The organism is Deefgea chitinilytica, assembly GCF_016881405.1.
GTDB lineage: Bacteria > Pseudomonadota > Gammaproteobacteria > Burkholderiales > Chitinibacteraceae > Deefgea > Deefgea chitinilytica.
In genome coordinates this window covers 461,374-576,716 of the sequence record NZ_WOFE01000001.1, presented here as the reverse complement: position 1 = coordinate 576,716, position 115,343 = coordinate 461,374, and the positions used below count along the sequence as shown (strand labels likewise).

Sequence of the window (115,343 nt, the reverse complement as noted above, 5' to 3'; positions counted from 1 at the left end):
AATGGTTCGCGATGGTGAAAGTGTTGCAGTGGATGGAAAGATTCTGAGTGGCAGAGCATCAATGGACGAAGCCATGCTAACTGGCGAATCCATTCCGGTCAGCAAATCAGTTAACGATGCCGTCTTTGCGGGCACCCGCAGTACACAGGGCAGCATCACGATTGCCGCCACCAGTATCGGCAGCCAAACCCAACTCGCCGCCATCATTCGCATGGTGCGCCAAGCGCAAGGCAGTAAAGCGCCAATTCAACAATTGGCTGATCGTGTGGCAGCCATTTTTGTGCCATGCGTGCTGGCGATTTCAGTACTCACTTTTATTATTACGTGGTTTTGGCTCGCCAATCCTAGCACAGCACTCATTCATGCCATCGCCGTACTCGTCATCGCGTGCCCTTGCGCGCTGGGTCTTGCGACGCCAACCGCTATCATGGTCGGCGTCGGCTTAGGCGCACAGCACGGTTTATTATTCCGTAACGCCAGCGCGCTCGAACTGGCAAGCCAGATTGATACCTTAATCGTCGACAAAACCGGCACGCTCACCCACGGTAAACCCGAGGTCAGCGAAATGATCGCGATGCTTGGCAGTGAAACCGAGTTAATTCAAATCGCCGCCAGCATCGAAGCGCACTCGCAACACCCCCTCGCGCATGCTTTGCTCGCCGCCGCCGAGCAGCGCAAAATCAAACTCAGTCCAGTCGATGATATTCAAAGTGACGCCGGGCTAGGGATACGCGGCAGAATTTCAAATATGGTCTACCAAATTGGTCGCCCCGATTGGGTTTGCCGATTGCAGGAGTCAGAACAAGTTCAAGTTGAGCGCATGTCGCAAGCGGGGCAAACCGTCATTGCGGTTTCAAGTCATCAGCAATTAATCGGGCTGATTGGCCTCAAAGACACACCACGCGCGGCGGCCAAAGCTGCGGTGCAATCACTGCAAGCGGCCGGCATCAACGTGATTATGCTGACGGGTGACAATCTCAACACCGCCAAAGCGATGGCCGACTCGCTCGGCATTAGCCAATTTTTTGCCCAAACCAGTCCCAAAGATAAAGCAGAAAAAATCACACAGTTACAAGCCGCGGGCCATAAAGTCGCAATGGCCGGCGATGGCATTAATGACGCCCCAGCGCTTGCTGCTGCCGACGTTAGTTTTGCCATGCAAAGTGGCGCTAGCGTCGCGATTGAAACCGCCGACATCACCTTGATGCACAACGACATAACCCACGTCGCCGCCGCGATTCGCTTATCTAAAGCCGCCTTACGTAAAATCCGCCAAAACCTGTTTTTCGCTTTCATCTACAACATTATCGGCATCCCATTTGCAGCCTTGGGTCTACTTAACCCGATGATTGCCGGTGCCGCGATGGCAATGTCGTCAATTTCAGTCGTTAGCAATGCGCTCTTGTTAAAGCGCTGGAGACTTCAATGAGTGAGAACAAAATGGAAACCGTAGAAATTCAAATTGAAGGCATGACTTGTGGTGGCTGTACAGCCAGCGTAATGCGTGTCCTGCAAGCCGTGACAGGGGTGCAGTCGGCCAATGTCACTTTAAACCCAGGCGCGGCACTCGTCGTGTTCGACGCCAATCAAACCAGCCGTGTCGCGCTGGAAACTACCATAGAGGAAGCTGGATATGCCATCAAGCACTAAAACCCAAGATAAAACTCAATTGCCACGTCCCAACAAGGATTTGCTGGTGAAGCGCCTGAACCGCATCGTCGGTCAAGTTTCAGGTATCACCCGCATGGTTGAAGAAGAAAAATACAGCGGCGACATTCTGAACCAAGTGGCTGCGGCACGCTCAGCGCTCGATGCTTTGGGCTTGATTTTGCTAGAACAACAAACTCAAGACTGCATTTCTCAGGCCTTGAAAACCGGCAATGGTCAAGAAGCCGCCGAGCAATTGATGCAAGTGGTAAAGAAAGTTCGCGGTTAATTCAAACTGACCGCCATCAAAAAAGCCCGCAATCGCGGGCTTTTTAATTTTTAACAGGTATTCACCTGTGACCATTACATATCAATCACTAGCAAGCAATACCCACTCAAAGTGGCAATAAATTCAATTTACGGAACAGCGCTTTATCGCCCTCGACTTCAGGATTACCGGTCGTCAATAATTTATCACCGTAAAAAATTGAATTCGCGCCCGCCAAGAAACACAAGGCTTGCATCGCTTCTGGCATTTGCTGGCGACCCGCAGAAAGTCGTACAAACGACTTTGGCATCGTGATCCGTGCAACCGCAATCGTCCGTACAAACTCAGTCCAATCAACCACTTCCGAACCATCTAACGGCGTACCGTCAATTTGCACCAAATTATTAATCGGTACTGAATCGGGCTGCGGATCCAAATTAGCGAGCTGCGCCACCAAACCCACGCGATCTAAACGCGTTTCCCCCAAACCCACAATACCGCCCGAGCACACGTTCAAACCGGCCTTGCGCGCCTTGCCCAGGGTATCGAGTCGATCAGCGTAGCTGTGCGTGGTGACGATTTCGCCGTATTTGGCCTCTGAGGTATCAAGATTGTGATTGTAATAATCCAGCCCCGCGTCTTTGAGTTGCTCGGCTTGGCCGTCTTTGAGCATGCCAAAGGTCGCACAGGTCTCTAAACCCAGCGCCTTAACGCCTGCGATCATTTTTTTAACTTCTTCCAAATCTTTATTTTTTGGTCCGCGCCATGCAGCGCCCATGCAAAAGCGAGACGAGCCATTTTCTTTAGCAATCGCCGCGGCCGCGATCACTTCATCAGCATCCATCAGCTTTTGCGTTTCCAAGCCAGTATCGTGGCGCGCGGATTGTGAACAATAGCCGCAATCTTCCGAGCATCCCCCGGTTTTTACCGACAATAGTGTCGAAAGCTGTACCCGATTGGCATCGAAATTGGCACGATGCACTGTTTGCGCTTGGAATAACAAATCATTAAATGGCAGTGCAAATAGCTCAGCAACGGCGGCCTCAGACCATAAAGTTTGCTCAGGATGCGGCGTAGCGCGTTTAAATTCGATGGTTTGAGTTGATGCTGAGGTTGAACAATTCATTCGCAATTTTCTCACAATGATTAAATACTAAAACTCGTACTAAGCGCATTTCGCGCTATCGCTCGCTACAGAATGCTTGCATTGTCCGAACGAGGCACTCAGTTGTCAAATTTTATCGACACTTTTTTAAACTACATTGCACCACATCAATGCATATTGTGTGCAGCACCAAGCTCGGCCGCGCTGTGCACAGCGTGTTACCCATCGCTACCACGCTGGGAGGCCAGCAATAGCTGCCCGCGTTGTGGGCATATCAATACCCAAGGGCACCTATGCGGCGCATGTCAAACAGCACCACCGGCATTTGATCGAACTTACGCCGCGTTTTTATACACCGAGCCTATTTCCTCACTAATTCAGGCTGCAAAATTTGCCAATCGTTGGTCGCTACTCCCCCCACTGGGTGCGTATTTGGCGCAAATCACTCCAGAAGAACAGCGCCCCAATCGGTTAATCGCCCTCCCTTTACACCCGGCTCGACTTCGAGAGCGCGGATTCAATCAAGCAGTTGAAATCGCCCGCCCGATTGCTAAGCTGCACCAGCTACCGTTGGAAATAGACACGCTACAAAGAATCAAAAACACCGAACACCAAGCCAGGCTCAACGCCAACGCCCGCTGGCAAAATATGCGTGGTGCATTTGTGTATTCTGGAAATTTAACAGGGCAACGAGTCGCCATCATCGATGATGTAATGACCAGCGGTGCGAGTTTAAATGCTGCAGCGAAAGCACTTAAACTCGCAGGTGCGATCGAAGTTCAAGCTTGGGTCGTCGCCCGAACCCCGTAATAACGAATATTTAGTCAAACTGACGAGTCCAATTCACATTGACCGAACTTGAATCGACCCCGATCCGCGATACAATTGACCAATTTCTCGACAATTGCAAAGAAAAGCTCACTGCATCACGCAAGCCATTAAAACTCTTTTCAAGCGACACACTCAGATTTTTAGCCAATTGCTTGGTCACCGAAACCACCTGAGTAGTGGTTCCATCAGACTCTTTAATCGAACTATAACCCGCATCATCCAAGCCAACCGTATTCAAAATATTGCCTGTTACACCGTTGCCTGTGACATCGCCCGTTGCCATTGAATTCAATAATTGCAAGACCAGCGCTCCGTCTGCCCCGCCGACATTAGCGACGCCATGACCAAACAGCAACCAAGACAGTTTTTCCGAATCCGGCACATTCGGCTCGGAAAAGAGCGTAACCCGAGGCGACTGGGCATTACCCTGCACACGAACACCCGCCTCAACCGCCTGATTACGACGCATCGCCAGCACATCCAAGCCCGGATTATCGATGGGTCCGACAAACGACAACACCCCTCGCTCAATATCCAATGTTCGCCCATAGGCGCGGAAAGTGCCTTTATCCACACTCACAGTGCCATTCGCACGAAGCGGTTGATTTGCTTGCGCGCGTAATCGTAATTGACCAATCAAATCCGCATCCAAGCCGTAACCGCGGAAGCGGAAGTTATTCCCAAGATCGACCGAGACTTCAATATTCATCGGAATGGTACGACTGGCGTCTTTTTGTTCACGCCCCAAAACAACAACATCAGCTGACAAACGTGGTACTTCATTTGAAACGAATTGGATATCACCTTCATCTGCGACAAATTGACCATTCACCTGCAAAGCACCATCTCTAAACTCAAGCGCACCTTGCCCACTCATGACCAACAACATATCCGGCTTACTAATCAAAGTAAATTGTTGAGCTTTCAATTTAGCTGAGCCGAGCAAACCGGTACCACCCAGCTCAATCACGCCAGAGCCCGTTAATTCGCCCTTGCCGCCTTTAAACCGCAGTGTTCGTAACTGGATCTGTTGATTCGACAACACAACGTCCAACTGACCGTCTGTCATCCGCAATCCAGTACTAGCATCACGCAAAGCCAAGCCTGAACCTTGAATCCCGCCAGTCATTTTCACTACCCCAGACTGAGCAAGCCGTTGCACATTGATTTTTGCGCTACCCGCCAATTGAATCGAAGGTCCCATAAAAGGCGACAACAAACTCAAATCAGGCAAATCACTGCGCAGCCCCATATTCAGAGCACTGCCCTCCGCCACCTGGAATGTACGCGGATCCAATAACGCCGATAGCGTAAAATCGGCATAGCCCAAACGCGGTGCTTTGATATTGCTCTGCAAATTGAGCTGATTATTGATGATTTTCGCGCTGAGCTGTAACTCGCTCATCTGAACCGCTTGGTTGACCGTACCATTATTTTGCAAGCCAATCTCACCGCTCACACGCTTTAAATTCAATTGCCCATTAATCGCATGGTCTTGTTTCAACGACCATGCGCCAGCCAAGATCAAATCGGTTTTAATGTCTTTATTGCCACTGAACGGCAACCAATCTGCGACGACGATGCTTTTTAACTCACCACTGGTATTCAGAACACCTTGATGCCAATCTAGATTATTCAGCTTGATACGACTTTGACCAATAAGTAACTCCGCCGCCCCCAACTGAAACTGCTCCGCAGAAGCCAACAAAGACGTTGGTGCCGATAAATGAAAGGGAAGTAATGCTTTGCCGTCGAATGATTTAATTTTGCCCTGCCAAACCAAAGCATCATTCAACGAGCCTTGCAAAGCAGTATTGAGCACCAGCGCTTGTTTTTGCTGCTGACCACTCGCGGATAATGTCAATTCGTGCGAGTTTCGGCTACCCGCGGCGAGCAAATTCGCTTTCTCAAGATGAATTTCATCGAACCGTAATTCAGCTAAATTCACCTGCAACTTCAGCGGACGCTGCAAATCAGCAGGCACATCGGCATGAATATCGGCCTGCTTAATACTTAAATCCCAAGGCGTTTTCAGCTGCTGAACTTTAAGATCACCCTGAATCTGCAAGGCATTAAACGCACCCGATAAAGCACCTTGCCCATCCAACAAGCCTGAAAAGCCAGCCCCTATCACGGCCAAATTCGGCATATGCAGCTGATAATTTAAACGATCGCCAGCTTGACCCAAACCTCCACTGACATCGATACGATTAGCGCCCAAGGCCAGCCATAATTGACTTTGCTGCAAACGATTCGGATTAAGTTTTAATTGCCCCTGCCCGGTGAGGGGCTCGCCATTAAACTGACTCTCTCGCAAACTGTAATTTAAATCAATCTGCAAACTCGGCTCAACTTGCCCATTAGCAACAAAATGGCCACCAATCCGCCCAGCAGGCACCGCAAAATAATCAGCTGGATTAAATCGTTGCAATTGCGCATTCAACTTAAAATCAAATGGCGACACTAAATTCACTTCACCACTGGCTAAGACCTGACTACCCGCTCGACTTAATTCCAGGCGGCGAACTGCAATCCGTCGCTGTTGTTGTGGCTTAATCCAGCCCATATCAATCGACGCCAGCGCTTTCAATCGAGCGTCTGATAACTGCCCTTTGATATCAGGTGCTAACCATGGCCCTTTGATCTGCAAGGTTCCGGCCATTTGGCTTGGGGGTTGCGGCGACCACAACACCGCCGGGTCTATCCCTTGTAAGCCAACTCTTAAATCTAACTGCTCATTAAAAATTCGACCGCTTGCGGTGATTTTGCCATTGCCACTTAACTGCAACAGCATGTTCTGAATTTCTAAGGTTTCACCTTTTAAGCGCAACGCGGCATTCAGATTACGTAAGGGCAAGCCTTGACGATCAAAGCTAGCGAGCTGCTGATTTTGCAAATTCAAGGTGATCTTTGCGCCGTCAGCGTTGGGTTTCACTTCTAAATCAGCGTTGATTTTCGCTTTTGGCGCAGCCGCATGAAACGCAGCGGGATTGATTTGGTTTAAACGTGCACGCCCATATTGCACCATCTGATAAGCATGCTCGGCAAACACATCCAGCTGTAGATCTACATTTGCGCTCACTTGATCAGCGTTCAAATCGGCCTTCACCTTCAGAGCGCGCAAATCACCCACAACATGGCCAACCGCTGTGAGTTTTCTGTTTTCCAGCTCGCCAGCCAACACAAATGAACCTGCAGTGGCAAAAGGCGCGATGCCATTTAAATTCAGTGCTGCGCTGAGCGTACCTTGCGGCGCACGAATTTGCTGCACACTTAAGCGATGGGATTGGCCATCACTATCTAGGCTAGCCTGAATATCTTTGAGTAAAGGTGCGCCAGAAATAGCTAGCTGAGCGATCTTGAACTGAATCAATCGCACACTGAATGGCAAGGTTAATCGAGTCGGCGGCGGCGTCGACTCTTTCATTGGCGGCTGCGGTTTTAAATTAACTTGCAGGACATCCAAATTCAATTCATTGATGTATAGCTTTCTAAGCAATATTGAATAAGGAGTCCAATCAAATACTCCGTAATTTAGCTTAATCTCCACATCATCGGTATCGACACGCAACTCTTTGACTTCAAGCCGAGACCAAAATGATCCTTGCAGCGATTTGAGAGTGACCACGCCACTGCGATTAATCACTTCAACTAAACGCGCTCGCCCATAGTCGGAATCGAGCCAAGTCAAAATACCCGCCAGCAGCAGTACGGTAAGAGCAATACTACAAATGGTTCCCCAAATCACGCCGCGTAGCACGCGCCGAATCAAACCGTATTTATGTGGCGTTTTTTTCTCTGGCAGCGCATCTAAAGCAGGGTCAACCACTTCAGCGGGCAGTTCGGATGGTTTACTCGGTTCTATCGACATTAAAATGCTAAGCCCATTGCAAATTCAAATCGCACCCTTTTTGACTCCAATCCGTAGGCTAAATCAGCACCAATTTGCCCCACCGGACTTTGCCATCGCGCACCGACACCCACACCGCCCACAGCATCAAAACTCTGCCAGTCTAATGCCGCATCGCCATAATCAAAGAACACGGCACCACGCCAATCTGGCGCAATCGGGTGCTGATATTCAATGGTCGATGTTGCCAATACTTGACCCGGTGCAGTCGATCCACCAGCGGGAACCCCCAAGGACTGATAGGCATAGCCTCGAACAGAACCGACCCCGCCAGCACGAAACAACGCATCAGACGGCACACCAAAAACATCTTGGCTAAATGTCTCGCCAAGCTCTAAACGCAATAGTAAGACGCCATCTTTGCCGATTTGATTGTATAAAATACCGTTGCCGTACAAACGCACAAAACTCACATCACTTAATAGATACTCACTCGCGCCACCGATTTCCCCTAAAGCTAAATAACCATTTTTCGGGTCTTTTTTGCTATCCAACTTACGCTGAATCCAGCGAAAATTTCCTGTTAATGATTTAGGGTTACTGGTTGTTCCATCATTCAGTTCGCGGCTTTCAGTGACATACTGCACCGACATAAAACGCTCAATATCGCCATCAGTTTTATTGCGCGACACACCAGTTCGATAGGTTTCTGATAGAAAACCTTGAATATCTGACCTTAAATAATCAAGATTGACATTATGCTCCCAGCCATCGGTTCCTCTCGGCAGCGTCACTCCAGTTGTCGCAGACTGTTCTTTCTGCGTTAATTGCAAGCTGGAGTTAAATACCCAAGCGCGATCCAAAAAGTTTAAATAGCGATATGCCACGCCAATTTGCGCGCCCACATTGGTGTTGTAACCAATATTGCTCGTGATTCGATGCAGCGGTGCTTCTTGTACATTGATGTGAATCGGTGCAATAAATGGCTCAGACTCCGATAAATCAACATCCACTAACACCGATGAAAAATGCGGCATATTCTGTAATTCAGTTTGCAGATTAACTAGATCATTACGTCGATAACCTTGGCCTGGATTAATTTGTACGCGATCCAGCACCAAGTGTTCCGGAAAATGATTTAAACCACGCACTTCCGTCGCCCCAAACACAAATAAAGGGCCACTATCGATATCGATCCGAAAATGAGCCGTATTCTGCAAAGGATCGATTTCGGCGCGGCTCTCACTCATTTTGCTAGCGGGGTAATCGCGCGCCAAAAAAGATGCCAAACTGCGACGCTTAAGATCATCCCAAGTGCGCTGAGTAAAAGGCTCACCGATCAATTCATCTCGGCGCTGATTAAATCGCTGCTCCAACACCTCTAAACGATCTGGGTTGTCTTCAATCGCTCCAGAAATATTGAGTTGCGCATCTTGGATACGTGCCACAGGGCCGGGCTCGACTTCAATCACCACCAGATTACGCTCACCGGTTTGCTCTAAACGGGCCTGAGTTTTGGAATTGAAGTAGCCCTCAGTTTCTAGCAAATTCGCAACAGAGACTGGCAAGTTATCAATCGCATGATTAAGCTGCTCTGGGGAGTTTCGCGGACTATTGCGCAGCGCAAAAATTTCCAAATGCCGCTCTAATAAAGCAGATACAGCCGATGGCGCACGCAAATCGATGCGAAAACTAAATGGCGCTTCAGTCTCAGTTGCAGCTTGAGCTGAATAATGAAATGCAACTGCCGCCAAACAAAATGCATTAAATAGTGGTTGGATTTGCAAGCAAAAAAACCAAGGCAAGAAGTAAAACGCGACTTTACCAAAATTGCAGCATGACCGCATGAGTGAATCAAAATTTGGCAAAAAAAAATCCCGACTTAGCTTGCATCAAAGATGCAAATTAGAGTCGGGCACAGGAGGATGGAGTCGATAACGCAACTTTCGTCGCGGTTACTACAGGGCACTACTAAAAACGTTGACGCTTAGCGATTTAAAGTCAGCTGAAAACCGTGTGATTTAACCAGCAACTTTTGTTGGAATTCGAAATTTTTGATCATTTTGATTAATGTACGCATGGTGTTTCTCCTTAAGTTAACCAGCTATCTCACTGGCCTTGCATTTACTGCTTCGATGAACGTACTTTATCAAAACTACTCAAACCACGCAAGTCATTTGGTAATTTTACTACCTAAAATATCATCATAACATGTAACTTAAAGTACAAAATTTTTAATAAATTCTTTATAAAACAACAAGAAAACAGTAACAACATTAAAAACAGCAAAAATAGCAGCACAACAACAATGTAGCAATACTACATAACACCCAGCACATCAACATCAGCCCTTGCCAAGTAAAGCCTTTTTTAAATCTTCATTCACGGGTGCCTTACCCAGCCAGATTGACAATAAAGCATCCGCAAACACATCACCCTCAATCACTCCTGCGGTTCGCCCCCGCACCAAGACTTTACTGCCTTGCCCTGCAATAAAATCCAGCGTAATGACATCGCCTTTAGCGACACTTTTCACTTCGTTAAAAATCTTCTCGAGCTCTGCTATCTTTGGCTGCAGCTCTTTCAATTGATTCACCGATAAATTGGCTTGCAAACCATCAAGCAATGCTTGGTACAAGCTAGCCGCATCAACCTGACGCAACATGGTCAATTGCATTCGTCGTGGCGTATTGGCTGCCAACACGACTGCAGCATCCGACGACTTAGCACTCAGATATAAAGCAGCCACATACACTTCAAACATCATTTTTTTACGCACACCAGCACCATTGAGTAGCAAAGCACCATCAGCACTTACAACCTTTTCCGGCACAACCACGCCCGACAACTCAACCGCATAAACTGGCGCAACAGCAGACAATCCAGCAGCAAACATCAAAGCAAGCAGTGATTTTTTCATTTTCAGCTCCAAAAAAAGCCCGTAATCCAATGAGATACGGGCTTGATGAGTTAATTTAACGCCTGTCGTTTATAAAACTTGCAAAATCCCTGCTGCACCCATACCGGTGCCGATACACATCGTCACCATGGCGTAGCCTGACTTCCCTTCTCCGCGCAGGCCATGAATCGCCGTTGCCGCACGAATCGCACCAGTAGCGCCCAGTGGATGGCCCAACGCAATTGCGCCACCATGTGGGTTAACAATCGACATATCTAAATTCAGATCACGGCTCACCGCCAAAGCTTGCGCAGCAAACGCTTCATTAAGCTCAATCCACGCCAAATCCGCCAAATTCAGACCCGCTTGTTTCAGCGCAGCAGGAATCGCTTCTTTCGGGCCAATCCCCATAATTTCCGGTGGCACGCCCTTAACCGCAAACGTCACGTATTTCGCCAACGGCGTCAGATTAAATTCTTTAAGGATTTTTTCAGACACTAAAATCAGGGCGGCAGCGCCATCAGACATTTGCGAGCTATTACCTGCCGTCACACTTCCCTTCGCCGCAAACACGGTTTTCAACTTCGCCAAACCTTCTGCACTGGTGTCCGCACGCGGGCCTTCATCTTGCAATAGCGTTTTATTGACAAGTTCAACTTCACCCGTTGCCAAATTCGGAATACGGTAGGTCACATCCAGCGGCGCAATTTCTGCCGTAAACTTGCCTGCTGCGGTGGCGGCCAAAGCGCGGCGATGCGACTCAACCGCAAACGCATCCTGATCTTCGCGGCTCACTTGCCACTGCTGTGCGACTTTTTCCGCGGTCAAACCCATACCATACGCAATCGCGACATTTTCATCGGTTTCGTAAATACTCGCACCAAGCGACAATTTATTGCCGCCCATTGGCACCATCGACATCGACTCAGTACCCGCTGCGATCATCACATCAGCTTCACCAAGACGGATTTTGTCCGCAGCCAACGACACCGCATTAATCCCTGACGAGCAAAAACGATTGATCGTAATACCGCCAACGGTATTTGGCAGTCCAGCCAGCAGCGCGCCAATCCGCGCCACATTCATGCCTTGCTCGCCTTCCGGCATCGCACAACCGGCGACCACATCTGCCACCAAAGCGGGATCAAGATTCGGTACTTGCGCCATCGCCGCTTTAAGCACATGCGCCAATAAATCATCCGGCCGCACACCCTTCATCATGCCACGCGGCGCTTTACCGACAGGCGTTCGCACCGCGGCGACGATATAAGCTTCTTGAATCTGTTTGCTCATTTTGAGCTCCTGAAATTATTCGGCCAAGGCCAAACTTAATTCTCACCAGAGCGTGAATTAAAAGTTGCGAGCCCCCGAAAGAGTGCGACGACCGGAGCGCAGGAACCGGAATGTACATCGAGTACATAAGGATTCCGAGCACCGCACGACGCGCTATAGCGGGATGCGCAGCTCTTTTAAGCGCGCTCTTAGTTGCGTAGGGGTTTATTGAATTCAATCATGTGCATAATGCGCTCTTGGGTTTTGCCTTTTTTCAGCAAGCCCATAAACCGCTCACGCTCCAACTTCAGAATCCAATCTTCGTTCACCAAAGTCCCCGCATCCACATCGCCACCGCACACAATCTCGGCAATCTGCACACCAATATGGAAGTCGTATTTGGAAATAAAGCCGCCTTCCAGCATATTGACTAACTGCGCCCGAATCGTGGCTGCGCCTGAACGCCCCGCTACGGCAAACGCCTTCGGACGCACCGGAGCGCGGTATCCGCTGGCAGCCATTGCACGCACTTGGGCTTGCGCCACATACAGTAACTCATTGGCATTCATCACGATGACGTCGGATTCTTTTAGATAACCGATTTGCTGACCTTCTTCCGCGCTCGTGCCGACTTTAGCGGTTGCCATTGCGAGGTAATAATCTTTTAGCACTTCCAAGATATTGCCATTTCTCGCCAAGCGCGACGCGCGCAGTGCGAATTCCTTGCAGCCACCGCCCGCGGGCAACAGGCCAACACCCACTTCAACCAAACCGATATACGTTTCCACGTGCGCCACCACACGGGCGCAGTGCATTAGAAATTCGCAACCGCCACCAAAGGCATAACCTTGCGCCGCGCCAACTACCGGTACTTTGGCGTATTTAATCGCTTGCGAGGTGTTTTGAAATTCTGCAACCATGTTTTCAATCGCGGCAAAATCGCCAGTCATAAATGCGGGTCCCATACTCATCAAATCAGCGCCGACCGAGAACGGCGCAGTCGAGTGCCAAATCACCAACCCAGGGTGGTATTGCTCTGCAATCTTGATAGCCTCTTGAACACCGGCCAATACATTGGCACCAATGCAATGCGCCTTGGTTTTAAAACTCAGGACAGGAACATCATTGGCCGCGGTGCCGACACTCGCTGGCGGCAACCACATCCGCACGCTATCGTTTTCAAACAACGTTTCGCCAAAATCCGGCTCAGCTTCGCCCAATACCGTCGGCGGATAAAATTGTCGTTCGTACACCGGCAAGTTCGAGCGACCAACCAACTGTGCAGTCGCGGCGCTGAATGAACCTTGTGGCGTATGCACGCCATCTCTTGCCATCACCCAAGCTGGCAGCGGTGTATTCGACAGCGTTTTACCTGCAGCAATATCTTCATTAATCGCCGTTGTAATCGCTTGCCAGCCAGCCGCTTGCCACATCTCAAACGGGCCTTGTTCCCAACCGAAACCCCAGCGAATCGCAAAATCGACATCGCGCGCATTATCGGCAATGTGCGCTAGCTGCACCGCGATGTAATGCCACACATCGCGCAGGCAAGCCCAGATAAATTGCGCTTCTGGATTTTCGGACGCTCGTAAAGCGGCAATTTTGGCGGCGGCATTCGGATTTTTGAGCAGCGCTTTGACTTCATCCGACGCTTTTTGTCCGCCAGCAATATATTCACCGCTCACTGGATCAAGCATCAGCACGTCTTTACCGACTTTCTTAAAAATCCCTTGCCGTGTTTTTTGCCCCAAAGCACCGGCGGCAATCAAGCGATTGAGCCATTCTGGCATCTGGAACAAGCTATGCCACGGATCATCGTACAAGGTATCAGTCATCGTTTTGACGACATGTGCAAAAGTATCCAGCCCTACCACATCGGCAGTGCGAAACGTCGCGGATTTAGGGCGACCTAATTTTGGCCCAGTTAAATCATCAACGACATCAAAACGAATACCGAACGTTTCCGCATGGCGAATCGTCGCCAGCATTGAAAATACACCAATACGATTGGCAATAAAATTCGGCGTATCTTTGGCACGAACCACGCCTTTGCCTAAGCGCAAAGTCAGAAAAGTTTCCAGCACATCAAGGGTATCGCCCTGGCAAGCCTTAGTTGCAATGAGTTCAACCAGATACATATAGCGTGGAGGATTAAAAAAATGAATCCCGCAGAAACGAGATTGCATTTGCGCTGGTACGCTGGCGGCGAGTTTTTCAATCGACAAACCCGAGGTATTACTTGCCAGAATCGCGTGCGGCGCAAGATGCGGTGCGATTTTGGAGTACAAATCAGCCTTCCAATCGAGTCGCTCGGCAATCGCTTCAATCACTAAATCGCAATCGGCCAATAGCCCCAAATCGCTACCATAATTCGCCGGCGTAATGCCATCCACTCGACCTGCCGACATCAATGGTGCGGGTTTAAGTTTTTTTAAATTGTCCAAGGCTTTCAGGGTAATCGCATTGGGATCACCCTCTGCCGCTGGCAAATCAAACAAAATGGTATCAATACCTGCATTGGATAGATGCGCGGCAATTTGCGCGCCCATCACCCCTGCGCCCAGCACCGCGACGCGGCGAATTGGGCTCGTTGCTGAAAAAGTCATACTTAGTTCCTCAATTCGGCACAATGCGAGCAGCGAGTTGGGCGCCGCTCAGCACTGTTTGCAATCAAAAGCGATGGTTGTATTGCATACCCAAGGTAATTGAATCCACACTGTAGTTACCATTGATGGTGCCCGCGGCTTTTTCGCTGGCATCCAATGGTTTACGATTGATGGTTGAATCTTTGAGCTGCACATAAATGGCGGCTAAATCGATGGAGTTGTTTTTATTGATGTTGTAACGCGCACCCAAGGCATACCAAATCCGATCACTATCGGGAATACTGGCGATACGCTCAGCTTCATTGCTTTCTGGTGATTGGTCGTAAGCAAGACCAGCACGGAACACCCAAGACGCATTTGGCGTATAAATCGCCCCGACCGAATAGCGATTGGTGTCGCGCCAATTGGTCACAGTCACGGTATCGGTACGACCCGTCGCTTGAATGCGGATTTCATCAAAGCGTGAATGACCAGTCCAGGTGTAATCGGCCGTCATCGCCCACTCAGGTGTGAATTGATGAAAACCATTGATCGAGAACGATTCAGGCGTTTCTACATTTAACTTCGCGGAAGTATTTTTCAAGCTGCGACCAATCGCGGTTGGCTGCAAAGCGGCTGGCACAGTGAATTTCAAATCACCTTCCAAGGTATGCCGAATTTTTGAGCGATACGCCAAACCCACGCGCGTCGCGTCGCTGATGGTAAACAATGCACCAAAATTGTAACCGTAGCCAATATCGTCACCCTTGACCTCGGATTTGCCGTCGTAGGCTTTATTACCAGACAGTGCAGAATTTGCCGCCGCCCCTAAATCCAAGGCTTTCGAGAGCGTACCTTCAATATATTGCGCACTCAGACCCGCCCCCAAGGCAACCGTGTCATTCACTTTGTAGGAAATCGAAGGATTCAAATTGATCGTTTTGATTTCACTTTCTAGCGTTTGATAACGGCCAACCCAATCATTTTCGTAATCAGTATGCGAGCCAAATGGCACAAACAAGCCCACACCGACAGTCATTTTGTCGTTGATTTGGTACGAGCCATACATATGTGGTACGGCTGTCGTTACACCAAAATTACCACCGTTACCACCGGTAATCGTTTTGCCTGTTGCGGTCGTCGACTTAATATTCGTGTACTCACCATCGGGCATAATGACGTTCAAGACACCACTCACTTGCGCACCTTCCAAGCGACTGAGACCGGCTGGATTGTAGAAAATAGTTGACGCATCCATCACCTCGGCTGCGCCCGAATTGGCGACCCCTTGGTTACTGGCACTTTGTGTACCAAAGTGATAGCCCGATGCCATGACCGAAGCCGAACCTAGCATTAAACTGCCAGCACCAATCACTTTTAAGGAACGTACAAGCTGTTTCATATTTGAATCTCCAAGGGGTACCGCGTTGAGTCGAGTTAGCTCCGAATTAACTCAGTCGCCAACATTTATTCTGCTTCACACAATCGACCGATGAATTGCATCTACATCGGCAGTTTCTAAATTTGCATCAAAATCATCGACCATAATCACTTCGCGTTTTAAGCGGCGCGCCCGCACGATTTCGCTATGCTCTTCTGCGGTGATCAAGCCCAAAGACAAAGCTTCCTGTAAACGCGCTTTGGCAGTAATCGATTTGAGTTGGCCGTCACGCTGTGCCCGGCGTAATTTGCTTTCGATGCCTTCGGTCGCGATCACCGCTTTCAAAGCATGCTCCAGCACGCCAACCGAGTCGGCTTCATCCTTACTCCGGTACATAAACTGCACCAAACGATCCCGTGATGCGGATGGCTCCATCAAATTGCGCGCGATCCGAGTGCCGACGCGATCAGCGGGCTGCGCCAACGTCATGCCACAAGGAAACACCACGCGACGCGCAAACCAAGCAACGAAACGATTTGGATGGTTGGCTAAAAAGCCATGCATTGCTTCTTGGCAATCGTAGAGTGCCGTTTCTACCGCCCAACGCACCAAAGGACGATCTTCTTTGGGTTGACCATCGTCGTGGAATTTTTTCAATGCGGCGGTCGCAATATATAAATTCGACAACATATCGCCCAAACGCGCAGACAGCTTCTCTTTGAACTTCAAGCTACCGCCCAGTGTCGCCATGCCGGTATCGGCCAAGAAGGCAAACGCCGATGAAAAACGCACGATGTCACGGTAATTTTGTGCAGTTGGCCCCTCCACCGGAGCAGTAACAAATCGAGCCCCTGTCAAACCCAACCAAAAGCTGCGCACCATATTGGAAATCGCAAAGCCAATATGCCCGATTACCGCATCATCAAACGCCACCAAATCTTTGTTCATCGCCGCTTTGAGTTCACGTAGCACAAATGGATGGCTACGAATCGCACCTTGACCAAAGATAATCATGCTGCGCGTGAGAATATTAGCGCCTTCGACAGTAATCGCTACGGGTATTGCGTGGTAGCCTAGAGCTAGATAGTTACGCGGACCAATACATACCGCTTTACCCCCATGCACATCCATTGCATCGTTCAATGATTTGCGCATTTTTTCGGTATTGTGGTATTTCAAAATACCTGAAATTACCGACGGTTTTTCGCCCGAATCCAGTGCCGTCAGCGCCAAGCGTTGTGCCGCATCCATTTGATAGGTGTAGCCACCGATGCGACCCAAGGCTTCATCAACCCCTTCAAAGCGACCAATCGACAAACCAAACTGGCTACGAATCCGCGCATAAGCACCCGTGGTGTACGACGATAGCATCCCTGTTGCCACCGACATCGCCGGTAGAGAAATGCAACGGCCGACCGACAAGCACTCGACCAACATTTTCCAGCCTTTGCCAACGAAATCTTGTCCACCAATCACCCAATCCATCGGAATAAATACGTCCTTGCCCCAGTTCGGGCCGTTCTGGAACGCGCTCGTACCTGGATAATGACGACGACCAATTTCAACACCTTCGTGCGTCGTTGGAATCAAGGCGCAGGTAATGCCGATGTCTTCTTGTTCACCGAGTAAATGTTCTGGATCATAAAGTTTGAAAGCCAAGCCCAAAATGGTCGCTACGGGGCCTAGCGTGATATAGCGTTTTTCCCAAGTCAGGCGAATACCAAGTACGTTATCGTGAAACACACCAGTGCGTGGATCGGTGTAGCTACCACGCGCCACCACACCAAAGTCAGGAATGCCACCGGCATCAGAGCCCGCCTCTGGGCTGGTCAAGGCAAAACAAGGGATTTCTTCACCCACCGCCAAACGTGGCAAATAGTAGTTTTTTTGCTCAGGCGTACCGTAATGCTGCAACAATTCACCAGGGCCGAGTGAATTAGGCACCATTACTGTCACCGCAGCGGAACCCGAACGGGTAGCAATTTTGGTTACCACGCGAGCATGGGCGTAATTACTAAATTCTTTACCGCCGAATTCTTTCTTGATAATCAAGCCCAAAAAGCCATTTTTCTTGATGAAATCCCACGCTTCAGGCGAAAGATCTTTGCGCTTTTGGGTGATCTCCCAATCATTGAGCATTTCGCACAATTGCTCAGTCGGGCCATTTAAAAATGCTTCCTCTTCCGCACTGAGTTTCGGTGCTGCGTATTGATGCAATTTGGCAAAATCAGGTTTACCTGAAAACAAGTCGCGATCCCACCATACGGTGCCGGCATCAACTGCTTCTTGCTCCGTTTGCGACATCGGTGGTGTGATTTTGCGGAACACGGCGAACAAAGGTCCAGTTAAAATGGCACGACGTATTGGCTTGAGATTAAGTACCAACAAAGCCACCAATAAGATACCCGCCATTGCTGGATGCGCACCCTGCTGCAAAACGGCATAGCCAGCACCGATCAATAGTAGCAATGAACTCCACCACAACGGCGCGCGCAAATACGCCAATACCCCCAACAAAACCACAACAGCGATAATGCAAATTAAGATGGACATGTGATTCTCCGAGTGGTTTTTAGTTTGCTGCTGGGCTATTGAGGCCAGCAGCAATAAAAGGCAATAACATTTGAGCAACCAGCTGTGGATCACGAGCATTAACCAGTGGTTGCGGCATAAACAAGCGCATAACGTTATTGCCAGCAAATGCGTTAAACATTGCGCTAGTCATAAAGTGAAAACGCCAGTTAATTTCTGAATTAGACAGATGTGGCAAGGCATGGCTGAGCGCTGCCAAGTATTTGCGGGTCAACTCACCATAGCGTTGTGGAAGTTTTTCTTTTAAGACTGGATTCGGTTCGACGTAGCTGCGAGCAAGCAATTTCACAAACACCAGACCGCCGTATTCTGGATTGCTCCCCATTTCCATCGCCGCGGCCATAAACGCTTGCGCGACTTCAACTGCGGAATAGTCAGCCTTGGTAGTCGTGAGCTCATCAATTTTGCGAATGGATAATTGCGCAAATGGCTCAGCACGGCGCTCAAAAACCGCTTGAAACAAGCCGTCTTTTGAGCCAAAGTAATAGTTCACAGCCGCAATATTCACGCCTGCCGAGCTAGTAATTTGCCGCATCGAAGTACCGGCAAAACCATGCTCGACAAACAACAACTCTGCGGCATCTAAAATGCGCTGCGATGTTTCAAGCGCTTTTCCGGTTTCCATTTCCTGCTCCAGCGATAACTTGATTTAAGTCAAATTCAAACGACTGTTTGAAAGTTAAATCTTGTCACTACGGAAGTCAAGTAGGGAACGCTAATCTAGGGAATTTACTTAGGTTTTTCTACAACAAGGCATCCAAAGTAGCCAACACTGCAGCAAACTGCGGACGTTGCGCCACATTAGCCTGAACGCACTGCGCTTGCAGTTGGCGCAATCGCGCAACACGCAGATCTATATCGGATGAACAGCGCTCGAGTAGTTCTGCCAATAAACAACCAAAGGCTCTCACCTCAACTTTTTCAAGCCAGTTCGCCCAAGCGCATTGCGTTTGATAAAAAGCCGCCGCACCAAAATCGCCCAAGAAAACGTGCCCCGCAGCATCATGCAAAATATTGTGCGCATATAAATCACCATGCACGATGCCACGCTGATGCAAATGCAGCGCCGCAGCAGCCACACCCCGCGCGATCTTCAGCATCACTGGCCATGTAAAACTTACATCTGCCCGATACACATCGCGCGTACAACTGGCCAAACTGGGCGGCTGCGCTAACACGGTAAAGCTTGACGCGATCAAAGGCACTAGCAATCCTTGCGACTGCTCGGGATGCTCAATTAATTGCGCCAAAACGCCAATCAAATGAGGGTGCGAGCCTGCCGCACAGCAGGCGGCCATTTCTGAGGCGGGCAAGCCATCACTGGTTACTTGCCCTTTAAATAACTTCATCGCTGCATCACACACACGATCCGCAGCACGATATTGCACCTGATAAATCGCCCCCGAAGCACCCTCACCCAGCAACTGCCCCACCACCAAATCATCCCATGCCACCTGCGGTAAATCTTGCTGCATAAGGTGTTGATGCTCAATTGCAGCGCCAAGTGGATTACCACCGATGGCCAACCACGCTAAACGCGGCAATTCAAACAACACTTCAGGCAACGCGGCGAAACGATTGGCAGCCAAGCGAATCAACTCTAACTGCTGACAGTTACCCAAATTTGCCGGTAAAGCCGTTAATTGATTACCCGCCAACATTAGTTTTTGCAATTGCGCGCAATCGCCAATGCTGGGCGGCAATTGAGCTATTTGGTTATCAGTCAGCACCAACCAACGCAGCGCTTTAGGCAAAGACGCATTTGGCACAAGACGAATTTGATTCGCTTTAAACCCAATCATCGTCAACGACGAACATCGCCCTAATACGGCAGGTAACTCTGTAAACAAATTATCCGAGCAAAAAATAATTTGCATCTTATGCAAACGCCACAAGTCATCGGGCAAACTCGACAATTGATTGCCTGAAAGATTCAGGATTTCCAAACTATCGGCCAGCTCAAAAATCTCCAGCGGAAACTCAGTCAAGCCGCACGACAAATCCAGTCGCTTGATGCCGTTTAATTTTCCGGCCCGAAGCTGCTGCAGAGTATCAAGGCTCACTCCGCCACCTCACCATCCAGATAAAACCAGCGACCTTCCTCAAGAACAAAACGGCTTTTTTCCATCAGGCGATGTGCTTTGCCGCCGATTTTATAGCGAGCAACAAAATGCACTTCACCTTGATCGCCCTGCTCATTCGCAAAATCGACCTTTAAACCCAGCCACTTCACTGCCGCATCATCAGTCAAATCCAAATCAGTAGGTCGCGTCGACACATGCCACGTTGCCATCAGGTAATCTGACAAACCCAATACATACGCGCTATAACGCGAACGCATTAAGGCTTCTGGCGTTGGTGCCGCCAGATTCACGTGATAAGTGCCACAGCACTTTTCATAACTAGCAGCGCGCCCACAAGGACAGCTTATGAATTGAGATTGGGTATTTTTGGCGGTCATTTGAACTTCAAGGCGAGTAAACTAGGGTCTATTGACGTTTGGTTTCCCGCCGCGTTGGAGCGATTTTATTTGTATAACAACTCGGTTTGGCGGATTTTGGTCTGATGCTGCGTTACAAAGCACTGGCGTAGAATGACTACGCTGCGCGCTTCGTGCCTTACCTCAGGCCAAAATCCACACAAACGCGGCTGGCAAACCAAACGTCAATAGACCCTTATTGTTGAGATAAATCGTGAATATGGCAATAAAAATCACCGAAACACGCACAAAAATCGCCGCCGCTATTTTTGATATGGATGGATTATTGATTGATAGCGAACGAATGTCGCTCGCCTGCTGGCACGACGCCGCGCTTGAGCTGGGCCATACGATTAGCGAGCATATTCCACTGGGCATGATCGGCATGCATTCATCCAAAACTGAAAGTTATCTACGTAGTGAACTAGGTAAAGACTTTCCAGTGATGACGCTGCGCGCTCGTACGCACGAGATTTACCTCGAGCGCAGCCAGTCCGCAATTGACTTGCGCCCCGGCGTACTTGAACTATTGGATTATCTGCGCGAACGCGCCATCCCTTGCGCCGTGGCGACTTCAACTCGACGCAGTATCGCGATCCATCACCTAGAAACAACCCGATTGCTGCCTTACTTCCAATTTGCTGTTTGTGGCGACGAAATTACTCACCCGAAACCAGCACCCGAAATTTACCTCAAAGCCATCGCCAAATTAAACGCGCAAGCGGCTGATTGCATTGTCTTTGAGGACTCCAACTTTGGCGCGCAAGCAGGCCATGCCGCAGGTTGCCGTGTCTTTATGGTGCCTGATTTGCGCCCAGCTCTGCCAGAAACCAAAGCGCTAGGATTAACCATCGTCGATTCACTACATCAAGCCAAAACAATCCTCGCTGGAGAACTTCCTCGGTAATCGGTTGAAAGTGACGATTGATTTTTTCTAACAATTAGATAAAAACATACAATTTTATCTATCAATCCATCTTCTTTATCATTCACTTGTCGCTTTCAAATTTACCCTAAAGGAAATACAACATGGCTATCATCAATACCGTTATCAAACCATTCAAAGCAACGGCTTACCACAATGGTCAATTCATCCCAGTGAGTGACGAGTCACTCAAAGGTAAATGGTCTGTGGTGTTTTTCTACCCAGCCGACTTCACTTTTGTTTGCCCAACTGAACTCGGTGACTTAGCCGACGTGTACGGTGAATTCCAAAAGCTGGGCGTAGAAGTGTACTCAGTTTCGACTGATACTCACTTCACACACAAAGCTTGGCACGATGCATCTGACACCATCGCCAAAATTCAATACCCAATGATTGGCGACCCAACAGGCACGATCACCCGCAATTTTGATGTAATGATCGAAGAAGAAGGTTTAGCGCTACGCGGCACTTTCGTCATCAATCCAGAAGGCGAAATCAAAGTCGCAGAAATCCATGACCTCGGCATTGGCCGTGACGCGAAAGAGTTGTTGCGCAAAGTGCAAGCCGCGCAATACGTAGCGAGCCATCCAGGTGAAGTGTGCCCAGCTAAATGGACACCAGGTGAGTCAACCCTGAAACCATCGCTCGACTTGGTTGGCAAGATCTAATCGCTTCAACGCAGCTTAATCCGTGCCGCTGCGGCGGCATGGATTTTAATGATCAGCCCATTCAACGACTCAACAGCCATGTATCGACACCTAGCCATTCATTAACAAAGGCTTTATCGATATACCCACGATTTGGCTTATCAATAAAATTCACCGGAGTAACAAATATGCTTGATGCCAACATCACAGCCCAGCTATCGGCTTACCTTGAAAAACTGCAACACCCGATTGAACTAATCGCTTCGCTCGACGACAGCGCTGCGGCGGGTGAAATTCGCCAGCTCATTAACGAAATCGCCGTACTAAACAGTAAAATCAGCGTCCGTTTTGACGGCAACAATGCGCGCAAACCGTCATTTGCCATTGCCAGAGTGGGTGAAGCACCGCGCGTGAGTTTTGCGGGCATTCCACTAGGTCACGAATTTACGTCTTTAGTGTTGGCCTTATTGCAAACAGGCGGTCATCCACCACGCATTGATGACGCAACGATTACCACGATCAAATCGATCAAAGGCCGCTTTGAATTTACGACTTTTGTTTCCTTGTCGTGCCACAACTGCCCCGATGTCGTGCAAGCGCTCAATTTGCTTTCAGTACTGAACCCGAATATTCGCCACGAAATGGTCGACGGTGCACTGTATCAAGCCGAAGTGACAGAGCGCCAAATCATGGCCGTACCGACGATTTTGCTCAACGGCCAGCCGTTTGGCCAAGGCCGCATGAGCTTAGAAGAAATCATCGCCAAACTCGACACCGGTAGCAGCGAACGCCAAGCCGAAGAAATCAGCGCCAAAGCCCCGTTCGATGTCTTGATTGTCGGCGGCGGCCCTGCTGGCTCAGCCGCTGCGGTGTACGCTGCTCGTAAAGGCATTCGCACTGGCGTCGTGGCTGAGCGCTTTGGCGGCCAAGTGCTCGACACGATGGGTATTGAGAACTTCATTTCAGTCAAAGAAACCGAAGGCCCTAAGCTTGCCGCAGCACTTGAAAGCCATGTGCGTGAATACGAAGTCGACATCATGAATCTGCAACGCGCAGAAAAATTGATCGCCGCCGAACACTCCGCCGATAAATTAATTGAAATTCAATTAGCAAGCGGCGCGACGCTCAAAAGCCGCAGCGTCATCATTTCCACTGGCGCACGTTGGCGCGAAATGAATGTGCCGGGCGAACAAGAATACCGCGGCCGCGGCGTCGCTTACTGCCCGCACTGCGACGGCCCGCTATTCAAAGGCAAACGCGTTGCGGTAATTGGCGGCGGCAATTCGGGCGTTGAAGCCGCGATTGATTTGGCGGGCATCGTTGCGCACGTCACTTTGCTGGAGTTTGGCGACACGCTGCGCGCAGATGCGGTATTGCAAAACAAACTGCGCAGCCTCGCTAATGTCACCATCATCACCAACGCACAAACCACTGAAGTTTTGGGTAACGGCCAAAAGGTCAGCGGCTTGGCCTACACTGATCGGGTCAGTGGCAATGCGCAGCAAATCGAATTAGAAGGGATTTTTGTGCAGATTGGTTTGCTACCGAATACCGACTGGCTCAAAGGCACGCTCAACTTAAGCCCGCGCGGTGAAATTGAAGTCGACAGCCATGGCCGCACCTCGCTCCCCGGTGTCTTTGCCGCCGGCGACGCGACCACCACGCCATTCAAGCAAATCATCATTGCGATGGGCGAAGGCGCAAAAGCATCGCTCAGCGCATTTGAATATTTGATTCGGGATGGGAAGTAATTAGTAAAAAAACCGCCAGTCACTGGCGGTTTTTTATTCAGACAAGAGCGCAGCCTTAATCTAGGTATTTTCATACGAACTAAATTTATCAATGCATAGCAAGCAATACACCCTGCAATATACAAACATTACATTAAATAGCTTAATGCTTGCCCGTACTTCCAAAACCACCCTCGCCGCGGGCACTCTCAGCAAATTCGTCAACGATATTAAAGCCCACTTGCACCACGGGCACGATGACCAACTGAGCGATGCGTTCGAGCGGCTGAATCGTAAAGCTGGTACTGCCACGATTCCAAACTGAAACAAAAATCTGCCCTTGGTAGTCTGAATCAATCAGGCCGACCAAATTTCCAAGCACAATGCCGTGTTTATGCCCCAAGCCAGAACGTGGCAAAATCATCGCAGCCAAGCCTGCGTCGTTCAAATGCAGCGCCATCCCTGTCGGTACCAAAGTCGTTGCGCCCGGTGCGAGTTCAACTGAGGAATCTAAGCAAGCGCGCAAATCAAGACCTGCCGAACCGCTGGTAGCGTAAGCGGGCAGGTTTTCTTTTAAGCGGTCATCTAAAATTTTAACGTCGATGATGGTCATGGTTACTTCCTAGTAAATTAAAAATGATGAACCCTACTCTGCACCATAGCGTGCAAAGTACAGCGAAATAGTTATTCAGTTTTGGCGGTTTGTTCTGCGTCGTACAAGCGAGCAATATGCGCAATTAGCTTGCGCGCGATATCAATTTTTGGCGCGCGGGCAAGGCGGGTTTCGCCACTGTCGTCGAGCAAAATCAGCTCATTATCTTCACTGCCCATCGCTTGTTGCACCAAATTGGCAGCGAGCAAAGGCAGTTTTTTCCGCTTGCGCTTCGCTTCGGCGTATTCAAGTAGGTTTTCCGACTCGGCAGCAAAGCCCACACAAAACGGTGGATTTGGTTTAGCAGTGATATTGGCCAAAATATCGGGATTAGGCCCCAACTCCAAAGTCAAAATATGCGCGTCTTTTTTGATTTTTTGCTCAGATGGATTGAGCACGTAGTAATCCGACACCGCCGCCACACTGATAAAAATATCAGCCGCAGCGATTTCGTTTTCAACCGCATTGAGCATTTGCTGTGCGCTTTGCACATTAATCCGGCGCGCCCCCACCGGCGTTGGCAAGGCGGTTTCACCCGACACCAAAATCACCTCAGCGCCCGCCTCATACGCCGCGCGCGCAATCGCGTAGCCCATCTTACCCGAGCTAGTATTGGTAATACCGCGCACCGCATCAATCCGCTCAAACGTTGGGCCAGCGGTAATCAACACCGTGCGACCCAGCATCAGCTTGGGCTGCAAGCCCGCTTCAAAAAACTCAAAGATGTGTTCAGCTTCGAGCATGCGACCATCGCCCACTTCGCCACATGCTTGCTCGCCAGAGCCCGGTCCCAAAATCACCACGCCATCTTCAATCAATTGCGCTACATTGCGCTGATTAGCTGGGTTTTCCCACATTTGTTTATTCATTGCTGGTGCGACGATCAGCGGACAAGTTCGCGCCGCCACCAATGTAGTAAGCAAATCATCGCAATGTCCGTGCGCGACTTTAGCCAAAAAATCGGCCGACGCCGGTGCAACCAGCACCGCGACAGCACCACGGGTTAAATCAATGTGCGCCATATTATTAGGCATCCGCGCATCCCATTGATCGACAAACACCGGATGACCCGATAGCGCCTGAAAGGTCACCGCGCCAACAAAATGTGTCGCCGCCTCAGTCATCACCACATGCACTTGATAGCCGGCCTTGACCAATAGCCGCGTTAATTCAGCGGATTTATATGCGGCTATGCCGCCAGTAACACCCAAAACGATTTTTTTATGACTCACAGCGTAAGCCTCTGCTATAGCGAATAGTCGAAGTTTAACAAGAAAAGCCTATGTCCATCACCGATTGGCCAGCAGATTCTCGCCCACGGGAAAAATTACTCCAGCATGGCGCGGCAACGCTCAGCGATGCTGAATTGCTAGCGATCTTTTTACGCGTCGGTATTCCCGGTAAAAGCGCGGTGGATTTAGCCCGCGATTTGCTGTTGCACTTCGGCTCTTTACAAGCTTTGTTTCAAGCCAAACTCAGCGACTTTGATGCCATCAATGGCGTCGGCAGCGCCAAATACGCCCAGTTGCAATCCGTGCTCGAGATGAGTCGCCGCGCACTGATTGAGCAGCTCAAAGCACGAGATTCATTTACCAATCCCGCTGCGGTGCGAGATTTTCTGCAATTGCGTTTACGCGGTTTGCATCATGAGGAATTTCATGGTTTGTTCTTAGATAACAGCTACAAACTCATCGCAGCAGAGAAACTTTTCTCGGGTACTTTGTCTGAAACGCGGGTTTATCCGCGGGAACTCGCTCGCCGCGCGCTGGAGCACAATGCCGCCGCGCTGATCGTGGCACACAATCATCCTTCGGGCTGCGCCGAGGCCTCACCTGCCGACCTATTACTAACTCGCCAATTGCAGCACGCACTAGAGTTACTCGATATCAAGCTACTGGATCACTTTATTGTTGCGGAACACGCCGTCGTATCACTCGCTGAGCTGGGTCACCTCTAGGCTGATGCAAGCCCGTCGCAAGCATCGCCACACCAATCAGTCGCAATTTTGCAACAATTCAAACATGAACATCACACTGAAGGGGTCTGATTTTTTGCGTCAAAAACACATTAAAACCGTCATAAAGCATCTGTTACGCTCAATTTAATACATGACTGTTGCTACACAGATACAGGAAAACACTCATTTAAGCGCCCAATTTGCCCAAGCAAGATTGATTGCCTTCTAATGGCAAAGTACTTTGAACCTTGACTGGTACTTACAGAATAATTATTTGACCCATCTGGAGAAACTCGATGACCATCGCTCGTCTCAGCCTTATCGCAGCAGCTGTTTTATCCATTACAGCCTGCGGCAAACAAGAACCTAAAGCCCCAGAAGCAGCCAGCGCACCAGCCGCTTCGGTTGTTGAAGCCGCACCAGCACCAGCGACTGAAATCACTGTCATTAAAATCGGTCAAGCAGGTCCTTTGACTGGCAATATCGCGCACCTGGGTAAAGACAATGAAAATGGCGTGAAAATGGCCATCGACGAAATCAATGATGCAGGCGGTGTAGACATTGGCGGTAAAAAACTGAAAATCGAAATGATTTCAGAAGACGACCAAGCCGACCCGAAAACCGCAACTACTGTAGCGCAGCGCTTTGTTGACCAAAAAGTGCACGGCATCATCGGCCACTTGAACTCTGGCACTACCATCCCGGCTTCAAAAATCTATAACGACGCGGGCATCCCACAAATTTCTCCATCAGCCACTGCAGTTGCCTACACGGCACAAGGCTTTAAAACCGCTTTCCGCGTAATGGCCAACGATGCACAGCAAGGTAAAGTATTGGGTCAATTCGCTGTTAAAAATGGCGCGAAGAAAATCGCCATCATCGACGACCGTACCGCCTACGGCCAAGGTCTAGCAGATGAATTCGAAAAAGCCGCTGTTGCTGCAGGCGCAACGATCGTGAAGCGTGAATTCACCACTAACCAAGAAACTGACTTCAATGCGATCTTAACCGGCATTAAAGCCACTAAGCCTGATTTGATTTTCTTCGGCGGCATGGATGCACAAGGCGCACCACTGAAAAAACAAGCGAAAAAATTGGGCATCAATGCAATCGTGATGGGTGGCGACGGTGTACAAACACCTGAATTCATCAAATTGGCGGGTGCTGATGCAGAAGGCATGCTGGCTTCTATCCCTGGCGTACCAACTGAATCAATGCCAGGCGGCAAAGAATTCTTGGCAGCCTACAAAGCGAAATTCGGCACCGACGTCCAACTTTATGCGCCATTTACTTATGACGCAGTGAAAGTGATGGTCGGTGCAATGCAAAAAGCTGGCTCAGCAGAACCAGCAAAATACTTGCCAGAACTTGCAAAAATGGAACACAAAGGTATTACTGGCCCTATCGTATTTGACGAAAAAGGCGACTTGAAAGACGGCTCTGTAACCATTTACGCAGTCAAAGGCGGTAAATGGGTAATGAAAGAAATCGTCGGCCCAGCTCCAGCAGCTCAGTAATTTTTAACTAAGTACGACAAAGGGAAGCCTCAGGCTTCCCTTTTTTTCATCACCGCAATCACCACGCCCCTCATGATTGACGATCACGTTTACCGCATTCATTTAGCCATCAGCTATATCCACGCTCATTTTGATCAAGACATTCAATTGGCCGATTTAGCCAAAGCCGCGCATTTTTCACCCTACCATTTTCACCGCGTGTTCACTGCTATGCAGCAGGAAACGCCGAATGATTACCTGCGCCGCATTCGCATCGAGCGCGCGGCCAATTTACTATTGATTTACCCGCCCTTTCCGATGCAACAAATTGCACTCGATTGTGGGTTTAAATCACAAGCTTTGTTTTCGCGCGCTTTTCGCACTCACTTTGGCATGACCGCCCGCGACTGGCGAAAAGGCGAGCAATGGACTCTGGACGGGCTTAGCTACAACTGGCGTCAGCAAAATAATAAAAATATTGAAAACACCACGCAAGATAGCAAGAATTGCAAAGTATCCCATCCAGATACAACCCTAGAATCAATACCCAATACACAACGACAAGCCGCACTGGAAGCAGCAAGCAATGGCGAATTACCAAGGCAAATTTCGGCGCTTAAATTTGAAAAAATGCCAAGCTATCGCTGGGTGTATTTTTGGCAACATGGCGTCGCACTCGAACAAATGTTTACTTTATGGCAACGCGTAGCGCGCTGGGGGCAAGCACATGGCTTGACGAATGCGAACAGCCGCTTGGTTTCACGCATGCTCGACAACCCAAACGTAACCGATCATCAGCGTTGCGAATACGCCGTTGGCTTGCTAGTCGATACCGACTTTCAAGCCGAACGCAATATGCTCGTTGCCGATATTGCAGCGGGACAGTATTTGGTCGTTGATTTTTGCGGCACCGTCGCCGATTCGATGCTGCTGGCTGCCTATGTATTTAGCTATTACTTGCCGCACAGCCAATGGGAATTTGACGAAACACGCGACGGCCATACGCTAGGGCCAATCAAAGACCCACAAGAAACACTAACCGCCAACACTGAATTTACTTATCAGTTTTGTACACCAGTAAAGAAACGAAAGTAGAAAAAGCAAAGTATTCGGCTACAAGCAATGATAAAAAAGTCTTTTAGACAGATACCCAAGGATAATAATGCACCACCGCCTCATTGCAATCGCAATCGTTACAGCACTCAGTCTAAGTCAATCTTTGGCCAGAGAACTCCCCACCAGCTCGCCCGAGGCGCAAGGGATCGATTCGGCACAGCTTAATGCGGCGCTAAAAGAGATTCACAAATCAGGCAAGCCAATTGATAGTATTTTAATCATGCGCAATGGGTATATCGTGTTAGACAGCTACTTTTACCCTTATCAGCCCAATACTCTGCATGATTTGCGCTCAGTCACCAAAAGTGTAACTTCTACGATGCTAGGTATTTCAATTCAGCAAGGAAGACTCAAAAGTCTCGATCAAGCGATGCGACCTTTTTTCGCCGAACAACTACAAAGCGATATTGATCCACGCAAAGCGGCCATTACACTGGGTAATTTGGTGGATATGCATTCAGGGATTGCATGGTCTGAATGGCCGTATAACGAGCAATCCAGCGTCTATCAGATGATTAAAAGCCGCGACTGGAATCAATTCGTGCTCACGCAAAAAATGGACGATAAACCGGGGCGGACTTTTAATTACAACGGTGGCAATATGAATTTGCTATCCGAAGTGATACAGCAGGCTTGGGGCAAGCCGATGCAAGACGTTGCTAAGCAGCAACTTTTTAAGCCCTTAGGGATTGCACAATTCACTTGGGAAAAAAGCCCACAAGGCCAAACTATTGGCGAATCCGCTTTAATGCTCACACCGCACGATTTAGCGCGACTGGGCCAATTGTGGCTGCAAGATGGCGTTTGGCAAGGCGAGCGTTTACTGCCCGTTGGCTGGACCGCCAATTTGATCGCAGAGGCCAAAGCAGCTGAAACCTATCCCTATCGCCGTGGATTTTGGTTAAATTTAGATCAACACTATTTTCAAGCAGCGGGTCGACACGGGCAATTTATTCGTGTCGATCCTGCTCAGCAGTTGGTGATCGTAACAACCGGCAGGATTCCTGATCAAAATGTTGATGAATCGACCCTCAATCAATTACATCAGTTAGTCAAAAACAACAGTCCCTTACCCACGAATGCGATTGCAGAAGCACAATTAATAGAGACAATTCGTGCGCTAAGCTCGCCACCAGACGCCAATAATACGCGTGACTTAGGCAAAGATTGGTATAACAAAACGTGGCGCTTTGCGGCAAAGCCATGGGGCATCGAAGCGATCAATATCAAACCTGACCCCAAGGATGATGGCGCTTTAATTTGGGAAGTCGACTGGAAAGGAGATCGGCTTGCTAAAGGTAAAAATATTTGGCCCGTCGGGATCGATGGCGCTTATCGCAGTAAGCCCGATATCAATGCAGGCAATCTAAAACTATACGCACGAGCGCGCTGGCTAGATGAACATACACTGGAATTACAAACACGCTACAACGAAGGTTCTACCTATTGGAAATACACCTTTAACTTCAACAAAAACAAGGTTGAACTCAAATATACTGATGACGAATATAGTATCGGCCAAGCGACAGGCCTACTGATCACACCATAAAGGATTAATACAATGCGCGAACTCTTTCTTAATTACGGCATGCCTTTTTTGGTGCTCGGCACGCTGGGCGGTGGCTTGATTTATATGCTGTGCAGCCATGCGCTCTACACTTATCTGCGAGAAAACTACAGTGATGTGTTACCGCCCAAGCTCGAGCTGTATATGCATGACCCCGATGCGATGGGTGGCTTTATGCATGGTGTTAGGTATGCAGCCAAAGATGGCAGATGGAAACGCATAGAGAGCAATACATGGCGTAGGCTATTTCTCTTTAATCATGCACTGGGTTATTTTGTCGGGCTGTGCTGCCTTGCCTTATGCGCGGCGTTTATCTTTTGGCCGACCAAATGACTTTATTCTAGCAGTTCACTCTTCACAAAAAGGCGCGGGATGATCTACCGCGCCTTTTTCGCCACTTGCTTGACCTTCAAATTGCCTTTACCACCACTGATGAAAATGATGCACTGGGCCAATGCCATGGCCGACTTCGAGGCGCTCAGCTTCGGCAATCGCGAGCAGCAGCCACGCTTTAGCTTTCGCGACTGTTTCTGACCAATCTGCGCACTGTGGGCGCAAGGCAGTCAATGCAGCAGATAGCGTGCATCCTGTGCCGTGCGTGTGGCGTGTAGCGATACGGGCGGCGGGAAAGCAGACTTCTTCACTCGGAGTAATCAGCCAATCAGGGCACGACTCGCCGCCTAAATGCCCACCTTTCATCAACACGGCTTGCGCACCAGCAGCGAGTAATTGCCGCCCTTGCTGCAACATGTCCTCTTCCGATTGCGCCTCGGCGCAGCCGAGCAATGCAGCGGCTTCCGGCAAATTGGGGGTGATAATACTCGCCAGTGGCAATAATTGCTCACGCAACGCATTAACTGCCGCCGGGTCAAGCAGCGCATGGCCGCCCTTCGCGATCATTACGGTATCGAGCACAATAATTGCAGGTTGGTAATGCACCAAGCGCTCTGCGACCACAGCAATGGTTGCCGCATTGCCGAGCATCCCCATTTTGACCGCATCGACGCGAATATCGCTAAACACCGCATCGCACTGCGCGGCGATAAACTCCGGCGACACCACCTGCACGCCGTGTACGCCTTGCGTGTTTTGCGCCGTTAGCGCCGTAATCACGCTCATGCCGTAGGTGCCGAGCGCCGAGAATGTCTTTAAATCAGCCTGAATCCCTGCACCACCACCTGAATCCGAGCCCGCAATCGTTAATGCATGAATCGTCATTGTGTATTTCCTCGTGCAGCATGAATTTCTGCCAATAGGCCATGCGTCGCTACGGTAACATCCGCTTTGCCACAAATTGCGGACACCACGGCAACGCCGTTTAAGCCTTGCGCGATTAAGCTAGCCACTTTACCAGCTTGAATCCCACCAATGGCTACCGCAGGCAAGCAGCGATTTTGCATCATGCCATTCACCTCATCCGAGGCCAGTACAGGCGAGGCATCTTTTTTGGTGCCTGTAGGGTATACCGGCCCTACACCAACATAATCAATGATGCCAGCCTGATACATCAACTCAGCCTCATTAAATTGCACCAAGCTATTAGTCGACAAGCCCACGATTTTATTCGGCCCTAACAGTCGCCGCACTTCATCAGCGGGCATATCTTGCTGCCCCACATGCACGCCATCGGCATCGATGGCCAATGCAATATCAACGTGATCATTAATAATCAGCGGTACATTCAATAGTGCCAGTGCGGCTTTCAACGCGGTCGCCGTTTCCAACCATTGGCGTTTTTTCCAGTTTGGCGCGCGCAATTGCACAACAGTGACGCCGCTTGCTGCGGCCTGTTGGGCGGTGGCGACCATACCTGCGCTGCCGCCGCACAAATCAGGGTCAAGCACCAGATAGAGACTTAAATCAATCGGGAGTGCTTGGCGGCTCATACGCTGTAACTCCGCAGTTGAGTTGGATGAATCACATGCAGCGCATCTAAAAATGGTGCAACAAACGTGCCGGGGCCATCCGAGCATTCCATCGCACGCTCGCCCGCAATTGCCATCACCGCACATGCAGCCGCAACGGCATTCAGACGATTTGGTGCGTCAGCCAAAAACGCCGCGACCACAGCCGACAGCGCGCAGCCCGTGCCGACCACGCGCGTCATTATCGCGTGCCCCCATGGCACCGCCCACGTTTGCGCGCCATCGGTGATGTAATCGGTCGCGCCCGTCACCGCGACAATCGCACCAGTCGCTGCCGCGAGTTGCTGCGCCGCAGTCAACGCCGATGTTGAACTCATCGTGCTATCGACGCCTTTGCCTGCACCAGTGACGTCGCATAAATTCAAGGCATTGGCCAAAGCCAAAATCTCCGAGCCATTGCCACGAATCGCAGCAGGACGTTGCGCCAACATGGCACGAGCCGCCTCGGTGCGATAACTCAATACGCCCACCGCAACAGGGTCAAGCACCCACGGCGTGCCAGCAGCATTGGCGGCATCAATCGCAATCTGCATTGCCACAAGTCGTTCTGCGTACACAGTGCCGACATTGATCAGCAGCGCATCCGCAATCGTAGCGAATTCAGCCACTTCTTCACGCGCAACGACCATCGCAGGTGAAGCGCCAATCGCCAACAGGGTATTAGCTGTAAAGCATTGCACCACCTCATTGGTCATTACATGCACCAGTGGGGTATTAACACGCAGCCGTTCTAATTCATCGGCAATAATTGAAAAAGGGAGTTCAGGAATAGTGTGGGTCGTTTGTGTCATCGCAACTCCGGTCATGGCCTAGGAGTTTGCCTAACAAGTGGGCAGACTTCCCTACGCCAGCATAATCTGGATCAGGTACTGCGGGTTTATCTCAGTCGCTCCGCAACAGATGGCAAAGAGGCGACACCCCGAGTCTGCTGGCATTTTACCTTGCGTCTTGGTGTTTTACTTGCGATCAGATCAAACTTTTTGCTGCACTGAAACCAGCTGCGCCAACTTGGCGATACCACACTCGATCAATTCGGGTTTCGCATGACTAAAATTCAGGCGAACATAACCATCATCTCGCCCACCAGCCATAAAGGCCACGCCCGGCATAATCGCCAAGTCATTACTCAAGCATTGGTGCATCAAGGCTAACGTGTCATTCACAGCGGCCAACTTCACCCAAAAGAACAAACCGCCCGCCGGAACTTGCCAGCTGGCATACGGTGCCAAATGCCGCTGCAGCGCAGCCGCCATGGCGTCACGGCGTTCGCGATAAATGGGTAACGATTTGGCCAAATGCGGCGCAAGCTGACCACTGGCCAAAATTTGGCCCACAATCAATTGGCTCAAACGATTGGAATGCAAATCGGCGGCTTGCTTGAGCCGAATCAAATGCGGCATTAAATCCGGGTGCGCAATCAGAAAGCCCAAACGCAAACCGGGAGCGAGCGTTTTACTAAATGAGCCCTGATAAATCCACAGCGCAGATTGGATGAAACTGACCATTGGGGCTGGAGCAGGTGTATCATAAGCTAGCTCTCGATAAGGATCGTCTTCAAACAGACACACCCCGTGGGTATCAACCAAGGCGGCGACAGATTTACGTTCAGCTTCGCTATAGCAATAGCCCGATGGATTTTGAAAAGTCGGGGTTAAGTAGGCCAAATTCACGCTAGGCATAAGCGCGGCCAATGCATCAATGTTAACGCCTTGTTGCAGCGGCACGGTGCGCAAATCGGCGCCAAATAGCTTAAACGATTGCAAAGCAGCCAAATAAGCGGGCTCTTCAACCAACACTGGCGTACCCTCTTCAAGCATCAATTTGCTGACCAAATCGATGCCTTGCTGCGAGCCATTTAAAATCAGCACTTGATCAGCACGGCACTTCAAACCAATCTCTGCCATTCGTGCGGCAACGTGCTCACGCAGGCCACGCTCACCTTCCGTTGGGCCATATTGCATTGCGCTCGACAGCAATTCGGGTGATAACGCGGATAAATCAACATTCAATAGTGCTTCATCAGCGGGCAAACCGCCGGCAAATGAAATCACACCCGGCCGCTGCGCGACAGCCAAGATATCGCGCACCAACGATGAAGTTAAACGTTCTATTCTTTTTGCCAGCATGAGATACTCCGGATGGATTACAAATAGGTCAACACAATAGACCTAATCATGCAGAAACAAGGAATATAAGTCAATATGATTGACCAAAAAATCGAAGCCGATATCGAGTTATTGTTTTACGGTTACCGCGCCTTTACCGCCCAAGCCGACGCGTTACTGGCCGAACGGCAGTGGAATCGTGTCCATCACCGCGTGTTGTACTTTATTGCGCGCAATCCAGGCATTGCAGTCAATCAACTACTTAGTAAACTCGGCGTGAGCAAACAAGCGCTACACGGCCCGATGAAAGCATTGCAAACGGCAGGTTTAATTGAGACGCGCAGCGATCAACACGATAAACGCGTCAAATGCCTTTATCTCACCCCACTCGGTAGCACGCTGGAAAATGAGCTGACCAGCCCGCAGCGGGAATTGCTGCAAGCACTGGAAGCTGAGCTAGGCTCGGAGGTTACCGCTGCGTGGCGACAAATGATGTTGGCATTAAGCAACAAAATCATCATGAAAGCTTAAAACAAGCTTTTGTTGATTAGGCTCACAATCGAGCAAAGTGCTTGCCGCTAAGATGCCTTTAATCGTCTTTAGGGAGCCTTTGCTATGCCCAACATTACCCCTAGTCTAGCGACTACTTTTTTAGATTTGCCACTGACCAATCCGCTAATGAATGCGTCGGGCGTGTGGTGCAGTGTAGCCTCGCAACTGGAAGCCTTACTAGAGTCCGAGTCGGGTGCGATGGTTACCAAAAGCTGCACACTGGAGCCGCGCGACGGCAACCCCGAGCCGCGCTACCGTGTACTCGATGGCAATAAACCGTGGGGCAGTATCAATTCGATGGGTTTACCCAACGAAGGCTTCCCCTACTATCTGCGCTATACCGAACGGCATGATTACGAAACCAAACCATTGTTTATTTCGATATCGGGTCTGACGCTTGATGACAATCTCGCAATGGTGGACAGCCTGAAAGATGCAGTTACCCCTGCGATTCTCGAAGTGAATTTATCTTGCCCGAATGTGCCGGGTAAAGCGCAGCTCGGCTACGACTTTGACGCGATGGATACACTGTTGGCCGAAGTCACCTCGGGTTATGGTCAACGGCAACTAGGGGTTAAACTTCCCCCCTATTTTGATATCGCCCACTTTGACGAAGCCGCAGCCATTCTAAATCGTTATCCAAGCGTGGCTTTTGTTACATGCATCAACTCCATCGGCAATGCCTTAGCGATCGACATCAATTCTGAATCGGTAATCATCAAACCTAAAGATGGTTTTGGTGGTTTGGGTGGTGATTATGTATTGCCAACAGCGCTAGCCAATGTCAATGCATTTTTCCGCCGTTGCCCTGAAAAAGCAGTTATCGGTTGTGGTGGGGTGAAATCGGGCCAAGAAGCATTTTTACATCTACTCGCTGGTGCGACCTTAGTGCAAATGGGCACTGCGCTGTACGAAGAAGGCCCAGGGATTTTTGCTCGTGTTAAAGCAGAATTACTCAGCATCATGGCGCAAAAAGGTTATGAAAATCTGAGTGACTTTCAAGGCAAGCTCAAAACGCTATAAATTAGCAAATTGCCTGAACAAATACGATAAAAAAGCGGCTTCAGCCGCTTTTTTATTCAGTCCCCTCTTTCTTGAGTCGTTCGGCATTTTCACTGGTACGTTTATGCACCGGATGCAGTACCGCATGGGCCATCTCGGCGGTGGCCTGCGCCAATTGATCAGGGCTAAGCACACTGAACTGCCACGCCTGCTGTGCCGCTACTTGTTCTTGCGGCGTTCCAACTGCAGCAGCCATCAAGCCAACCGTGGCTTTCGTTTGCTGCAAAGCAGCATCCCATACCAGATGCTGCAGCAGCCCCCAGTGCTGAAAGGCCGCTAAGCTCGACTCGCCAACTGCTTCAAGTTTTTCCAAACCCATTTGGCTCATTTCTGCTTGATCCGCTTCGGTCGGATTCACGCCAGCTTCAGCCATCCGCTGAGTGCGCTGCGAAAACACAAATGCAGAATCCAACCACATTTCTTGAGTTTTTTGCGCTAATTCACTCCAAGCTAAAAAAGGATCGGGCGTCGATTTAGTCATTTTTTTTATAACAGCGGATTAATACTCAACCGGAACAGGATCTAAGCTGCGCCACAAATACCAAGTAGCCACACTACGCCACGGTTGCCAACAATTGGCCAACGCGACTAATTCAGCGCGCGGCAAGCGTTCTCCACCGTGATAATGCAGCGCAATCCCTTTGATCAAACCAATATCATCCAAGGGCAGTACATTGGGGCGCAATAAATAAAACAATAAAAACATTTCGGCAGTCCAACGACCAATGCCGCGAATTGTGATCAGTTCACGAATAATCGCTTCATCATCCCAATCAAGCCAATCACTCGGTTCCAAACGTCCTGATTGGTGGTGCCGTGCTAGGTCACTGAGATACTCCACTTTTCGCGCCGACAGACCACAAGCGCGCAATGCGTCCGTTGACATCACCAACACCGTATCACTCGTCACATCACCCAGCGCAGCAATCAAGCGCGCCCACACCGAATCTGCGGCTTTGACCGAAATTTGCTGCCCCACAATCGACCTAGCTAGGGTATGAAACGCATCACCACGCCCACTGAGGCTTACCGAAGGATACATCGCAATTAATTTATCCATGACAGGATCAGCTGCCGCTAACTCTAGGCAAGCTTGATCCCAATACTCGGGGCGGCCTAGCTTCATTCGCCAGCCACCGTCATCCGCTCAATCAAAATAGAGCCGACTTTCCGGCTGCTCGAAGACAATCCATCGTCACCAATCGCGACAATTTGGCGATACATATCTCGCAAATTGCCTGCAATGGTGATTTCTTCGACTGGATATTGGATGACGCCGTTTTCAACCCAAAAACCAGCAGCACCGCGCGAATAATCGCCAGTGACCATATTGGTACCGTGGCCCAACAACTCTGTCACCAATAAACCGGTGCCGAGCATCGCCAACATATTCGCGGCTTCGGTCGTTGACGCAACCAAAATATTATGTGGCCCTCCGGCGTTACCGGTGGTATCCATCCCTAGCTTTCTTGCAGAATAGCTGCCAAGGAAATACCCCTGCTGCACACCGGCATCGACAACGGTTCTCGCCACAGTGGCGACCCCTTCCGCATCAAAGGCGCTGCTGGCAAATCCACGCTTTAAAAATGGGTTTTCATGAATCGTGACGCAAGGAGCAAATACAGTCTGACCCAAGCTATCCAACAAGAAACTCGATTTACGGTACAAACTACTGCCGCTAACCGCTGAAATCCAATGGCCGATCAATGAGCTAGCCACCGGTGCTTCAAACAGCACCGGATATTCACCGGTTTTTAAACGTCGTGCGCCCAATCGGCGCAGCGCACGCTCTCCCGCCCGTTGACCAATCGCTTTGGCATGATCTAAATCGGTATGCGCTCGCGCCGAGCTATACCAATAATCACGCTGCATCCCGCTATCGTCCTCAGCAATTACTGCTGCTGAAATACTATAGCGAGTACTCGTTCCAGTCCCGATAAAACCTAAAGAATTGGCATACACCCAGCGCGACCCGGAGGTGGCAACGGTAGCGCCATCCGAATTATTGATCCGAGCATCAACCGCGAGCGCCGCCGCCTCACATTCACGTGCCAGTTCAATCGCGCCTTCGACCGCTAACGGCCACGGGTGATACAACTCTAAATCTGGAAACTGCGTACATAAGCGCTCAGGATTGGCCTGCCCAGCAAATTCATCGGCAGCAGTATATTTGGCAATGCTCAGCGCTTTACTCACCGTTTCTGTCATCGCGGCGGCAGAAAAGTCACTGCTGCTGGCGTGCGCTTTTTGCTTTCCCAGATAAACGGTAACATTCACACCTTTGTCACGGTTGAATTCGATTGTCTCGATTTCATCCAAACGCACGGAAACATTTTGCCCTGCGCCCTCAGAAACCTCGACATCACACGCAGTAGCGCCCTGTTTTTTTGCCTCTTGCAGCACATGGGTCGCTAAATCTCGAAGATTTTGTTCACTAAAACTAAATTCAGACACAGAAGTTTCTCAGAAGAAAAGTGGGGAATAGGGTTTCGTTTGGTATCATACTGCTTTTGCACCCGTTCTAGACATCATGGCAAACCCAAATCAGTCGAATCCATACGATAGCGATGAGCCCGTTGGCATCATCAGCAAATCTCAAGCCAAGCGTGAAGCGACGGAATTACAAAAACTAGGCGCTACGTTGCTTGAGTTTTCGCCCAAGCAATTATTACCGCTCAACTTACCAGAAAACCTACTGCAAGCACTGGAAGAAGGTCGAAAAATCACCGCCAACGTGGCTACTGCACGTAATAAGCAGTATATCGGCAAACTGATGCGCAATATCGATCCTGCTCCAATTTATGCCTTTTTAGATGCACAAAAAGGGATCACCAATGAGCACAACATCTGGTTGCATCAAATCGAACGCTTACGAGAGCGCATGCTAAACGATGCCAAAGCGGTTGAGAAATTTATCGCCGACTATCCAAGTGTCGATATTCAGCACTTACGCCAACTGATTCGTAATGCGCAAAAAGAGCGTCAGCAGCAAGAAGCAGGCAAACATGTTCCGCCAAAGGCATTCCGTGAATTGTTCCAACTGATGAAAACCTTCATCAAAGAGCCAGCAACAGGCTACCAAAATGAAGCGGCTAGCGACGAAGAAAACACCGAGGAATAAAATGCCATCGCAATCAGTACCAACATTGACCGCCAAAGGATTTTTATTCGATATGGATGGCACCTTGATTGATTCAAGGCCTTGCATTGAGCTCATTTGGCGGCGTTGGGCTGAGCGCCATCAGATTGATTTTGAACATATTATGGCGGTTATGCACGGCAGACGTGGGCAAGAGACCATTGCAATCGTTGCACCACATCTGAACGCTGACCTTGAAACTGAACTACTCATCGCGGAAGAACTGATTAGCCTAGAAGGAACCACTGCGATACCCGGGGCACAACATTTTTTAGAACAACTGTCATCCAATGAATGGGCGCTTGTGACATCAGCGCCGAGAGATTTAGCGCTGGCGAAATTGGCTTTCGTTGGACTACCGCTCCCTCAATACTTAGTTGGCGCCGAAGATGTCACACAAGGCAAACCTAACCCTGCCCCCTATCTGCAAGGTGCTGCCCTGCTAGGGCTAAACGCCAACCAATGCATCGCGTTTGAAGACGCCCCCAACGGCATCCGCTCTGCACATGCAGCACAGTGCCAAGTCATTGCTATTACCAGCACCGCTGGGCACGACACAACAGGTCTAGCCGACTATCAAATCGATGATTTCAATCATGCGATTTTACTCAAACAACCATCAGCACTTGGATTAAGTTTTTCAAAATGAATACTGTTTTAAAAATTGGCCTCGTTTCCGTGTCTGATCGAGCCAGCCAAGGTATTTACGAAGACAAAGGCATTCCGGCACTCAACGACTGGCTACACCGTGCCCTAAGCACACCATTTTCACTCGAAACCCGCTTAATTGCGGACGAACAAGACCTGATTGAGACAACATTAATTGACTTAGTCGATCATTGTGGCTGTCATCTAGTTCTTACCACTGGCGGCACAGGACCTGCAAAACGTGACGTAACCCCAGACGCAACAATGGCCGTCATGGATAGAGAAATGCCCGGCTTTGGTGAGCAAATGCGCCAAATCAGCCTTAAATTTGTGCCAACGGCGATTCTATCAAGGCAAACCGCCGTAATTCGTGGAGCCAGCTTAATTTTAAACCTCCCTGGGCAACCCAAATCTATCCAAGAAACACTGGAAGGATTAAAAGATGCCGAAGGCAATACGGTTTGTGCAGGTATATTTTCAGCCATTCCTTACTGTATACAATTACTAGAAGGGCCTTATATTGAAACGCACCCCCAGATTGTTACTGCATTTAGACCCAAATCAGCCATCAAAAATCCGAATTAATAAAAAAAGGCGCACCATTGAGATGCGCCTTTTTTATTCGGTATTTAGTAATCAATCTTGCCGTAAAACATTCACAGTAACCCAAGTCCAATCAACCCCTTTTTCAAGCACCGAACCTAAGCTAACCGAAAACTTTTTATCTCGCGCATTCACTTGATAAATTTTATCTAAGCCATAATCGGCTGAATGCATAATCAAGGTATTCACGCTCGAGCCATTGATTTGGTGCGGCACATACAGCGCAGTTCGCACATTCGGCAACTCTAGTCCACCGGTAAAGCCGAGTTCAGCAACTGTAATATTTTCAATTCTATCGTTTTGTTCGGATTTCATCCCAACCATAACAGGCGTTCCGCTGACAATTTGCACGCCAACAGAAACTTCGTCTTCACTGAGCCTTGCGATACGGCGCAAAATACCGACGCTCCAATTATCCGCGCTCGATGTGCGAGAACCAATCAGCAAACTAGGCCGTATCCACTCGTTCTCAGAGAAGCGGATCACCGCACCAAAACCATCAGCGCTTTCGTTATCGACGGCCCATGCTTGCCAATCATTCTCTTTCTTGTTGACAGTAAAACTATACGGATTGGCTGCTAATTTTTCCTTCGTCCTTGATGAAACAAATCCGTACAGGCGCATGTCCATAATTTCATCATAATCGACCTGCTCTTTACCCTCGACGCCTTGACGACTAAATTTATCGTTGTCTTGCTTCACATAACGGCAAACTCGATCAAGACCATAAATGATATCTGCCGCTTTCGTTACTTTTTGCCGCTCGCTACGCTTAACTTGACTATTGCGCATGCACATAGTCCAAAACACATCCAAGTGCTTTAATAATTCACCAACCGCTGGACCACGTACATCGACACCAAGTTCTAATGATGCGTAACTAGCTCCAGTCATAAGTTTGCCCAAAATCTCTTGGATCTGGCCAATCAGATCATTCAAACCCCAATATCGATAAGGTTCGCCGATCAAGTCATTATTGATTTTTTGTGGCCCTTGTGATTCTTGTAGATTGACACAAAAATGATGACGATCTTCTTGGAATTTTCGACCAAGCTGAATCAATTTAGACCACTGCTCTAGCCAAGTATCCACCATATCAATTTGTCGTACTGACAGATTGTTATTGGCCAAGGTACTGAGCATCAACATTTGGATATACTCATCAGCACAAGATGAAATATCTTTTTTATAGCTCGGATATAAAGAAAACGGATTGCAATCAAAAGCGCCAACCTCAGACAGACGATACATCTGGTGCGCTTGTATCCAAAGCTTAGAAGGTACCCGTTCAAAGCGGAAATAGTGCCATTTCGCCTCGACAGCGACATACCGCAAACTGCGCGCCAACACCAAAGGCATCAGCAAATCAAATTGTTGCTGCTGCACTTCAGTATGCTCTGCCTGCACAAATCGCTGATAAGCCTGCACCATATCAGAAGCAAAACTAACAACAAACTTCCATAGTTTTTGCTCCATATCCTTAGACATACGTGGGTTAGAAACATATTGATAACACACAGCATCAAACGCTTCTTGAATTTGCTCATCCAGCAACATCAAGGCCTGTAAACGATCGATACTAACTTTGTCTGCCGCCGCGACAAAATCACTGATTAAGCCATGCACCTTATCGCACTGCGATGCTGGATCAAGTGATTCAATTTGCTTGCACCACTGCGTAGCCAATTTAGCATTTGCTAAAGGCGACTTTTCCCGCGAAAACAGCGAAGTAATACGATCAAGCATAGTTTTATCCAGCCAATCCAGTTAAATACACAAAATACTCTCTAAACTTACCCAGCGGCACCATCACGACCCAACCAAAGCTGAGCACTCTGAATATCTGGAAAAATTTTAATCTCTGATTCGGCAATAAGTTGATTGATCCACACCGACCAGACAACCCACTGATCGTCACTCACTACCGCCACTTTCTCAAAATTTTGACGATTTTCTTTTGAAAAACGAATTTCTTCTAACGCCATATCAATGGTGTAACCATCCATTTGGCTTAAATCTAATAGTAAACGTGCTTTGCCATGAAAGCGTATATCGTACAGGACATTCGACTCAAACTCTTTGTAGTCCTGCAATGTAAACTGCTCGAATACCACCGCGTGAATGTAATGGGGTTCATGCGAAATGCTAATCATATCTTCGCCCTCAATTCGATCATCGAACTTACTTACGTTATAGCATAGAGAAGAATGCTGCAATCGGTATAAAAATCTATTGAATTGAAGTCAAACCCACCAAAATAATAAATTTTACCATTTGACTCACCGTCAACCTCAGCAATCAACCATATCAACTGTACCGGTCAGGCTCATTCAATTACAACAAGCAACGCAAAAGCCTAATTTAGTCAACAATCTCGATGGCAGCAGGTCCATCATCACATAAAAATTTAGCGTATAACTAGCCAGCCTTTAATTTTTAATAGCTAGCAACACATACCTACAATTTTTGTAAATCAAGCAAGAGCTGCCGAGTATGTAGACTGGCATCACCCAATAACTCAGAGATGGCTTGGCGCATCCATAATTTTGCCCACGGCAAAACTTGTTCATTAGAAAAATCAGCGGCATCAAAGGCCAATATTAACGGTGCAGGACAAGCATCCGAACTCACACTACGAACTAAACCATGTCCATATTTAAATTCATATTTCAACGTTAAATCGAGCGGCCGATTTGAATGTGCTTCCAGATTCCAATGGCAACCATAACCCAGACAATCAAGCATTTGCCGCTCGAATTGGCGCAAAATCGGTTCAACCGTCGAAGAGCCAATCAAGGACAAGGCTTTAATTGCCTCAAAATATGCCGTGAATAAAGCAGAGTTTGGCTCTTCTTTCGGACAAAAGCGCTGCAGCAACTCGTTAATATAAAATCCGCATAACAAAGGAAGACCCGATAACTGCGACAAGCCTGGTTGCCACACCGCTGAGTGCAAGGTTTTTAACTCACCAGCACCAAACCAAGAGAGCAATAGCGGTTGAAATCCCAATAAAACACTACGAATTTGAGAACCTGGGCGCTGCACACCGCGAGCATAAATGGTGAGTCGCCCATGATCACGCGAAAAAACATCGAGCAGACGACTAGTTTCACGATAGGGATGCTGATGAAGCACAAATGCAGGCTGCGCATTAATACGCTGCTTACCTGAACCTCGGCTCATTGATTATTCGTAACCAAACTGACGTACTAAACGCGTATCGTCAGCCCAACCACTTTTTACTTTAACCCACACTTCTAAATGGACTTTGGCATCGAATAACTTTTCCATGTCAAGGCGAGCATCGGTCGCAATTTTCTTTAGTTTTGTGCCATTTTTACCAATCAAAATAGGTTTTTGATTTTCTCTATCCACCAAAATTGCAGCATAAATCCGTCGAAGCTCTCGCCCGTCGGCAAGCGTTTCTTCTTCAAATTTTTCAATTTCGACCGCCATTACATAGGGCAGCTCTTCACCCATCATGCGGAAAATCTTTTCGCGAATAATTTCTGAAGCCAAAAAGCGTTCATTTCGATCTGTAATCTGATCCTCTGCGAACATCGGCACAGATTCTGGCAATAGCGGCTCAATCGCAGCCACTAAGACATCTAATTTCAAACCTTTTTGCGCCGACACTGGCACAATCGCAGCAAAATTAAAATGCTTGGCGACATCTTCAATAAAGCCAAAAAGGCTATTTTTATCGGCCAGCGTGTCCACCTTATTGATCACCAAAAGTACTGGGCGATCTTTAGGGAGCAATTCGAGCACCGCTTGATCTGCAGGGCCAAAACGCCCTGCTTCCACGACGAATAAAATAGCATCCACATCACCCAAAGTACTTGTGACGCTTTTATTCATCGCTTGATTCAAGGCATTTCTAAATCGCTTTTGAAAACCCGGCGTATCAACAAAGACAAACTGTGCCATTTCCGAAGTTAATATCCCAGTAATACGGTGCCGTGTAGTTTGTGCTTTTCTTGAGGTAATACTGAGCTTTTGACCAATCAAATGATTCATTAACGTTGACTTGCCCACATTCGGTTGGCCTACAATCGCAACAAAACCGCAGCGATAGCCAGCATGTTCGTCACCCGTTAATAACTCACCATTCAAAATTTCATTCATTTTCGTACTACCTTTTTACCGGGAAATTGCTCACGCAATAGATGAAGAACGGCTCCGGCAGCAAGTTGCTCTGCAGCGCGTCGACTTGAGCCTTCGGCTTTTGCCGTCACTTTAAGCTCGTTGATCGTACAGCTCACTTCAAAAATTTGATCGGGCGAGTCGCCTTGTTGACGCTCAATCACATAGTGAGGCAAATCGACTTTGCGCGCTTGTAACCACTCTTGCAAAGAAGTTTTTGGGTCTTTCATCGCTTCAAGTGGATTAACAGCAGCAATTCGTGTTGCAAACAATTTCTGCAGTACGGCCTCTGCCGCAGCAAAACCTCCGTCTAGCCAAATCGCCCCTAATACCGCCTCTAAAGCATCGGCCAAGATACTTGGCCGACGATGACCGCCACTTTTCAACTCGCCTTCACCAAGAGATAAGTAGTCACCCAGCTGCAATTCTGTGGCAATAATCGCCAAAGACTCTTGCCGAACAAAATGAGCGCGCAAACGGGACAGATCACCTTCGCTCAATTGCGGAAAGGCAGTATACAAAGTGCGCGCAACAACAGCGTTTAAAATGCCATCGCCAACAAACTCCAGACGCTCATTATGAATCGAAGAGGCGCTACGATGCGTTAAGGCCTGCTTAAGTAACTTAGGCTCAGAAAAAACATAACCGAGCGTTTTTTGCAAACGCTCGGCAGGTAAGACAACTGACAAATTAAATATTCCTTAAATTATTCAATACTTGCACCGGAAGATTTTTCGATTTGGAAATCAAATAGCAAACTCACATTAGCCACCAATGGAACCACTTTTTCATAATTAGCCGTAATATTGGTTTTACCGCCAACTTGAGTAATCACCAAATCTTTTCCGGAAATATCGGTAATATATCCAATCTGCGCTTCTTTATCGAACGCCTGACGAATCGCTTCTGGAGTTTGACCCGCACTGTTTTTCGCTAGCTTTTCAACCGTATTTTTAATTGAAAAAAACTGGGTGTAAGTAGGCACCACACTAAACGCAACAATAAGCGCCATCGCCACGGCCATCGCGACGATAATAAAACCGAAGAAAGACAAGCCCAACTGCTTTTTCATTACCTTAGCTCCTATTGAATGGTGGTGCCAATACGATCGAAATGTTTGAAATTCATCCAAATTAAAAAGGCTTTGCCAACAATGTTCTCGTTCGGTACAAAGCCCCAATAGCGGCTATCGGCACTGTGGTCACGATTGTCGCCCATCATAAAGTAATGACCTGCAGGCACGGTACATTTAAAACCTGATTCATCATAGCTACAGTTCTCGCGAGATGGAAAGTCACCCACTTCACGCAAATTCAACGCAGGCACATCCGCCATTGTGAGCGTTTTATACTGTGCTGCATCAACACGCTCGACAAATTGCTGATTATTCACCAATAAAACACCATTCTCAACATACTGATGATCTTCAATCTGCTTAGTTGGCACCAGTTGATTATTCACCGTCAACTTTTTACCACGATATTCAATCACATCTCCAGGTAAGCCTATCACCCGCTTAATATACTGAATTTTTGGATTCACTGGATAATCAAACACCATCACATCACCACGTTGCGGCTGGCCAACTGGCACTACCACCGTATTAGTTATCGGCAAGCGGACACCATAGGCAAACTTATTAACCAAAATAAAGTCACCCACGATTAAACCAGGCCGCATTGACGATGACGGAATTTGAAATGGTTCGACAATAAACGAGCGCAACACAAAAACAGCAAGAATAACCGGAAAAAAACCGCGACCATATTCAACCCAGTCCGCAATCTGCTTTTCACCCCGAGTTTTACTCCAGACAAACTTATCCATTGCCCAGACAAAACCCGTTAATACGACAAAAATCAACATCGCAGCACTAATGCTGAAAAACTGCACCAACAACACAAACAAACCAACAACGGCGAGCAAATAGCCATATTGCACTAATTGTGGTGGCTCATTGTTTTTCCGCTCATGCTTTGCACCCGCGATAATTAATATCGGCCCCAATACCAATGACAAAATTCCAATTACAAGCCAATTCATCGACCAATCCTTAAAACCTTAAATTCAAAAGAATTACTTATCGCTCACTTGCAAAATTGCCAAAAACGCCTCTTGTGGAATTTCAACATTCCCCACTTGCTTCATGCGCTTCTTACCGGCTTTTTGTTTATCCAACAATTTACGTTTACGAGAAACATCACCACCGTAACATTTTGCCAAAACATCTTTACGAACTGCTTTCACCGTTTCACGTGCAATAATATGACTACCAATTGCGGCCTGAATTGCAATATCAAACATCTGGCGTGGGATCAGCTCGCGCATTTTCGCCACTAATTCACGACCCCGATATTGGCTAGAACTCCGATGGACGATCAAACTTAATGCGTCAACACGCTCACTATTGACTAGCACATCGAGCTTGACCAAATCACCAGTGCGGAATTCTTTAAAATCATAATCCAATGAAGCATAACCACGGCTCACTGATTTTAATTTATCAAAGAAATCCATCACTACTTCGGCCATTGGCAATTCATAGGTCAGCATGACTTGGCGACCCATATATTGCATATTCACCTGGATACCACGCTTTTGATTACACAGCGTCATAACTGGGCCGACATAATCTTGCGGCACCAAAATCGTCGCCGTAATAATTGGCTCACGCACTTCGTCGTACTTGGATGGATCCGGCAATTTGGATGGATTTTCAATTTGTACGACTTCGCCGCCTTTAAGTACCAATTCAAACACCACACTTGGTGCCGTGGTAATCAAATCCATGTCAAATTCACGTTCCAAACGCTCTTGGACGATTTCTAAATGCAATAACCCCAAGAAACCACAGCGAAAGCCAAAACCCAAGGCTTGCGAGACTTCAGGCTCAAAATGCAAGGAGGCATCGTTTAGTTGGAGTTTTTCTAGACTATCGCGTAATTTCTCGTAATCATGGCTTTCTACTGGATACAAACCAGCAAACACCTGAGATTTCACATCTTTAAAACCAGGCAAAGCCTCTGCTGCAGGGTTTTTCACCGTAGTGATCGTATCGCCGACTTTCGCACTCGCAATTTCTTTGATACCAGCAATCACAAAGCCCACTTCACCAGCGCGTAAAGACTCACGTTGTACAGATTTTGGTGTAAACACGCCAACTTGCTCGCATAAATGCTGCGCTTTAGTCGACATGAATAGAACTTTATCTTTAGGACGAATTTCACCATCAACGACACGCACCAGCATAATAACGCCAACGTAATTATCAAACCAAGAGTCGATAATTAGCGCTTTTAACGGGCCATCTGGATTACCTTCAGGAGGGGGTATCTTATTAACAACCTCTTCCAATATGTCTTCAATACCAATACCTGACTTAGCCGAGGCATGAACTGCATTGCTGGCCTCGATGCCAATAATATCTTCAACTTCTTGCGCAACCCGATCTGGATCGGCTGCGGGCAAATCAATTTTGTTTAAAACTGTGCGGACTTCAACACCTAATTCAAGCGCGGTGTAGCAATTGGCAACTGTTTGCGCCTCAACACCTTGCGAAGCATCGACAACCAGCAGCGCACCTTCACACGCAGCCAAAGAACGACTCACTTCATAGCTAAAGTCAACATGGCCGGGGGTGTCAATCAAATTGAGATTATAAATTTTGCCATCACGGGCTTTGTATTTTAAAGCTGCAGTTTGCGCCTTAATCGTAATGCCACGCTCTTTTTCAATATCCATTGAATCAAGCACTTGCGCGCTCATTTCGCGCATTTCCAAGCCGCCACAGAATTGAATAAAACGATCGGCCAGAGTACTTTTACCGTGGTCGATATGCGCGATAATTGAGAAGTTACGAATGTGATCCATGAGTCCCGCAGCCAGAAGGCTGTACACAATTTGCAAATATGAAAAGGGCACGCCACGCGTGCCCATACTAGCGATAACTGCTTATTTTAACTGATTTTTGCCAAGCTGACATCCAAAGCTTGTTGATCCAAATGATAGTGGCAAATTTCATCCCCATTCTCATCAGTCAAAACAGGCACCAATTCGCCATACAACGCCTCCAAATCATCGATATCTTCGATATCAATCCACTCCAACTCAAAACGACCCGCAGCTTGTGCCAATAACTGCTCACGCATTACCGAGCACAAGCCGCAGTAGGCTCTACCATACAGTTTCAATTTCACTTGGCGGGTGCCTTCAATACAACAAAACCTGGAGCTCCATTCCGAATAATGCGCAGTGGAATAGTGTCATTTGGCTTTAATGCCTGCAGTGTTTTTTTCAATTGTGCAAAACTAGTTAACTCCTGCCCTGCAATGCCCACGATCACGTCGCCAGACTGAATACCTGCAGCAGCCGAAGCCCCTGTTGAATTACGCACCAGCAATCCAAAAGACAGCGAAAGTCGTTTTAACTGCGCAGGATTGAGTTCTTGCACCTCCAAGCCAAAATTAAGTGATTCATCCACTTTGTCTTTCCCGCGGTATTCACGCTGCGCACTGACTTTATCTGCTTGATCTAATTCACCAACAACGACAGAAACCTCGCGTGCCGCTTTGTCACGCCAAATTTGCACCACCACTTTTGTGCCCGGCTTAATCGCGCTAACTAGCCGTGGTAACTCACTGGCTGACTCCACTACCTGACCATTAAACTTTGTCAGAATATCGCCGGCTTTCAGACCCGCTTTATCCGCTGGACCATCCTTCTCAATCAGCGTAAACAAGACGCCGTCTGGTTTTTGCAGACCAAAGCCTTTCGCAAGCTCCTCGTTCAAATCTTGAATTGATACCCCCAAGCGTCCACGAGTGACTTTGCCTGTTTTCTTTAAGTCGTCTACCACTTTCATCGCCACATCGATGGGTATTGAAAACGACAGGCCCATATAGCCACCAGATCGGCTATAAATTTGCGAGTTAATCCCAACGACTTCACCTGCCATATTAAACAGCGGGCCACCTGAACTACCGGGATTAATCGCTACATCCGTCTGAATAAATGGGACAAAATTCTCGTCAGGTAAATTACGCCCCTTGGCTGAGACGATACCCGCAGTCACCGTATTATCCAAACCAAACGGCTGACCAATCGCCACCACCCATTCACCTTGCCTTAATTTATTAGAGTCCCCTAAAGTCACCTTAGGCAAACCTGCTGATTCAATTTTGAGCAAAGCCACATCGGTACGGGCATCCGATCCAACAACTTTTGCCTTGAAGCTGCGCTTATCCATCAACTTCACGGTAATTTCATCCGCTTTGGCAACCACATGCGCATTGGTCAAAATATAACCAGAGCCATCAATAATAAAACCCGAACCGAGCGAGCGCTCTTGATGTTGACGAGCTGGGCCTCGGCCTTGTTGCGGCGGGGTAGGAAAACCAAAGCGTCTAAAAATCTCCAAGGCATCTTCATTCATGCCAGTATTTTCTTCACTAACCATTGAAGTGGTCGAAATATTAACGACCGCACGCCCCTCTTTTTCGACAATTTGTGTGAAATCAGGTAGTTGGCTTGCACTGGCGATACTGTTTAAACCTGCCAAAAAGCCTAAAGTCATCAACAACTTCTTCAACATTCGTACCTCCAATTCAATAGATTACAAACACATCACTTCGATTCATGCGTAGCGCATTTTTTTAGCGGTATGATATTGGGCAATATTTCCACAATACTGGGCTGGGAGTGCTTGGCTTGCTCATTGCGAAATCGCAGCACAATGAAACTAATTGAAAACCCAAGCACCGCCCCTAGCAAAGCATACAATTCTTGATGCGGCGGTTGAGCAATCGCAGAGCCTAATACCGCACCGAGCATCAACAAAATCAGCGGCAATCCATAAGCCCAAACGGCAGTCCCAAGCAGATCGGTTTCGTTAACCGCGACTTTGACATAATCATTAGGTTTAGCTTGTAATGGATTTTTGACTTGGTAACTTTGCTGAGCTTGTCCAAATAGTCGGGTAATCGAGACTGATTTACAGCCTGTTTTCGGATCGCAATGACCACAAGGACTATGTGGGCGAATCTTAACCCACGCGAACTCACCTTCACAGCGCTCGACTTGAGCTTCACTCAGTATCATTGTTACTCTTCTATTCCAAATTCAATTAACTCAACGCAAGGAATATGCGTTAGCAAAACTTTCAACAGTTGCAGCAGGTACCTCACCCAAACTACTCACCAAATGATTACCCATTTGGCGCGCATAAAGATGCACCGGGCCTTGATGCGCCAAGCCTAAAGGCATTTTCGGATTTTTTGGCTCGATAAACACCGATAAGGTAACTACACCATCACTGTACAAATGATGTGTTACTTCTCTTTGCTTGTGGGGTAAATTGCGCGTGGTTTGCTTGACCAATTTAAAGCCAGGCACAGTTGGCTTAATCACAAACTGTGGATGTTTAGCCAAATCAATCAATTCTGCATCAACGACCACGACCTCACGAACCGGATTAGCAGGCTTGAGCAGTTCGCGATCTATTTTGCCACCCACTTGGACTTGCGCAAAACTAAATTGCTGAACCACCTCCTGACGCAAACCCATCATTAATGATTTTAAAATCAAACCACTCTCAGCATCGACCCATAAACGCTGCGGATAACGATAAGCGTCAACAGGCTCGAGCTGATAAATAATGGCATCACGCCCCGCCACCCGATCACGACCAATTTTACTTAAATGATAAGAATGAAGTAGTGCCTCTAAATCATTCGGTAGTTGATTTGGAAATAATTTCGACGTATATCGACGATCAAGAACAAAACCATGCTCTTGCGGAGGATACATACTGATTTTATCGCCACTTCTTAAGTATTCTTTTGGCTTTCCATCCAATAAGACGCGGCGCTCGACGCTAAGCCCATCTTCAACTAAGTGAGTAATCTGATAGTTTGCGACGCTATCGCCATATTGATAGACGTAATTACCGGTGTAGCTCACCATTTCTGCCGCAGAAGCAGCTCGCGACAAAACACGTACTGCTTCGGCCCGCTCCAACGGAGCGGCATGCGCAGCAGTGGACAACAAAACTCCCAAAACTAACAACATCAGCCAGCGCTGAATTAAATAAAGCTGCATATTAACGCTGCTCTCCTGCTTCAAAATGCGCCATGGCAAACTGCTCGGCCGCCATCGAATTGGCTAAGTCATCACGATGGGCAAGCAAGTAAGGGCTAATTTCACTCGACGAAATAGCTGGGCTCTCGACTTTGGCCATTGTACCAACGCTCATTTCAGAAGCAGGCATTGAGAATTGCCAAACAGCCAGCCCCACAAACATCACCGAGGCAACCGCCGTCGCCGGAATTAAAAACGGCTTCATCCACGACGATTTTCTAATTCGATTCGGCGCAATAATCACCGGTTCTTGCGCTAAACGCGCAGAGAACTTGGTCATAAAATCGGCAGAAATCGGATACTGCTGCATGGCATCCCGCGCAGCATGAAGTGTGTACCAATCATTCTGTTGCTCTGCTGACGCCAGCAGCTCATCCACCATTGCAGCCAACTGTTTTGGCTCAACTTCACCATCAATCAGTGCAGAGATATTTTCATTCATTTTGGGCAACCTTTTGTTTCATTGCTGCGACCGATAGATTAACGCTAGATTACCAGCGCTTATCTTTACCTACTTCCTTAAGCAGAGGACGCAGACGATTCGCAATGGCTTCGCGGGCACGAAAAATACGTGAACGTACGGTACCAATTGGACAATCCATCGCGGCAGCGATTTCGTCGTAGCTCATGCCGTCCATTTCTCGTAGCGTAATCGCTTCGCGCAACTCTTCAGGCAATGCATCTACAGCCTCATTCACAGTAGAGACAATCTGTTTATTTGATAGTTCAGTTTCTGGCGTATGAAAATCAGGTACTAAAGAGGCCGCATCGACACTATCGCCATCTTCATCCTCATATTCAGTCGATAAGACAGGGCGACGACCCAGCGTAGACAAGTGATTTTTAGCGGTATTAATCGCAATTCGATACAGCCATGTATAAAACGCACTTTCACCACGAAAACTAGGCAGCGCACGATAGGCTTTAATAAATGCCTCTTGTGACACATCCTCAATCTCTGATTGATCACGAATCATCCGCGATAATAGTCGCGCAATTCGTCGCTCATACTTAACGACCAACAACTCAAAAGCACGCTGATCGCCGTTCTGCGCCCGCAAGACCAATTCTTGATCTAAATCGCGCTCACTTATTTTAAGCAAGAGTATCAACCCCTCAATCTATTTTTCAACCTAATCGTGCATATTGGGTGAATATTGATAAATACAAGATCAAGCGCTTCTCGACAAGCAAGCCGCGCCCGGCTCTGTTAAGATTTGTCGATTCATTTTTTTGAAAAACACAACCATGCGTAAATTTGACGTACTGATTCTTGGCAGTGGGCTCGGCGGGATGACGATTGCCCTACAGTTGGCAGAAAAACTCAAAGTAGGTCTTATCACCAAGCGAGCATTACGCGACGGCGGTAGCGGCTGGGCACAAGGCGGCATTGCGGCCGTGCTTGATGACTCCGACAGCATTGAATTGCACATTAAAGATACGCAAGTCGCAGGCGCTGGGCTGTGCGACTTAGACGCCACGCGTTTTATTGTCGAAAACTCCAAAGATGCCATCGATTGGCTGATTAAAATGGGCGTGCCCTTCACTAAAGATGATGCTGGTGAAACCAGTTATCACGGCTATCACCTGACCCGAGAAGGCGGACATAGTCATCGACGTATCATTCATGCGGCCGATGCCACTGGCGCAGCCGTGATTGATACCTTGGCGATCAAAGTAGCGGCTCATCCGAATATTACCGTGCTCGAAGAACACATCGCGGTCGACCTCATTACTGACAAAGCCAACAATAATCGCTGCGTTGGTGCCTATGTATACAATAAAGACGAAGACCAAGTTGAAACGATACTGGCGCCATTTACCGTACTTGCCACGGGCGGTGCGGGCAAAGTTTATCTCTACACCACTAATCCCGATGTGGCGACGGGTGACGGCATTGCGATGGGCTGGCGCGCGGGTTGTCGCGTTTCCAATATGGAGTTCATCCAATTTCATCCGACTTGCCTCTATCACCCACATGCCAAATCGTTTTTGATTACCGAAGCGGTGCGCGGCGAAGGTGGTATTTTGCGCCTACCCGATGGCACGCGTTTTATGCCCAATCATGACGAACGTGCGGAATTAGCGCCACGCGACATCGTTGCCCGTGCAATTGACTTTGAAATGAAACGTGGCGGTTTTGATTGTGTTTATCTGGATATTTCCTACAAATCCAGCGCTTTTGTGAAAGAGCACTTCCCAAACATCTATCAACGCTGCCTAGAACTTGGAATCGATATTACCAAAGAGCCGATCCCCGTCGTGCCCGCGGCGCACTACACTTGCGGTGGCTTAGTGACTAATTTAGCAGGGCGCACCGATGTTGAAGGTTTGTATGGCGTGGGTGAAGTAGCCTGCACAGGCTTGCATGGTGCCAATCGCTTGGCATCCAACTCATTATTAGAATGCATGGTGCTGGGCAAAGCTGCGGCTGAAGATATCTTGCAGCAAACGCCGATTTCACTACCTAGCGTGCCAGAATGGGATGAAAGCCGTGTTACCGATCCCGACGAAGAAGTCGTCATTTCACATAACTGGGACGAATTACGGCGTTTTATGTGGGACTACGTCGGCATCGTTCGCACCAACAAACGCTTAGAACGCGCACAACATCGGATTGAGCTGCTCAAAAGCGAAATTCATGAGTTTTACCGTAACTTCCGCGTTTCCAACGATTTAATCGAGCTGCGCAATTTAGTCACCACGGCAGAACTCATCGTGCGTTGTGCGCTAGCTCGCAAGGAAAGCCGTGGGCTGCATTATAGCCGTGACTATCCCAAAATCGAGCCCAACTCTAAACCCACCATTTTACTACCCGACCCCGTCAAAACCAAAAAATAGAATCCGCAACAAAAATAGAGCGCATTGCGCTCTATTTTTTGTTAAAGGGCATACATTTCAAAGCATTGACTTATTTAAATTACCAAGATATACCCACCAAGCGATACAAACCGATCGCCATAATCATTAAACCAAAACTCGGTTTCACCCCAGGGTAATTTAGCGCCTGCGTCAAACGACTGGCAAACAGACCGATCAGCAATAAATTCGGTAATGTACCGATACCAAACGCCAGCATCACCCCTACTCCCTTGCTCGCTGAGCCGGTTGATAAAGCGGCTAAACTTGCGGTATAGACCAAACCGCAAGGAATCCAGCCCCACAAAAACCCAATCATCGGCGTATGCCATACCGAACGAATCGGCAGCAAACGCCGCAGCAAGGGTTGAATTCGTTGCCATACGGGTTGGCCAATTCGTTCAATCCGCACCAACCAACGCGACCAGCCCGCGATGTATAAACCCAGCGCAATCAGTAATACATTCGCCAACACAAACAACACCGACTTTAGCGATTGCAACTGAGAGAGGGCAGTAATGCCTGCCAAACCACCTAAAATAGCGCCTATCAGGGCATACCCTAGTAAACGGCCTAAATTAAAGCCAAGGTGATACGGTAATTTAGGGCCTGCAGGCAACTGTGAGCTAAAGGCAGCCACAACGCCCCCACACATACCAGCGCAATGCCCTCCTCCCAGCAGCCCGGCTAAAAATAAAGCCACAAAATCTAATTCCAGCATCAAAAACTCGCCGCCACCATCAAATCAGCTGAGAATACCTTGCCTTGGTGGCTTTTGTCCGTAAATAGGCATCAAAAACCATCGCGATGGAACGGATAAGCATGCGCCCTTTCGGCGTAACAAAAATCCCATCCGACTCCAACTCGACCAAGCCATCGACCACCAAAGGTTGCAGCAAGCGCAATTCTTCAGCGAAATACTCGGCAAAGTCGATCATATAGCCCGCCTCAAAAGGCTGATAAAACAATTGAAACTGACACATCAAAGCCTGAATCGCAGCACGACGAATCACATCATCGCGATTCATCGTCAGCCCCCGCTCCACAGGAAACAGTTGCTGATCCAACTTGGCGTAGTATTCATCCAAAGTTTTCACATTCTGAAAATAGCTTGCCCCCACTTTACCAATTGAAGAAACACCAAACGCCAGCAAATCACAGTCCGCATGGGTTGAATAACCTTGAAAATTGCGCTGTAAACGACCACGCCGCTGCGCCACCGCCAAATCATCGTTCGGCAAGGCAAAATGATCCATTCCAATCAGCACATAGCCCGCTTGCGTCAGTTGTTCGATTGAATTTTGTAATATATCGAGTTTCACTTCGGCGGAAGGCAATTCATCGGCATTAATTCGACGTTGCGGCATAAACCGCTCAGGCAAATGCGCGTAGTTATACAAAGCAATTCGATCCGGTTTGAGCAGCAAAACTCGTTCAATCGTTTCGGCGATACTCGCCGCACTTTGTTTTGGCAAGCCATAAATTAAATCCACGCTGACCGAGCGAAAACCATACATCCGAGCGGCTTCAATCACAGTACGGGTTTCCGCTTCGCTTTGCACCCGATTAACTGCAATTTGCACTTCAGGATTGAAATCCTGAATCCCGACGCTCATTCGATTAAAACCCAGCCCTGCCAAATGCTTGATGGTGTCCTCACCCACTTTGCGCGGATCAATTTCGATCGAATATTCACCATTTTTTTGCAGGGTAAAATGCGCATTCACGACATCCATCAGCCGCTGTAACTGGTCATGCGACAAAAACGTTGGCGTGCCTCCACCTAAATGCAATTGACTGACTGCCGGACGGTTCGGCATTAAGACACCATACATCTGCACTTCTTGCGTGAGATAATCCAGATATTGATCAGCTTTAGTCTGATCTTTTGTAATGATTTTGTTACATCCACAGTAGTAACATACGGTATTACAAAATGGTAAATGAAAATACAAGGACAACGGCATCGCCAAAGCACCCGGCGTGCGCCGCATCAAACTTTCTACATGCGAAGCCTGACTTAAGCCGGTCACAAAACGATCTGCCGTTGGGTAAGACGTATATCTTGGCCCTTTACCGTCGTATCGCACGATTAATTCACGATCAAAATCAATCGCGGGCTGCATAAAGCTTATTTTTTGCGAGTGCATTTTTTTTCCACATTCATCACTTTGGGCGCAGCATATGTTGTAGTACTCTAACTAAAGTTGATCTAGATCAGATAAAATACTAAGCACCTCTTTATAGATAGCTGTTTTTCCATTAAAACAGCATATGTAAATATCATCCTGCGTACATCGAGCCTTTTATGATTCAAAACATCCAAATACGCGAATTGACCCCTCGCCATTTGCGCCAATCTTGCACTAATTGCAGCCTGCGCGAACTCTGCCTTCCTATCGGGCTCACGCCTGACGAAATGCAAGAGCTCGATACCATTATTACCCAAGCTAGGCCCGTCAAGCGCGGCGAAGCGCTATATCGCGCTGGCGAACCATTCAAGTCTCTATTTGCGATTCGGGTTGGTTTTTTTAAAGCCAGCGTTATTTCTGAAGATGGCCGCGAGCAAGTCACTGGCTTTCATATGTCGGGTGAATTGATGGGCATGGATGCGATTAGCTCTGACTTTCATACCTGCGATGCGATTGCACTAGAAGACAGTGAAGTGTGCGAATTACCATTTGGTGAAATCGAAGAACTTGCTGGCGATGTACCGATTTTGCAGCGTCACCTCTATAAAGTGATGAGCCGTGAAATTGTACGCGATCATGGTGTGATGTTATTGCTCGGGAATATGAAAGCAGAAGAGCGTCTAGCAGCCTTTTTATTGAATTTATCACAACGTTTTTCGATCCGTGGTTATTCTTCCAGCAGTTTTCATTTGCGGATGACGCGCGAAGAAATTGGTAGCTATTTAGGCTTAAAACTAGAAACCGTAAGTCGAACGCTGTCTAAATTTCAAGATCAAGGGTTTATTAAAGTTCAAAATCGCTTGATTGAAATCATTGATGGCGATAGCTTGAAAAAACTACTCAATAATTGCCAAGGCGAATAATTGATTCGGTCTTCTTGCGGCTAGCATGCAGGAAGGCCAATCAAGAATCTGTGGATGTTTGCTTGATCAGTCAAATAGATGCGAATTTTGGCTAGAGCTAAGGAATGAACCGCATCATTCAATCCCCCTCAACCAGTGCTGTGTAGACTCAGTGTCAGCGCAAAACGCCAAAACCTGCAGATCAGACGCTCTAAGCGATGAGTAACCCAACGTCAACAGACTCTAAGGATCGCTATGAAATACCAACTCACAGCGCCTAGTTATTTATTACCTACAATTGCGGCTCGTTTGGCACTCAACGCACCCGCTTTGCAATACAGTTTATGCACTCCGCAAATGGGCAATACGAGCCCGGACCTGCCACAGCTGATTTTCCAAGCCGATTTTTTTCACCCAGTTCGCACCGCCAATACTATCGTTGATGTTTTTGTGATCCCATCATCGCTCGCAACACTGCAAGGTTTTATGCTGTCCGCAGGTGGAACGCAGGAACATCTTGCCGCGGTTTCGCCGATTCTAGACGCCTTAGCCCCCATCCCCAGCGGTTGGCTTCATGCTGGCGAATACGGCTCGGCTGGTTTTTTGCATCAAATATGGAACACATTAGTTGGTAGTCACAGCCAAGCTTGGCTGCCGCTTTGGGAAAATCTACAGTCCCCCAATCCAAGTTTTCAAATCAATCACCCAGACCTAGTCAACCAGCTGTCTAGCTTCATGGCACAACAGCAGTTACTCACTCAATCGCTAGCCAGCAGCGCGCAACGTTTCTTAGCTGAATATCCCGAACACGCATTCACACCCTATCATCCGCAACAACCTTCACTGCTTAGCCGCCAAGCACCAAGCAAGCAATCACCAGCGCATGAAATCGCGACGCTGCTGTGCAGCTTTAAAATATAGGGGTATTAAACCCAAAGCCATATAAAATTTAGCTACAGCTCAATACCCACTCAACAACTATTTTTTCATCACACGTTGGCGGCGGCTTTCTGACAAGACCACGCCAGCAGCAACTGACACATTCAAACTTTCTACCGAACCATACATTGGAATCGACACCAAGCTATCACACAGCTCACGGGTCAAGCGGCGCATTCCCTCGCCTTCATTACCTAATACCCAAGCAATCGGACCTGTTTGTTCGTAATGGAACAAATCAGATTGGCCATCTGCCGCCGTACCAATCACCCAAATGCCACGCTCTTTCAAATCACGAATCGTACGTGCCAAGTTAGTCACCATCACGTACGGCACAACCTCTGCGGCACCACACGCTACTTTTGAGACTGTCGCGGTGATCCCCACGCATTTATCCTTCGGCGCAATCACCGCGTGTACCCCCATTGCATCCGCAACACGCAAGCAAGCGCCCAAATTATGCGGATCGGTAATACCGTCTAAAATCAGCAAAAATGGTGGCTCATCCAAATCATCGAGCACATCTTCAATGGATAGATAGCTTTTTTCAGTATCAATCAACGCGGCGACACCTTGATGTCGTACATGCCCAGCGATGCCATCTAAACGTGCACCATCCACCGGTATCAGCTTCACATCTTGCATTTTGACCGCTTTAAGCAAGTCTTTCATCCGTGGATCGCTGCGCTCGCTATTGACATAGACCTCGAGCACCGAATCAGGAAACCGACGTAACCGTGAACCAACAGCATGAAAGCCGTGAAGAATTTTATTCTGCGCCATATTCGCCAATTCCAAAAATAACTAAGGGTGAGAGTTTACTCGGGCATTCAACACCTAAGAAACTAAAATTTAATGATTGACGGCTTTTATAAGTTATTTTTGTACTATCCTTAAGCTAATTCGACTATCTGCTCAAGTTATCACTCAATATGACCACGATGCTCTCAGAAGATAAAACCAGTTCGGAATTGCACGACCAACGTTTTGCAATGCTAGAAGACATTGCCAAAGAATTGGATGGCGATACGGTATTCCCGATTTGCTTTGACATTGCCATCGAAATTGGCCGAGCAATGAAAAATCCCAATGCCAGCATCCAGCAAATCGCCCTCGAAGTACAAAAAGACCCACTGATTACGTCCAAAATTATTAAACTGGCTAACTCCGTCACATACAACCCATCAGGCCGAAACATTGTCGACATTAGCAATGCAGTCGTGCGACTGGGGATGGGAACCGCTCGCTCGGTCGCACTGGCTTGCGCGATGGATCAAATGAGCCGGTCTGCTCAACTAGCACCGTTTGAAGCGCAATCAAAAAACTGGTGGTTGCACAGCTTAAAATCTGCCGCAATCGCACGCGTTCTTTGTAAGCAACTCGCGCCACGCATTAATCCGGACATGGCTTTTCTTGCAGGCCTAGTCCACGATTTGGGCGCTTTTTTTATGCTGGATCGCGCAGGACGTTACCCAGAACTACTCGAGCGCCCCAAAACAGTCGATTATTTAGTCGCGCAATGGCATGACAGTATCGGTACGGTGCTACTCGATACATTGGGTTTGCCTGATGAAATTATCGATGCAGTACGAGACAATGATTTACCTCGTCCAACCGTTACCCAATTAAGAAAATTAAGCGACGTGATTTACGTCGCCAATTTATTTGCCGGGGGACTTGATGAGATTAACAAACAAGACTTACCAGAAAGCTTCGATCCTGCAGAATTAGATGATCCGCAATACACCCGTCTCATCGATGAAATGAACGAAGCGTGCGCTGAAGTGCTAAATATTTTCTAACTAGGTATAAATCCAAAGCCCTGCCAAAACAGACAATACAGGGCTATACCTGACACTTTAGCCACGCCGCATCGGCACAAAGCGCACACCAGTATCGGCAATCTGATCCGCGCCACACGGCATAAATCCATAGCGCATATACGCCATCACACTGTTTACGCTGGCATTAACTGTTTTTAATTGGCACTCGACATCAGCAGCCTTCACTAAAGCACGCCCAACGCCGCGACTTTGCAACTCGGACAGCACATACAATAGCTCAACATGCGCCCCGCGAACCTGCAACACACCAACAATCACATTCTGAATCAGGGCAACATAAGTGATTGAATCAGATTGATCCCGCTTGGCAATCGCATCTGCGCTCGCAAACTGCTTAAAATAGGTAACACCTGCTGGCGTTTGATATTGCACAGCCAAATGCTCAAATGAACTGATCACAACGTCAGCCACTCGAGCGTATTCATCAGGCTGCACGGATCTCACCAACAAAGCCATCGTTAATTACCCGTGCCGCCAACAGTTAAACCGCCATCGATCCGCATCGTTGGCTGCCCCACGCCGACTGGCACGCTTTGCCCATCTTTACCGCAAGTACCAACGCCCGGATCCAAGGCCAAATCATTACCTAGCATCGAGACCTTGGTCAGTACATCGGGGCCGTTACCGATCAAAGTTGCACCCTTGACCGGATACATCAATTTACCGTCTTCCACCCACCACGCTTCCGCCGCCGAAAATACAAATTTACCGCTGGTAATATCGACCTGCCCGCCGCCAAAATTCACCGCGTACAAGCCACGTTTGATCGATGCAATGATTTCCTGTGGGTCTTTGTCGCCGTTTTCCATCAAGGTATTGGTCATCCGTGGCATCGTGATATGTGCGTAGCTCTCACGGCGACCATTACCTGTGACGGGCATTCCCATCAAGCGGGCGTTCAAACTGTCTTGCAAATAGCCTTGCAAAATCCCGTCTTCGATCAACACGGTGCGCTGCGTAGGATTACCTTCATCGTCGATATTCAGCGAACCACGTCTATCATTGATTGTGCCGTCATCGACCACCGTCACGCCTTTCGCGGCAACGCGTTGGCCGATTTTACCCGCAAATGCCGAGCTGCCTTTGCGATTAAAATCGCCTTCCAAACCGTGACCAATCGCTTCATGCAGCAAAATCCCTGGCCAGCCATTACCCAGCACCACCGTCATTTCGCCCGCCGGAGCTGGTCGCGCGTCTAAATTAAGCACCGCTTGATCGACGGCCTTTTTCGCATAATCGAGCAAGACCATATCAGTGAAATAGGCATAATCAAAGCGCCCACCGCCACCGGCGCTGCCTTGTTCACGCTTGCCATTGGCTTCGATAATCACATTGATCGATAAGCGCACCAAAGGACGCACATCAGCAGCGCGGTGACCATCGTGGCGGGCGATATAGATCACCTCGTATTCACTGGCTAGACTCGCCATCACTTGCACCACACGCGGATCAAGGCTGCGCGCGATTTGCTCGATTTTTTCTAGCAAGGCAACCTTCGCTGCTTCATTCAGACTAGCGATTGGATCTACAGGGGTATATAGCTGAAGCGCTTTTTCTTTAATAATTAACGGAGCACACCCCTGACCACCTTGCCGGCCAATCGCTCGCGTTGCGTGTGCTGCCTGTTTCAGCGCAGGCAAACTAATGTCATCCGAATAGGCAAAAGCGGTTTTCTCGCCCTGAATCGCTCGCACACCGACACCTTGGTCGATATTAAAGCTCCCCGACTTTACAATGCCTTCGTCCAAACTCCATGCTTCAGAACGGCTGTATTGGAAATACAAATCGGCGTAGTCAATCTCATGCGTCATGATGTCAGCAAAAACCTGACTCAGCGCGGCCTCATCGAGTTGAAATGGGGTTAATAATTGCTGTTCAGCGAGGGAGAAAACGGTCATTGGGGTCCACATTTTTTTAATTCGGTTTAATTTAAAGCGCAGATTAATCTACGTTAACTGAGCAATACGCCAAACAGCGCTTGCCAACTTGGCCTGGGTCTTTTGCCAACTCGCAATCCGTTCTGGTGTCCAATCGGCATTTTCTTGTGCCAACTTTTGGGTTAAAGCAAATCCGCTTTCAAGTAAAACCGGTTTTTTAATGGTATAAGCTGAATTAGCTATATCCTTATTCCTGCCTTTTTCTAGTAATGCCATATTTCCAATACGGTAACGCAAAGCATCAACCTCCTCGTCAGAAAAAACACGCCATCCATTTTCTGGATTTTGCGGCAATACGTGCTCAAGATTAAATGAATCGCTCTCAAAATCATAAACCTGACCACTTAATTGCTGTTCCAACTCGCACAAGATATAGCGGACGATCCGTTTACTGCGAGAGTTATTAGTGCCAATCACCTTTTCAGCGAATGCCGACTTAAAGCTATCATCCGTCGGATAAATTGAACGTAAACTTTCCAGAACCGAAGCTGCCGTATCCACCTCACCGGCTGTAATTTTTTGTGCGGCCGCGTAATACACCCGCTCCTGCTCGTTGGCTGGCTGGCTACCAATCACGTTATAACGAAACGAAATAACCACACAACCACGCAATACACTCGCAAAATCAACTGAATTCAAAGCGCGATACGCAGCCAAAATCAAAGCAAACGGCTGGCGAACGCTGAACATACGCAATTGCTGTACACTGCGTTTTAACTCGGCAGGCCACTGGGATGCCTCTGGACTAGTTAGCGCCAGATAAGCATCCATATCCTCCTCCATCTCGCGCAGCAACTGAAATACCGCTGCACGATCAATTATTTTGCCTCGTATAGTTTTAAATAACTCTGATTGGCGGACAAAGCTTTTACGACTAATCCAATGCGTGCGTAAAAAATCCGGAAAACTCTCGGAGCCCAAGCGAGAAACCATAGACTCCCAACGATCCTCCAGCATTTTCATTTCATGAGCATGCTCATTTTGCTTATGCAAAACCGAAAATAGGTAATTTTTCAGCAAGTCGGTCGATGATAGCCGCACCCCACGTGCATTCAAAGTTTCAAATACCTTATAAGCATTTAATTCATCAGTTACACTAATCACGGTAAAAAATAAACGATCACTCATCGTCTCAATCAAGCGGGCGAGAACTACGCCTTCATCGCCACCTTGTCTCTTCATATAATCACGGGCGCGCTTTTCATACCATTCAAAAGCTTTACGCAAACTATGTTCGGACGCCCTAAAACCACGCTGTGGCAAATGCCCCAATGGCACTAAATACGTTTGAAAATAATGATCGTTATTGCGATTCAAAGTCAATTTGGTATGCGACAACAACGTTACTGGGTCAAGATAGCCAATATAAGTTTGCCGAATTTGATCTAGCCGCTGCTGGTTCTGATCCGGATTCTTGCCTTCCTCAATTAGCCTTTGCAGATTTTTAAGTACCGCAAGCACTATCAGTGACAAGGTCGTTAGCCGCTGTTGCCCATCAATGACATCAAAAATTTTCTCATCTGCTGACTGCAAAACTAGGTAGCCCATATAGTGGGCAGGCTCACCCGTCTCTGAAATCGTCCCGAGAATATCCACCCACAGATCTTCCCACTCTTCCTCAGTCCAACTGTAATCACGCTGAAAACTGGGAATACGATAAATCAAACCATTCCCGATTAATTTTCGGTAAGTATTATTTTCAGTCTTAAAATTGGTTGCTGACATTTTTAAATATCCAGATGTGGCAATAAATTGACAACATTCATAAGGAATGCGCTCTACAGCAACCGATGCGCCAAAGCCGGCAAGGTTTTTCTCACGCGTTCGAGTTGACTGGCTTTCAATTCAGCCAGCACCAGCCCCTCGCCTTCCGGCAGGCAATTTAGCACTTGCCCCCAAGGATCGACAATCAGGCTATGCCCATAGGTTTCACGTCCCGTGGGGTGCAAGCCGCCTTGATTGGGGGCAATCACAAAACACTGGTTTTCAATAGCACGCGCGCGCAGCAACACTTCCCAGTGCGCACGGCCAGTAGTCGCGGTAAATGCAGCGGGCAATAACCAAATATCGACGTCACCCACGCTGCGAAATAGCTCTGGAAAACGCAGGTCATAACAAATTGACAAACCGACTCGACCAAACGGTGTATCAAATGTCACTACTTGGCTACCGGGCGCAATCGTGTCACTTTCGCAAAAGCGCTCAGCGCCATTATCAAAACCAAATAAATGAATTTTGTCGTATCGGGCGACGCATTCACCGTGCGGATTGAATGCCAAGCACGAATTCATCACTCGATCAGGCGAGGCTGAGCGCAGCGGAATCGTTCCTCCCACCAGCCAAACGCCAAATTCACGCGCGGCCTGCGCCAAGAAATCTTGCAAAGGTCCCGTACCGAATTCCTCTTGCAACGCCAATTTATCGGTATCGCGCTGTCCCATGATGGCGAAATATTCGGGCAACACGAGCAACTGCGCCCCTTCGGCTGCAGCTTGCGCAATCAAGCGCCGCGCCGTCGCCAAGTTTTGCTCGACGACTGGCGTTGAAATCATTTGTAGGGCGGCGACAATTATCGATTTCATTGCAATCTCTCTAGGGTATCTAGCTATAGTTCATGCTAAATAAAGATTATAGCTAGATACGTCTTAATTTAATTTCTTTACTTGCGGATCTCGCATCGTTCCATCGATTAAATACTCAAATGAAACTAGCTGACCAATGGGATCTTGATCCAGTATTTTTTGCGCCGCATACGTCGCCAAACCAGCCACCGGATTAATCACCGCCACCCCCAATGCCACGGTATCGGCCACCGATGGAATAATTTTGACCACAATATTTTGCGTCCCCGCGACAAAATTAGCATCCCCCTGAAAACGCACTTTTGCGGACGGCGCATCGATCAATAGATTTTTCGTTTTAGCTACGCCAAATTCCATCTGTGCGTCGCCAGTAATCCGATCAAAAGCAAAACCCTGTGAAATCACATCATCAAAATCCAACTTAAGCCGACGCGGAATCGCTTGCAGATTAAGCACGGTCAGAAAACGCCCAACACCGGGATCAACTTGCACAAAGCGCCCAGCGCCCACATCAATTTTAAACTGGCCTTGCAATGAATCGAGCTGAGGTGCCCACGGCACCCCCTGCCAATTGGCATCGCCCGAAAAATGTAGCGGAGCGAGCTTCATCGCCTCGGGGTAACCAAACCGCGCCAATAAACGCCCTACGCTCGGCGAAGTGAGCTCAACCTTGCCTGCTGTCTTATTCTTGCCATCCCGCTGTGTCCACGCCCCTGCCAGCTCAAACACCCCATCGCTATTTTTAAGCTGCAATTGCTCAATCGCCACGGCCTGAGGTTGTGGCACAGCAATCGCATTGAGCTGCCCTAGCTCCAGTTTTTTGTATCGCAAATCATTGATCGATAAATTCACCGCTGGCCACGCGCTAGGCGTATCAAATGCATTTTTCTGCTCCGCCACAGGATGAAACTGGCTCTGAACAGTATCGCTTAAAGCCAAAGGGAGCCATAATTTTTCTAATTTTGCCGTCACTTGACGCTGGTTTGGACTCCAATTGAACTGCCCTTGCAACTCTTTACCATCCAGATCAAATAGCCACGAAGTCCGATCTAATTTCGCGTTCAGACTCACACCATTCAGTAGCCGCCCCCACGCGGCAACTTGCGCAAAACTTAACTTTTTCACTTGAATCAATGGCAACGGTGACTGACCTTGATCCGACACCTCATCACTTAATTTGAGCCAATCATCCACATTCACACTAGGCCAATGCCCTGTTAATAAAATACCTTGGCTGGGCAACGAAGGCAGATCGCGCCCTAAATGAATGCCCACTTGCTGCACAGTTTCAGCGCCTGCACGATTGCTTTGCAAACGACCATTGAGCAACTCTCCCACACTAAACGTCAAATGCGTTTGCTGGGCGTTACCGCCGGCTTTCACCTGCAAAGCGCGCGACACGTCTGCGGCTTTACCCAATGGCTCAGGGAACACCAATTGTGCGCCTTGCAAATCGGTATTGAGCGTTAAATCAAATTGCTTCGGTTCAATCTTCAGTTGTGCACGGTATTTGGTTTGCCCCGAAATTCGTTTTTGCAACGCCGGCAAATATTCGCTAGCAATCTCACTCATCGCCGCATCGCCGTTGATAGATAAAGCCAGTGCGCCACTGGGCTCATTCACCCCGACCAATTTCACACTACCACCCATAGCTTTGGCTTCGGCATTGGGCACTTTGAGCGTGTTTTCAGTAAACTCGACGCGCCCATTCGCAGCATTCAGTAACGGAATTGCGCCGCCAAAATTCAATTGATTATGTTTAAATTGGTAATGACCAGCGACTTTAGTGCGGTCAATATCATTAATTGGTAAGTCCAGCGTTAAACCCAAGGTTCCGGCACCTTGCGCAAGCAAGTTATCCAAAAAACCATTGGTACTGTCTTTCACGGGACTATTGGCAACAAATTGCAAAAAATCGCTGGTTTTACCACTCGCCTTGCCTTTAACTAACACATGCTGATCGGTTTCTAAGTTTGGAATTTGCACTGATACTTCGCTCAACTGGGTGTTTGAAATCAGCCCTGTTGTCGCGTCAATATTCATTGCCAGCCCTTCAAAGGCGAGTCGACCGTCAATCTCTTCAATTTGCGGCCAACCGGCGACATAATTGAGCGTCACATCATGCGCCTTGGCATCAATGGCAAACCGGCCCCGCGACTCATCTTTTGAGCCCTTGCTATAAGGAAAACCAGCCACCTCGCCCTGCCAAACAATTTTGCCATCACTGGCGCGCCCAGCCAGCAAAGCTTGCTGCAACCACAGCAATACATCATCACCCAATATGCGCGGCAAATAGCGATAAACCTGATTCGCCGATAAATGCCCAATATCGCCCGACAATTTCACTTTACCCAAACCAGAAACAGGGCCTGAATAATTGGCTTTGACTTTCAGCTGCAAAGCAGGATTCATCAGCGACAGGTCGACCACATCAAACTGCCAATCTTTGGCTTGTTTTTGCCACTCTAGTCGGGTATGCGCTTCAGCAAAAATAACAGGATCGACAAATTGCGCAGGAAAATTGAATAAAACGCTTTGCCCATCCAAATCAAGGCGACCACCTCGCTCTTGTATTTGCGCCGACACATTGAGCGGACCAACGCTTAAATCAGAGTGAATCAGTTTAAAATTTTCTAGCGTAAACTCCGTTTGCAATGCTTTGGGCTGCGACAACGTGCTCTGCCAACTCAAGGCAGCCTTTTTCACCAGACCCGAATACGAGCCTTGCGCAATTCGCGCACCGATTGCATTCCCTACTTCCTTTAACAGTGGCAGATAAACATTCATGCCCGACAACTGCCATTGACGTAAAGACAGCGCAGAGCCACTCGCCGTCTGCGTCCAATTCAAACTACAGGATTCACAGAGCGCACCGCTACTCGAAACAATCCGACGCCCCTCTAACTTTAACGCCTTACCCTTGGGAGTATCCGTCCAAAACAAAGAGCCATCAAAGACTGGAAGGCTATACATCACGGATGGATTAATCGACTTTATCATCCAATCTTTAATGCCAACGTCTGCTTCCAAAGATTGCAAACGACTTTTGGCAAACTCAAGCCGTAAATCCACACGACCCCAGCCTTGCAAAAATGCATACTCTGGCCACCATTGCCCAAGCCAAGGCATCAACTTCGCCAAATTGGTCTGCGGTACTTGCGCCTTTAACCAACCCGAACCTTGCAATAATTCAGCGACATCGCGCCCCTGAAAACGACCTTGCAATTTGATGCGAGGACCAAGCGACTTCGGTGGCGAAAAAGCCAACTCAAAACGATGTGTTGCAAAAAATTGATCGGTCACGAAATCAAACTCAGTCACCTCCAGCGAAGGAAATTGCGCTAAGGCATCACGAAACCGTAACTTGCCATCCGCGATGCGTAGTTCCCCTTGCGAAAGAAACCAATCCAGCAGCCGATGATCGCCGCTATCTTGCTTGGATAATGCAACTCCGCCGATTTTCCACACGCCGTCGGCCGCACGAGCGACCTCAAGCTCGGGGGATTGCAAATGAATTTGATCAAAATGCAGCGCGCCACTAAACAAAGTCCAGATCGACAAAGTAGCGTCTAATTTCTGGAACAACAAAGCGGGGGATGTTAAATCCGTCCCCATAGCAAACTCAGAGAACTCAATTTGCGGACGTAGCCACTGCCAGCCGCCACTAATTTGGCCAATCGATACTTTTGCACCTGTTGCTTGCGCTAATTGCTCGATCAGTAACGGTCGATAATCATTTAATCGAGGAATAAACCAAAATTGCCAAGCACCGGCCAGCACTGCAAAAAGCAAAACCAATGCAATAGCAATTCGTTTCGTCCAACGAAATAGCCATACCGGAAAATGAAACAACGCAAAATGGATACGGCGCACTCAAAACGTCCAAAATTGACATGGGGATACACGCCCCATAAAAGCAAGAGACTGTTGATGTTTAATCAACAACATCACAGAAAGTCTGTTATTTTAACCTGTTTCCACGCGCCAAATCCGCCTAAAATAGCTATTTGGTCAAGAATATGTCACTCATAGCACCGCCAATCGATCACTACACCGACCTCATTAAATCGACACTCACGCCAAGAGCATAAAAGATGACTGATCTCAGCGAATTACGCCAAGTTAATGCCGCAATACATCACAGCCGCTATTTGAAAAATCTCTTTTTACGCCACCCACAGCTCGCGACCCGCACCGAGCAAGAAGCCACACAGGTTTTCACTCGTGAACAAATGCAAGCGCAATTAACCGCCGCCCATATTCACGACGAAGAATCGCTCAGCAGCGCGCTGCGTAGTCTGCGCCAAGCGGTGATGGCACGCTTGATTACACGAGAAATCAATCAACTTTCCGATTTAAACGAAGCCGTCAGCACGACCAGCGATCTGGCAGAAATAGCCATCAGCACCGCACTGCAATTTCTGAGCCAGCCCAATGAACGAATTGGCGAACCGATTGGTGAGGAAAGTGGTCAGCGCCAAGAACTCATCGTCGTTGGTATGGGCAAACTCGGCGGCCGCGAGCTGAATGTGTCGTCTGACATTGATTTAATCTTTGTCTATCCAGAAGACGGTAACACCAACGGCATCAAATCGATTAGCAACCATGAATACTTCACGCAAATTGGCAAAAAGCTGATCCGAGTGATCGGCGATACCACTGCAGATGGGTTTGTATTCCGCGTCGATATGCGCCTGCGACCTTTTGGCGACTCAGGGCCCTTAGTCACCAGCTTTGCCGCGCTGGAAAATTATCTACTCACCCAAGGTCGGGAATGGGAGCGCTATGCGTGGATTAAAGGCCGTGCGCTGAGTGGTGACGAAAAAGGCTTGATGGATTTAGTAACGCCATTTATTTATCGAAAATACCTCGATTACGGTGCCTATCACTCAATGCGCGAATTGCATAGCCAGATTCGCCGCGAAGTCGCTCGCAAAGATCGTTTTGACAATGTAAAACTCGGCCCTGGTGGCATTCGTGAAATCGAATTTATCGGCCAAGTGTTTCAGCTTATTCGCGGCGGCCGTAATAAGGTGCTGCAACAGCGCCCCACCCAGGTCATTTTGAACGAACTGGTGCAACAAGGCACACTACCGAGCGATGTCGTCAAGCAATTGCAAGAAGCCTATGTGTTTTTACGCAATATCGAACATCGGATTATGTATTTGGACGACGCACAAACCCAAATGCTGCCGACCAATTCTGACGACCAAATTCGATTGGCCAGCAGCATGGGCTTTGCGGATTGGGCAAGCTTTAGGGCTAAGCTCGACGAATACCGCAATTTTGTCACTATCCAATTTGATCAAATTTTTGCACTCCCCGAGCAAACTGCACTCAATGGCGGCGTCACTGAAACGCACATAGATCACTATCTGGACGAAGATGCGAGCCATCTGAGCCAGCTGGGTTTTGAAAATCCAAACGACATTCAACGCCGCCTCAACGCATTACACGACGGTAGCAAATACAAACAAATGCCAGATCGCTGCCGCCAACGCCTCGATGCCATTTTGCCGTCTTTAGTGACGATTTCTGCCGAGTTTAACAATCCCGACCTAACGCTCACACGGCTGCTCAATTTACTGGAAGCGATTGGCCGTCGCGAATCCTACCTCGCACTGCTTGCCGAGCACCCACAAGCACTCAAACGCCTCGCCAGTCTATACAGCGCTAGCCCTTGGGTGTCGGAATACCTGACGCGCCACCCGATTTTATTGGACGAGTTACTCGATTTTCGTCTACTGCATCAAAGCCCCGATTGGATCAAACTAGGCGCACAACTGCGCAGCGACATTCAAGCGCTAAATGACGACACCGAGGCACGCATGGATTGCTTGCGTCACTTCCAACACACACAAATTTTCCGCCTCGTGTCACAAGACATCGCTGATTTGCTGCCATTAGAAACGCTATCGGATCACTTATCAGACTTAGCCGATTTGATTTTATCGGTCGCCGTCGAAGAAGTTTGGCGCGACTTACCGAATAAGCATATTGAGCAGCCCAAATTTGCGATTATTGGCTACGGCAAATTGGGCGGCAAAGAGCTGGGCTACGCCTCTGATTTGGATTTGGTGTTCTTGTATGAGGACGATCATCCCAATGCGGGCGATATTTACGCGCGCTTTGCCAAACGCGTCGTCAACTGGCTCACCAGCATGACCTCCGCTGGGCAACTGTACGACATCGATCTACGCCTGCGCCCGAATGGCACTTCAGGGCTGTTAGTCTCCAGCATCGAAGCATTTGAACAGTATCAGCGTACAGCTGCGTGGGTATGGGAGCATCAAGCACTTACCCGAGCTAGGTATTGCACTGGAGACGTGCAAATTGGTCAAAAATTCACGGCAATTCGCAACACCATTCTCTGCCTTGAACGTGACATTCCTGCTCTGCGCGCCGAAGTTCGGCTCATGCGCGACAAGATGCTCGAAACACATCCTGCCCTTCCAAGCGATGTGAAACATCTGCGCGGTGGAATTGTTGATATTGAATTTATTATGCAATTTTTAATCTTGGCGTATTCCGCTCAATATCCAGACTTAACCGCCAATTTGGGCAATATCGCTCTACTTGATACGGCAGCAAAACACGCACTTATCAGCCCCGAAGCAGCTCAACACGCTAGGCTGGCCTATCGCGCACTCAGGCGTCTGCAACATACACATCGACTTAATGGCGCCCAACTCGATATCAGCCAGATCGAGGCCATTCAAACCGATTTAGAATCGGTCAAACACACTTGGCAGGCACTATTTGAACAGTAAACCCTTAAAACAAAAAACCGAGTCATCGACTCGGTTTTTTGTTTATTCAACTAAGCTTTATTTAGGCGGAACAAAATCAGCAAAATGCACCGCCAGCTCACCGTCAGGTAAATAAGTCTCCAACCAGCGCATTTCCTGCTTTAAGTGGCGCAGCAACGCCACTACATGCATCGGCTCGGTCTCATTAGCGAACCAATATTCTTTACGCCACACCGCGCCAGGCACATCAAACGCATCGCCGCCGGGATGCAACTCATCTTTGGACGCTGCACGGTGAGAATATCCAGTAAGATGAAGCACACCATCCAAGGGCTGCACCACCTCACTCACTTCAATCACAAATGCTGCCATACCCGGCGATAATTGCTGCAAATTAACGTACACTTGTGGACTTAAATCCAGATTTTTTAAGCTAGCCCGACAGCACTCAGAGCAAGGCAAACTCGTTGCGGCCCAGCTCAAGGTTTGCGAATGATCGTCTGCGCGATCATAAGCATCGCGTAAATGCTCATGCCCGCACGAATAAACAGGTAAACTTTTTACTGACGTCATTCCGCATTCCTCAATCGCCGAACCTAGCAAGTAACGATAGCACAACTCTTACTCAATCAGAAATTTAATTCATTGGCATAATTCAAACTACCGCCCAACATGCTACCCATTTTATTTCAAGACGAACACCTAATTGCTATTCATAAACCGAGCGACCTGCTCGTCCACCGTACCAGCTTAGACGCCTATGAAACGCGCTTTGCCGTGCAATTATTACGCGATCAAATTGGCCAGCATGTTTATCCAGCGCACCGCTTAGATAAAGCAACCTCCGGCGTTTTACTCTTTGGCCTCAACCCCAACGTAGCGCGCACGCTCTCAATGCAATTTACGGCCCGCGAAATTCACAAACAATACCTCGCAATTGTCCGCGGCTGGCCTAGCGAAACGGGTTCTATTGACCATCCTTTAGAACTTAGAAAAGACGATGCCGAACTGTTTGGCGACGAAGTCCCCAAAGGCGCACAAGCAAGCCAAACCGAATTTCGCCGCCTTGCAACGATTGAATTACCATGGACGGTCGACAAATACCCCAGCAGCCGCTACGCCCTCGTCGAACTCAACCCGATTACTGGCCGCCGCCATCAGATACGCCGCCACCTCAAACACATCAGCCACCCGATCATTGGCGACTCGACCTACGGCAAGGGCAACCACAACCGCGCCTTTGCGCAAGCTTTTGGCGTCAATCGCCTACTGCTTGCCTGCCTCAAGATGACTTTTCCTCACCCGATTAGTGGTCAGCGTATGACCGTAAGCGCACCACTGGCGGCAGATTTTTCACGGGTAGTCGCCGAACTGGCTTGGCTTGGCACGCTCACCGACTACAACATCAGCCATGAGCCACCACAAGCCAATCAAAACCGACAGCGGCAAATTTTTGTCTAAGCTAGCGCAAACGGACAGCTGCTCACACCCCCCCATCACAGCGCAATCCAGCGGTCGATGAATGTAACCACTAGCCAAGCCTGCGCTATTGAGCTCAACCTGCATCACCCCGAGATTTGCACAAGGCAGATTCTCCGCGGCATTGTATTGATATGTTGTCGATCACCGCGGGTGGTGAGACGACTAACATTATTCAGTAAAATTATGACAATGTTCAAATTTGGGGTTTTACAGTCGCAATCCGCGACGGGGACTTACTTCTCTTTTCGCTGCGAGAAGTAAGCAAGAAAGGCGACCCGAGCGCGCCCAGCTCCACTGTGAGCCCTGCACCCCGCGTCGCTAAGCGGTAAACCACTAAGCTTTGGCGTCGCCTCGGTCAGTCGTGAGCCAAACGATAAGGCTGTTTGTCTCACTCCTTCGTTCGGTGCGCTTAGACGGGATTTTTAGGCTCCAGCCCGACGAGTGTGGCACAGCATCAAAGCATAATCTAAACATGCCCAGAATTATTACGGGTATATTGCCAAAAGCACCATCAATCAATATCCTGATTGATATACCTAGCAAACCTTAATTTTGATGCAAATAAATCGCGGTCAACGCTGGACTGCGCAGGCTTAGCGCCAGCCTACGGCTTAGCCCAACTTACCGTGTTACGAACATTGCCTGATGGAAATGTGCAAGTTAAAGTGCTTGATGCCAACGGTAAAGTTAAGCTGATTGATACTTCAAAAATTATTTTACCCGGTAAAAATACGTTTGGGACACAATTATGATTCGTTCACCACTTGGTACACAGGCTTATTGGGATAAATGGGTTAAATTTACTCAAGAGGTTATTCAAGAGAAATTTGAACTATTGGGCAAACCTTCAGTTAATCCTTTATATGATCCGCAATATTCATTTGATCTGGCTGTGCAGCATCTGAAGCTCATATTGCGTCAATATTCCCGTGGCGACAATATTATTGAATTGAATTTAAGTTTTAAGGGTTTGCTTGACGCATGGGAGTTGTCGAATAAATTAACCGATGAATTATTTGCCAAAGAAAACATTACAAAATGTCGTGATTGGACTTTTAATCTGAATGATCTTAATCATTATATTTTTTGTTTCTGGTTGATTGGCCTAGCATTGCTACTGGAAATCCCCGATGAGCAATGGCAACGTTTGTTGCGTTTGGTTGGTGGTGAAGGTGAAGGTGAAGATGTATTATTGGATCGCGTTATTGCCACACGCTCACCTGAACGAAAAATAGGCATGAAATTGTGCCAGGATCGGCCTTATCCACGTTTACTTGCTGCGATCAAAGCGCCCCAAGAACAGCAGGCAGGCCTACTCTATGATTTTGTTGATCATTGGTATTCAGAGCTGAATCGGCATGGAAAACAACAGCCTTATTGGTATGAATATGGCAATCCTGATTTTGCGCCATTTGAGGGGGGGCTTTATTTTGGGCGTTGGTGTATTGAAGCGGCGGTAGTGGCTAAAGTTTTTGGGATCAATGACAGCTTATGTCTTGGACATGAGCATTACCCAGGTGATTTATTGCGACCAGATGAGCCAAGCACTCACCGTGCTCGAATAGAGCCTGAAACAAAGAAAAGTTGGTTGGCAAGACTATGTGGTCGCTAAACGCTTTGTGGTTGTTTTTGGTGAATCAACTCTAAGCTGTCCAAGCCCAGCCAAGCCAAGTAGGCCGTGTTTTATAGGGCGTAGTTCGCTTGTGAACCTACGCTGACTGGCGCTTCAACACTAAACCAGCTTATTTTTCCTGTCACTGAATATTAAACCTGTGTACTGCGGGTTACGCCTTCAGCTAAGCCACACTACGATTGCGCCATTCTTCAGTTAAATGGGTTTGCTTATTTGATGGTGATTGTTGGTATAAGGCTACATCCATTTAATGCAATTGATCTTCATTTATATACTCTGCAATACGTGTAATAAGGCACTGTCCTGCAAATCGTTCCAACGTTGATGACAATCTGAGTATTGAAAGCCTGCAAGACACCAGCAAATACGACAGCCAACAAAAATCCATCGGCGGCAGTATTTCAGTCGGGGCGGGTAAAGTCAGCGGCAGCTTGAATGCTGGCCGCGACAAAATGCACGCCGATTACGCCGCCGTGAACGAGCAAAGCGGACTAAATGCTGGCGACGGCGGATTCAACATCACTGTCAAAGGCAATATCGATCTGAAAGGCGCGGTAGCAACCAGCAGCGCAGATGAAAGCAAAAACCAGCTCACCACGGGTGGCCTCACCGCAGCACGACAACTAAATCAACTGATTTTCCAATTACATATCGTAAGAATATGAATCAGTATCTACAACTAATGTTTATATAAAAACAAACCCCGAGTTCCCTCGGGGTTTGGTATTACTTCTTACTTAGAAATGCTGGCGGTGTTTCAACTGAGACTTGGCTTTCGGTTTCTAGCAAGCGGATATTTTGTCGTGAATTGAGTTCTGTTTCGCTACTGCTTCTAAACACTGAGTAAATACTTACGTTAAACGCCAATTGGATATGAGTCCAATCGTCATAATCACTCAATGCCGTATCGCTAACACCGTCATCATTCACATCGCGCGACACACTAGCTTCTAACTGCCCATTGTAATTCCAATCGGCATACGCGCCAGCTTTCACGCCACGGCCTATCATTTTGGCTTCGTCCAAACTCCATTCGTTCAAAGCAATACTCTTACCGTCTGAATAATCAATCACAAATCGATTACTGCACGGACCATCGAGTAAATCGCACACGCCATAGGTATTTGCGGCTCGACCCGGGGTGGCGCGGCCCATACTGTTTTGGCGGTAATAAATTCGCTCATTGATGTCGGTCGGGTCGCTCGGTACGCCATTGAGTTGATAGTCGTAATTCATCACGCTCAAGTAGTTGGGCTTGTTATTTTTATCGTCATTGCCGCCGTGAAGCAAACCCAGATTGTGCCCAAGCTCATGCATAATCGTGCCAGCTTGATAATTGATCAATGTATACAGCGCATTCGCACTGCTGCTATTGAGCCCCCACAAACCCAGCGTGACAATAAAATCATTCCCATTGATCTCGCCCAATCCAGACGAGCCGCCATAGCCATTGCTATTTTGCGTTGAGCCCATCAAGGCGTAATGCGCAACCAAACGACGGCGAACGTCCATGCTGTCATTTTTATAATCCATCGCATTGGCGCAATCGGCATTTTTATACAAGCTGACACAACGCGCGTAAGGAACTTCTTTTGCGCTCCCCAAATTAAAGTCGGCAGCGCTCAACACGGGGCTATATAACTGCCCCACGTCGATCAACAGATCAATCCCTTTGCGATTAAACGCCGCACGCACTAATTGCAAGGCCTCTTTGCGTGGCTTGATTCCTTCGTCATTACTGCTTTGCATCCAATCGAGGTGAACCAGAATCGTCGGTCGGCCTGCGCGAGCCCCCATCGCATACAAATCCAAACCCGCATAAGTGCCGCCTGGTTTTTTGGCACTCGTTGGAATCCCGTCTCGATCTTCATCGCGGGCATCGATATCGACGTCATTACGCCCCGCTGGCGTGCCAAATGGCACTAAACGCCAATCAGCGGCACTATGACTATCGCTCGTTTGCGTGTAGTAACGCACTAAAGCGTAGCTGCCCGTGCCGCTTAGCGCAGCAGCGGCCCCGCCTTGCCATGCATTCGCGCTGATTGTTGGGCTGTTGTTATTGCCAAATTTGACGAAATCCAGCGTCTGGTTATTGCGAATCAACTCAATCGAGCCATCCGCCCCCCAAATCGGCCAATCTTGATAGTTACCGATATATTGTATTTGCGCGGTTTTTTTCGGGGCTACGGCTTCGGTGTTCGCAGCCACCACCAAATAAGACTTAGCCTCAATCGTGCCGCTAAGCGGATAGGTACTGAGTGCATTGAGTGGTTTACTCTGGATTCGTACGCTCACGTCGTTCAAAGTGATCGCTTGACTAGTCGGGTTGTAAATCTCAAACCAACTTCCTTGTCCAATCGTGTCTGCTGCGACCTCGTTAATCACCAAATGATCCAAACCAACAGGGGGCGTCGTCGCTTGCGGCGTTGCTGTCACAGTCGGAGTAACACTTGGCGTAATAACAGGCGTCGCAGAAGGGACTATCGATGTGGTTGGCGTTGGTTTCACTGTTGCTGTTGGTACAGGGCTTGAATTACTGCACTCAGCGAGTTTTTGCCATGGTTTGGCGTCACCGGAATTGAGCGCTGGATCTTCACCCATCGTCCACCATTTTGCTTGATAAACGATACCCTGACGCAACACCTTCGCGCCCCCCACATATGCAATTGCTGCATCCCATAAGGCAGCGCAGCCACTGACGGGCAAGGTTGCGATGGGGCTTGGTGACGGTGTTGCAGTTGGCGTAGCGCTGGGTACCGATGTCGGCGTTGGCGTCAATGTTGGCTTTGGCGTACTCGTGGCGGAAACGGTAGGAATCGGTGTCGCCGTGAGCACAGGCGTTGGCGTCATCACTGGGGTATTGCTCGGTGATGCCGTGGCGGTCACGGTTGGCGTAGCAGTTGGCGTCACTTGTGGCGCACGCGTTGGGCTTGGGGTCGCGGTGGCGGTGCTAGCGCACACACCGACCAAAGCCCAGACTTGCCCTGAGGCAGAATTAAGCAGAGGGTTTTCACCCAAAGTCCACCATTTAGCACGGTATGTATTGCCCTGCAGCACCACAGTTTGCCCGGCGGTATATACCTGTGCAGTTGACCACGAATCGGCACACGTCGCTGCCGCCGTCATCGACGCAACCCCCATCAGCAAGGCCAGCGAGCCCAGCGCTATTTTATTTAATTTCATCTTTCTTTGATTACCCGATATCCAATAGAAAGCCTGACTAACATAGTCAAACATTCAGCAGATAATCTCATACGGGTTATCACGTACTCAATCATTTCCTTACTACAAATTAATAAATAAATTTACACTTCGTAATAATTATTTCACATCCAACTGATTGATATATCGCCCACACTCAAGACAAGCAATGAGGGTATAACGCCGAATCAATTCATTCCAGAAACGTACAGCGAAATCCCCACAAGTACAGCCTCTCCCCCCGACTCGCCTCAACAGCACATAGGCGAGAGTTCAGTGCCTTCCCCAAAGTGATTTCACAAGCAGCGCTAGCCAAGCTGCAAGCGCTGCGCCAAACCCGATTGTCGCACCACTCCTTTGCGGCTGGCGCTGGCAATCACCGATTCTTCTCCCCACAAACTGACTTTGTTTCGCGCTCGGGTAATCGCGGTGTACACCAATTCACGACTCAGCAAACTGCCTGCGCCGTCAGCTGGGCTCGGTAATAGCAATAAAACATGGCCAAACTCAGAACCTTGCGATTTATGCACCGTCATCGCAAACGCCGTTTCCACCGCAGGCAAGCGCGCTGGCGCAATCGCGCGCGTACCGCCCTCTGCAGCCGGAAAATACACCCACAACTTGCCAGTCTCATCAGGCAAAGTCAGGCCAATATCACCGTTGTATAGTTCTAAGTCATATAGGTTTTGTGGCACTAGCACAGGCCTGCCGGTATACCAAACTTGATCGCTACTGCGCCAACCTCGCTTGACCAACTGCGCTTCAATCACGGCATTCACCCGCGACACACTGGCGGCGCCGTTACGAATAGGGCTTAATACCCGAAATGCATCAAAAGCTTTGAATGTTTCATTGGCATCGGCCTTGCGAGCAAGGGCTGCAAAATACGCGTCAAAGCCTTGCATAATCGGTGCAATCAGGTCTTGCTGAGCCGGATTGCCGTTGTACCACGTTAGTGGTGTGCTCTCAGCAGGACTACTGCTGGCAAGCAGCTCGCTAAGCTTGCGCAATTCCCCTCGATTGATTGCTCGCGCCAATTCGCCAATCACGCCCGAAAATCGATAGCTTTTGTGCAAAGTCATCACATGATCACCAAGGCGCGACTCTGAAAAACCAGCCGTGATGTTTTGTCCGGTAATGCGCGACAACTGCGCGGCAAATTGTGGTGACAGGCCAGCCCCAGCACAGACATCGCCCATCACAGCACCCGCCTCGACCGACGACAATTGATCTTTATCACCGAGCAAAATCAAACGCCCATGCGGAGGGAGCGCATCGACCAATTTACTCATCAACGCCAAATCAATCATCGATGCTTCATCCAGCACCAGCACATCCAGCACCAGAGGCTGCGTAGCGGTATGTTTAAATTGCACTGAGTTAAAGCGACTACCGAGCAAACGATGCAAAGTCACTGCAGTATCCGGAATGCACGCAGCGACATCGCTCGATAAAACGCCGTTGGCCAATAACTCTGCTTTCCCTTTGCCGATGGCTTCTTGCATCCGCATCGCGGCTTTGCCCGTCGGCGCAGCCAATCCAATCTGCAACGGTGCCGTAGCCGTCATTTGCAGCAAAGCCAGCAACTTCACCAAAGTCGTGGTTTTACCCGTGCCGGGGCCGCCACTGATCACCGTCAAACGCTGATGCAGCGCCGCAGCAACGGCGACTTGCTGCCAATCTGGGTTTTCTTTACTGGTCGCAAACAAGGCCGCCAGCTGCATTTTGATCTCTGCTTCATCCGGCACAGCCACCTGATCTGCTGCCAGCGCCAATAATTGCTCCGCAAGACGCGACTCATACTGATGGTAGCGCGCCAGATACAACCGTTGTTGCGACGCAATCAAAGGGGTAAAACTCCCTGCCTCGCCGACTAAACCACTATCCAACCACGCAGCAAGGTTCGTCGCTGCAGGAATCGCCACACATACATCGCCGCGCTCGGACGCTTTAGCCAATTCCCCCGCCAAACCAAATAAATCAGCGGGCGCGTCAGGATTTTTCCGATGTAGCAATTGCACTAAGGCACTAGAAAAATCAATCACGGGGGCTGAAACTGCTAATATATCGCTCATTGTTCAGCTCCTAATCCCAGTGTTGCATTTAAGGCCTCAATCAACTCCAAGCTAGGTATATCCTGGAAAACACCGCAATTTATTGATTTTGACGACATACCCCGAATAAATAAATACAAGACTCCACCAAAATCTCGCTGATAATCGTAGGCCGCGCCCAGCCGCGCTTGCATATGCCGATGCCAAGCGCAGACATACAGCAAATACTGCAAGTAGTAGTGCGAATCGCTGATCACGTCGATCAATTGCTCGGGTGCGTAACACCCCAAATCATCACCCAAATGGTTCGATTTATAATCAGCGATAAAGTATTGCCCTTGCCAAAAGAACACCAAATCGACAAAACCATTCAAATAACCGGCAAATATCTCCGGTTTTAAACGCTGCGCGGCAGCGATAAAACTCGGCTCGACATTAAATTCGGGCTTGGCCAACACACGGCAAAACGCCGCGACATCAATCGATTTGCAGCCGAGCAAAAACTGCCATTCATTCAGTCTTTGCCGCGTGCTTAATTGATTCAGTTGCAACACGCCCTTCGATGTACCCTGCTCTAACTCAGTCCGCAATTCAATCGGCGCAGCCAGCACATCGAGCAACCATTCGGCCGTTTCACTAGCAGTCGTGTCACTCAGCGGCAAACCGGATTTGAGCATTTGTTTTTCAACGTTCGAGGCCAGCAACGCTGCATCACCACGACTAAAATCCTCTGTTTCTAGCACGGCATGCAAGGTCGTACCGGCCTTACTGCCACGCGCAAAACTAAAGCGCATCTGATCGACAGTCGCGGCATCCTGCAAATTGGGCAGCGTCGTGTGTGCATCGTGATCAGCGCCGACCTCGGCCAGCGCTTCGTTCGCGCCATACGCACGCGTTAGCGAAGTAAAACTTGCCAAACGCCATTGCGCCGCCAAACTCCACGGCGCTTGCGCAAAGCGTGGCGACAATCGGCCAAGTTGCAAATCGGCACTGCTACTGAGTTGCCCTTGATAATGCTGCGATGCTGGCAAATCACTCACCGTCAACGGCGCAGACATTGATTGCCCCAAGCGCACAAAAGCGGCGGTGATTTGTGCGATACCCAAGTCTTTCAGCTGGCTACGGAAAGACACGCCAGCCTCATCGCGCAACAATTGCGTCAGCGGTGCGTTTTTGACGACCGGTGAGGCTTTATCCAAAGCAGGAAAAGCCAAGTACAAACGATGCTTGGCGCGCGTCACTGCGACATAGAGCAAACGTACTGCTTCGGCATAGGCTTCATGCTCTGCCTGCGCTTTATGCGCTTCAAGCTCACTCGTTCCGACATCGATTTTCAATACATGCCCATTATCCGGATCGTGAAATGCCAACATATCGGTATCTCGGAGCAAGGCCTTCTTGCCCTTCCATGCAAATGGGCAAAACACCACCGGATATTCCAAACCTTTGGACGCATGAATCGTCACCAAACGCACTCGATCGGCATCACTTTCCAAGCGCATTTGCTGGCTTTCTGAACTCTGGTTTGGCTCTGCGACTTGGCGGCTCAACCAGGCCAGCAAGAGCGCCGGGCTAGGCCGAGCGCGCGATTCGTTTTGAATCAATTCCGCCACATGCAATAAATTAGTCAGGCGGCGCTCACCATCGGCAAATTGCAAAACTCGGCTGCTAATGTCCGCCTCGACTAACCAACGCCGAAACATCGCCATAAAGCCAAATTTTCGCCACTCATCTCGCCACGTTTGCAGGTTTTCCACTTCACGTTGCCACGCTGCATCATCCAATTGCAGCGCCATTAATTGCGCCACGCTCAAGCCCATTACCGAACTCACTAAGGCTTTGCGCAATAATCCAGTCTGCGCAGGGGCCTCAATCGCCGCCAACACCGCGCATAGACCTTGTGCTTCACTAGAAGCAAACACGCTTTCCCGCGTTTGCATCACGGCGGCGATACCGCGTTTGAGGAGCGCCTTGCGCATCTCATTGGCTTGTCGGTGACTGGGCACTAAAACGGCAATATCCCGCGGGCTCAGTGCTCGTTCACCCAAGCTGGCCTTACCGTCATTGGCCGCATTCAGTAGCGCAGCGATTTCATCCGCTGTGGCAGCAAACAGCATTTTTTCGGCATTTTCTGGATTACCGCCGTCAAACACAAAGGCATGTACCGAGCCTCGTGCATCGGCACAGCGCAATTTCGACGCACCGCTATGCTTGGGGTTGATCGTTGGATGCGTGATTTTGCTTTCAACAAAAGCGTCTTTGGGCGCAAATAAGGCATTCACAAACTGCACAATCGGCGCATCAGAGCGAAAGTTGGTATCAATCGAGTAACAAGCATCCGCTTGTGCGCGAGCGCCCAAATACGCGTATACATCCGCACCGCGAAACGCGTAAATTGCCTGTTTCGGGTCGCCCACCATAAAAAACGGCGGGAGCGTGCCATCACTTAAAACCTGCCCAAACAAGCGATCAATAATCGCAAATTGCACCGGATCGGTATCTTGAAACTCATCGACCAAGGCCGCTTGGTATTTTTGACTGACCTTGTCGGCTAGGTTTTGCGCCCGAACTGGATTTTGTAAGGCTTGCGCCAAAGCGGTGATGCTGTCATCAAACGACATTTGCCCCGCTTTGGCTTTGCGTTGCGCCAATTGCTCGCGCACAAAGTCGCCAAACTGCAGCAACCAGTGTTTTAAGCGCAAATCGAAATCAGCAGCCATACTCTGCGCGTTCAAAAAAAGCTGCTCAGCGGCGACAAAAAATTTATGCTTTGGTACGACCGACTTAAAATCTTTCTTCACCATTTTTTCTAAATGGCTTTGGGTCAGTTTGTCCCATTCCTTAAATAGCCCCACACTAGGCGTACTCGATAGCAGCAAGCGATTAGCCTGAGCCAAGCAATCCTGCCATTTCTCAACGGTCAGCCGGTAAGTGCCAGAGAAAATCCCTCCCGCCAATGCATTGAGCAACAAGGCACTGATTTCTGCTTGATCCCAGCATTTTTGACATTCAGACCACAACTGAGCGTATCGCTGTGCTTGCGCTTGGAGATATTCATCCGATGGTAAGGGAGGAAGCGGCAAGAAATCGGACGGATTGCGGCTTTTACTCAGCGCGGCACGTTGCAACAAAGAGTCAACGCTGATTTTTTTACTGCGCAAATACGCGACCCACGCCGGATCAGCGTGATAAAGCTGAGAGCGCCAGAAATCCTGTGTGATTTCAGTCAGTAATTCACTTTCATCCTCCAGCAAACTACGATCAAAATCAAAGCCAGCCTCAAACGCTTGCTCGGTCAGTAGTCGCTGACAAAAACTGTGAATTGTTGAAATCGCAGCACAATCGAGCGTCGCCAAAGCCAAACGCAATTGCGCCAACAGCGGCGCGGGATCAAGCTGCTCATCAATGACGCGCGACCACACATCGGCACAAAACGGCTCCGCAGCACCGTTCACAATCACGGGTGCTTGCTCAACAAAGGTTTGCGTCAATTGCGCGAGGCGCAAACGAATTCGGTCTTTCAATTCGGCAGTTGCAGCCTTGGTAAACGTCACGACTAAAATTTGCTCGGGGAGTAATCCCTTCTGAGCGTTATAGGATGGTGCTCCCGGCGCAATACTCGCCCCCAAAACCAAGCGTGCATATAAGCCCGTGATATTGAAAGTTTTGCCTGTTCCTGCGGAAGCTTCTATTAAGTTACGGCCAGCGAGCGGTACATCATGCACCAAGAGTAGCGCATATTGCGTATGCAGATGTTGAACTTCACTCATGGTTTTCTCCATCGAGCAATGCCATATCACGGCTTAAATCATGATCGATCACAGCAGCCAGCATCGGCAGCACAATGCGCTCGGCCCATGCGACAAATACATCGCGCTCTGCACGCCCTTCCTCCAACGGATCTTCCGGCCACAACAGTTGATTTTGCACCTCACCCCATTCGCCAGGCGTCATACTTTGAGTCTTGGCACTAAAACTCGGTAACCAGCGCCCCATGGCGTCTTTCCAGCGCTCTTCTCCATTTTCAGCTTTGCCCCACGCCAAGGCAGCATGCGGGAAAAACGGCAGCGGAGCACACATCGCCGCTTCATACAAAGCCACGACTTCGCTCAAATGAGCTGCAGCATCTGCAGCAGTGAGTGGCGCAAAAATAAATACCCGCTCTGGCGACAGCCAACGCGTATTGAGTACCATGCCCGCTGGCTGCATGACGCACAAAGCCAAATGCTCAACCCATGCCCGAAATACATCGCGTGGATAAATTTGGCTTTTCACCACAATTCGACCACGCACAAAACATTCGTCCAACCAGCCGGTGACCCGAAGCTGGGGCAAGGCAATATCAACCACCTGTGGCGGAAAAGCCTCGCCACGCCGATAGCGCGGCAAGGCCTCCCGCAACTGATTGGCTACGTGCAATTGCTCTTTAACCAACAATTGCCCCGGCATACCCAGTGGGGTATCACCTCGTGCAAAAGCTAAATCAAGCGCCTGATAACCATACTGCAAGCCCAACTCGCGAATCCGCACGTCACGGAAATCACTCAAATCAAACGCTTCATCGTCGAGCAAGTGCCCATCCGCTTCTTTCAGATGCAAATGCGCGCGGTGGTGTAAGAAATACGCTGCCGGTTTAGCCAAACATTGCGCCAATTCCTCTAAGCGTAATTCGCTGGGTAAGGAATAAGGTGGATAGCTAACCGCTGCCACCGGATCATTTGCTGCTGCCGTCGCAATCTTGAGTGCCGCCGCTTGCCACAATGGATTAAATGACTGCACACGTGTATCGCTAGCAAAACATTGCTGGCTAAAGGGCTGCAATGGATACTCTACAATTAGGTGTTTTAATAGGTTTTCGCGGCGCACTTCGAGCGACGCGTCCAAATCCCCTTCCAGCAAAAAGCCCTGTGCGATGCAGTCAAGCACATCGCTCACCAAAACCGAAGGAGGAAAATGCGCATCGTCTTTCAAACTGCGCCCCACCCACGATAGGTACAGTTTTTCTCTTGCCGCTAAAATAATATCGAGGAATAAATAGCGATCATCCAATCGCCGCGAGCGATCACCGAGCAAAGGTTTTTGCACGATCAAATCAAAGCCAGCCGTCGGTGGATTACGCGGAAAATCGGATTCGTTTAAGCCCAGCACAGCGATCACCCGAAACGGTAAACCGCGCATCGGCACCATTGTGCAAAACGTGACGCCCCGTGACATAAAGCCAGAGCCACGGCTGGAGTTTTCAAAATGACGGCTCAGCCAATCAACAATCACCTCGCGCGGTGCGGTTTCTGTAAAACCAGCCAGCTCAGCCTCATCGGCGAGCGTCGCCAAAGTACTGCGAATGACTTCAGCCAGTTTTAATTCAACATCGTCTTGCTCATCAAACAAAATGAAGGCATCCAGCACTTGCAAAGCAGCATCGCGCCACTGAGCCAAAGTGCGCTCGCGCTGCAACTCGGTGCGCCAGAATTTCAGTGCGGCAATCAATGACAGCAACTTCGCCAACAAAGCCGCTTGCGAGCCTTCTAAATCATCCCATGGCGCAATCGCATCTGCACCTTCGCCCCACAACGGGATCGCATCGCCCGCCAAAGCATTGGGCAAAGCCACGCCCAGTAATAAGCGATCCAAGCCCGCTTGCCAGGTATTGGTCGCTCCCATATCGGCCAAATCAAATTCGGCCCGATGCGCGGCATCCAAGCCCCAGCGGATATTGGCCGATTCAATCCAATGCCTGAGGGTGACTAAATCAGTCGTTTGAATACCAAAACGCGCAGCAACTTGTGGCGTTTCGAGCAAGCTATACACCTCATCCGCCTTGCAGCGACTTTCAGGCAGCTTGAGCAAATTGAGCAATACATCGACCGCAGGGCATTCTTGTTGCGTTGTTAAATCCGCAATATTAAATGGAATATTTGGCGCACCCGATGCTTTTGCACCGCCAAACACCGCTTCAATGAGCGGCGCGTACGGCCCCATATCGGGCAGCAGTACGGCGATTTCCGAGGCGAGTAAAGTGTCATCGGCCACCAGCATCGCGGTCAGTTGATCGTGCAAAATCTCCACTTCACGCATCGCACTGTGCGCGTTGTGAAAGGTCAGCGATTGATCGTTTTTAGCGATCACTTGGGCGCTGCCCGCATCGCGGTTAAATAGATTAAGCACATCCGATTGCAGCATTTGCAATAAGCTCGGATTAGGATTGCCCTCTAGTGGGTCGGTAAACAACCATTGCTCGCCACCGCCCGTCCACGGAAATGCTTCGGTTACCGCACGAAAGAAATCCCGCCCCGCCTTACCCATAGACGCCAACAGCGGGTGACCAATGTCTAAATAGAGTGATTCTTGCGGCTGCTTGGCCTCGCGCAACGCTTTCGTTTTTGGGCTAACAATCGCACCCCATTCTTCGCGACAGGGGTTGAGTAAAAACAAATTAACATCGATATGCTCAGACAATGCGCCCAATACATCGATATACGCTGGCGGCATCCCGGCAACGCCAAAAACAGTAATTCGCTCGGGCAAACGGCTGGGACCAGACAATTGCCATTGCTGAAACAATCGCACAAACATATCCGCACGATGCGGAACTTCAGCTGCAGAATAGTCAGCATCAATACTGGCACGCACTTCACGCCAAAGCGTCGCCTGCCAAGCTTCATCGGGGCCTAAATCCAATAAATGCCCCGCTTCCCAAGCGGCAATCCAATCGCTGCGAAACACCAGATATTGATCGAATACATCGGCGAGTTTCCCTGCCAAAGCCATGCGGCGCCGCGCATCCCCTTCGCGTAAATACGCCGCCACAATCGGGCTGGCATGTTGTGCTTGGGAATGAGGCAATAAACCAAACAATCGCCACGCTAAAGGGCTAGAACTGTAGGGTGACTCGGCTTGCAAATGCGGCATCGCGTCTTTCAGTAAGGACCACACAAAACTCGCTGGCAACTGAAAATCAATCCCTGCACAAATACCGACGCGATCCGCGAGCTTGAAACGCAGCCAGCGCTCCATCCCTTTGCTAGAGACGATGATTTTCTCACTAGCAAACGGATCACTCAGCGCAACGCCGTACAAGGCTTGCAGCAATTCAAACAGATTTTCGAGGCGATTGGACTGATAGATATTGAGGCGACTAGACATGCGAAAACCGAAATAAATGGCGTCGCTTATTCTACCCTCTAAACTGACTTACATTGTAGGAATCAATTCAATTCCAACTGCAGACAATACAGCACCCGAATAGGCGCTGCATGCTGTGGCGCTGAATACACTGAATAAAAAAACGCCTTCAGGCAAGCAATATCTACGGGGTATATCATTAAAGCCTTTACTAAAAAATAACCTTAAAGCAATACCCTATTGAAAATTAGGCCGCAACGGTTTCTCTTTGCACCAAATCATCCGCTGAGCGCAATAAATCAACCATCGCGCGATCAAACAGTTGCGACTCTTCCAAAAAGCGAACGCGGTCGCGGGCAAACAAACGGCGAAAAGCACGTAAACTGAGCACCGATGGCTCTTCATGCCCTTCTACCAATAAAACAATCGCGTTTTGATTAGCCTGAGTCCAGCTTAACTGTGCCACTTGTGGCGTGCCGTTAATATTAATTTCAACACCAACGCCATTTGCCAATTGCTGCACAAACGCTGAATTATCATTCGCGCTTTGTTGTAAGACTTCCGCTGGTGTTTCTAAGCCCAACTCGGCTTCGATGATTTGATCGATCAAATTCAGCTTATTTTCTAAAGCGCCGATGGCTTCTTCAATAAAGATCGGATTTAACGGCGCTCTGTCCTCAAGCTCCGATGGCTTATCGGTATACGCCGCTAGCATAAAATCGCGAAATTCTTCATGAATCATCGACAGTGGCGGCGGCGGCGCGCTCAAATCTGCGGCTCCAGCGCGCATCGCCAAACGGTGCGCATCAACCAAGTGCGAATTGAGTTCCTGAATTTGCTCTGGCTGCCATTGCAAACTGAATACGCCTTCGCGCAGGGTTGACACCATACTGGGGATCAAACCCAGCAAAATTTTGCATTCTTCACGATCAACTTTCGGCGCTAAACTCCAAATCAAATCGGGCACCACCAAACGATAACGCTGCTCTTTCGCGGGGTTTTCCCGCCCGGCCAACTCAATCGCCCTCGCCCAACTCGTCACCAGAAAATCGTGCAAATACGGCTCAATCGTATAGGGCGACAAGGCATCTGAAATCATCGCGGTAATACGAGCAAAGTGCAAAGTGCGCTGTTTTGCCGTGTCGAGAACCTGAGCCGCCGTACTGGCCATTTTTTCACAGTGCGCTAACTCATTGGCAACCCAAGCATCCAATTCATCGAGCATCAGCGTGAATAAATGCAGATCTTCGGTTTCATCGGCCAAAATAATCGCCACAATCCGGCAGATTTCCGCATTCACTCGCTTAGCGCTATCGCTATTTTGCTGCATGCTCAACGAGATGGAGCCGATTCGATTCACCAACATTCGCGCAGGATGCGTTTTTCTGGCAAATAAATTCGGGTCTTGCAATGCAATTTTGAGTACTAAAAATTGCAATCGCCCCAACTGAGCGCGCACCTCGGCGGGGACTTTGGCATCGCGCAAAATAAACTCAAACAGCATCGCGACGACATCAATCGTCATCGATTCATCAACATCCGCAGCAACCTCATTCAATTGCTGACGCTGCTCCAGAATCAAATTGCGAATCTTGCCGTCTTCGCCCCACATCCCTTCAGTGCTGGGCGTTGAAATTTGCAATAAATTGTGAACCGAATGCGCTAAAGGTGCGCTCACTTGGCGGATTGGATGAGGCACTGGCTCACTATCAAATGGCGCATCAACCGCGCCCATTTTTGACATACTATTGCCAGTAAAGAAATGCTTTAATGAGCGCCCTGCGTTTTTGACATCATTGAGCCACGATTTCGTCGCCCCTCGCGCAACGTCAGGCGCCCCTGCCACAGCTGAATGGCCTAAATCACGTTCCACAGCTCGATCACTGGCCACGCCAGCACCGATCGACTGCACATAATCGAGCAACTGATCTTCTGAACGATGCATTCTTTGCGAAAAAGAGCCATCGGAGCGTGCAGACGGCGCAGTATACTGCGCATAGTGTGAGAATAAATCTGGCGCAAACTCAGTTGCGTCTGAATGCTGATTCAGATTGGCTGCGCCATCGACCAATCCGCCTTCCAATTGCGGCTCACTCGCCTCCATCCGCTGGCTGAACTGAGACAAATCAGGCTGTTTTCTTACTTTCAACTGCAATTGCGCCGCAATACCATGGCTCGCCAGTAAACTATTCAGCGCTTCATACATGGGGGCGATGTGGGGGCACATTGATTCAGTGAACTGCCCAAGCAATACGGGAAACAAAGCGTGATCTTCAACGGTTTCTTCTAAGGCCGTCGCAAATGCGCGCGAAATTACATAGGTACGAAAAGGATTTTCACGTTCTTTAATCACGTCTTGCTCAAACAATAGAGCGATTCGAATATTTAAATCTCGAATCGATTCTTCTGCCTCTTGACGAAAACGAACGGTAATTTGATCAATATGCAATTCTTCTTCAAACGATGCTGACTCCACCAGCGACAAACCTGCCGCGCCAATCCCATCAAAAAAAGAAGGTCGAAAATTGCTGTAGGCGGTTTGAAAACTACGATGAACCAGCTGCTCTATCGTCTTGACTAAATGTTGCTCAAGCACAGCGCTATGACTCATCACAAACTGACGTGCTTCCAAAAACTGGCGCTGCTCAACCATAGAGCTAGCTCGATCCGCTTTACTAAATAACTGTGCCAAGGCGTGCTCCAACACGGGAGCAATTCTGTGATTAAATTCAGAAAGAAATACAGAGCGCGTTGCAATTAGTAAATCGTTGCGATCCATTTTGGTAGCTGCCATGAAATAAGCTCAAATCCTATTAATTTGCTTGTTTAAAATAATGCCAAATAAATCTTTTGGATTTTAACATCGTTTCCTTACAAACAAACGACTAACCCAAGTATAGATGTACGAACGGTCAAGATGCCAAATCATTCATTCGCCGCAATAATTCACTGTCACTTAGCCATCGCCCTTCTGTACAATCAAGCGCTAATTATTGAAAGGAAAACAAGCTGTGTTTCGTCTTTTTGAAAGCCTTGTTCACCCTTACCCAGAACAAGAAAGCAAACCTCAATCGCACAATTGCAGCTCATTCATTTGGCGTTGCACCAAAGGCTTGCGTCCGCTGATTTTCGGCATGATGGTGTGTACGGCCTTGATCGGCTCATTTGAAGCCATTTTGTATAGTTTACTCGGGCATTTAGTCGACTGGCTGGGGCATATTGAACCCAGCCAATTTTGGGAACAAGAAAAACCCAAGCTTTACCTTATTACCGCAGTTTTGCTACTAAGCCCCGTCGTAGTTGGGCTGCAAACACTGCTCAAGCATCAGGCTCTAGCGGGGAATTTTCCTATGCTGCTGCGCTGGAATTTCCATCGCCAAATGCTGGCGCAAAGCATGAGTTTTTATCAAGATGAATTTGCTGGCCGCGTCTCGGCCAAGGTCATGCAAACAGCATTGGCAGTGCGCGAAGTCGTGTTTATCGTGACTGACATCATGGTGTTTGTCGCCATTTACTTTTTTACCATGCTCGCCGTTGCCGGTAGTTTTGATCTCTGGCTACTAACACCGCTACTCGCGTGGATGCTGCTGTATATCGCAGCGATGTGTTATTTCGTGCCGCGTCTTGGTAAAGCGGCGCAAAATCAAGCTGACGCACGCTCACTAATGACCGGGCGAATTACTGACGCCTACACCAATATCGCTACGGTGAAGTTATTCTCACACGGTCGGCGCGAGGCTGCATTTGCCCGCTCGGCAATGCAAGAATTTATGCATACCGTCAACGGTCAAATGCGCTTAGTCAGCGGCTTTGAGGTGGTCAACCACACACTCAGTATCTTGCTGATTTTGGGCAGTGCCGCGACTGCGCTGCATTTATGGAGCCTAGGGCAAGTCACCGCTGGTGCGGTCGCCGCATCCCTCGCAATGGCGATGCGTTTAAACGGCATGTCACAATGGATTATGTGGGAAATCGCCGCCTTATTTGAACACATCGGCACCGTGCAAGATGGGATCAACACGCTGACCACCCCACACCAAGTGCTCGATGCCCCCAACGCGCCGGTCATTGATGTGCCGCGCGGCATGGTGCAATTTAATCAGGTTGATTTTGGCTACGACAGTGACCGTCTACTGCTGAATCAATTGTCTCTTCAAATTCAAGCGGGCGAAAAAATTGGCTTGGTGGGGCGTTCTGGCGCGGGCAAATCGACTATCGTCAATTTACTGCTGCGATTTTATGACATCAACGCCGGCGAAATTTTGATTGATGGCCAGAATATCGCCCACGTTCAACAAGAAAGCTTACGCTCTCATATCGGCATGGTGACGCAGGATACATCACTGCTGCATCGCTCGGTTCGTGAAAATATCCTTTATGGCCGCCCCGACGCCAGCGACGCTGACATGATCGCCGCAGCCCAACGCGCCGAAGCACATGAGTTTATTTTGACGCTGAGCGACCCTGCTGGCCGTACTGGTTACGACGCGCATGTCGGTGAACGCGGCGTCAAACTCTCCGGAGGACAACGGCAACGGATTGCAATTGCTCGCGTCATGCTCAAAGACGCACCGATTTTATTACTCGACGAAGCGACCAGTGCACTCGATTCAGAAGTCGAAGCCGCCATTCAAACCAGCCTCTATCGCTTGATGGAAGGCAAAACCGTGATTGCGATTGCGCATCGACTGTCAACGATTGCCGCAATGGATAGGCTAATCGTGCTCGATCAAGGCAAAATCGTCGAGCAAGGCAGCCACCAAAAGCTACTCGAACACAACGGCTTGTATGCACGACTCTGGGCGCATCAAAGCGGTGGCTTTTTAGGGGAAGAAGATTAAAGTCTGCTTTAAAAAACGCTTTTTCAATAACAAAACGGAGGATTGCCATGCTCGCCAACACGCCACCACCGCCCTACTACGCAGTCATCTTTACGTCGATTCGTACTGATATCGATCAAGGCTATGGCGAAATGGCGGCCAGAATGGTTGAACTCGCCCAAACTCAGCCTGGGTTTTTAGGTGCAGAATCAGCGCGTCAAGCACTGGGCATCACCGTTTCTTATTGGCAAGATTTAGCGGCAATCAAAAACTGGAAAGCACATAGTGAGCATCTGTTGGCCCAGCAAATGGGGCGCGAAACATGGTACCAAGCGTTTAAAGTTCGGATTAGTAAAGTCGAAAGAGATTACGGGTTTTAACGGGTATCTATCGCTAAGCATTACCGATAAAAAGCTACATTCACATACCCAACAGGGTTAATTATGTCGCCCTTATTTAGAAAATTTGTATTTAGCATACTCGCCCGCCCCAAGCTGGCGAGTTTTTTGCTCAAGACTGGCTTTAATTTCTATCCGGCAATTCGCCGCACGGGTTGCCGCGTCAGCCAAATTTCCGCTGATCTGCGTGAGATCACGGTCAAACTGCCACTCAATTGGAAAACCCGCAATCTAAATGGCAGTCTGTTTGGCGGCAGCATGTTTGCGGCGACCGATCCGTTTTACATGAGCATGCTGTATTTTAATCTGGGCGATGATTATGTCGTCTGGGACAAAGGTGGCACGATACGCTTTAAGCGCCCGGCACTGAGTACGCTTACCGTGCAATTTACAATCGACGAGGCGGAGCTCACTGAAATTCATCAGCTCTTAGCAATTACGCCCGAAATTACTCGCACTTATCCGCTGCAACTGATTAATCAAAAAGGAGATATTTGTGCCGAAGTGGAACGCATCGTTTACATCGCACATAAGTCGGCTTACGAGCAAAAACAAAGCGAGCGCAGGTTACAAAAACAACGCTAAACCGCACGCTGCAATTTGCATCTTCCCGTGCAATAATTGACACTCCACTGACGAACAAGAGGTGCTCCTATGTTTGGCAAATTAGCAGCAGATGCATTAGGACTTAGCGACATTGGCTCAGTCGTTAAACCGCAGGATTACGACAAAGTCGATAGTGATGATTATGTTTTCCATGAAGACCATGAAAAAATCTATTTCCTGATTAAGTCGAAAACCGATGAATACTGCTTTACCAACCGAGCGCTGATTCATTTAGACGGCACCAGTGCGATGAGCAAAAAACGCATGCTCTATCGCTATAGCTACCATGCTTACCCGATTACGGACGTGCACCTCGAAACCGCCGGCACCGTTGACATGGACATCGAAATCAAATTTACCTTTGGTAGCAAAGCGTTTTCGATTGACGTGCATAAAAAACACCTCGAAGAGCTAAAAGACCTCTACAAATCTTTGCTAAAAATTGCCGAGACCATGCACGAAAATGAAGTCGCGCACGACAATGCCAAGGCCAGCTTACAATTGGCAGCCACGACGCTAGGTCGTGGTCAAGTCGGAGGTACGCCCGTCGTCGAGGCATTTAAAGAAATCAACCAAAGCGCTTTTAGCTGGCTGTCTGCCGCACAGCAAAAATACGTCGTGAAAGATTTTGGCTTTGTGTTTGAGCGTTATCTCAATCCACCGACCACCGAATAATCATCAAAGGGTTGCCGCACCGCAACCCTTGCTTGATTGAGGGATTCAAACCATGCAATTAGTGCGATTGCAAATCACCAATTTTCGCGGCATCAGCCAAATTGATTTAACGCTTGATCCCAATGCCACCGCACTGTTTGGCGAAAATAACTGGGGCAAAACCAGCCTCATCAACGCACTGTGTCGCTGCTTAGGTAGCCCGACTCCGATTGAAAATCTATTTACGCACGATGACTTTCACCGTATCAATAATTCGCGTGCCAGCATTGCGCGCCGCCTCAATATCACGCTATTTTTTAAAGCCAGCGATGACGAAGCGCATTCGTTTTCCGGCTTAATCTGGCCTGATAACAACGGCACGCCGATGCTGGCACTACGTTTTGCAGCGGAGCGCTTTGGTCACACCGAGATTCACGCGCGGCGTTTATTTGTCGGCAGCGACGGCGCAGAGCTCGATCACGAGCACAGTGATGCACTGGCCACCCAGTTAATTGAACGCCATCCAGTGCTGCGCTTTCGCGATATGCAACTCACTGATTGGCTCGAACACCCCCGTCTCGCGACTCAGTTACGCCCCGAAGAGCCTGAACTCACCGCCAGCGATGCGGTACGCGCAGTTTTTGAACGGATCTTAACGTTGCCGCACCAATTACACCCGCAAGAGCTCAGCACCGGCCTTGCCGCAATGCAAGCGCTGCTCGAAGAGCAAGCGCAATTTCTGCAAAGCAAGGCACCGCAACGTTTAGCCGAACAAATCGCCGCCGCGCCGCTCAATTTTCGCAATGAAGACAGCTTGATTGATATCGCCAATCGCTCGGGTTCGAGTTTGCGGCGCGTTACTTTACTGATCTTACTCGGTGCTCTGCTCACCGCGCGTGGCGACAACCCAATGCACGCCGATGCCGAACCAATTTTGGTAATGGAAGACCCAGAAACGCACTTACACCCGATTCAACTGGCGATGATCTGGGGCTTAATCGAACAACTGACGCTGCAAAAAATCATTACGACCAATAACGGCGATTTACTTGGTAGCTTTATGCAAAGCGGCTTGCGCCGTTTAGTACGCCAACCCAATTACGTACATGTTTATCAGCTCGCCGCGAATGCGCTGTCATTAAGCGATGCGCGCAAAGTCGCCTTCCATATCCGCAGCAATCGAGCCAGCAGTATGTTTGCGCGCGTCTGGCTGCTGGTTGAAGGTGAAACTGAGTTTTGGTTGTTTCCAGAATTGGCACGGATTTCGGGGGTTAATTTCCCGCTCGAAGGCATTCGCTGTGTTGAATTTGCCCAAGCCGGTTTGGCACCACTGATTAAATTTGCCGATCATTTGGGGATTAAATGGCACGTTATTTGCGATGGCGACGAAGCGGGTCTCAAATATCAACAACGCGCACAGCGTTTACTCAACAACCGTGACGAACAACGCCATATCACGATGCTTAATCAACGCGATATTGAACACTACCTCTGGCACAACGGTTTTGCTGATACCTTTAAAAATGCCGCCGCACCACGTGGCACACCCAATCCGTATTATCAAGCTGCGCTCGACAAACAAATCGAGCTAGACGATGAAGAAATCATTGCTCGTGCGCTGCGCTATCACAGCAAACCGGGGATGGCGCTTGAAATTGCGGAAGCTGCGGAAATTAAAGGCAGAAACGCAATCCCAACTGAACTTCAAGCGATGTTTACCACATTACAATCACTGAGCACCGAACTAGATTAGCATGGGGTATATAGACCAAAGCTAATTTAATAATTAATCAAGAAGCAATACATGCATAGAGTATCCAATGGCTAACTTTACACTACTCATCATCGGCGACGAAATCCTCAGTGGTAGACGACAAGATCAACACTTTGGCGCGATCTTGCAACGGCTCCAGCAACGTGGGCATACATTAGATGCGGTTTTGTATTTAGCCGATGACCGTCAGGCCTTATTCGAAACGTTTCAGCGCACGCTAGCGCAAGGCCGGCACGTGATCAGTTGTGGCGGCATCGGTGCGACCCCCGACGATTACACCCGCGGCGCACTGGCATTGGCACTGAATCGTCCACTGTGCCGCCAGCCCGAGGCCACTCAACTCATCGAACAGAAATTTGGCAGCGACGCTTACCCACATCGAATCAAAATGGCTGAATTTCCAGCAGGTGCCAGCATCATCCCGAATCCTATCAATCAAGTGGCAGGCTGCTCGATACAAAACCACTATCTCTTACCCGGCTTTCCCAGCATGGCTTGGCCAATGGTGGAATGGCTATTGGATGAATATTACGAAGTGGCCGCTGCCAAGTACCGCCAAAGCATCACGGTACTGAATGCCAAGGAAGGCGATTTGATCACGATTATGCAAGAGTTAGTGGCTAAATGGCCCACACTCGCTTTTTCTAGCCTGCCTAGTTTTGGCAATACGCATTGCGCCGAGCCACATATTGAATTTAGCGTACAAGGCGAGCAAGCAGAGGCTGCTGCAGCAATTCAATTTTTGCACCAGCAAATCAATACACTGGGCTACACCGTATTTCAATGAATCGAAACTTAGTTATGAGACAACAGCACCGCTAGCTCATCAATCATCTCAGCCCATTCTGCGTCATTTTGTAATTCATCAGCTAGAAAAGCCGCTTGGCTAGGTGTCCAAAATGGCGCAGCCGCGATATTGATATCACTGGATAAACGATGCGAGCAGATAAATCTTTTAATACTGGCGGCATCGCTAGCCAAGCCAAGCTGGGCAAATAATGTGCACAATGAATGCGGGCTGGTGTCCATCTTTATGCTCCAAAGTAACAGGAATATCCTTTGTCGTAATCGCAACAATGGCGCAATACAAGTACAACGACCACATTCGCGCCCCAAGCGAGCGAGAAATGTCTTAACAGAAGCTAAACCTCAGCGTAGTTCATGCTGCCTGTACTACAAAAAGAACACCCACTGATAAAAATTCGTGCATTGTCGGCTTTTCTATTAACCTCGAGAGATAAAAATCTTAACCGAGGAGTCGCTGAGAAATGAAAAAACTCTTATTGCCATTACTGATTGCATCGGCTTTTGCCCAAGCAGAAAACGTCGTATTTGAAGAGAATTTTGAAAAAGATTTAAGTCAATGGGTAGGCTTAGGCGGCGAAGACAGCTCGGCTATTTATACCTCGATCGTGGTAGATCCGCTTAACCCCGACAATAAAGTGGCTCGTTTTGATAAACCCGTGAATATTGGTGATCTATTTAGCCGCGCTAAATTTCCAGAAGGAAAATACAAAATTTCCTTTGATTACCTTGGGATGTGCGGCGGTAACTGCGGCGCTACACTTGGCCTCGATGAGGGTAAGCCGGGTCGGAAAGAACAGTGGCTAGCCAGTACCGCCACGGGATTCCCAGAACGCCTCAAAGACACGAAAAAGTGGGAACACTATGAGTTTGATTTCAAAGGAAAATTTGATTTTCATTTGAAATGGGAACAATGGGATTCAGCCAAAGGCTCTGGTAAAGACGCCTATATCGACAATATTAAACTGGTCAGCCTCGAAGTTGCCAAACCTGACGAGAAAAAAGAAGCCAAAATCGTTCCAATTACTGCAGGTGTTGCCGGCCCAAGCTCGCCCCAATCTGTGATGTATTTCCCAGCATGGGGTAAGCACACCAGTGGTTTTAATGTTAAAAACCTGGTCGACAGCGGTGCCGCTAGCAAATTTACAGTGCTGGAATACGCCTTTGGTAATGTAAAAGACAATCGCTGCGTGATCGGCGTAGACAAAGCTGGTGAAGGTGCGGCGGGTGATGATTACTGGGATCCTGTCCCTAAAGAAGCAACGCTAGATGGACTGGAAGATAAAGGTGATAACGGGTTATTTGGGCACTGGAATCAGCTCAAACAACTAAAGAAAAAAAATCCAAATCTCAAAGTATTCATTAGCTTAGGTGGCTGGAATTGGTCGAAACACTTCTCTGATGCAGCCCTTCCAGCCAATCGCGAAGCCTTCGTCAAATCGTGTATCGATGCCTACATTAAAGGCAATGTGCCAAACAAAGAAGGCAAAGTCGTACCCGGTATGGCTGCGGGCGTCTTTGATGGGTTTGACATCGACTGGGAATACCCAGCATCGCCAGGTAATGATGGCAATATCGTCCGAGCAGAAGATACTCAAAACTTTACCGCATTGCTCGCCGAGTTCCGCAAACAACTCGACGCAGTAAAACCTGGCTTAATCCTCACCATCGCCGCCCCTGCTGCGACGTCTAAATCAGAGAAAATTGAGTTAGAAAAGATTATTCCTTATCTGAACTGGATTAATCTGATGGCGTATGACTTTACTGGCCCTTGGTCTGCGGTAACGGGTCATCATGCTATTCTATTCGGCGGCGCAAAAGATCGAGTTTCTGTTGACGGCTCCGTAGAGGACTACCTCACGCGTGGCATCCCAAGTAATAAACTCGTACTCGGCGTTCCTTTTTATGGTTATGGCTGGAAGGTCAATAGCCTAGAAAATAATGGGATGTATCAGCCGACTCAAGGCGTTGTAAAAGCCCCTGATGGCGAACCAACGTTGAAGTACAGCTACGTTAAAAATCTGCCAGGAAAAGTATTCCGTGACGACAAAACACGCGCTGTATGGAAACTCAATGGCAATGATGTGATCGTCTATGACGATGTACAACTACTCAAAGAAAAAATTGAGTTTGCTAAAAAGAAAAAACTGGGCGGTATTATGGCTTGGGAATTGTCGCAAGACACGCCAGATGCAGAGTTGGTCAATACCATCTACCAAAATCTGATCAAGAAATAATAAGCAAAAATCCCTGCCGATTCTGGCAGGGATTTTTTTAGCGACCCAAAAGGCTGATTAACTCAGCCTTTTGCTTTAAAACTTCCCCGAAAGCGTAACTGCATAGAAAGGCATCGTCGAATATTTTTCTTTCGACACTTCATTCCCATTATGGTCATTGATAATAAACTGACCATTAAGCGCAGCACCGGCATAGAATTTCAAACTAGCACTTGGTGAAATCTCATAATCGGCACTAACAAACAGTGGAACAGTTCTATTTTCAACTGAACCGTGCGAGGCAATTGGGTTTGAATCAGACAGTCTAATTTCTACTTCTCGCCAAGTCCCGCCAGCAGACAAGGTCCACTTCGGTGATGCACTCCAAGCCAATTCTAGGCCAGCAGGACCAGCCGGACCTGCTACATTTGGATTTTTAACTGTCAAACTATCACTGACTTTCCAGTTCACAATCAAAAATGGAAACACTTTCGCGTCAATCGGGCCATCCCAAGCACCAACCCCCAAACCCAGCATCAGATCAGGGCTAAATTGTCGAGCAGCGAATGCAGTAAGACCATAATTAATACTTTCATTACGATCTGCGCCTTCCTCTGCGGAAAACTCAACCCCTGGACTCACAGAATAAATCCAGCCCGATTGAGTGCCATAACTATACGGCACTGTCAAAACTGCACGATTAAAATCACCAAACGGTGTTTTTCCACCCCAAGCTTTCGGGGCATCAAATTCCCATTCTTGACGACTCAAATTCAGATTAAAGCCAATCCGCTGATTTCGATCGATGGCGGTACTCGCCCCCAGCGAAGCAAGCACCATATTCGAACCAACGCGCCCCCCCGAATCAAGATCGGTTTTTTGTGAATAGATTGGAGTGACATTCAAATTCCATACCACATCATTGGCTGATGCCAGCGTAGAGCATGCTAGAGCAGCAGAAAGCACAGCTATTTTTTTCATTCAAATACTCCAAATCAATATCAATGATGCCGATTCTAGCTTGCGCCCACTAAATGGGCGAATAAATCAAACCGCGTGTCGTTTTATGCGGCGAATATAAATCAGCAGTGACCTATCAAAAATCAAACCCACTTTTCAAAGAAAAAATGCAGGTATACAGCTAGAGCAAATAAAAAAATAAGGATCAGCAAGCAATACCCTTATAGACCGCCTTGCAAATCTTTAATTAAATCACCAACGTGCTCTAAGCCAACCGAGATCCGCACCATTCCATCAGTAATGCCGGCAAGTGCACGTGCTTCAGGCGTTAATCGCCCGTGTGACGTGGTGGCCGGATGCGTAATCGTAGTGCGCGTATCACCTAAATTAGCAGTACGGCTCATCAATTGAACCTGATCAATTAATGCCCAAGCCGCCGTTTTACCCCCTGCTAGCTCAAATGACAACACACCACCAGCACCAGTTTGTTGGCGCTGAGCCAACTCATATTGTGGATGCGATTTCAGCCCTGGGTAATACACGCGCGTCACTTGCGGTTGTTGCTCTAGCCATTGGGCTAATTGCAAAGCGTTTTCGCAATGCGCTTTCATCCGCAAGCCCAATGTTTCCAAGCCTTTCAACAATACCCAAGCATTAAACGCTGATAAAGTCGGGCCTGCCGTACGTAGAAACAGATAAATCGGCTCAATCACTGCATGACTACCCACCACTGCCCCCCCCAGCACACGACCTTGTCCATCGATAAACTTAGTCGCAGAATGCACAACAATATCTGCACCATGCTTCAAAGGTTGTTGCAAAGCTGGCGAGCAGAAACAATTATCCACCGCTAACAAAGCACCGTGCTGATGGGCAATTGCAGCAATCGCCGCAATATCAGCAATTTCGGTCAATGGATTATTCGGCGTTTCAAGAAAAAACAGCTTGGTCGTCGGCTGAACCGCAGCTTCCCATGCCGACAAATCAGTCTGCGCAGCGTAAGTGACGGTCACGCCAAATTTACTTAAATAGGTATTAAATAACTGAATCGTCGCGCCAAATAATCCGCTTGAGGCCACAATGTGATCACCTGATTTCAGATGCGCCATGCAGAGTGACAAAATCGCGCTCATCCCCGATGCGGTTGCCACCGCGCGTTCTCCGCACTCTAAAGCCGCAAGTCGTTGCTCAAATGCGGCAACTGTTGGATTGGTAAAACGCGAGTAAATGTAGCCAGGCACTTGGCCGGTAAACTTAAGTTGTGCTTCTTCAGCAGAGCCAACCACAAAACTTGACGTTAAATGCAGTGCGTCAGAATGCTCACCAAATTCAGTCCGCATCGTACCTGCCCGAACCGCCAGCGTGTCTGGGTGTAAATCATCCAAATTCAACATATTGATTCCTTTTTTCAATAAAAACGGGAGCACGCGGCTCCCGTTTTATCTGCGCTTTTACGATTAAATCAAATTCTGCTCGGCAACGCCAATATTCAAATCCAAAATCCGGCTATCACCCTCGCCCTCGTTCGCTTTTGTCGATAGCGGTGAAACACGCTTGGCTTCTAGCTCATCTAAATATTGATCTGTAATGTCACCGGTAATGTATTTACCATCAAAACACGATGTTTCAAATGCAGTGATTTTGCCTTTGCTGGCATCAGAACAGGCTTGAATCAAGGCATCTAATTCTTGATAAATCACACCATCAGCACCGATTTCAGTAGCGATTTGCTCGGCATTACGGCCTGTGGCAATCAACTCATTGCGCGTTGGCATGTCAATACCATACACGTGCGGGAATTTCACCGGTGGCGCAGCAGAAGCCAAGTAAACTTTCTTCGCACCAACATCACGTACCATTTGCACAATTTCTTTCGATGTTGTGCCGCGTACAATTGAATCATCAACCAACAATACATTCTTGCCACAGAACTCAACCGCAATCGGATTGAGTTTTTGCCGCACAGATTTTTTACGGCTCGCTTGACCCGGCATAATAAAAGTGCGGCCAATATAGCGATTTTTCATGAACCCTTCACGATACGGCAAGCCCAGCGCATCTGCCAACTGCAAAGCTGAATCACGGCTGGTATCTGGGATCGGAATCACCACATCAATATCCAGCGCTGGCACCATCGCACGCACTTTAGCAGCCAATTGCTCGCCCATTTTCAAGCGCGCTTCATGCACAGAAATGCCATCAATCACTGTATCAGGCCGAGCAAAGTACACATGCTCAAAAATACAAGGCACCAATTCAGGGTTTGCATGACACTGTCGACTAGATAACTCACCATCAAGCGTCACATAAATTGCTTCACCAGGGGCAACATCACGCATGAATTTAAAGCCTAATACATCGAGCGCCACTGATTCGCTCGCGACAATATATTCAGTCCCTTCTGGCGTATCATGGCTACCCAAAGTTAATGGGCGAATACCATGCGGATCGCGGAAAGCAACCATACCAAAACCAGCAATAATCGCCACAACGGCATATGCACCTTTCACACGGCGATGTACCGCAGTAATGGCATCAAAAACCGTGTCGGCATCCAGTTGCGGTCCTGTTACGCGGCGCGATAATTCATGTGCAAACACATTACAGAGCGCTTCCGAATCCGAATTGGTATTGATATGCCGCAGATCCGTACGGTACATGTCCTCTTTGAGTTGTTTGTCGTTCGTTAGATTACCATTATGTGCCAACACAATCCCGAACGGACTATTCACATAAAACGGCTGTGCCTCAGCCAAGCTAGACGCCGAGCCGGCAGTTGGATAACGAACGTGGCCAATCCCCACATTGCCCATTAAAGATCGCATATTACGTGTGCGAAACACATCACGAACAAGGCCTTGGCCTTTATGCATATGAAGCACTTGCTGTTCAGCAGTGACGATACCGGCTGCATCTTGTCCGCGGTGCTGCAATACTAGCAGTCCGTCGTACAACATTTGGTTTACCGGAGTTTTAGCGACCACACCTACAATGCCACACATTGGTCAAGATTCCTTGCGTTTACAACATTTGAAAAAATTAATCTTACTAACTTAGGTCAATCGTAATGAATTCGACTGGCAAAAGCTTCAGGCAACCAAGATTTTGCCAAAAACGCGCTTTGCTCAAATAAAGGGCTAAACATCGCATTGCGCCACTCAGGCTCTTTGGGCAAGCTGGTAAAACCAGCCAATAAAACCAGAGTCAGCACCAATAAATACCCACGAGCCACGCCAAAACCTGCGCCAAGCACCCGATCAATCGGTTTAAATCCAGTTGCTTTGATAAATTGATTTAAGGTAATTCTAAAAATGGCAGAGAGCAGCCAAACAATAAAAAATAATGTGGCAAATGCCCCCAAGTAACGCAGGCTCTCAGTAGGAATACTCTCAGGCATCCACAGCGACACTTGCGCCGAGTAATGCATAGCACACCAAAACGCCAGTACCCAAGCACACAAAGCCAGTATTTCTTGCGTTAAACCACGCATCACAGACAACAATATTGACAAGCCGACGATGCCGAGCGCGGCATAATCAAACGTCGTCATTGTGCAGCCTTAGCCACTAAGCTACCGGAAATTCCCATTTCCTGCATTGCTTTCACCCACGCTTTAGCTTTTGCCTCATCGTCAGTCGGCCCGACTCGAACTCGAGTTAGTTCACCCTTACTCGTTTTAATTTTCTCACTACCAGCTCTAACCCCTGCATTTTTTAATTTCCCCACCAATTCTGCGGCCTTTTCAGCATCAGCGTATGCACCAACCTGAATATAATAGACTTTTTTCGCAGCTGTCGGCGCAGCAACGGCACTCGACTGCTTTCCTTCTAAAATATCAGCGGGATTGGCAGCGGGTTTTTTGGCTTCAGGTGCTTTGGTTGGCTGTTTTTCAATCGGCTTTTTGCTTGGTACAGGTTTAGCAGTCGCCACAATCGCTTGGCTAAGTGCTGGTTTTTCGGTTGGAGCAGCAAGTTCAGCTTCTTTATCAGTAGAGGGCGCTGTTTTTTCTGCTTGGTGGCTCACCAACTTACCGGGCAGCGCGACCGGTGCAATTCTTGACGCCTCAATAGGCGCTGGTTCTGCAACTGGCGCGGGCTCAATCGGCGCCGAAGCAATAACAGCGGAAGCTTTAACGTTGTCAATAGTCGAAGATAAGGCCGGCGCGCTAGAGATAATTTCGACCGCGTGGTTATCGACTAGATTTTTAGGCGGTTCACCATCTAAAACCGTCCACAAAAATGTTAGCGCAAAAATAACCAGAGCAATTGCGCCAATTAAACGGCGACGAGCGCGTTTTCTTAGCTGTTGAAGTTCGTCACTCACATTTGCCATACTTTATTGCCCACGCGCCACCATGACTTCAGCCACAGTAAAGAAAGATCCAAAGACCACAATTCTATCAGCTTCAACCGCATTATTGCAGGCTGATTGATAAGCTTTTGCGACTGTTTCATACTGTTCGACGCGCGCCTGCGGTGAAATTTTTAGAATGATTTCTGCCAAACTCGCCGCACTTGCCGCCCGCGGCAATGCGGGCGCAGCCACGTGCCACACATCAATCCGATCAGCCAGCAAGCTAATCACCCCTGCGATATCTTTGTCTTGCATCATTCCAAGTACCGCATGCGTCTTCGGATGAAATCCCATTCCATCCAAGCTCGATTTGAGTACTAATGCTGCATGGGGGTTATGCGCTACATCCAGCACTACGGTTGGCCTACCGGGCAATACCTGAAAACGTGCTGGCCATTCAACTTCTAGCAAGCCGCGCTTGATGTCGCCCAATGACACTGGCAACTGTGCTTGGCATGCATCGAGCACCGCCAGCACCAAACACGCATTATTGAGTTGGTATTTACCGCGCAACGCTGGTAAAGGCAAAGCATGGCGGCGTAAGCCAGCCCTATTCCACCAAGACCATTGCAAGCCTTCTACTTGCATCTCAAAACCAAAATCACGCCCGATTAATCGCAGGTCGGCACCGAGTTCTGTAGCGACATCCAGCAATGTCTGCGGCGGCTGAGGATCTGCGCATAACGCAGGTTTGCCTGTGCGGTAGACGCCCGCTTTTTCCACCGCAATTTTCTCACGGGTATCTCCAAGATAACTCTGATGATCAATGCCAACACTGACGACGGCAGAAACAGTAGGCTCAAAAATATTCACCGCATCTAAACGACCACCAAGCCCGACTTCCATCACGGCAACATCAACGCCCTGCGCAACAAACTGATGCATCGCAGCGAGCGTACCAAACTCAAAGTAAGACAAACTAATTTCACCACGAGCTTGTTCAATCGCGCGAAAGCTATCGACAATTGCCGCATCAGTAACGGGCGTGCCATTAATCGCAATCCGCTCGTTGTAATGCAATAAATGCGGCGAGGTATATGTGCCTACTTTATAACCCGCCGTTCGCAAAATTTGCGATAGCATCGCACATACCGAACCCTTGCCATTGGTGCCGGCAATCGTCAGGACTGGAAATTGGGCTTGCAATTGCATCGCATCGCGAACCGCGGTCACGCGAGCCAAACCCATATCAATCGCGATGGGATGCAAAGACTCCAAGTAGCTCAACCACTCGGTCAAGCCATCGGCATTGAACACTGACATTTAATGCGCCGCAGGTTGACGATTGAGCAACGTAATCACATCTGCTAAACGCTGACGCAATTCACGACGATCAACGATCATATCAATCGCGCCTTTTTCCAACAGAAACTCAGAACGCTGAAAGCCTTCCGGCAAAGTTTCGCGGACAGTTTGCTCGATCACACGCGGCCCCGCAAAACCAATCAAGGCACCCGGCTCAGCCATCACCACATCACCCAAGAACGCAAATGACGCAGAAACTCCACCCATCGTAGGATCAGTCAACAAGGAAATAAAAGGTAATTGTTTATCAGCGAGTTTGGTCAAAATGGCGCTGGTTTTCGCCATTTGCATCAATGAACTCAAACCTTCTTGCATCCGCGCTCCGCCCGAAGCTGATACGCAAATAAATGGCAAATCATTTTCAAGCGCGGTTTGCACGCCCCGCACAAAACGCTCGCCAACCACTGAGCCCATAGAGCCACCGATGAATTTAAACTCAAACGCAGCGACGACGACAGGCACCGTCAAAATCGAGCCTTGCATCACCACCATCGCATCATCTTCACCCGTTGCCGCGTGCGCAGCAGCAAGACGATCAGGGTAACGCTTACCATCTTTGAACTTCAGGATGTCAACTGGCTTAACTTCAGCGCCAATTTCAAAACGCCCTTCAGCATCCAGAAGCTGATTCAAGCGCTCACGCGCTGGAACTGCATTATGGAAATTACATTTGGGACAAACTTCTAAATTATTCGCCAAATCGGTGCGATACAAAACGGCATTGCACGCATTGCATTTACTCCAGAGCCCTTCCGGCACGGCAGATTTACTGGCCGTGGTACGGCTTTGAATTTTTGGCGGTAATAATTTTTGTAACCAACTCATTCCTAACTCCTCAAGCCTTAGTGACGGGCACTATCCATTGCGGCACGCACTTCAGCCAAAAACACTCGCAAACGCTCAGCAAGACCCGCTTCGCCTTGCTCGACTTCCTGCACTAAACGTGAACCAATCACGACGGCATCCGCAATACGCGCGACGTCAGCTGCTGTTGCGGCATCACGTATCCCAAAGCCAACACCAATTGGGATCGATAAAAATTGTTTTAGCACATCCAGTTTGGCCTTCACATCCGCCACATCCAGATTCGCCGAGCCCGTTACCCCTTTCAGAGAAACGTAGTACACGTAACCACTAGCCAATTGAGCCACTGCTTTCACGCGTGACTCTGGTGTGGTCGGAGCCAATAAGAAAATCGGGTCTAAACCGTGCGCTTTAAATACTTGCGCTGACTCTACAGCCTCTTCTGGTGGCATATCAACGGTTAGAACCCCGTCTACACCAGCCGCAATTGCCGACTTCGCAAATTCTTCGTAGCCCATCGCTTCAACAGGATTGGCATAGCCCATCAAGACCACCGGCGTAGTAGGATTTGTCGTGCGGAACGTAGCGACCATTTCAAATACACGGCGCAACGTTACTTTATGCGCCAGCGCGCGCTCTGATGCTCGTTGAATTACAGGGCCATCGGCCATCGGATCAGAAAATGGTACGCCCAGCTCAATCACATCCGCGCCACCTTGCACCAATGCGTGCATCAGTTCCACGGTTAGATTTGGGTTTGGGTCACCAGCGGTAATAAATGGAATCAATGCTTGGCGGTTTTCTGCAGCCAATTGCTGCATCACACTTTGAATACGAGACATAGGTATCTTTATCAACACATTATTAGACAATGCTTGGCGAGACATACCCCGCCAAACAGAAGTTTAAAGCTGAATGCCGCTCATTTTTGCAATCGTTGGAATATCTTTATCACCACGACCAGACAAATTCACGAGCAAGACTTCATCTTTGCGCATTGTTTTTGCCATTTTGGCTGCTTGCGCTAAGGCATGACTTGATTCCAGCGCAGGAATAATACCTTCATAGCGGCACAAATCATGGAATGCAGCCAACGCTTCGTCGTCATTAATCGCCACATATTCAGCGCGGCCTAGGTCTTTCAAGAAACTATGCTCAGGACCAACACCAGGATAATCTAGACCAGCAGAGATTGAATGTGTCTCACTAATTTGACCATCTTGATCTTGCATCAAGTATGAACGCTGACCATGCAACACGCCGTGCTTAGCGTTTGATGTCAGAGGCGCAGCATGACGCCCAGTATCAACACCATCACCACCCGCTTCAACACCAATTAAGCGAACATTGGCCACGTCGATATATGGATGGAAAATACCAATCGCATTTGAACCGCCACCAACACAGGCAATCACCGCATCAGGCTGGCGGCCAATCATGTCTTGCATTTGGACTTTGCACTCTTCACCGATCACCACTTGGAAATCACGCACCAATTGCGGATATGGATGCGGGCCTGCTGCGGTACCAATGATGTAATACGTTGAGTCGACATTGGTAACCCAATCACGCATTGCTTCATTCATAGCGTCTTTCAGAGTTTTAGTACCAGACTCTACGGCAACCACTGTGGCACCGAGCAATTTCATCCGATACACATTGGGCGCTTGACGAGCAACGTCTTCAGCCCCCATGTACACGACGCATTCCATACCATAACGCGCCGCTACCGTAGCAGACGCAACACCATGTTGGCCCGCTCCTGTTTCAGCGATCACTCGCTTTTTCCCCATCCGTCGCGCCAGCAAGGCTTGACCGATCGTGTTGTTGACTTTATGGGCGCCAGTATGATTTAAATCCTCACGCTTTAGATAAATCTGCGCGCCGCCCAAAGCCTCTGACCAGCGCTCAGCATGATAAACAGGGCTTGGACGACCGACATAATGCTTCAAGACATGGCGATACTCATCCATAAATGCAGGGTCTTTCAACGCTTTTTCAAATTCAATCCGCAACTCTTCTAAAGCAGGCATTAATGTTTCTGCGACATAAATACCACCATGAATACCAAAATGGCCACGTAAATCTGGTTGCTGATAAATTTCGCTCATGACTCTCTCACATAAACACTTAAAGCAGATTATTAAATAACGGCACGAATAAAGGCATCGACCCGCTGCAAATCTTTAACACCCTTGCTCACTTCGACCCCACTTGAAACATCTACAGCCCAAGGCCGGACTTGCTTAATCGCTTGGGCGATATTTCCTGCATGCAAGCCACCGGACAAAATTAAGGGCAAAGGCCACTCACTGGGTAGACCATTCCAATCAAACGAATGCCCAGTTCCACCTGGTACGCCGTCAACCCACGCATCTAATAAAAGGCCACGACATAAGGGTGAAACAAACTGCTGGGCGTATTCTAGCAAATTTAAGTCGGGTTTTACCCTAACCGCCTTGATAAAAGGTCGACCAAATTGACTGCAATACGCTAAATCTTCATCACCATGAAATTGCAGCAAGTCTAAAGGCACTTTTTCCAACACGGAACTGACAACTAAAGCAGACTCATTGACAAACAAGCCAACAGACATCACAAAAGCAGGCAAAGAGGCAACGATTTCAGTCGCTTGCTCTATTGAAACATGCCGTGGACTAGGCGGATAAAAAACCAAACCAATCGCATCAGCACCAGCCTGTGCCACTGCTCTAGCTGTTTGAGCATCACGCAAACCACAAACTTTTACCCGTGTACGTAAATGTTGATTCATTTAAATTAATCCATAACGATATTCAGGCTCAGTGGGCAATGCAAACTCAGCAGGATATGTGACCCCCGTCAAATACAAACCATCCGGCATAAAAGTAGGTGGTGCTGATTGTCGATTTTGTTGAGCTAACAACCAAGCCATCCATTCAGGCTCTTCATTTCCTTTGCCAATATGCAGCAAAGCCCCCATCATATTGCGTACCATGTGGTGTAAAAACGCGCCGGCAGAAAAATCAAAGCAAAGCATATTACCTTGCTCACTGATTTCAATTCGTTGTAATAACTTTATCGGCGAAAGCGCTTGGCATTCTGCGGCCCTAAAACTACTAAAATCATGCTCACCTAATAAATGCTGTGCAGCTGCACGCATTTTATCTACATCCACATCATAATGAATCCACCCCACTCGCCCAGCTTGTAAGCTAGGTCGCACAGGATGACGCAACAGCAAATAGCGATAATGCCGAGCAGTGGCAACAAAACGGGAATGAAAATGATTAGGAACTTCACGCGCCCATAAAACAGCAATCCCAGAAGGTAAAAAGCTATTTACACCCCGCACCCACGCCGTAATCGGGCGCTGAACAGCGGTATCAAAATGCACAATTTGTCGGCTAGCATGTACGCCAGCATCTGTCCGCCCAGCGGCATGCACACGAATTTCATGCCCAGCCATTTTAGCAACAGCTCGCTCCATCTCACCCTGAACAGTCACCATTCGTGGCTGAATTTGCCAGCCACTAAAATCTCGGCCATCATATTCAATCGCTAAGGCGTATCGCTTCAATTCCAAAACCCACTCACTCCCATCGCTATAGTCAATACGATTAATATGCATTGCAACGATAAAATAATCTGCTGAGCTTGCCTCATAGGGATATATTCAAAGCAATATTCAGCAACTGCACCACAACTAGGACGCAGAATCAAATTAAATAACTCGACGAATCCCAGTCTGGCTACCAGCAATTCTTCGGCTTTTTCTAATGTTAAAGCAAATCTGAGTGCAAAGCGTGTTTGTAACTGATTAAAAAATTGTAGCGGGGTCAGAAGAATAAAAATCGAAGTAAAAATTTCAGCACGCGTCATCAAAACAAGCATCAACTGCAAACTTGAAGTAACAATTAATATCCTAGCTATTTGCTCTAAGCCCAACAGCAAACCTGCATCCGTCGGCGAAAGCCCAGTCAACCACAAATACCGCCCAGGAACAGACCATCCGTAAACAAGCATAATCGAAACAAGTAACCACTTGAGGCGAGGTAAACTTCGTCGCAGTCTATCTCGCACCCAAAAACAGGCCAATCCGAGAGTGACAGCGCAAACAAGAAAAAGATAATGGCGCTCAAGCCATGGCAACAAAGTAAGTAGCCACAACCAAAGCGCCAAAATATTGATCGAATGCAGTTTCAAAAATTAATTCAACACAAACCAAAATTACAAATCAGATAACAACGATTTCGCTGTATTTTGCTGTTCTGGACTACCCTCTTGCAGGGCTTCTTGCAAAATTTCCCGAGCGCCCTCGACATCCCCCATATCAATGTATGCGCGCGCTAAGTCAATTTTTGTTTGCACTGGATCATCCGCAGCAAAATCAAGCTCACTATCTGTTGCGGCGACCTCCAAGCCCAAACTAATATCACCCAAAGGCACATCCATCACAGCAGGGGATACATTTTCCGCCGCAGCCCCCGACGAAAGCCCCTCATTCAAATCAAAATCAAAATCCAAACCAATATCAGCCGCTGCAGTCTCGATATCACCTTGCGAACCTTTTTCCAACGCATTATCTGGCAAATTTAAATCAGGCAATTCGGCGAATATCGACTCAGCCTCATCTTGCTTGAATGCGTCCACCGGAGTAGAAATATCTAAATCCAAAGAATCAACCATAGATTCAAATTCATTCATTGCAGGTGAAGCTAATTCACCGGCAGTCTCCTGTATTGGATTCAAGGCTGCATCCAAATCAAAATCAGCTAGTGCATCCAGACCCTCCAATTCGCCATCAGAATCAACAGCAGGCACGCCAAGATCAATTGGTAAATCCAATGCCATCATCTGATCATTTTGCGCAGCAAACAACGATGAGGTCTCTTCAACCCCAGGAAGAGGCTGATCAATATTGTCAAGGTCCATCGCAACCGAATCAAAACTCAGCTCGTTTGCATCCTCAGGAAGCGGTTCAGGCTCATTAAATTGTAATTCCTGTGCAGGCTCTAATGCTTCGCCTGACTCGGCCCCAAATCCAGATAAATCACTTAAATTTTGCGATGGATCTAAATCCAACTCAAAATCTAAGTGATTATCAAGCGCCTGCGACAAATCAGGCTCAGTCACCTCAGACAGTGCAGAGGCGGCAACAGCGGCCGCACCTACAGCAGCAACAGGAGCAAGCACGCTGGTATCAACCAGACCAGCATTACCATCTAAAGCTTGATAAAGTGGATTTTCTGGATCAATCGCACGGCCATTTTCTGCTGCATGCTCCCAATGATGTCCTTTACCACCGGTAATTGCAAACAAAGCAGAAGCATGCTCCTCAAAGGAAACCTTATCCTTGCGTGCAGCATAGATATCGAGCAATTTCATTCGAATTTCATGACGCGAAGGATCTTTATGTAAGGCATCTTTTAAAATTTCTTCGGCTTGAGCATCACGACCATACGCCATATAGACTTCAGCTTCGGCAATCGGATCAACTTCATCGGTATCAATAGTACCTAAGCCTTGGCGACTAAAATCGGTCAAGAATGAGTTCTCAGTCGACTGAGTACTAATCACTCCGCCGCCCGTACTACCCAGTACTGTATTTGCTTTAAGATCACCGCCAGTGATAATACTGTCTTCAAATACGCCTGGACGCTGACGTCGACGGGCATACCATAAACCGCCCGCGCCCAATAAAATCGCCAACGCCCCGCCACCCAGCGCCAATGGATTTTCAAACAAGCCCTCAATAAACCCAGGCTCTTCAGGCACATCCGCAACAATTTCTACCCGTTTTTTCACTTTAGCAACAGGACTAGCAGCCACAGCACTAGCGGCCACTTCACTTGCAGTAGCCGTAACTTCCGATGAAACAGCAGAAGCAACGACCTCAGCAGCAGAAGCTGTAGATGACCCTACTGCAGTTGGTGACGCGACTGCAGAGACTGCTGCAGAAGCTTTTGCTTTCATCGCCACTAACTTTTCCATGTCCGCTACATTTTTTTGCAGCTCCGCAACCCGCTGATTGGCTTCGTTAAGCGCCTTTTGACGAGCGGCAACCTCTTCTTCCAAAGCTAGAACTTTTGAGTTATCGGCTGACTTTTTAGCCGCATCAGCTGCTTTAGAAAGTTTTAAAACATCTTTATTTTTATCAACTGCACTTGCGCCCTGGTCTTCAACTTTGGCAGTAATTTTACCGCCCGTAGCCTGTTCGGTTAAATCGCGTGGCGCAGACTTAGCCGCAGCTTCACCTAACTTACTACGATACTCACTCCAGTTGGCAGACTGCACTTGTACTTCTTTAGTTGCTTCTTTAGCGCTTAACTGCTGCATTTCTAAGGCCGACTGCACACGCAAGATTTTACCGCGCTTTAATCGATTCATATTGCCATCAAATGCGTCAGTATTACTCCGGTAAAGACTAACCAAAACTTGATCCAGACTCACACCATCAGGCTTAACTCGCTTTGCCACAGCAGACAAAGTATCACCACTTTTTGTTGTATAAGAGTCAGCTGCAGGCTCTTTACTTGTACTTTCTTTTCTTGATTCAACGACTTCTTTAGCCTGAGCATCCTGAGTGGAGGCCGCCTTCGATATTTTGGCTGAAGGGGGTTTAATAACTCCAGTCGTTCTCGTTCCAGGTAAAACACTCGGACTAAATTTCGCTGTGCTACCAGAACTCACTGAAGGCGCATAACCAACAGGATCAATCAATGCGGTGTATTCACGCTGAATCCGCCCCGACGCCCAATTCAATTCAACTAACAAGTCCAAAAATGGCTCGGTAATTGCCTGTGCTGAGTTGACGGTGACGTAGTACTGACCATTGGCACGCTTTTCAATATTAAATCGTAAGCCTAAGGCGCTAGGAGGATATGAAATTTGCGCTGTTGCAAACGCCTCTGGTGGCGCCAAACTAACGACCAAAGAATCGGCTTCGCCTGGCTGCACGGAAACCAAATCAATTTCACCACGAAACGGCTGACCCAACCCAGACAAAACATTGAGTCGCCCCAAACCAGCTGCATTAGCAAACAAGGGTAAAGCAGCCATCGTTACGGCCAATACGCATGTTTTTAGTCGTGGCGTTTTAAGCACAAGCAATCTCCCAATCGCGGTCACACAATTTCGCTAAATTCTGTACCATGAATCAAATTCGATTTAATTTCTTTGTCGAAGCACTTTAAAAACTTTCAGAAAAAGAAAGTCAAACATCATAGCGACATTTTAATTTCAATAATTAACCGATAATACTAACAATTCAATCTAAAGCAGAATTTTATATTCATTTTTATGCTCGAACGTAACAGAGACGCTACGTTTTTGTGGAATCCGAGTCAAATCCCAAGAACCCAACGCCCACTGCCACAACAACGCAAGAGGCGCCCCCCGTAATTCTGCTGGCGGTTCATGCCCTAAAAATTCAAGAGCAAAAAATAACTGCTCAGACTCTGCACCCGCAAATAAAGGCTCAGCTTTAGTCTGCTTACTTAACTTCTCGCCCTGCAAATTGGCAAGCACGGGCAGATGAGCATAAGTCACTGTGGGATAGTTCAGCACCCTTTGCAGACCAATTTGTCTTGCCGTTGAATCTAATAAATCCGATCCACGTACAACGTGAGTCACACCGCATTCAGCATCATCAACAACGACAGCTAACTGATACGCCCAGCAACCATCAGCGCGCAACAGAACATAATCACCGACAGTCTGCTGAACATCCTGCGCAAACACCCCTTGTATTAAATCAGCAAAGACAATAAGACCACCATCTACACGAAGCCGCCACGAATGTGGGACATTCGTTTTTCTAACGCCTAATCGGCAAATTCCTGGATAGATTAAGCCATCCAAACCCTGCCGACCATAGATTGCCACCTCTCGTCGTGAACAACTACATGGGTATACGTATCCACGCTCAATTAAATCATCCAATATAAAGCGATACCTATGATGTCGATCACTCTGAACAAGCAATTCACCATCCCATTCAAAACCAAACCTTGCTAATGTTTCTACGATATCATTTTGCGCACCCAGCTGATTTCTTGTTTGGTCAACATCTTCGATTCGCAGCAACCAACGCCCACCATGAGCCCTTGCATCTAAGTAACTAGCCACCGCAGCAACCAAGGACCCCAGATGTAACGGCCCTGTTGGACTTGGCGCAAAACGCCCAACATAAGCAGAGGAACTTTCTACTACATCAGCACTCTTTAAATTCGCCATACCACACCTAATTAACAAGGCAGTCTGCTAAAATGGCGATATTTTTACAGCAGCTAAATTAAAAGGACAAGCAATGACTTACGTTGTGACCGATGCCTGCGTGAAATGCAAATACACTGATTGTGTTGACGTCTGTCCTGTGGACTGCTTTCGCGAAGGCCCAAACTTCTTAGTAATCGACCCAGATGAATGCATCGACTGCACACTCTGCGTCGCCGAGTGTCCTGTAGAAGCTATTTATGCAGAAGACGATGTCCCGGAAAGCATGCATGGGTACATCGCCCTCAACGCCGAATTAGCCAAAACCTGGCCCACCATCGTTGAGAAAAAAGATCCACTTGCCGATCACGAAACTTGGGCCGCTATCTCTGGCAAAATGGATGAAATTGAGCGCTAAAACGACGAAATCGCAAAAATTGCAAAGCAGCGCACAATCAGTTATTATTTATGGTTCAACTCAAGCCTTGCCTAACCGTGGTCGCTAACGGTAGGCTACAACCCGTAAGGAGAATTCATGCGACACTATGAAATCGTATTTATCGTACACCCAGATCAAAGCGAACAAGTTCCTGCAATGATCGAACGTTACAAAACTCTGATTACTTCAGGTGCTGGCGTTATCCATCGCCTAGAAGACTGGGGTCGCCGCCAACTGGCTTACCCGATCCAAAAAATTCACAAAG

General features: G+C 48.5%; 97 protein-coding genes and 1 riboswitch (2 of these 98 only partly in view). Of the genes, 34 read left to right on the top strand and 63 right to left on the bottom strand.

The features are described from left to right. The 3 genes in view from GM173_RS02635 to GM173_RS02625 are tightly spaced (each overlapping or abutting the next) and all read left to right on the top strand, a layout consistent with a single transcriptional unit that may run on beyond the window. Window positions 1-1,429 carry the 3' portion of a heavy metal translocating P-type ATPase gene (locus GM173_RS02635; RefSeq protein ID WP_203569770.1) on the top strand. 929 nt of this gene lie to the left of the window's left edge, so 1,429 of the gene's 2,358 nt are visible here — the last part of the coding sequence; its start codon lies beyond the left edge, outside the window; it ends in the stop codon at window positions 1,427-1,429. Continuing rightward, window positions 1,426-1,650 carry a heavy-metal-associated domain-containing protein gene (locus tag GM173_RS02630; protein ID WP_239078214.1) on the top strand — a complete coding sequence of 75 codons (225 nt, stop codon included), beginning with the start codon at window positions 1,426-1,428 and terminating at the stop codon, window positions 1,648-1,650. Before GM173_RS02635 ends, GM173_RS02630 begins: the two co-directional genes overlap by 4 nt. Next, a complete protein-coding gene (locus GM173_RS02625) occupies window positions 1,634-1,936 on the top strand; it encodes a metal-sensitive transcriptional regulator (RefSeq protein WP_239078212.1) in 303 nt (100 codons plus the stop codon). Before GM173_RS02630 ends, GM173_RS02625 begins: the two co-directional genes overlap by 17 nt. A 106-nt stretch (window positions 1,937-2,042) precedes the next feature. Here GM173_RS02625 and bioB read toward each other — a convergent pair whose 3' ends face one another. Beyond that, window positions 2,043-3,041, bottom strand: coding sequence for a biotin synthase BioB (bioB, locus tag GM173_RS02620; protein WP_203569769.1), 999 nt, complete (start codon window positions 3,039-3,041; stop codon window positions 2,043-2,045). 102 nt (window positions 3,042-3,143) lie between these two features. Here bioB and GM173_RS02615 point away from each other — a divergent pair, with 102 nt between their 5' ends. Further along, window positions 3,144-3,830, top strand: coding sequence for a ComF family protein (locus tag GM173_RS02615; protein ID WP_203569768.1), 687 nt, complete (start codon window positions 3,144-3,146; stop codon window positions 3,828-3,830). A gap of 10 nt (window positions 3,831-3,840) precedes the next feature. On the opposite strand, the gene GM173_RS02610 is transcribed toward GM173_RS02615, so the two are convergent. The 10 genes from GM173_RS02610 to GM173_RS02565 form a co-directional block, all read right to left on the bottom strand. Next, window positions 3,841-7,722 (bottom strand): translocation/assembly module TamB domain-containing protein, encoded by a 3,882-nt coding sequence (locus GM173_RS02610; protein ID WP_203569767.1) that lies wholly within the window; start codon window positions 7,720-7,722, stop codon window positions 3,841-3,843. Continuing rightward, entirely contained in the window at window positions 7,722-9,548 is a 1,827-nt protein-coding gene (locus tag GM173_RS02605) for an autotransporter assembly complex protein TamA (protein ID WP_203569766.1), read from the bottom strand. The genes GM173_RS02610 and GM173_RS02605 overlap by 1 nt, the downstream gene beginning before the upstream one ends. A 497-nt stretch (window positions 9,549-10,045) precedes the next feature. After that, entirely contained in the window at window positions 10,046-10,621 is a 576-nt protein-coding gene (locus tag GM173_RS02600; RefSeq protein WP_203569765.1) for a chalcone isomerase family protein, read from the bottom strand. A 69-nt stretch (window positions 10,622-10,690) separates the two neighbouring features. Further along, window positions 10,691-11,893 (bottom strand): acetyl-CoA C-acyltransferase, encoded by a 1,203-nt coding sequence (locus GM173_RS02595; RefSeq protein WP_203569764.1) that lies wholly within the window; start codon window positions 11,891-11,893, stop codon window positions 10,691-10,693. A 188-nt stretch (window positions 11,894-12,081) separates the two neighbouring features. Continuing rightward, window positions 12,082-14,478 carry a 3-hydroxyacyl-CoA dehydrogenase/enoyl-CoA hydratase family protein gene (locus GM173_RS02590; protein WP_203569763.1) on the bottom strand — a complete coding sequence of 799 codons (2,397 nt, stop codon included), beginning with the start codon at window positions 14,476-14,478 and terminating at the stop codon, window positions 12,082-12,084. 64 nt (window positions 14,479-14,542) lie between these two features. Further along, entirely contained in the window at window positions 14,543-15,859 is a 1,317-nt protein-coding gene (locus tag GM173_RS02585) for an OmpP1/FadL family transporter (protein WP_203569762.1), read from the bottom strand. A 75-nt stretch (window positions 15,860-15,934) separates the two neighbouring features. Next, complete coding sequence (locus GM173_RS02580) at window positions 15,935-18,391, bottom strand: acyl-CoA dehydrogenase (RefSeq protein ID WP_203569761.1); 2,457 nt, start codon at window positions 18,389-18,391, stop codon at window positions 15,935-15,937. A gap of 19 nt (window positions 18,392-18,410) precedes the next feature. Beyond that, window positions 18,411-19,055, bottom strand: a complete 645-nt coding sequence (locus GM173_RS02575; protein ID WP_203569760.1) for a TetR/AcrR family transcriptional regulator — start codon at window positions 19,053-19,055, stop codon at window positions 18,411-18,413. A gap of 118 nt (window positions 19,056-19,173) precedes the next feature. Then, window positions 19,174-20,493, bottom strand: a complete 1,320-nt coding sequence (locus GM173_RS16275) for a leucine-rich repeat-containing protein kinase family protein (RefSeq protein WP_203569759.1) — start codon at window positions 20,491-20,493, stop codon at window positions 19,174-19,176. Continuing rightward, window positions 20,490-20,891, bottom strand: coding sequence for a YchJ family protein (locus tag GM173_RS02565; RefSeq protein WP_239078210.1), 402 nt, complete (start codon window positions 20,889-20,891; stop codon window positions 20,490-20,492). The genes GM173_RS16275 and GM173_RS02565 overlap by 4 nt, the downstream gene beginning before the upstream one ends. Before the next feature lie 238 nt (window positions 20,892-21,129). Between GM173_RS02565 and GM173_RS02560 the strand changes: the two genes are divergently transcribed. The 3 genes from GM173_RS02560 (at window position 21,130) to ahpF (ending at window position 24,232) form a co-directional block, all read left to right on the top strand. Continuing rightward, a complete protein-coding gene (locus GM173_RS02560; RefSeq protein WP_239078321.1) occupies window positions 21,130-21,816 on the top strand; it encodes an HAD family hydrolase in 687 nt (228 codons plus the stop codon). 122 nt (window positions 21,817-21,938) lie between these two features. Further along, window positions 21,939-22,502 (top strand): alkyl hydroperoxide reductase subunit C, encoded by a 564-nt coding sequence (gene ahpC / locus GM173_RS02555; protein ID WP_203569757.1) that lies wholly within the window; start codon window positions 21,939-21,941, stop codon window positions 22,500-22,502. A gap of 167 nt (window positions 22,503-22,669) precedes the next feature. Then, entirely contained in the window at window positions 22,670-24,232 is a 1,563-nt protein-coding gene (gene ahpF / locus GM173_RS02550; protein ID WP_203569756.1) for an alkyl hydroperoxide reductase subunit F, read from the top strand. A gap of 142 nt (window positions 24,233-24,374) precedes the next feature. On the opposite strand, the gene dut is transcribed toward ahpF, so the two are convergent. Next, window positions 24,375-24,824, bottom strand: coding sequence for a dUTP diphosphatase (gene dut, locus GM173_RS02545; protein ID WP_203569755.1), 450 nt, complete (start codon window positions 24,822-24,824; stop codon window positions 24,375-24,377). A gap of 71 nt (window positions 24,825-24,895) precedes the next feature. Beyond that, on the bottom strand, window positions 24,896-26,095 hold the full coding sequence (gene coaBC, locus GM173_RS02540) for a bifunctional phosphopantothenoylcysteine decarboxylase/phosphopantothenate--cysteine ligase CoaBC (RefSeq protein ID WP_203569754.1): 1,200 nt from the start codon (window positions 26,093-26,095) through the stop codon (window positions 24,896-24,898). Window positions 26,096-26,145: 50 nt separating this feature from the next. Between coaBC and radC the strand changes: the two genes are divergently transcribed. From radC to GM173_RS02515, 5 genes are all read left to right on the top strand, one after another. Continuing rightward, window positions 26,146-26,820 (top strand): RadC family protein, encoded by a 675-nt coding sequence (gene radC, locus GM173_RS02535; protein WP_203569753.1) that lies wholly within the window; start codon window positions 26,146-26,148, stop codon window positions 26,818-26,820. 296 nt (window positions 26,821-27,116) lie between these two features. After that, window positions 27,117-28,337 carry a branched-chain amino acid ABC transporter substrate-binding protein gene (locus tag GM173_RS02530; RefSeq protein ID WP_203569752.1) on the top strand — a complete coding sequence of 407 codons (1,221 nt, stop codon included), beginning with the start codon at window positions 27,117-27,119 and terminating at the stop codon, window positions 28,335-28,337. Window positions 28,338-28,409: 72 nt separating this feature from the next. After that, a complete protein-coding gene (locus GM173_RS02525; RefSeq protein WP_203569751.1) occupies window positions 28,410-29,411 on the top strand; it encodes an AraC family transcriptional regulator in 1,002 nt (333 codons plus the stop codon). A 67-nt stretch (window positions 29,412-29,478) separates the two neighbouring features. Continuing rightward, window positions 29,479-30,981: a serine hydrolase domain-containing protein gene (locus tag GM173_RS02520; RefSeq protein WP_203569750.1), complete on the top strand. Its 1,503-nt coding sequence runs from the start codon at window positions 29,479-29,481 to the stop codon at window positions 30,979-30,981. 12 nt (window positions 30,982-30,993) lie between these two features. Next, on the top strand, window positions 30,994-31,332 hold the full coding sequence (locus tag GM173_RS02515; RefSeq protein WP_203569749.1) for a hypothetical protein: 339 nt from the start codon (window positions 30,994-30,996) through the stop codon (window positions 31,330-31,332). An 87-nt stretch (window positions 31,333-31,419) separates the two neighbouring features. Here GM173_RS02515 and thiD read toward each other — a convergent pair whose 3' ends face one another. From thiD to GM173_RS02495, 4 genes are all read right to left on the bottom strand, one after another. Continuing rightward, window positions 31,420-32,217, bottom strand: a complete 798-nt coding sequence (gene thiD, locus GM173_RS02510; RefSeq protein ID WP_203569748.1) for a bifunctional hydroxymethylpyrimidine kinase/phosphomethylpyrimidine kinase — start codon at window positions 32,215-32,217, stop codon at window positions 31,420-31,422. After that, window positions 32,214-32,885, bottom strand: coding sequence for a thiamine phosphate synthase (gene thiE, locus GM173_RS02505; RefSeq protein WP_203569747.1), 672 nt, complete (start codon window positions 32,883-32,885; stop codon window positions 32,214-32,216). The genes thiD and thiE overlap by 4 nt, the downstream gene beginning before the upstream one ends. After that, a complete protein-coding gene (thiM, locus tag GM173_RS02500) occupies window positions 32,882-33,715 on the bottom strand; it encodes a hydroxyethylthiazole kinase (RefSeq protein WP_203569746.1) in 834 nt (277 codons plus the stop codon). Before thiM ends, thiE begins: the two co-directional genes overlap by 4 nt. Before the next feature lie 31 nt (window positions 33,716-33,746). Continuing rightward, window positions 33,747-33,856, bottom strand: a riboswitch (TPP riboswitch). 39 nt (window positions 33,857-33,895) lie between these two features. Further along, a complete protein-coding gene (locus GM173_RS02495) occupies window positions 33,896-35,050 on the bottom strand; it encodes an aminotransferase-like domain-containing protein (protein WP_203569745.1) in 1,155 nt (384 codons plus the stop codon). Window positions 35,051-35,125: 75 nt separating this feature from the next. On the opposite strand from GM173_RS02495, the gene GM173_RS02490 reads away from it, so the two are divergent. Next, the gene (locus GM173_RS02490; protein WP_203569744.1) at window positions 35,126-35,560 is read left to right on the top strand and encodes a MarR family winged helix-turn-helix transcriptional regulator; all 435 of its coding nucleotides are present in this window, start codon (window positions 35,126-35,128) and stop codon (window positions 35,558-35,560) included. 84 nt (window positions 35,561-35,644) lie between these two features. Then, a complete protein-coding gene (locus GM173_RS02485) occupies window positions 35,645-36,604 on the top strand; it encodes a dihydroorotate oxidase (RefSeq protein WP_203569743.1) in 960 nt (319 codons plus the stop codon). Window positions 36,605-36,656: 52 nt separating this feature from the next. Here the strand turns inward: GM173_RS02485 and GM173_RS02480 are convergent, their stop codons facing one another. Genes GM173_RS02480 through pmbA form a run of 3 tightly spaced genes read right to left on the bottom strand, consistent with a single transcriptional unit; the run spans window position 36,657 to window position 39,097 of the window. After that, the gene (locus tag GM173_RS02480; protein WP_203569742.1) at window positions 36,657-37,124 is read right to left on the bottom strand and encodes a polyhydroxyalkanoate granule-associated phasin; all 468 of its coding nucleotides are present in this window, start codon (window positions 37,122-37,124) and stop codon (window positions 36,657-36,659) included. A gap of 18 nt (window positions 37,125-37,142) precedes the next feature. Then, window positions 37,143-37,769: a DNA-3-methyladenine glycosylase family protein gene (locus tag GM173_RS02475; protein ID WP_203569741.1), complete on the bottom strand. Its 627-nt coding sequence runs from the start codon at window positions 37,767-37,769 to the stop codon at window positions 37,143-37,145. After that, entirely contained in the window at window positions 37,766-39,097 is a 1,332-nt protein-coding gene (gene pmbA / locus GM173_RS02470; protein ID WP_203569740.1) for a metalloprotease PmbA, read from the bottom strand. The genes GM173_RS02475 and pmbA overlap by 4 nt, the downstream gene beginning before the upstream one ends. Window positions 39,098-39,173: 76 nt before the next feature. Between pmbA and yjgA the strand changes: the two genes are divergently transcribed. Genes yjgA through mog form a run of 3 tightly spaced genes read left to right on the top strand, consistent with a single transcriptional unit; the run spans window position 39,174 to window position 41,015 of the window. Further along, on the top strand, window positions 39,174-39,764 hold the full coding sequence (gene yjgA, locus GM173_RS02465) for a ribosome biogenesis factor YjgA (protein ID WP_203569739.1): 591 nt from the start codon (window positions 39,174-39,176) through the stop codon (window positions 39,762-39,764). A 1-nt stretch (window position 39,765) separates the two neighbouring features. After that, on the top strand, window positions 39,766-40,431 hold the full coding sequence (locus GM173_RS02460; protein WP_203569738.1) for an HAD-IA family hydrolase: 666 nt from the start codon (window positions 39,766-39,768) through the stop codon (window positions 40,429-40,431). Beyond that, a complete protein-coding gene (gene mog, locus GM173_RS02455; protein WP_203569737.1) occupies window positions 40,428-41,015 on the top strand; it encodes a molybdopterin adenylyltransferase in 588 nt (195 codons plus the stop codon). Before GM173_RS02460 ends, mog begins: the two co-directional genes overlap by 4 nt. 51 nt (window positions 41,016-41,066) lie before the next feature. On the opposite strand, the gene GM173_RS02450 is transcribed toward mog, so the two are convergent. The 14 genes from GM173_RS02450 to rpoE form a co-directional block, all read right to left on the bottom strand. Next, the gene (locus tag GM173_RS02450; RefSeq protein ID WP_203569736.1) at window positions 41,067-42,779 is read right to left on the bottom strand and encodes a cyclic-di-GMP receptor FimW-related protein; all 1,713 of its coding nucleotides are present in this window, start codon (window positions 42,777-42,779) and stop codon (window positions 41,067-41,069) included. Between the two features lie 47 nt (window positions 42,780-42,826). After that, window positions 42,827-43,186 (bottom strand): SpoIIAA family protein, encoded by a 360-nt coding sequence (locus GM173_RS02445; RefSeq protein WP_203569735.1) that lies wholly within the window; start codon window positions 43,184-43,186, stop codon window positions 42,827-42,829. 304 nt (window positions 43,187-43,490) lie between these two features. Further along, window positions 43,491-44,216, bottom strand: a complete 726-nt coding sequence (gene recO, locus GM173_RS02440; protein ID WP_203569734.1) for a DNA repair protein RecO — start codon at window positions 44,214-44,216, stop codon at window positions 43,491-43,493. A gap of 3 nt (window positions 44,217-44,219) precedes the next feature. Further along, window positions 44,220-45,161 (bottom strand): GTPase Era, encoded by a 942-nt coding sequence (era, locus tag GM173_RS02435; RefSeq protein ID WP_203569733.1) that lies wholly within the window; start codon window positions 45,159-45,161, stop codon window positions 44,220-44,222. Beyond that, window positions 45,158-45,868, bottom strand: a complete 711-nt coding sequence (gene rnc / locus GM173_RS02430; protein WP_203569732.1) for a ribonuclease III — start codon at window positions 45,866-45,868, stop codon at window positions 45,158-45,160. The genes era and rnc overlap by 4 nt, the downstream gene beginning before the upstream one ends. 17 nt (window positions 45,869-45,885) lie before the next feature. Continuing rightward, the gene (locus GM173_RS02425) at window positions 45,886-46,251 is read right to left on the bottom strand and encodes a DUF4845 domain-containing protein (RefSeq protein WP_203569731.1); all 366 of its coding nucleotides are present in this window, start codon (window positions 46,249-46,251) and stop codon (window positions 45,886-45,888) included. A gap of 11 nt (window positions 46,252-46,262) precedes the next feature. Next, on the bottom strand, window positions 46,263-47,222 hold the full coding sequence (gene lepB / locus GM173_RS02420; protein ID WP_203569730.1) for a signal peptidase I: 960 nt from the start codon (window positions 47,220-47,222) through the stop codon (window positions 46,263-46,265). 33 nt (window positions 47,223-47,255) lie between these two features. Then, window positions 47,256-49,049 carry a translation elongation factor 4 gene (lepA, locus tag GM173_RS02415; protein WP_203569729.1) on the bottom strand — a complete coding sequence of 598 codons (1,794 nt, stop codon included), beginning with the start codon at window positions 49,047-49,049 and terminating at the stop codon, window positions 47,256-47,258. Window positions 49,050-49,135: 86 nt separating this feature from the next. Beyond that, complete coding sequence (locus GM173_RS02410) at window positions 49,136-49,375, bottom strand: glutaredoxin family protein (RefSeq protein WP_203569728.1); 240 nt, start codon at window positions 49,373-49,375, stop codon at window positions 49,136-49,138. Beyond that, a complete protein-coding gene (locus GM173_RS02405; RefSeq protein WP_203569727.1) occupies window positions 49,372-50,769 on the bottom strand; it encodes a DegQ family serine endoprotease in 1,398 nt (465 codons plus the stop codon). Before GM173_RS02405 ends, GM173_RS02410 begins: the two co-directional genes overlap by 4 nt. A 32-nt stretch (window positions 50,770-50,801) precedes the next feature. Beyond that, the gene (locus GM173_RS02400) at window positions 50,802-51,275 is read right to left on the bottom strand and encodes a SoxR reducing system RseC family protein (protein ID WP_203569726.1); all 474 of its coding nucleotides are present in this window, start codon (window positions 51,273-51,275) and stop codon (window positions 50,802-50,804) included. A gap of 30 nt (window positions 51,276-51,305) precedes the next feature. After that, window positions 51,306-52,274, bottom strand: coding sequence for a MucB/RseB C-terminal domain-containing protein (locus GM173_RS02395; RefSeq protein WP_203569725.1), 969 nt, complete (start codon window positions 52,272-52,274; stop codon window positions 51,306-51,308). Between the two features lies 1 nt (window position 52,275). After that, a complete protein-coding gene (locus tag GM173_RS02390) occupies window positions 52,276-52,755 on the bottom strand; it encodes a sigma-E factor negative regulatory protein (RefSeq protein ID WP_203569724.1) in 480 nt (159 codons plus the stop codon). A gap of 49 nt (window positions 52,756-52,804) precedes the next feature. Beyond that, on the bottom strand, window positions 52,805-53,407 hold the full coding sequence (gene rpoE, locus GM173_RS02385) for an RNA polymerase sigma factor RpoE (RefSeq protein WP_203570346.1): 603 nt from the start codon (window positions 53,405-53,407) through the stop codon (window positions 52,805-52,807). Between the two features lie 154 nt (window positions 53,408-53,561). Between rpoE and nadB the strand changes: the two genes are divergently transcribed. After that, the gene (nadB, locus tag GM173_RS02380) at window positions 53,562-55,154 is read left to right on the top strand and encodes an L-aspartate oxidase (protein WP_203569723.1); all 1,593 of its coding nucleotides are present in this window, start codon (window positions 53,562-53,564) and stop codon (window positions 55,152-55,154) included. Between the two features lie 79 nt (window positions 55,155-55,233). Here the strand turns inward: nadB and GM173_RS02375 are convergent, their stop codons facing one another. Further along, complete coding sequence (locus GM173_RS02375; protein ID WP_203569722.1) at window positions 55,234-55,893, bottom strand: sulfite exporter TauE/SafE family protein; 660 nt, start codon at window positions 55,891-55,893, stop codon at window positions 55,234-55,236. Window positions 55,894-55,912: 19 nt separating this feature from the next. Continuing rightward, window positions 55,913-57,322, bottom strand: a complete 1,410-nt coding sequence (gene hemN, locus GM173_RS02370) for an oxygen-independent coproporphyrinogen III oxidase (RefSeq protein WP_203569721.1) — start codon at window positions 57,320-57,322, stop codon at window positions 55,913-55,915. A 158-nt stretch (window positions 57,323-57,480) separates the two neighbouring features. Between hemN and fnr the strand changes: the two genes are divergently transcribed. Together fnr and GM173_RS02360 are read left to right on the top strand one after the other, a co-directional pair. Continuing rightward, on the top strand, window positions 57,481-58,227 hold the full coding sequence (gene fnr / locus GM173_RS02365) for a fumarate/nitrate reduction transcriptional regulator Fnr (RefSeq protein ID WP_203569720.1): 747 nt from the start codon (window positions 57,481-57,483) through the stop codon (window positions 58,225-58,227). A gap of 234 nt (window positions 58,228-58,461) precedes the next feature. Continuing rightward, entirely contained in the window at window positions 58,462-59,127 is a 666-nt protein-coding gene (locus tag GM173_RS02360) for a hypothetical protein (protein WP_203569719.1), read from the top strand. Window positions 59,128-59,184: 57 nt separating this feature from the next. On the opposite strand, the gene rlmB is transcribed toward GM173_RS02360, so the two are convergent. After that, window positions 59,185-59,928, bottom strand: coding sequence for a 23S rRNA (guanosine(2251)-2'-O)-methyltransferase RlmB (gene rlmB / locus GM173_RS02355; RefSeq protein ID WP_203569718.1), 744 nt, complete (start codon window positions 59,926-59,928; stop codon window positions 59,185-59,187). A gap of 149 nt (window positions 59,929-60,077) precedes the next feature. Here rlmB and GM173_RS02350 point away from each other — a divergent pair, with 149 nt between their 5' ends. Beyond that, on the top strand, window positions 60,078-60,947 hold the full coding sequence (locus GM173_RS02350; protein WP_203569717.1) for an HDOD domain-containing protein: 870 nt from the start codon (window positions 60,078-60,080) through the stop codon (window positions 60,945-60,947). 57 nt (window positions 60,948-61,004) lie between these two features. Here GM173_RS02350 and GM173_RS02345 read toward each other — a convergent pair whose 3' ends face one another. From GM173_RS02345 to GM173_RS02325, 5 genes are all read right to left on the bottom strand, one after another. After that, window positions 61,005-61,424, bottom strand: coding sequence for a GNAT family N-acetyltransferase (locus GM173_RS02345; protein WP_203569716.1), 420 nt, complete (start codon window positions 61,422-61,424; stop codon window positions 61,005-61,007). 23 nt (window positions 61,425-61,447) lie between these two features. After that, window positions 61,448-62,887 (bottom strand): metalloprotease TldD, encoded by a 1,440-nt coding sequence (gene tldD / locus GM173_RS02340; protein WP_203569715.1) that lies wholly within the window; start codon window positions 62,885-62,887, stop codon window positions 61,448-61,450. Window positions 62,888-62,935: 48 nt separating this feature from the next. Continuing rightward, window positions 62,936-64,651 (bottom strand): DUF262 domain-containing protein, encoded by a 1,716-nt coding sequence (locus GM173_RS02335; RefSeq protein ID WP_203569714.1) that lies wholly within the window; start codon window positions 64,649-64,651, stop codon window positions 62,936-62,938. 53 nt (window positions 64,652-64,704) lie between these two features. Further along, complete coding sequence (locus tag GM173_RS02330; RefSeq protein ID WP_203569713.1) at window positions 64,705-65,508, bottom strand: carbon-nitrogen hydrolase family protein; 804 nt, start codon at window positions 65,506-65,508, stop codon at window positions 64,705-64,707. 63 nt (window positions 65,509-65,571) lie between these two features. Beyond that, window positions 65,572-69,381, bottom strand: a complete 3,810-nt coding sequence (locus GM173_RS02325; RefSeq protein WP_203569712.1) for a YhdP family protein — start codon at window positions 69,379-69,381, stop codon at window positions 65,572-65,574. Window positions 69,382-69,602: 221 nt separating this feature from the next. Here GM173_RS02325 and glnE point away from each other — a divergent pair, with 221 nt between their 5' ends. Next, window positions 69,603-72,278 (top strand): bifunctional [glutamate--ammonia ligase]-adenylyl-L-tyrosine phosphorylase/[glutamate--ammonia-ligase] adenylyltransferase, encoded by a 2,676-nt coding sequence (gene glnE, locus GM173_RS02320; RefSeq protein WP_203569711.1) that lies wholly within the window; start codon window positions 69,603-69,605, stop codon window positions 72,276-72,278. Between the two features lie 57 nt (window positions 72,279-72,335). On the opposite strand, the gene GM173_RS02315 is transcribed toward glnE, so the two are convergent. Continuing rightward, window positions 72,336-72,830: a hypothetical protein gene (locus GM173_RS02315; RefSeq protein WP_203569710.1), complete on the bottom strand. Its 495-nt coding sequence runs from the start codon at window positions 72,828-72,830 to the stop codon at window positions 72,336-72,338. Window positions 72,831-72,929: 99 nt separating this feature from the next. On the opposite strand from GM173_RS02315, the gene GM173_RS02310 reads away from it, so the two are divergent. From GM173_RS02310 to GM173_RS02300, 3 genes are all read left to right on the top strand, one after another. Continuing rightward, a complete protein-coding gene (locus GM173_RS02310) occupies window positions 72,930-73,718 on the top strand; it encodes a pseudouridine synthase (protein ID WP_203569709.1) in 789 nt (262 codons plus the stop codon). Window positions 73,719-74,487: 769 nt separating this feature from the next. After that, window positions 74,488-75,351: a PoNe immunity protein domain-containing protein gene (locus GM173_RS02305; RefSeq protein WP_203569708.1), complete on the top strand. Its 864-nt coding sequence runs from the start codon at window positions 74,488-74,490 to the stop codon at window positions 75,349-75,351. 473 nt (window positions 75,352-75,824) lie between these two features. Then, window positions 75,825-76,037: a hypothetical protein gene (locus tag GM173_RS02300; RefSeq protein ID WP_203569707.1), complete on the top strand. Its 213-nt coding sequence runs from the start codon at window positions 75,825-75,827 to the stop codon at window positions 76,035-76,037. 61 nt (window positions 76,038-76,098) lie between these two features. On the opposite strand, the gene GM173_RS02295 is transcribed toward GM173_RS02300, so the two are convergent. The 5 genes from GM173_RS02295 to GM173_RS02275 form a co-directional block, all read right to left on the bottom strand. Further along, window positions 76,099-78,555 (bottom strand): carbohydrate-binding protein, encoded by a 2,457-nt coding sequence (locus tag GM173_RS02295; RefSeq protein ID WP_203569706.1) that lies wholly within the window; start codon window positions 78,553-78,555, stop codon window positions 76,099-76,101. A 326-nt stretch (window positions 78,556-78,881) separates the two neighbouring features. Further along, the gene (recD, locus tag GM173_RS02290; RefSeq protein WP_203569705.1) at window positions 78,882-80,648 is read right to left on the bottom strand and encodes an exodeoxyribonuclease V subunit alpha; all 1,767 of its coding nucleotides are present in this window, start codon (window positions 80,646-80,648) and stop codon (window positions 78,882-78,884) included. Continuing rightward, the gene (gene recB, locus GM173_RS02285; protein WP_203569704.1) at window positions 80,645-84,397 is read right to left on the bottom strand and encodes an exodeoxyribonuclease V subunit beta; all 3,753 of its coding nucleotides are present in this window, start codon (window positions 84,395-84,397) and stop codon (window positions 80,645-80,647) included. Before recB ends, recD begins: the two co-directional genes overlap by 4 nt. Continuing rightward, complete coding sequence (gene recC / locus GM173_RS02280; RefSeq protein WP_203569703.1) at window positions 84,390-87,770, bottom strand: exodeoxyribonuclease V subunit gamma; 3,381 nt, start codon at window positions 87,768-87,770, stop codon at window positions 84,390-84,392. The genes recB and recC overlap by 8 nt, the downstream gene beginning before the upstream one ends. Before the next feature lie 226 nt (window positions 87,771-87,996). After that, window positions 87,997-90,543, bottom strand: coding sequence for a DUF1631 family protein (locus GM173_RS02275; protein ID WP_203569702.1), 2,547 nt, complete (start codon window positions 90,541-90,543; stop codon window positions 87,997-87,999). 217 nt (window positions 90,544-90,760) lie between these two features. On the opposite strand from GM173_RS02275, the gene GM173_RS02270 reads away from it, so the two are divergent. From GM173_RS02270 to GM173_RS02245, 6 genes are all read left to right on the top strand, one after another. Next, entirely contained in the window at window positions 90,761-92,590 is a 1,830-nt protein-coding gene (locus tag GM173_RS02270) for an ABC transporter ATP-binding protein (RefSeq protein WP_203569701.1), read from the top strand. A gap of 47 nt (window positions 92,591-92,637) precedes the next feature. Then, window positions 92,638-92,949, top strand: a complete 312-nt coding sequence (locus GM173_RS02265) for an antibiotic biosynthesis monooxygenase family protein (protein WP_203569700.1) — start codon at window positions 92,638-92,640, stop codon at window positions 92,947-92,949. Window positions 92,950-93,012: 63 nt separating this feature from the next. Then, window positions 93,013-93,552, top strand: coding sequence for a DUF4442 domain-containing protein (locus GM173_RS02260; protein ID WP_203569699.1), 540 nt, complete (start codon window positions 93,013-93,015; stop codon window positions 93,550-93,552). A 69-nt stretch (window positions 93,553-93,621) separates the two neighbouring features. Next, complete coding sequence (locus tag GM173_RS02255; protein ID WP_203569698.1) at window positions 93,622-94,248, top strand: PH domain-containing protein; 627 nt, start codon at window positions 93,622-93,624, stop codon at window positions 94,246-94,248. A 52-nt stretch (window positions 94,249-94,300) separates the two neighbouring features. After that, on the top strand, window positions 94,301-95,980 hold the full coding sequence (locus GM173_RS02250; RefSeq protein ID WP_203569697.1) for a DUF2813 domain-containing protein: 1,680 nt from the start codon (window positions 94,301-94,303) through the stop codon (window positions 95,978-95,980). Window positions 95,981-96,047: 67 nt separating this feature from the next. Then, on the top strand, window positions 96,048-96,788 hold the full coding sequence (locus tag GM173_RS02245) for a competence/damage-inducible protein A (protein ID WP_203569696.1): 741 nt from the start codon (window positions 96,048-96,050) through the stop codon (window positions 96,786-96,788). A gap of 8 nt (window positions 96,789-96,796) precedes the next feature. Here the strand turns inward: GM173_RS02245 and GM173_RS02240 are convergent, their stop codons facing one another. Further along, window positions 96,797-97,030: a DUF2789 domain-containing protein gene (locus GM173_RS02240; protein WP_203569695.1), complete on the bottom strand. Its 234-nt coding sequence runs from the start codon at window positions 97,028-97,030 to the stop codon at window positions 96,797-96,799. Between the two features lie 239 nt (window positions 97,031-97,269). On the opposite strand from GM173_RS02240, the gene GM173_RS02235 reads away from it, so the two are divergent. Continuing rightward, window positions 97,270-99,042, top strand: a complete 1,773-nt coding sequence (locus GM173_RS02235; protein WP_203569694.1) for a glycoside hydrolase family 18 protein — start codon at window positions 97,270-97,272, stop codon at window positions 99,040-99,042. Between the two features lie 75 nt (window positions 99,043-99,117). Here GM173_RS02235 and GM173_RS02230 read toward each other — a convergent pair whose 3' ends face one another. The 14 genes from GM173_RS02230 to gluQRS form a co-directional block, all read right to left on the bottom strand. Further along, window positions 99,118-100,002, bottom strand: a complete 885-nt coding sequence (locus GM173_RS02230; RefSeq protein WP_203569693.1) for a hypothetical protein — start codon at window positions 100,000-100,002, stop codon at window positions 99,118-99,120. A gap of 200 nt (window positions 100,003-100,202) precedes the next feature. Next, window positions 100,203-101,375: an O-succinylhomoserine sulfhydrylase gene (locus GM173_RS02225; RefSeq protein WP_203569692.1), complete on the bottom strand. Its 1,173-nt coding sequence runs from the start codon at window positions 101,373-101,375 to the stop codon at window positions 100,203-100,205. A 63-nt stretch (window positions 101,376-101,438) separates the two neighbouring features. Next, window positions 101,439-102,983: an amidophosphoribosyltransferase gene (gene purF, locus GM173_RS02220; protein WP_203569691.1), complete on the bottom strand. Its 1,545-nt coding sequence runs from the start codon at window positions 102,981-102,983 to the stop codon at window positions 101,439-101,441. Between the two features lie 56 nt (window positions 102,984-103,039). Continuing rightward, window positions 103,040-103,531, bottom strand: coding sequence for a CvpA family protein (locus GM173_RS02215; RefSeq protein ID WP_203569690.1), 492 nt, complete (start codon window positions 103,529-103,531; stop codon window positions 103,040-103,042). After that, entirely contained in the window at window positions 103,528-104,313 is a 786-nt protein-coding gene (locus GM173_RS02210; RefSeq protein WP_203569689.1) for an SPOR domain-containing protein, read from the bottom strand. Before GM173_RS02210 ends, GM173_RS02215 begins: the two co-directional genes overlap by 4 nt. Before the next feature lie 3 nt (window positions 104,314-104,316). Further along, entirely contained in the window at window positions 104,317-105,597 is a 1,281-nt protein-coding gene (folC, locus tag GM173_RS02205; protein ID WP_203569688.1) for a bifunctional tetrahydrofolate synthase/dihydrofolate synthase, read from the bottom strand. Next, window positions 105,598-106,464 (bottom strand): acetyl-CoA carboxylase, carboxyltransferase subunit beta, encoded by an 867-nt coding sequence (accD, locus tag GM173_RS02200; RefSeq protein WP_203569687.1) that lies wholly within the window; start codon window positions 106,462-106,464, stop codon window positions 105,598-105,600. Window positions 106,465-106,481: 17 nt separating this feature from the next. Further along, window positions 106,482-107,285, bottom strand: a complete 804-nt coding sequence (trpA, locus tag GM173_RS02195; protein WP_203569686.1) for a tryptophan synthase subunit alpha — start codon at window positions 107,283-107,285, stop codon at window positions 106,482-106,484. A 63-nt stretch (window positions 107,286-107,348) separates the two neighbouring features. Continuing rightward, the gene (trpB, locus tag GM173_RS02190; protein ID WP_203569685.1) at window positions 107,349-108,554 is read right to left on the bottom strand and encodes a tryptophan synthase subunit beta; all 1,206 of its coding nucleotides are present in this window, start codon (window positions 108,552-108,554) and stop codon (window positions 107,349-107,351) included. A gap of 32 nt (window positions 108,555-108,586) precedes the next feature. Further along, a complete protein-coding gene (locus GM173_RS02185; RefSeq protein ID WP_203569684.1) occupies window positions 108,587-109,216 on the bottom strand; it encodes a phosphoribosylanthranilate isomerase in 630 nt (209 codons plus the stop codon). Further along, complete coding sequence (truA, locus tag GM173_RS02180; RefSeq protein WP_203569683.1) at window positions 109,217-110,053, bottom strand: tRNA pseudouridine(38-40) synthase TruA; 837 nt, start codon at window positions 110,051-110,053, stop codon at window positions 109,217-109,219. It abuts the gene before it with no gap. Continuing rightward, window positions 109,999-110,628 carry a hypothetical protein gene (locus GM173_RS02175; RefSeq protein WP_203569682.1) on the bottom strand — a complete coding sequence of 210 codons (630 nt, stop codon included), beginning with the start codon at window positions 110,626-110,628 and terminating at the stop codon, window positions 109,999-110,001. The genes truA and GM173_RS02175 overlap by 55 nt, the downstream gene beginning before the upstream one ends. A 24-nt stretch (window positions 110,629-110,652) precedes the next feature. Beyond that, entirely contained in the window at window positions 110,653-113,529 is a 2,877-nt protein-coding gene (locus GM173_RS02170) for a motility hub landmark protein FimV (RefSeq protein WP_203569681.1), read from the bottom strand. A 168-nt stretch (window positions 113,530-113,697) separates the two neighbouring features. After that, a complete protein-coding gene (gene gluQRS, locus GM173_RS02165; protein ID WP_203569680.1) occupies window positions 113,698-114,660 on the bottom strand; it encodes a tRNA glutamyl-Q(34) synthetase GluQRS in 963 nt (320 codons plus the stop codon). Between the two features lie 73 nt (window positions 114,661-114,733). On the opposite strand from gluQRS, the gene fdxA reads away from it, so the two are divergent. Continuing rightward, window positions 114,734-115,057 (top strand): ferredoxin FdxA, encoded by a 324-nt coding sequence (gene fdxA / locus GM173_RS02160; protein WP_203569679.1) that lies wholly within the window; start codon window positions 114,734-114,736, stop codon window positions 115,055-115,057. Between the two features lie 117 nt (window positions 115,058-115,174). Further along, window positions 115,175-115,343, top strand: partial view of a 30S ribosomal protein S6 gene (rpsF, locus tag GM173_RS02155; RefSeq protein ID WP_203569678.1) — the 5' portion only. The gene runs 194 nt beyond the window's last position; the window shows 169 of its 363 coding nt (coding positions 1-169); its start codon is at window positions 115,175-115,177; the stop codon falls past the right edge of the window.

What these genes read in the sequence shown, in the direction of transcription:
- thiD (WP_203569748.1), bottom strand. Translation starts at nt 32,217, where the DNA reads ATGACGATTCATGCATTAACGATTGCGGGCTCGGATTCAGGTGGTGGT.
- GM173_RS02350 (WP_203569717.1), top strand. Translation starts at nt 60,078, where the DNA reads ATGACCACGATGCTCTCAGAAGATAAAACCAGTTCGGAATTGCACGAC.
- tldD (WP_203569715.1), bottom strand. Translation starts at nt 62,887, where the DNA reads ATGACCGTTTTCTCCCTCGCTGAACAGCAATTATTAACCCCATTTCAA.
- GM173_RS02230 (WP_203569693.1), bottom strand. Translation starts at nt 100,002, where the DNA reads ATGAAAAAAATAGCTGTGCTTTCTGCTGCTCTAGCATGCTCTACGCTG.
- GM173_RS02260 (WP_203569699.1), top strand. Translation starts at nt 93,013, where the DNA reads ATGTCGCCCTTATTTAGAAAATTTGTATTTAGCATACTCGCCCGCCCC.
- GM173_RS02530 (WP_203569752.1), top strand. Translation starts at nt 27,117, where the DNA reads ATGACCATCGCTCGTCTCAGCCTTATCGCAGCAGCTGTTTTATCCATT.
- gluQRS (WP_203569680.1), bottom strand. Translation starts at nt 114,660, where the DNA reads ATGGCGAATTTAAAGAGTGCTGATGTAGTAGAAAGTTCCTCTGCTTAT.
- GM173_RS02565 (WP_239078210.1), bottom strand. Translation starts at nt 20,891, where the DNA reads ATGACCGCCAAAAATACCCAATCTCAATTCATAAGCTGTCCTTGTGGG.
- GM173_RS02375 (WP_203569722.1), bottom strand. Translation starts at nt 55,893, where the DNA reads ATGCTGGAATTAGATTTTGTGGCTTTATTTTTAGCCGGGCTGCTGGGA.
- GM173_RS02605 (WP_203569766.1), bottom strand. Translation starts at nt 9,548, where the DNA reads ATGCGGTCATGCTGCAATTTTGGTAAAGTCGCGTTTTACTTCTTGCCT.
- GM173_RS02490 (WP_203569744.1), top strand. Translation starts at nt 35,126, where the DNA reads ATGATTGACCAAAAAATCGAAGCCGATATCGAGTTATTGTTTTACGGT.
- GM173_RS02305 (WP_203569708.1), top strand. Translation starts at nt 74,488, where the DNA reads ATGATTCGTTCACCACTTGGTACACAGGCTTATTGGGATAAATGGGTT.
- folC (WP_203569688.1), bottom strand. Translation starts at nt 105,597, where the DNA reads ATGTCAGTGTTCAATGCCGATGGCTTGACCGAGTGGTTGAGCTACTTG.
- GM173_RS02245 (WP_203569696.1), top strand. Translation starts at nt 96,048, where the DNA reads ATGGCTAACTTTACACTACTCATCATCGGCGACGAAATCCTCAGTGGT.
- GM173_RS02480 (WP_203569742.1), bottom strand. Translation starts at nt 37,124, where the DNA reads ATGACTAAATCGACGCCCGATCCTTTTTTAGCTTGGAGTGAATTAGCG.
- GM173_RS02315 (WP_203569710.1), bottom strand. Translation starts at nt 72,830, where the DNA reads ATGACGTCAGTAAAAAGTTTACCTGTTTATTCGTGCGGGCATGAGCAT.
- GM173_RS02625 (WP_239078212.1), top strand. Translation starts at nt 1,634, where the DNA reads ATGCCATCAAGCACTAAAACCCAAGATAAAACTCAATTGCCACGTCCC.
- GM173_RS02300 (WP_203569707.1), top strand. Translation starts at nt 75,825, where the DNA reads ATGCACGCCGATTACGCCGCCGTGAACGAGCAAAGCGGACTAAATGCT.
- GM173_RS02515 (WP_203569749.1), top strand. Translation starts at nt 30,994, where the DNA reads ATGCGCGAACTCTTTCTTAATTACGGCATGCCTTTTTTGGTGCTCGGC.
- GM173_RS02485 (WP_203569743.1), top strand. Translation starts at nt 35,645, where the DNA reads ATGCCCAACATTACCCCTAGTCTAGCGACTACTTTTTTAGATTTGCCA.
- accD (WP_203569687.1), bottom strand. Translation starts at nt 106,464, where the DNA reads ATGAGTTGGTTACAAAAATTATTACCGCCAAAAATTCAAAGCCGTACC.
- fdxA (WP_203569679.1), top strand. Translation starts at nt 114,734, where the DNA reads ATGACTTACGTTGTGACCGATGCCTGCGTGAAATGCAAATACACTGAT.
- recC (WP_203569703.1), bottom strand. Translation starts at nt 87,770, where the DNA reads ATGTCTAGTCGCCTCAATATCTATCAGTCCAATCGCCTCGAAAATCTG.
- GM173_RS02525 (WP_203569751.1), top strand. Translation starts at nt 28,410, where the DNA reads ATGATTGACGATCACGTTTACCGCATTCATTTAGCCATCAGCTATATC.
- GM173_RS02585 (WP_203569762.1), bottom strand. Translation starts at nt 15,859, where the DNA reads ATGAAACAGCTTGTACGTTCCTTAAAAGTGATTGGTGCTGGCAGTTTA.
- rlmB (WP_203569718.1), bottom strand. Translation starts at nt 59,928, where the DNA reads ATGGCGCAGAATAAAATTCTTCACGGCTTTCATGCTGTTGGTTCACGG.
- GM173_RS02185 (WP_203569684.1), bottom strand. Translation starts at nt 109,216, where the DNA reads ATGAATCAACATTTACGTACACGGGTAAAAGTTTGTGGTTTGCGTGAT.
- GM173_RS02520 (WP_203569750.1), top strand. Translation starts at nt 29,479, where the DNA reads ATGCACCACCGCCTCATTGCAATCGCAATCGTTACAGCACTCAGTCTA.
- GM173_RS02275 (WP_203569702.1), bottom strand. Translation starts at nt 90,543, where the DNA reads ATGGCAGCTACCAAAATGGATCGCAACGATTTACTAATTGCAACGCGC.
- lepA (WP_203569729.1), bottom strand. Translation starts at nt 49,049, where the DNA reads ATGGATCACATTCGTAACTTCTCAATTATCGCGCATATCGACCACGGT.
- GM173_RS02400 (WP_203569726.1), bottom strand. Translation starts at nt 51,275, where the DNA reads ATGATACTGAGTGAAGCTCAAGTCGAGCGCTGTGAAGGTGAGTTCGCG.
- GM173_RS02240 (WP_203569695.1), bottom strand. Translation starts at nt 97,030, where the DNA reads ATGGACACCAGCCCGCATTCATTGTGCACATTATTTGCCCAGCTTGGC.
- GM173_RS02610 (WP_203569767.1), bottom strand. Translation starts at nt 7,722, where the DNA reads ATGTCGATAGAACCGAGTAAACCATCCGAACTGCCCGCTGAAGTGGTT.
- GM173_RS02310 (WP_203569709.1), top strand. Translation starts at nt 72,930, where the DNA reads ATGCTACCCATTTTATTTCAAGACGAACACCTAATTGCTATTCATAAA.
- GM173_RS02595 (WP_203569764.1), bottom strand. Translation starts at nt 11,893, where the DNA reads ATGAGCAAACAGATTCAAGAAGCTTATATCGTCGCCGCGGTGCGAACG.
- thiE (WP_203569747.1), bottom strand. Translation starts at nt 32,885, where the DNA reads ATGAGCCGCCAAGCACTCCCGATTGATTTAAGTCTCTATCTGGTGCTT.
- GM173_RS02255 (WP_203569698.1), top strand. Translation starts at nt 93,622, where the DNA reads ATGTTTGGCAAATTAGCAGCAGATGCATTAGGACTTAGCGACATTGGC.
- nadB (WP_203569723.1), top strand. Translation starts at nt 53,562, where the DNA reads ATGCGTAAATTTGACGTACTGATTCTTGGCAGTGGGCTCGGCGGGATG.
- bioB (WP_203569769.1), bottom strand. Translation starts at nt 3,041, where the DNA reads ATGAATTGTTCAACCTCAGCATCAACTCAAACCATCGAATTTAAACGC.
- mog (WP_203569737.1), top strand. Translation starts at nt 40,428, where the DNA reads ATGAATACTGTTTTAAAAATTGGCCTCGTTTCCGTGTCTGATCGAGCC.
- lepB (WP_203569730.1), bottom strand. Translation starts at nt 47,222, where the DNA reads ATGAATTGGCTTGTAATTGGAATTTTGTCATTGGTATTGGGGCCGATA.
- GM173_RS02450 (WP_203569736.1), bottom strand. Translation starts at nt 42,779, where the DNA reads ATGCTTGATCGTATTACTTCGCTGTTTTCGCGGGAAAAGTCGCCTTTA.
- GM173_RS02235 (WP_203569694.1), top strand. Translation starts at nt 97,270, where the DNA reads ATGAAAAAACTCTTATTGCCATTACTGATTGCATCGGCTTTTGCCCAA.
- GM173_RS02630 (WP_239078214.1), top strand. Translation starts at nt 1,426, where the DNA reads ATGAGTGAGAACAAAATGGAAACCGTAGAAATTCAAATTGAAGGCATG.
- GM173_RS02330 (WP_203569713.1), bottom strand. Translation starts at nt 65,508, where the DNA reads ATGAAATCGATAATTGTCGCCGCCCTACAAATGATTTCAACGCCAGTC.
- fnr (WP_203569720.1), top strand. Translation starts at nt 57,481, where the DNA reads ATGATTCAAAACATCCAAATACGCGAATTGACCCCTCGCCATTTGCGC.
- dut (WP_203569755.1), bottom strand. Translation starts at nt 24,824, where the DNA reads ATGACCATCATCGACGTTAAAATTTTAGATGACCGCTTAAAAGAAAAC.
- GM173_RS02215 (WP_203569690.1), bottom strand. Translation starts at nt 103,531, where the DNA reads ATGACGACGTTTGATTATGCCGCGCTCGGCATCGTCGGCTTGTCAATA.
- GM173_RS02210 (WP_203569689.1), bottom strand. Translation starts at nt 104,313, where the DNA reads ATGGCAAATGTGAGTGACGAACTTCAACAGCTAAGAAAACGCGCTCGT.
- recO (WP_203569734.1), bottom strand. Translation starts at nt 44,216, where the DNA reads ATGAGCCGAGGTTCAGGTAAGCAGCGTATTAATGCGCAGCCTGCATTT.
- GM173_RS02395 (WP_203569725.1), bottom strand. Translation starts at nt 52,274, where the DNA reads ATGCAGCTTTATTTAATTCAGCGCTGGCTGATGTTGTTAGTTTTGGGA.
- thiM (WP_203569746.1), bottom strand. Translation starts at nt 33,715, where the DNA reads ATGACACAAACGACCCACACTATTCCTGAACTCCCTTTTTCAATTATT.
- yjgA (WP_203569739.1), top strand. Translation starts at nt 39,174, where the DNA reads ATGGCAAACCCAAATCAGTCGAATCCATACGATAGCGATGAGCCCGTT.
- GM173_RS02575 (WP_203569760.1), bottom strand. Translation starts at nt 19,055, where the DNA reads ATGGAAACCGGAAAAGCGCTTGAAACATCGCAGCGCATTTTAGATGCC.
- GM173_RS02475 (WP_203569741.1), bottom strand. Translation starts at nt 37,769, where the DNA reads ATGAAGCTAGGCCGCCCCGAGTATTGGGATCAAGCTTGCCTAGAGTTA.
- GM173_RS02495 (WP_203569745.1), bottom strand. Translation starts at nt 35,050, where the DNA reads ATGCTGGCAAAAAGAATAGAACGTTTAACTTCATCGTTGGTGCGCGAT.
- GM173_RS02225 (WP_203569692.1), bottom strand. Translation starts at nt 101,375, where the DNA reads ATGTTGAATTTGGATGATTTACACCCAGACACGCTGGCGGTTCGGGCA.
- GM173_RS02360 (WP_203569719.1), top strand. Translation starts at nt 58,462, where the DNA reads ATGAAATACCAACTCACAGCGCCTAGTTATTTATTACCTACAATTGCG.
- radC (WP_203569753.1), top strand. Translation starts at nt 26,146, where the DNA reads ATGTCCATCACCGATTGGCCAGCAGATTCTCGCCCACGGGAAAAATTA.
- ahpF (WP_203569756.1), top strand. Translation starts at nt 22,670, where the DNA reads ATGCTTGATGCCAACATCACAGCCCAGCTATCGGCTTACCTTGAAAAA.
- GM173_RS02590 (WP_203569763.1), bottom strand. Translation starts at nt 14,478, where the DNA reads ATGACTTTTTCAGCAACGAGCCCAATTCGCCGCGTCGCGGTGCTGGGC.
- GM173_RS02250 (WP_203569697.1), top strand. Translation starts at nt 94,301, where the DNA reads ATGCAATTAGTGCGATTGCAAATCACCAATTTTCGCGGCATCAGCCAA.
- era (WP_203569733.1), bottom strand. Translation starts at nt 45,161, where the DNA reads ATGAATGAAATTTTGAATGGTGAGTTATTAACGGGTGACGAACATGCT.
- purF (WP_203569691.1), bottom strand. Translation starts at nt 102,983, where the DNA reads ATGTGTGGCATTGTAGGTGTGGTCGCTAAAACTCCGGTAAACCAAATG.
- GM173_RS02295 (WP_203569706.1), bottom strand. Translation starts at nt 78,555, where the DNA reads ATGAAATTAAATAAAATAGCGCTGGGCTCGCTGGCCTTGCTGATGGGG.
- hemN (WP_203569721.1), bottom strand. Translation starts at nt 57,322, where the DNA reads ATGCACTCGCAAAAAATAAGCTTTATGCAGCCCGCGATTGATTTTGAT.
- GM173_RS02600 (WP_203569765.1), bottom strand. Translation starts at nt 10,621, where the DNA reads ATGAAAAAATCACTGCTTGCTTTGATGTTTGCTGCTGGATTGTCTGCT.
- ahpC (WP_203569757.1), top strand. Translation starts at nt 21,939, where the DNA reads ATGGCTATCATCAATACCGTTATCAAACCATTCAAAGCAACGGCTTAC.
- GM173_RS02445 (WP_203569735.1), bottom strand. Translation starts at nt 43,186, where the DNA reads ATGATTAGCATTTCGCATGAACCCCATTACATTCACGCGGTGGTATTC.
- GM173_RS02425 (WP_203569731.1), bottom strand. Translation starts at nt 46,251, where the DNA reads ATGAAAAAGCAGTTGGGCTTGTCTTTCTTCGGTTTTATTATCGTCGCG.
- glnE (WP_203569711.1), top strand. Translation starts at nt 69,603, where the DNA reads ATGACTGATCTCAGCGAATTACGCCAAGTTAATGCCGCAATACATCAC.
- trpB (WP_203569685.1), bottom strand. Translation starts at nt 108,554, where the DNA reads ATGAGCGAAATTTATCAGCAACCAGATTTACGTGGCCATTTTGGTATT.
- GM173_RS02265 (WP_203569700.1), top strand. Translation starts at nt 92,638, where the DNA reads ATGCTCGCCAACACGCCACCACCGCCCTACTACGCAGTCATCTTTACG.
- trpA (WP_203569686.1), bottom strand. Translation starts at nt 107,285, where the DNA reads ATGTCTCGTATTCAAAGTGTGATGCAGCAATTGGCTGCAGAAAACCGC.
- GM173_RS02560 (WP_239078321.1), top strand. Translation starts at nt 21,130, where the DNA reads ATGGCAATAAAAATCACCGAAACACGCACAAAAATCGCCGCCGCTATT.
- recD (WP_203569705.1), bottom strand. Translation starts at nt 80,648, where the DNA reads ATGAGCGATATATTAGCAGTTTCAGCCCCCGTGATTGATTTTTCTAGT.
- recB (WP_203569704.1), bottom strand. Translation starts at nt 84,397, where the DNA reads ATGAGTGAAGTTCAACATCTGCATACGCAATATGCGCTACTCTTGGTG.
- truA (WP_203569683.1), bottom strand. Translation starts at nt 110,053, where the DNA reads ATGCATATTAATCGTATTGACTATAGCGATGGGAGTGAGTGGGTTTTG.
- GM173_RS02460 (WP_203569738.1), top strand. Translation starts at nt 39,766, where the DNA reads ATGCCATCGCAATCAGTACCAACATTGACCGCCAAAGGATTTTTATTC.
- GM173_RS02335 (WP_203569714.1), bottom strand. Translation starts at nt 64,651, where the DNA reads ATGTCAGCAACCAATTTTAAGACTGAAAATAATACTTACCGAAAATTA.
- GM173_RS02390 (WP_203569724.1), bottom strand. Translation starts at nt 52,755, where the DNA reads ATGAATGAAAATATCTCTGCACTGATTGATGGTGAAGTTGAGCCAAAA.
- GM173_RS02580 (WP_203569761.1), bottom strand. Translation starts at nt 18,391, where the DNA reads ATGTCCATCTTAATTTGCATTATCGCTGTTGTGGTTTTGTTGGGGGTA.
- GM173_RS02405 (WP_203569727.1), bottom strand. Translation starts at nt 50,769, where the DNA reads ATGTTGAAGAAGTTGTTGATGACTTTAGGCTTTTTGGCAGGTTTAAAC.